Source organism: Nocardioides sp. Leaf307 (genome assembly GCF_001423135.1).
GTDB classification, from domain to species: Bacteria; Actinomycetota; Actinomycetes; order Propionibacteriales; family Nocardioidaceae; genus Nocardioides; species Nocardioides kribbensis.
The window spans coordinates 1,775,639-1,888,250 of the sequence record NZ_LMNY01000001.1 but is presented as its reverse complement, the minus strand read 5'-3'; the positions used below and the strand labels follow the sequence as shown (position 1 = coordinate 1,888,250).

Below are 112,612 nucleotides of genomic sequence, written 5' to 3'. Positions count from 1 at the left end.
CTGGCCACGCTGGAGGAGATGGGCTTCCGCTACGACCGCACCGAGGAGTACGTCGCGCGCAACGGCCACACCCGGCTGGTCGACCTCACCACCCACGCCTCCGACCTGCACGCGCCGCTGGACAAGATCCACCCGATGCCGTTCCCCGGCCTCAACATCGACAACCTGCCGTTCTTCGCCGTCATCGCCGCGGTGGCGACGGGCCAGACGCTGCTGCACGACTGGGTCTACGAGAACCGCGCGATCTACCTCACCGAGCTGACCAAGCTCGGCGCCTCGGTCAAGCTGCTCGACCCCCACCGCGTGATGATCGAGGGGCCGACGCACTTCTCCGGCACCGAGATCGTCTGCCCGCCGGCGCTGCGCCCGGCCGTGGTGATCCTGCTGGCGATGCTGGCCTCGAAGGGCACCTCCGTGCTGCGCTCGACCTACGTCATCCACCGCGGCTACGAAGACCTCGCCGAGCGCCTCAACACCCTCGGCGCCTCGATCGAGACCTTCCGCGACATCTGAGGTCGGGCCGCGCCCGGCGGTGGTGCGGGTGTCACCAGCCGGCCGGTGAAACCCGCACCTGTCGGCCCACGCACGGGCCGACAGGGGCGGGTCCGGGCCGACAGCTCCGCCTCCCGCCGTACGACGGGCACGCGCGGCACGGGTGCGCCCGCGGCCCCGGCAGGGGCGGCGACCGGGGTCAGCGACCCCGCCACACCGGGTCGCGACGCTCGGCGAAAGCCTCGACGCCCTCGCGGGCGTCGTCGGAGAGCAGCACCGCCGAGGCCAGCTCGCCCTGCCGCTCGAAGGCCTCGACGGGCGCCCAGCCCGGTGACTCGTCGACGACCCGCTTGCCCAGCGCGACGCTGAGGGGTGCGTTGCCGGCGATCCGCGCGGCCAGGGCGACGGCCTCCTCGAGGGCGTCGCCCGGCGCCACGAGCCGGTTGACCAGGCCCAGGGCGTGCAGGCGCGGCGCGTCGACGGGCTCGCCCAGGAGCACCAACTCCATGGCGACGTTGCGTGGCAGCCGCTCGCGGGCGCGCACCATGCCGCCGGCGGCGGCCACCAGCCCGCGTCGGGCCTCGGGCAGCCCGAAGGTCGCGTCCTGCGCGGCCACGACGAGGTCGGCGGCGAGCACGAGCTCGCAGCCCCCGGCGAGCGCCGCACCCTCCACCGCCACCACGAGGGGCGTCGTGGGCGGTCGGCCGGTCAGCCCGAGGGGCCCGCGCCCGGCGGTCACCGGCAGCTCGCCGCGGGCGGCGGCCCGCAGGTCCATGCCCGCGCAGAAGGTGCCGCCCGCTCCGGTGAGCACGATGGCCCGCACGCCCGGGTCGGCCTCGGCGTCGTCGACGGCCTGCTCGAGGGCCTCGGCGGTGCGGGCGTCGACGGCGTTGCGCACCTCCGGGCGGTCGAGCGTCACGACCAGCACGGCGCCGCGGCGCTCGGTGCGCACCGGAGGTCGCGGCGCCGCGGGCAGCGGGGCCGGCGTCGAGCCCGGGCGCCCGGGGGCGGTCAGCACGAGACGCTCCTCCCCGCTCCCGCTCCCGCTCCCGCCGCCGACGGCGACCTCGACCTCCGCGCCGAGCAGCACGTCGTCGAGCATGGCTGCGACGAGCGCGGGGTCCTCGCTGCACACCAGCACCCGCTCCCCCGCCGGCGTGAGCAGGCTGGCCACGACGGCCTCGGGCTCCCCGGAGCGGGTGTAGGGCACCGTGGCGGCCTCCACGACGGCGGGTCCGGCGTAGGAGGCGAGCACGGGGCGCCGGGGCGGCCGGTCCACCACCGGGCGCAGGTGGGCGAAGGCGCGCTCGGGCGGGGTAGCGGAGTAGAGGCCGAGGGCGTGCTTGGTGGCGTACCAGCCCAGCGAGGTGCTGAGCCCGAGCGCCCCCGGTCGGGCCCGCAGCAGCGGCACCAACGTGGCGACGGCGTGGCTGCCGTAGTTGTTGCCGGGACCGCCGGCGAAGGTGAGCCCGCCGGTGACCGTCAGGGGTCGGGCGGGGTCGTCGAGCGGCAGTCCGAGCGCGTCGGCCGCGATCTCGACCGCGGAGGGGAAGCAGGCGTAGAGGTCGACCAGGTCGACGTCCTCGATCGAGGCGCCCGCGTGGGCCAGCGCGGCCGCGCCGATCGCGGCGATCGCGGGCGAGCGCGACAGGTCCTCGCGCTCGGAGACGAACCACTCGTCGTGGGCCGAGGCGCCCGCGTGCACGAAGACCCACCGCTCCTGCGGGACGCCGGCGGCCTCGGCGGCGGCGACGCTGGTCAGCACCGTGCCGGTGGCCAGGTCGACCTGCAGGTTGGCGCAGAGCAGCTTGGTGTACGGCGCACTGACCGCGCGGTTGTCGGGTGAGGGCGTGGCCAGGTCCTCCGCGGCGACCCGGTGCGGCGACCACGCGTAGGGGTTGGCGGCGGCGACGCCGGAGAAGCGCGACCACAGCCGCGCCACGTGGTCGAGGTGCTGGCCCGCGCTGCGACCCAGGCGCCGGCGCACCGCCGACTCCAGCAGGGCGTAGACGTAGACGGGCGCACCGAGGCCCACCCCGGTCTCCGCCTCGGTGTTGGCGACGCGGTCGACGCCGACGGTGCGGGTGGGGGCGGTGCCCTCGGGCTGGCGGGGCCAGTCGAGCTCGATCCCCAGCGCCTGCGCCCGCGAGACCGTGGCGCCCGCCTCCGCGCCGGCGAGCAGCACGACGTGCGCGCGACCCGCGGCCACGGCCTCGGCGGCGTCGTTGACGACCAGCTGGCCGCCGTCGCCGCCGAAGGGGCTCGACTGCACGGTCGCGACCGGAGTCGCGCCGACGCCGGCGGCCACGAGGGCGGCCTGGTCGGCGTAGGTCCACGACGCGCTGGGCACGGCGTAGACGTGGTCGGCGGCGGCGAGCAGGTCGAGCGCCGCGCCGGCGTCCTCGGCGGCGAGCCGCAGCGCCTCGACGGCCAGCGCGACGGGGTCGCGGTCGGGCCGGGCCGCCGGGTCGGGGTCGCGCTGCACGACCTGGCCCACGCCCACGATCACCGGGGTGCTCGCCTCGAGCATCCGGCCCGAGGCCCGGTGGAGCACGGGGGCGGAGCCGACCCGCAGTCGCGGGCCCGCCGGTGCCGCGCCGCTGAGCGCCTCGGAGAGCGCCACCAGCGAGGAGGCGAGGGCGGCCTCGACGCTGCGGGTGGCGGTCGTGCCGACGGGGCCGCGCAGGGGTGCGCCGTCGAGACCGGCGTCGAGCCTCACCACGCTGCCGCCGTCGGTCGGCGCGACGCGCAGCCACAGCGCGAGGGTGATGCCCATCGGACCGGTGCCGCGCAGGGCCAGGCCGTGCTCGTCGGCCACCTCCACCCGCCAGCGCGCCTCGGCGGGGATGTCCATGAGCAGGATCTGCTGGCGCAGGGTGTCGCCCTCGGCCAGCACCTCCGGCACGTCGCCGCGGTAGGCGGCGTGCAGGGTCAGCCACGAGGCGAGCGCTCCGGTGGAGTGCAGCTGCTCGACCACCGCCGCTGCGGGCGACGCCACCGACCGGGCCGCGCCCACGTGCCGCGCGAACCCGTCGAGCCCCGCGGGCGCGGGCATCGCGGCGTCGGGGTCGAGCACGCCGTGCTCGCCCGGCCCCGCGCCCTCCTCCGGCCCGCTGCGCGCGGAGCCGGCCAGCCCCACCCGCGCGGCGAGGCCCTCGCCCACCCCGGCGGCCAGGCCGCGCACCAGCCCCGGGGTCCGCGCGAGCGCCACCGCTCCCCGCGCCCCCGCCGTCGTACGCCGCACCGCGCGCGCCACCCGGTCGGCGGGGGCGGGCGCGCGGCCGGGGGTGGCGGGTCGGGCGGGGTCGGTGGCCGCGGAGGGCTCGGGGTCCATGTGATCAACATATCGTCGGCCCGGACTGTTTGTGGGACAGGACCGTTAGCCTGGCCCGATGACCGCGACCCGCCCGTCACACCCCCGGCGCAGCCAGGCCGAGCGCAGCGCGGCGACCCGGACCCGAGTGCTCGACGCGACCGTGGCCTCGCTGCTCGAGAAGGGCCACGCCGCCACCACGCTGGCCGAGGTGCAGCAGCGCGCCGGTCTGGCCCGCGGCACGCTGCTGCACCACTTCCCCACCCGGGCGGCGCTGATGGTGGCGGTCGTCGAGGAGGTCGCCGCCCGGCGCCTCGGGGTGCTCGGTGAGCGGGCCGGCACCAGCACCGGCACCAGGGCCGACGCGCAGGCCAGCCCGCAGGCCGACACGCAGGCCGACACGCAGGCCGACACGCAGGCCGACACGCAGGCCGACACGCAGGCCGACACGCAGGCCGRCACGCAGGCCGACGGCGGTCGACCTCGTGCAGGCCGACCTGGCCGACCCCGTCTTCCTGGCCGTCCTGGAGCTGTGGGTGGCCGCGCGCACCGACCCCGACCTCAGGTCGGTGCTGGGCCCGGTCGAGCGCCGGGTCTTCGCCACGGTGCACGCCACCGTGGCGGAGGTCGTCGGCGACGAGGACCCCCGCGTCGCGACCCTCGTGCAGTTCACCGTCGACCTGCTCACCGGCGCCGCCATGACCCGGCTGGTCGACCCCGGTGGCTCCGCGCAGGCGCGGGTCGTGGAGCGGTGGCGGCGCGCCCTCCCCGTGCTCCTCGGGCGCGCCGACGCCGACACCTGGCTGTGACCCGCCCCCGACCGGCCCCCGACCGGCCCCCATCCGCGCCGGGCCGGCGGCCGACACGCGCGGCGGGCCCCACCCGCCGCTCCCCGGGGCCGGGCGCGGAGGTGCATACTCACGCCCGTGACCCGACGCCCGCGCACCTCGGCCGCACCGCGGGCGTCGCGGGCCGACGCGGTGCCGGCGTACCTGCGGGAGGGCACCACGGGCGCCGGGCCGACGCGACCGGTGCTGGCCTTCGCCCACCGCGGCGGTGCCTTCCACCCCGAGATCGAGGGGCTGGAGAACACGCTGGCGGCCTTCCGCCACGCCGCCGACCTCGGCTATCGCTACCTCGAGACCGACGTGCACGTGACCCGTGACGGCGTCCTGCTGGCCTTCCACGACAGCGTGCTCGACCGGGTCAGCGACCAGCGCGGCGCGATCTCCTCGCTCAGCCTGGCCGAGGTCCGACGAGCCCGGGTCGGCGGCCGGGAGCAGGTGCCGACCCTGGCCGAGCTCTTCGACGCCCTGCCCGGGGCCCGCTTCAACGTCGACCTCAAGTCCGACGGCGCCGTGGCGGCCCTCGCCGACTTCATCGCCGCGCGCGAGGCGTGGGACCGGCTGCTGGTGGGCTCGTTCTCCCCGCGACGGCTGGGGCGGTTCCGCCGGCTCACCGGCGGGCGCGTGGCCACGTCGGCCCACCCCGTGGAGGTGGCGGTGTGGCGGCTGTGCCCCAGTGCGCGCCTCGCCGACCTGCTCACCGGACGGCGGGTCGCGGCCCTCCAGGTGCCACGGGAGCGGCGGTGGGGCCGCTGGCGGCTGCAGGTCGTGACCCGCTCCGTCGTGCGCCGGGCGCACGCGGCCGGCAAGCACGTGCACGTGTGGGTCGTCGACGACCCCGAGGAGATGACCGCGCTGCTCGACCTCGACGTCGACGGCCTGATGACCGACCGCACCGACGTCCTCCGCGAGGTCCTCGTGGCGGCGGGGCGGTGGAGGGAGCCCGCATGAGCACCGACCCCGAGCAGTCGACCGGCGCCCCGCGCTGGGTCGCCGACCTGCGTCCGCTGGAGCGGCGGCGCGAGCAACGGGCCTGGAGCTGGTACGACTGGGCCAACTCCGCCTTCTACACCTCGGTGCTGACGGTGCTCTTCGCGCCGTACATGATCACCGTCGCCGGGCGGGCCGCCGGCTGCCCCGACCCCGACGAGACCTGCAGCCGCACCGTCTCGCTGCTGGGGCTCGACCTGGCCGCCGGCTCGCTGCCGGCCTACCTGACGACCTTCGCCACCATCGCCAGCGCCTTCGTGCTGCCCGTGGTGGGGGCCTTCGTCGACGGCTCGGCGCACAAGAAGCGCCACATGGCCGGCTTCGCGTGGGCCGGCGCGCTCGCCGGGTCGCTGCTGTTCTTCATGGAGGGCGACGACTGGCAGCTCGGCGCGGTCGCCGTGGTGGCCGCGAGCATCCTCGGCGGCTGCTCGCTCGTGAGCTACTACGCGATCCTCGTCGACATCTCCACCGTCGAGGAGCGCGACCGGGTCTCCTCGCGCGGCTGGGCGTGGGGCTACCTCGGCGGAGGCCTGCTGCTCCTGCTCAACCTCGTCGTCGTGCTGGGCCACGACGCCTTCGGCATCGGCACCGAGCTCGCCGTGCGGCTCTCGATGCTCTCGGCGGCGCTGTGGTGGGCCGGCTTCACGATCGTGCCCTTCGTGCGGCTGCGCGACCACCAGCCCTCCCCCGAGGCGCCGTCGCGCGAGGGCTCCCTCGTGCAGCGCAGCTTCGGGCAGCTGTGGACCACGATGCGCGAGCTGCGCGGCTACCCGATGACCATGACCTTCCTGATCGCCTACCTCTTCTACAACGACGGCATCCAGACCGTCATCGCGAGCGCCTCGACCTACGGCTCCAAGCAGCTCGGTCTGAGCCAGACGGTGCTCATCGCGACCATCCTGATGATCCAGTTCGTCGCCTTCGGCGGCGCGCTGCTCTTCGGCCGGCTGGCCTCCACCCACGGGGCCTACCGCTGCCTGTTGTGGGGCACGGTCGGGTGGATGGCGATCGTCGTCGCCGCCATCGCCCTGCCCGCGGGCGACGTCGGGCTCTTCGTGCTCACCGGAGCCGCCATCGCGGTCGTCATGGGCGGCACCCAGGCGCTGTCGCGCTCGTTCTTCAGCCTGCTCATCCCGCGCGGCCGCGAGGGCGAGTACTTCGCGCTCTACAACGCTGCCGAGCGCGGCACCTCGTGGTTCGGCACGCTGCTCTTCGGCGTGGTCTTCCAGCTCACCGGCTCCTACCGCCCCGCCATCTTCGCCCTGCTGGTGTTCTTCCTGCTGGGCTTCCTGGTGCTGCTGCGCCTCGACCCCCGGCGCGGCATCGAGGAGGCCGGCAACACCGTGCCGGCCTCGCTGATGCGGCGGGCGGCGGCCTGAGGGGCTCGCCCGCCGCCCGGGGGCCGCATCCTGAGAGGCGACTGTGAATCCGCGGGGGTGAGCCGCGTCGCGGTGTTTTCCGGAATTGTCCGGACCTCAGTACCGTTGATCACTTCGTGAGACCGGCATCGCGACGGCCGCTGCGTTCCCGCGGCCCACGGCGACCATGCCGTGCTTCGGCCTCACGTCAGACCACCCGGGGGACAAAGAACTGGAGGTGCCTCATGGCTGAGCGCACGTTGCGCGGAGCGCGACTCGGAGGACAAAGCTTCGAGGACGAGCGTGGCATCGAGTTCGCGGCCCGCCAGCAGGTCGGCTACCGCTGCCCGCAGGGTCACGGCTTCGAGATCACGATGTCGGTCGAGGCCGAGATCCCGGCGGTGTGGGAGTGCCCGCGCTGCGGCGCCGAGGCGCTGAGCACGTCGGGCATCGAGAAGGAGGTCAAGGCCGAGAAGCCGGTGCGCACCCACTGGGACATGCTGCTCGAGCGCCGCTCTGAGAAGGAGCTCGAGGACATCCTCAAGGAGCGCCTCGAGCTGCTGCGCGGCGGCGAGATCGGCCCGGCCCACCTCCACCGCGCCAACGCCAAGAAGCGCCAGGCCTCCGCCTGACGCCCGCGCGGGTCCGGCCCCGGCCGGACCCCGCGACGCGGCGGCTACTCGTCGTCGACGACCTCGCCCCGGACCACCGGCCCCTGCGGCCCCGGTCCGGGGCGTCGTGCGTCCGGGCGAGGTGCGCCCGGGAACCCGCCCGGGAACCCGCCCGGGAAGCCGCCTGGTCCGGCGGGGCCGCCGCCGGCCACACCACCCACCAGGCGTCGCGAGAAGAGCGTGGTGAGCACGCCGCGGAAGAGCGGGCGCGTGATCGGCAGGATGAGCAGGATGCCGAAGACGTCGGTCACGAAGCCCGGGCTCAGCATGAGCGTGCCGCCCAGCACCACCAGCCCGCCGTCGGCCAGCTCGCGCGCGGGCATGCGCCCGGCCTCCAGCGTGGTGCGCATCGCCCGCCACGCGCGCGCCCCCTCGCGGCGGATGAGCCATCCCCCGAGGATGCTGTCGAGCACGAGCAGCAGCACGGTCCAGCCCACGCCGATCACCTGGCCGACCTGGATCAGCACGTAGATCTCGACGATCGGCATCACCACGAAGGCGACCACGAGCAGCAGCGCCCAGGGGCGGCGCCGGCCGGCGGCCGGGCTGCCGGGTCGCCGGCCGGGCCGGGGTGCGTCGTCGGGGTGGCTCACGGGCGTCCCGCCCCGCTGCGCGCGCGGTGCGAGCGGCCCGACCCGGCGGTGCGGGCGCGGCGGCGGCGTACGGCCCCGGCGAGCTGGCGGCGCCGCTCGCGCAGGCCCCACTCGGTGACGCGCCGCAGCGACTCCGAGGCCACCGACCCGCTCATCTTGGAGTCGCCGCGCACGCGCTCGACGAACTCGATCGGCACCTCCCGCACCCGCAGGCCCGCCCGCAGCGTGCGGGCGGCGAGGTCGGTCTGGAAGACGTAGCCCGTCGAGGCGACCGTCGACAGGTCGATCTTCTCCAGGGTGGTGCGCCGGAAGACCCGGAACCCGGCGGTGGCGTCGCGCACCGACATGCCCAGGAGCAGGCGCACGTAGAGGTTGCCCCCGCGCGAGAGCGCCTGGCGGTGCCACGGCCAGTTCACGACCGAGCCGCCGGGCACCCAGCGCGAGCCGATCACGAGGTCGGCCTGCTGGAGCGCGTCGAGGAGGGCACCGAGCTGCTCGGGCTGGTGGGAGCCGTCGGCGTCCATCTCGCCGATGACGTCGTAGCCGGCGCGCAGCGCGACGTCGAAGCCGTGGAGGTAGGCCGCTCCCAGGCCCTCCTTGGCGGTGCGGTGCACGACGCTGACCTGGGGGTCGGCCGCGGCGAGGGCGTCGGCGAGGTCGCCGGTGCCGTCGGGCGAGCCGTCGTCGACGACGAGCACGTCGACGTCGGGCTGCGCCCGGCGCAGCCGCCCGACGATCCAGGCGATGTTCTCGGCCTCGTCGTAGGTCGGGACGACCATGACGACGCGGCCGAGTCCGGCGATGCTCATGCGGGGCCTCGTTCGCTCGAGTGACCGGCGAGCGCGGGCGCGCTCCCGGAGGTGCGGTGCGTGAGTGTGGGTCGACGACGATACGGGACGACGGCCGCCAGGAGTCCGAGGAACGACGCCAGGATGCACAGCCGGGCCACCCACGGCCCGACCCTGACCCCCGGGGTGACGGTGCTGGTGAGCCCGACCTCCGAGACGAGCACGGCGGTGGTGCGGGGGTCGGCGGTCTCCACGACCTCGCCGGTCGGCGAGACCACCCCCGAGACGCCGTTGGTGGAGGCCACCACCGTCCAGCGCCCGGTCTCGATCGCCCGCAGCCGCGTGATCGCGAACTGCTGGTCGATCTGGTCGGTCTGGATGAAGGTGGCGTTGGAGGTCTGCACGGTGAGCAGCTCCCCGCCGCGGGTCACCTGGGCGTAGATGCCGTCGTCGTAGGCGATGTCGAAGCAGATGGCGTCGGCCACGCGCACCCCGGCGACCTCGAGCGGCTCCACCCGGGTGCCGGCCCGCATGTCGCGCTGGATGCGGGCCAGCTCGCCGAAGTTGAAGTCGAGCAGCTGTCGGAAGGGGATGTACTCCCCGTAGGGCACCGGGTGCCACTTGGTGTAGCGCTCCCCCGCCCCGCTGACCGGGTCCCACACGATGCCCTGGTTGAGCACGTGGTCGGGGCCGTCGTCGACCAGCCCGCCGACCACGACCGGCACCCCGATCGCGCCGACCGCCCGCTCGATCCCGGCACGCGTCGTGACGTCGCTGAAGGGGTCGACCGCGGTGGAGTTCTCCGGCCACAGCACGAAGTCGGGACGGGCCGCCTCGCCGCGCGCGACGTCGTCGGCGAGGTCGACGGTGGCCTGCACGTGGTTCTCGGTCACCTGGCGGAAGTCGTAGAGCACGTCGTTGCCCAGCGGTCCGGGCACGTCGCCCTGCACGGCGGCGACGGTGGCGGTGCTCGGGGCCTCGTCGAGCTCGCGCGCCCCCGCGTCGTACGGCGCGAGCGCCGGCACCGCCAGCAGTGCGACCAGGCCCGCCAGTGCTCCGCCCGCCGCGAGCCGGGAGCGGCCCGTGGCCACCACGAGCCAGGCCAGCAGCGCCGAGCCGAGCGCGAGCAGCGCGCTCACGCCGACCATGCCGACCCACGGCAGCGAGGCGGCCACCGGGGTGTCGACGACGGCGAAGGCCAGTCGGCCCCAGGGCATGCCGCTGAAGGGCCAGCCGCTGCGCACGACCTCGGCGGCCACCCAGGCGGCGCCCGCCCACAGCGGCCAGGCGCCTCGTGTGCGCGGCGCGGTGGAGAGCCGTGCCACCGCGGCGCCGAGGGCGGCGTAGAAGAGCGCCTCCACCACCGACAGCGCGAGCCAGGCGGGCACGGCGACGGCGCGCATCCACCAGATGTGCACCAGGTAGAAGGACAGCCCGAAGACGAGGCCGACCACCAGCCCGCGCCGCGCCGACAGGCCGTGGGCGCAGACGAAGAAGCCGGCCACGGCCAGCGGCAGCACCGCCGGCACCGCGACCGGCTCGAAGGCCAGCGAGAGGGCGACACCGGCGAGGAGGGCGCCCAGGCTCCGGATCAGCACGCGACCACGGTACGGGGCGTGTCCCGGCAGAGGTACGGAAGGATCCCGGCACCCGTCGGTCCAGCCCGGGCGAGACCGGCTGCCGCGGCCGCGCTGTTGTCTAGGGGGACCAGGATCCTTCCGTGCCCACTCCCGCGGAGCGGACCGACCTCCGCGAACAGCGTCGGACAGGTGCGTGGCACCCACACCCTCCGACACGGCCACTCGGACGTCGGTCCGACTCCCGCGATCTGCGCGAGCGGACGGCACACGATGACTTTCTGCGCGCCCGGGTGTCAACCGAGCGCTGACCTGCGACGACGCGCGTCTGCGCAGGTCAGCGCGGCGCTCTGGATCGTGAAAATCCCCGAGAAATCTAGACCGGTCGCGGCGTGTCGCCGTCGACGCGCCGACCCGCTGTGGCAACAGCCCCGAGGAGGGCGCGGGCGAGGTCGACGTACTGCTCCGCGAGGTCGGGCAGCGCCGTCGGACCGGTCGGGTCGAACCACCGCGCGACCCCGCTGCACATCTCCAGCAGGGCCCGGCGGGCCAGGGCCGGCGAGCTGACGTGGAAGAGCCCCGCCGCGAGCCCGGCGTCGATGGTGTCGTGCCAGACCGCCTCGTAGCGGTCGCGGAGCCCGACCACCTCCGCGCGCACCGGCCCGGTGAGCGCGGCCACCTCACCGTCGACGACCCGGGTCTCCAGCGGGCGCTCGCCGTGGCTGCGCACGTGCAGGCGCACCAGGGCGCACAGCCTCTCCCCCGGGTCGGGCTCCCGGGCGGCCACGGCCTGCGCCTCGGCCAGCAGCCGCTCGAGGCTCTCGCGCATCAGGGCGCCGAGCAGCTCCTCCTTCGACCCCATGTGGTGGTAGAGCGAGGCCGAGGAGAGCCCGGCGCGCTCCGCGAGCTGGCGGATCCCGGTGCCGTGGTAGCCGCGCTCGGCGAAGAGCTCGAGGGCGGCCTCGCGCACCCGCTGCGCCGTCGGGGCCGGCGCGGTCTCCGCGGCTCTCATCCGGCCTCCCGGTGGTGTAGCGTCGGATCCGATCGATCGATCGATCGATGGAGTCCGAGACTAGCAGGAGGCCGCGCCGGTGAGCGTCGACTACACCTACGACGGCACGGTGGCCCAGCTCCACCTGGCCCGCCCCGAGCGGCTCAACGCCGTCGTCCCCGCCCTCACCGACGCCCTCGCCGCCGGACTGCGGCGCGCCGAGGCCGACGGTGCGCGCGCCGTGGTCCTGGCCGGGCGCGGCCGGGCCTTCTGCGCCGGCCACGACCTCAAGGAGCCCGAGCCGGTCGAGACCGTCCTGGAGACCCGGGCCCGGCTCGAGGCCATCCAGGACGTCACCCGGCTCGTGCGCCGCTTCCCCGGCCCGGTCGTCGCCGCCGTGCACGGCTACGCCCTGGGTGCCGGCGCGGAGTTCGCGCTGGCCTGCGACGTGGTCGTCGCCGCCGAGGACGCCGCCTTCGGCTTCCCCGAGGTCAGCGTCGGCCTCAGCGTCACCGGCGGGGTCTCACGGCTGCTGCCCGTGCTCGTGGGCTGGGCCCGCGCCAAGGAGCTGCTGCTCCTGGGCGAGCGGGTCTCCGGCGCCGAGGCCGCCGCGATGGGCCTGGTCGCCCGCTCCGTGCCCCCGGGCCAGCACGAGGAGGTCGCCCTCGAGCTCGCGCGCCGCGTCGCCGCACGGCCGCCGCTGTCGGTGAGCCTGGCCAAGCAGGTGCTCGACCTGGGCCTCGACGCCACGATCGAGGAGGCCATGGCCCGCGAGGTCGACCACGCCGTCCTGACCTCGCTCTCGGGCGAGGGCGAGGCCCCCCGCGAGGAGTTCGTCCGTGGCTGAGGTCGACGCGCCGGGGACGCCCCGGGAGGAGCCGCCGCTGGCCGGGGCCGACCTGCAGGACGCCAGCCTCGCCGACCTCGTCGTGCGGGCCGCGCGCCGCTGGCCCGACCGACCGGCCTGGACCTTCGAGGACGCCGACGGCGGCCTCACCCGGCTCGACTTCGCCGCGGTCGAGGCCCGCACCGCCGCGTGGGCGCAGCAGCTGCGCGAGCGCGGCGTCGACCAGGGTGACCGCGTCGGCGTGCTGCTGGGCAACACCGCCGACTTCCCGACCGCGTGGCTGGCGCTGGCCCGGCTCGGTGCGGCGATGGTGCCGCTCAACGTCCGCTACCGCAGTGCCGACGCGGGCCACGTGCTCGCCGACGCCGGTGTGCGGCTGGTGCTGGCGTCCCCGGCGTACTCCGCGGTGCTGGCGGGCGTCGAGCCGGCTCCCGAGGTGCTCGACGTCGCCGACCTCGACGCCGGTGCCGCCACCGCGGCGCCCTTCGATCAGCGGCCGGTCGACCCCGCCACGACCGCCAACCTGCAGTACACCTCCGGCACCACCGGTCGCCCGAAGGGCTGCCTGCTCCCCCACCGGTACTGGACGACCCTCGCCGGCTCGCTCACCACCGGGTTCCCCCACCTCACCGGCGACGACGTCATGCTCACCGCCCAGCCCTTCCACTACATCGACCCGCAGTGGAACGTCGCGACCGCCCTGCTGGCCGGGGCCCACCTCGTGGCCCTCGACGGCTTCCACCCCTCCACCTTCTTCGCCCGCGTGCGCGCCCACGAGGTGACCTACTTCTACTGCCTGGCCTCGATGCCCGTGCTGCTGCTGCGCATGGACCCCGACCCCGCCGACCGCGACCACCGGGTGCGCGCGGTGCAGTGCTCGGCGATCCCGCCCGGGCGCCACGCCGAGATCGAGGAGCGGTGGGGGGTCGGCTGGCACGAGGCCTTCGGGATGACCGAGACCGGCGCCGACATCCGCGTCGGCGCCGAGGAGCACGACGCGCTGGTCGGCACCGGCTGCCTGGGCCGGCCCGCCGCCCACCGCGAGGTGCGCGTCGACGACGACGGGCAGCTGTGGCTGCGCGGGCCGGGCATGATGGACGGCTACCTCGGACACCCCAGCCCCTTCGACCCCGACGGCTGGTTCCCCACCGGCGACCTGGCCCGCCTCGACGAGCAGGGCCGTGTCTACCTCGCGGGCCGCATGAAGGACATGATCCGCCGCAGCGGGGAGAACGTCGCCGCCCACGAGGTCGAGGACGTGCTCCAGTCGCACCCCGAGGTGCGTCTGGCCGCCGTGCTCGGCGTGCCCGACGAGGTGCGCGGCGAGGAGGTCAAGGCCTACGTCGTGGCGCCCGGCCTCGGTGAGGACGCTCCCGAGGTGCTGCGTGCGTGGTGCGAGGAGCGGCTCGCGGCCTTCAAGGTGCCGCGCTACTGGGAGCTGCGCGCGTCGCTGCCGCTGACCGCCTCCCAGCGCGTCGAGAAGGCCGCGCTGCGCCGCGAGGCCGCCGCTGCCGGGGCCGCCTCGTGAGCCCCGCGCTGCAGGCCGACGTCCTGCTCACCAACGCCCGGGTCCGCACCCTCACCGGCCCCGGTCGCGCCGACGTCGCCTCCCACCTCGCCCTGCTCCACGGTCGGGTGGTGGCCACCGAGGAGGTGCCCGCCCGGCGGGTGGTCGACCTCGGCGGCGCCGTCGTCGTGCCGGGCTTCCACGACGCCCACAACCACATGGCGTGGTACGGCCTCAGCCTGGCCGAGGTCGACCTGCGACTGCCCGACCTCGACGCGCTCTACGCCGCGGTCGCCGAGCGCGCCGCGACGCTCCCCGAGGGCGCCTGGGTGGTCGGAGCCGGCTACGACGAGAACAAGATCGGCGCCCACCCCGACCGCGACGCCCTCGACCGCGCCGCCGGCGGACGACCGGTCTGGCTGCGCCACACCTCCGGCCACATGTGCGTGGTCAACACCCCGCTGCTCGCCGAGCTGGGGCTGGCCGACGCCGCCCGCGACGTGCCGGGCGGCCTGGTCGTGACCGACGCCACCGGCCGGCCGACCGGGCTGCTGCAGGAGCAGGCGCAGCAGCTGCTCAACGCGCTGGTGCTGCCCTACCCCGTGGCCACGCTGGTCGACGCGATCGAGCGCGCGGGGCGGGTCTACCTCTCGCAGGGCATCACCTCGGTGGTCGAGGCCGGCGTGGGCGGCGGCTGGATCGGCAAGAGCCCGGTCGAGGTCGCGGCGTACCTCTCCGCGCGCGAGCAGGGCCGCCTGCCCGTGCGGGTGGAGCTGATGGTGGCCGCCGACGCGCTGCACCCGCTCACCGCGCACGTCGACGACGACATGCCGCTCGGCCTCGACCTGGGCGTGCGCACCGGCCTGGGCGACGACCGGCTGCGGCTCGGGCCGGTCAAGGTGTTCTCCGACGGCTCGCTGATCGGCCACACCGCCGCCATGTGCGAGGACTTCTCCGACACCCCCGGCGAGCGGGGCTACCTCCAGGACGACGCCGAGGCGCTGCGCACCCGCATCCTGCAGGCCCACCGCTCGGGGTGGCGCGTGGCCGCCCACGCCATCGGCGACGCCGCCATCGACCTCGTCCTCGACGCCTACGCCGAGGCCCAGGAGCGCTGGCCGCGACCCGACGTGCGCCACCGCATCGAGCACTTCGGGGTCTCGCGGCCCGACCAGGTGCTGCGCGCCGCAGCGCTCGGGGTGGTGCCGGTGCCGCAGGGCCGCTTCGTCGGCGAGATCGGCGACGGCATGCTGCGCGCGCTCGGCCCGGAGCGCTCCGGGTGGGCCTACCGCCACCGCACCCTGCTCGACGCGGGGATCGTGGTGCCCGGCAGCTCCGACCGGCCCGTCGTCGACGGCGCCCCGCTGCTGGGCATGCACGACATGGTCAACCGCCTCACCGACGGCGGGCTGCCCTGCGGGCCCGAGGAGGCCGTGACCGGGCTCGAGGCGCTGGTGTCCTACACCTACGGCTCGGCCCACGCCTCCCGGGTGGAGACCAGCCGCGGCACCCTGGCGCCGGGCATGCTCGCCGACCTCGCCGTCCTGTCGGCCGACCCCGGCGACCCGAGGGAGGTCGACCCCGCGCGGCTGCGCGAGGTCGAGGTGCGCGAGACGTGGCTCGGTGGCGAGCGGGTGTGGTCCGCGTGAGCCCCCGTCTGGTCGAGCTGTCGTCCCTGGGGGCGGCGGACGTCGAGGCGGTCCGCGCGATCTACGAGGGCGCCTTCCCCGACGAGCTGCTCGCCCCCTTCGAGGACCTCCTCGTCGACCGGATGCTCGTCTACCTCGCCGGCAAGGACGGGGAGGACGGCGAGGACGGCCGGGGCGTGCCCGTCGGGCTCGCCCTCGTGCGCGACCTCGTCGACGCCGTGCCCGCCGGGCGTGGCGACACCGGCTGGACCTTCCTGCGCTACTTCGCCGCCGGCCGGCGCGGCCAGGGCATCGGCTCCGCGCTGTGGGCCGAGCTCACGGGACGGCTGCGCGCGGAGGGCCGCACGCGGCTGGTCTGGGACGTCGAGGACCCCGACGAGCCGGACCTGCCGTCCGAGCTGGTCGAGGAGCACCGCCGCCGCATCGTCTTCTACGAGCGCCTCGGCGGACGGCTGCAGCCCGTGCGCGACTACCTGCCGCCCCACGACGACGGCCACGCCCCGCGGCTGCTGCTCATGGACCAGCCGCTCACCCCGCCCGCCGACGGTCAGGAGGAGGTCGGCCTGCGGGAGCTGGTGGAGACCGTCTACGCGCTGCGCTACGGCGTGCCCGCCGACGACCCCGTCGTACGTCGGACCCTGGCGGCGAGCGGACTGGTCTAGAGGACGACGGCCTCAGCGCCGCGATACCGAAGATCTTGCGGCGCGTGGTTCGACACGCAGGAGGATCTTCGTTTACGGTTCCCTTATGAGCATCGAGACGTCCATCGCCTCCCTGGTGGAGGACCAGACGGGTCAGCCGTACCCGTACCGCCGCGTCGAGCTGGTCGAGCCCGACTGGACCCGGTTCCCCGGCTGGCGCGACGTCACCGCCGAGGAGTGGGCCTCGGTGCAGTGGCAGCGCTCGCACTGCGTCAAGAACGTGCGCCAGCTGCGCGAGCTGATGGGCGACCTGCTCGACGAGCGGTTCTACGCCGACCTCGAGCGCGACCAGGCCGAGCGCGCCACCATGTCGATGCTCGTGCCGCCGCAGATGATGAACACGATGGCGCCGACCACCGAGCCCGCCGGCCGCGGCTCGCTCACCGACGCCTTCTACGCCGACCCGGTGCGCCACTACATGATCCCGGTCTTCTCCGACCGCCGCACCGACTGGTCCTCCCACCCCTACGCCACCCGCGACTCGCTGCACGAGCACGACATGTGGGCCACCGAGGGCCTCACCCACCGCTACCCCACCAAGGTGCTGGCCGAGCTGCTGCCGACCTGCCCGCAGTACTGCGGCCACTGCACCCGCATGGACCTCGTGGGCAACTCGACCCCGGTGATCGAGAAGCTGAAGTTCGCCGGCAAGCCCACCAACCGCATCGAGGACATGCTCGACTACCTGCGCCGCACCCCCTCGGTGCGCGACGTGGTCGTCTCCGGCGGTGACGTCGCCAACATGCCGTGGCCCCGCCTCGAGGCCTTCCTGATGTCGGTGCTCGAGATCGAGAACGTGCGCGACATCCGCCTGGCCACCAAGGCCCTCGTCGGGCTCCCCCAGCACTGGCTGCAGGACGACGTGCGCGAGGGCGTCGCCCGCGTCGCCGGTCTGGCCCGCGCCCGCGGCGTCTCGCTGGCCATCCACACCCACGCCAACCACGCCAACTCGATCACCCCGCTGGTCGCCGAGGCCACGCGCGCGATGCTCGAGGCCGGCGTGCGCGACGTGCGCAACCAGGGCGTGCTGCTCAACGGCGTCAACGCCGACCCGCACGCGCTGCTCGACCTGTGCTTCCGGCTGCTCGACGGGGCGCAGATCATGCCCTACTACTTCTACATGTGCGACATGATCCCGTTCTCGGAGCACTGGCGGGTCTCGGTCGCCGACGCCCAGCGCCTGCAGCACCACATCATGGGCTACCTCCCCGGCTTCGCCACCCCGCGGATCGTCTGCGACGTGCCCTTCGTCGGCAAGCGCTGGGTGCACCAGCTCGCCGACTACGACACCGAGCGCGGCATCTCCTACTGGACGAAGAACTACCGCACCTCCATCGAGGCCGCCGACCCCGAGGCGCTCACCCGCACCTTCGAGTACTACGACCCGATCCACACCCTCCCCCAGGCCGGCCGCGACTGGTGGGCCGAGCACGGCGAGCTCGACACCTCCGCCCTCAAGGCCGCCGAGATGGCCGAGGCCTCCCGGCGCACCGCCGCCCTCCAGGCCTGGTGAGTCGCTGACCGCGCGTCGCGGGTTTCGCCAGCCGGCTGGCGAAACCCGCACCTGTCGGCCCACGCGCGGGCCGACAGGTGCGGGTCCGGGCCGACAGGCTCCGGTGCCGCGGGGTTGTCCACAGGCGCGCCGTACCGCGGATTGAGTCGGGTCGGGCCCGGTCATCCTCCGAGGCATGGACCCGACCCCACGCCTCCACGCTGTGAGCGACGTCTTCTCCACCCGTGACGCACTCGCGCTCGGCCACGACGACAAGAGCATCGCGCGACTGGTGCGCTCGGGCGAGTGGCACCGGCTGCGCCACGGCGCCTACTGCGCCGGTGCGCTGTGGCGCGGCGCCGACGCACGCCGGCGCCGGCTGCTGGTGGCCGAGGCGGCCTACCAGGCGGCGCGCTCCCACGTGGTGCTGTCGCACACCAGTGCGGCCGACCTGCTCGGCGCAGAGGTGTGGGACCTGCCCGACACGGTCCACCTCACCCGCACCGACGCCCGAGCCGGTCGCTCGCAGGCCGGGGTGGCGCAGCACCGCGGGACGGTCAGGGTCGGCGACCTGACCCGCCGCGACGGCCGCTGGGCGACGTCGGGCACGCGCACCGCCCTCGACGTCATCAGCCTCACCGACGTCGAGCACGGTCTGGTCGTCACCAATGCGCTCCTGCACCGCGGCGAGACCTCCGTGCCCGCGCTGCGGCAGGGCCTGACGAGCACGGTCCGCTGGCCCCGCCACCTCCACGCCCGGCTGGTCGTCGGACTGGCCGACGGGCGCTGCGAGAGCGTCGCCGAGTCGCGCACGATGTACCTGTTCTGGCGCCACCACCTGCCGACACCGACCCCGCAGTACGTCGTCCGCGACGCCCGCGGGGCGATCGTCGCCCGACTCGACTTCGCCTGGCCCGACCTCGGGGTGTTCGCCGAGGTCGACGGCAAGGTCAAGTACACGACGCTGCTGGCGCCCGGCGAGTCCGCGGCCGATGCCCTGCTGCGCGAGCGTCGGCGCGAGCAGCTCGTCGTCGGTCTCACCGGCTGGCGCTGCGTCCGACTGACCTGGGCCGACCTGCAGCACCCCGAGCGCACCGTCGCACGCGTCCGTGCCGTGCTCGCCGGCGGCGTCTGGGCCGCCTGACCCACGGCCCCGCGCCCGGCCCAGGTCTGGGTCTGGGCCCGGGGCTCGGCACGGGTCTCGGCACGGGTCTCGGCACGGGTCTCGGGGCGCACGGCTCGGCGACCGGGCCCCGGTGGGCTCCTCGTCCCCCTCGAGAATCGGAGATCGGCCGACTGGTCGGCCCAGACCCGCACCTGTCGGCCGACGCGTGGGCCGACAGGTGCAGGTTTCGCCAGCCGGCTGGTGAAACCCGCCGCCGGCGCCGACCCACCCTCAGCCGGTCACCGGGCGGTTCTCGTAGTAGGTGGAGAGGACCATGGTGGTGCGGGTGGAGACGTTGGCGGCGTGGCGGATGCGGGCCAGGAGGTCCTCGAGGGCGGCGGGGGTGGCGGTGCGGACCTTGAGCACGTAGGACTCCTCGCCGGCCACCGACCAGCACGACTCGATCTCGGTGAGGTGCTGGAGCCGGTCGGGGCAGTCGTCGGGCTGCGAGGGGTCGATGGGCCGGATGGAGATCAGCGCGGTCAGCGGCAGGCCGATCTCGGCGTGGTTGATGGTGGCACCGTAGCCCTGGATGAGGCCGCGGGTCTCCAGGCGCTTGACCCGCTGGTGCACCGCCGACGTCGACAGCCCGGTGGCCTTGCCGAGGTCGGTGTAGGACATCCGCCCGTCGGTGGCGAGCAGCTCGAGGATCCTGCGGTCGGTGGCCTCGACGTCGGATGTGGTCACGGCCGACAGCGTAGGGCAGGCCGCGTGGGAGACTGCCGGGCGTGACCAGCCCGCAGACCGACGCCCCCGGCCGCCTGATGCTCCTCGACACGGCGTCGCTCTACTTCCGCGCGTTCTTCGGCGTCCCGGAGATCACCGGCCCCGACGGCACCCCGGTCAACGCGGTGCGCGGCCTGCTCGACTTCATCTCCCGCCTCGTCGGCGACTACCGCCCCACCGACCTCGTCTGCTGCTGGGACGACGACTGGCGCCCGCAGTGGCGCGTCGACCTGCTGCCCTCCTACAAGGCCCACCGCGTCGTGGAGGAGGTCGAGTCCGACCCCGACGTGGAGGAGGTGCCCGACCCGCTGCAGGTGCAGGTGCCGATCATCCGTGACGTGCTCGAGGCCGTGGGCCTACGGGTCGTGGGCGCCCCGGGCTTCGAGGCCGACGACGTCATCGGCACCTTCGCCACCGGCGCGGGCCAGCCCGTCGACGTGGTCACCGGCGACCGCGACCTCTTCCAGCTCGTCGACGACGCCGCCGACGTCCGGGTGCTCTACATCGCGCGCGGGGTCGGCAACCACGAGCGGGTCGACGACGCCTGGGTCCGCGCCAAGTACGGCGTGGGCGCCGGGCAGTACGCCGACTTCGCCACCCTGCGGGGCGACGCCTCCGACGGGCTGCCGGGCGTCGCCGGTGTCGGCGACAAGACGGCCGCGACGCTGCTGTCGCGCCACGGCGACATCCCCGCCATCCTCGCCGCCGCCCAGGACCCCGACTCCGACCTGGCCAAGGGCCCGCGGGCCAAGGTCCTGGCCGCCACCGACTACCTCGCCGTGGCGCCCCGCGTGGTCGCGGTGGCCCGCGACATCGACCTCGAGCGCTCCCCCACGGCGCTGCCCTCCTCGCCGGCCGACCCCGAGCGGCTGGCCGACCTGGCCGCGCGCTGGGGCCTGGAGTCGCCGGTGCAGCGCCTGCTCGGCGTGCTCGGCCAGGCCTGAGCCGCCCGCTGGGCCGCCCGCCCCGACCCCCCGCTCGGGTGATCGGCGCGGCGCGGGGGCGACGTACGTTGGACGGCATGAGTCGAATCGCGATCGTCGGGGGCCACGGCAAGGTGGCCCAGCAGCTGCACGGTGTGCTGAAGGACCACGGCCACGTGCCGGTGGCCCTGGTGCGCAAGGAGGAGTACCGCTCCGAGCTCGAGGCCCTGGGCGCCGAGGTGCGCCTGCTCGACATCGAGGCGCAGGACGCCGACGGGTTCGCCGCGGCCTTCGAGGGCTGCGACGCGGTCGTCTTCGCCGCGGGCGGGGGCGCCGACGGCAACATCGAGCGCAAGCGCACCGTCGACCTCGAGGGCTCGACCAAGTCGATCGAGGCCGCCGGCAAGGCCGGGATCCGCCGCTTCGTGCAGGTCTCGGCGATCGGCGTCGACAACCCCGTGGGCGACGACGTCGAGGACGCGTGGAAGGCCTACGTCGACGCCAAGCGCGGCGCCGACGAGGCGCTGCGGGCCAGTGACCTGGACTGGACGATCATCCGCCCCGGCGGCCTGACCGACGACCCGGGCACCGGCCAGGTCGCGCTGGCCGAGACCCTCGAGCGCGGCGAGGTCTCCCGCGCCGACGTGGCCGCCGTGGTGGCCGCGTGCCTGGTCGACGACCGCACGATCGGCAAGCAGTGGGAGCTGGTCGGTGGGTCCACCCCGGTCGCCGCGGCGATCGAGCAGGCGGTCTGAGCCTCCACCCCCAGCTCCGCCCCCAGCCCCACCCCCTGCCTCGCCATCTCCCACGACGGCCCGCCACCGATCCCGGTGGCGGGCCGTCGTGCGTTCGCGGGCCGGGGGCGGACCGGGTCAGTCGGGCAGACCGGAGTAGGCGACGACGCCGCGCTTCATGCGGGTGATCATCTCCCGCGCCGTACGCCGCAGGGGCGTGTCGCCGGCGGCGTCGGCGACCTGGCCACCGAGGTCGAGCAGCTGCTTCATGCGGCGCACGAAGTCGCCGGCCGACATGTCGCTGTCGCCGAGCACGTCGTCGAGGTCGTCGCCCTCGCACCAGCGGTAGGCGATCCACGCGAAGCCGAGGTCGGGCTGGCGCAGGTAGTCGAGCTTGTGGTCCTTCTCCAGCCGGTCGAGCTCCCCCCACAGCCGCACCGTGGCGGTCATGGCCTCGCGTGTGGCGCCGCCGGGCAGGCGGGGCGAGGTGGGGTCCTCGGCGCGACGGGCCTCGAACACCAGGGCCGACAGGGCGGCGGCGAGGCCGGAGGCGGGCAGGGCGTCCCAGAGCTTCTCGCGGATGGCCTCGGCGGCCAGCAGGTCCATGTCGGAGTAGAGCCGCATCAGCCGCTTGCCCCGGTCGGTGACCCGCGCGTCGCTGGGGTCGTCGCCGTCGGGGGCGAGGTAGCCCAGCGCGCTGAGCACGTCGCAGACGCGGTCGAACTGGCGTGCGACCGTGTTGGTGCGGTTCTCCACCCGGCGCTGCAGGGTGGTGGCGTCGCGCTCGAGCTTGAAGTAGCGCTCGGCCCAGCGTGCGTGGTCCTCGCGGTCGGGGCAGTCGTGGCAGGGGTGGGCCCTGAGCTGCGCACGCAGCCCCAGGACCTCCTCGTCGGCCCCGGAGCGGGCGATGGAGGAGCGGCGCGAGCCGCCACCGGCGCTGGGCGGCGGCACGACGCCCTGGGTGCGCGAGCGCAGCGCGGAGGCCAGGTCGCGGCGCATCTGGGGGTTGCGGCCGTTGAAGCTCTTGGGGACCTTGATCCGGGTGAGCGCCTGCACCGGGGTCGGGAAGTCGATCATCGCCAGCCGGCGGGCCTGACGGTCCATCGTCACCACCGAGGGGCGCGGCGCCTCCTCGTCCCAGCCGGGGTCGACCACGACGGCCAGGCCGGCGAACTTGCCGGTCGGCACCTCGATCACGTCGCCCACCTTGAGCAGGCGCAGCGACTCGATGGCCTCGGCGCGGCGGTCGGCCCGCTTGGCGCGGCTGGCGTCCTTCTCCACCTCGCCGATGCGCTTGCGCAACCGGGCGTACTCCATGAAGTCGCCCCGGTCGCACTGCGCGGCCTCGGCGTAGCCCTCGAGGGCGTCCTGGCTCTTGCGGAGCTGGCGGGCCAGCCCGACGACCGCCTTGTCGGCCTGGAACTGCGCGAAGGACTGCTCGAGCGTGGCCCGCGCGCGCTCGCGGCCGAACTGGTGGACCAGGTTGACGGCCATGTTGTAAGACGGCCGGAAGGAGGAGCGCAGCGGGTAGGTGCGGGTCGAGGCCAGGCCGGCGACCTCGCGCGGGTTGGTGCCGGGCTGCCAGAGCACGACGCCGTGGCCCTCGGTGTCGAGACCGCGGCGCCCGGCCCGCCCGGTGAGCTGGGTGTACTCCCCCGGGGTGATGTCGGCGTGGGTCTCGCCGTTCCATTTCGAGAGCTTCTCGATGACCACGGTGCGTGCAGGCATGTTGATGCCGAGCGCGAGGGTCTCGGTGGCGAAGACGACCTTGCACAGCCCGCGCAGGTAGAGCTCCTCGACGACCTGCTTGAAGGCCGGCAGCATGCCGGCGTGGTGGGCCGCGACACCGCGGGTGAGCCCGTCGAGGAAGTCGTGGTAGCCCAGCACGTGGAGGTCGTCGTCGGGCAGGTGGCGACAGCTCTGCTCCACGAAGGCGTAGATGGCGTCGCGCTCCTCGGGCGTGGTGAGCCGGATGCCGGCGTTGAGGCACTGCGAGACCGCGGCGTCGCACCCGACCCGGCTGAAGATGAACACGATCGCGGGCAGCAGGCCCTCGCGGTCGAGGCGCTCGATGACGTCGTAGCGGCTGGGGATCCAGACGCGCCGGCCGTTGCCGACCTGCTTGGGCCCGCCCTTGCCGCGCGCTCCCTTGGGCGAGCGCCGGTCCTTGATCCGGGAGGCGGCCCAGTCGTCGCGGGCGACCTTCATCAGCTCCTCGTTGACCGGGGCGCCCTCCTTGACGAAGCCGGCGGCGGCGTCGACGTCGGAGGAGGCGAAGAGGTCGAGCAGCCGCTTGCCGACCATGACGTGCTGGTAGAGCGGCACGGGCCGCTTCTCCTCCACGATGGTCGTGGTGTCGCCACGCACGGTCTCCAGCCACTCCCCGAACTCCTCGGCGTTGGAGACCGTGGCCGACAGCGACACCACGGTGACCGAGTCGGGCAGGTGGATGATGACCTCCTCCCAGACCGCGCCGCGGGAGCGGTCGGCGAGGTAGTGCACCTCGTCCATGACCACGAAACCGAGGCCGTCGAGGGTGCGCGACCCGGCGTAGAGCATGTTGCGCAGCACCTCGGTGGTCATCACCACCACGGGCGCCTCGCCGTTGACGGTGTTGTCGCCGGTCAGCAGCCCGACCTGGTCGGGGCCGTAGCGGGCGACGAGGTCGTGGTACTTCTGGTTCGACAGCGCCTTGATCGGGGTGGTGTAGAACGCCTTGCGCCCGGTCTGGAGGGCCAGGTGGATCGCGAACTCCCCCACGATGGTCTTGCCCGACCCCGTGGGCGCTGCGACCAGCACGCCGCGGCCGTCCTCGATCTCGCGGCACGCGCGACGCTGGAAGTCGTCGAGGCCGAAGTCGTACATCGCCTCGAAGTCGTGGACGACGGGGTGGCTGCGGTGCGCGCGGTAGGAGGCGTAGCGCTCGGCCGGGGTCATCTCGTCAGCCGTGCTCATGGCCCCCAACCTACGGGAGCGGCCCTACCCCGATCCGCAGCAGGACGCTGTAGTGCTCCGGCGAGCCGCCGACCGCCTTGGCCAGGCGCCCGAGGGCGTCGAGCACCAGGTCGGCGCTGAAGGACCGCCCCGGTACGGCGAGGGTCAACCGGTCCTCCTCGGCGCCGTCGGCCGGCTGCACCAGCAGCACCTGGCCGTGGCGCCACGCCAGGTGGGCGCGGGAGCGGACGTCGTCGGCGGCGACGGGGCGCGGGTGCGCCTCGTCGACGGCGAGCAGGTCGCACGGCAGCGGACCCGACCCGGCGGCGCGCCCCGAGAGCACCCCGGTCACGCGGTGGCCGCTGAGCACCCCGGACTCGGCGGCCCAGGTGACGTCGTCCTCCCCGAGCCACTCGGGCAGCTCGAAGGGGTCGAGGTCGTGCAGCGTGGCGGCGGCGCTCACAGGGTGGAGATCTCGTCGGGCGAGAGCCCGGCGTTGATGCCGCGCGCGGCGCGCCGCTTGTCGTTCCACCGGGCGATGACCTCGGAGACGAAGAAGAGCAGCACCATCGGCACGGCCATGAACGTCATGGTGAAGGGGTCGGTGGAGGGGGTGGCGACCGCGGCGAAGAGGAAGACGCCGACGATGATCCAGGGCCGGTGCGCGGCCAGCGACTTGCCCTTGACGACGCCGGCGAGGTTGAGCATCACCACGAAGAGCGGGATCTCGAAGGCGATGCCGAAGACGAGCAGGGTGCGGCTGAAGAAGGTGAGGTACTCGTTGAACTCCACGAGGTTGGTCAGCCCGTCGGGGGTGAACCCGATGAGCACCTCGAGGCCCTTGGGCAGCGTGACGTAGCCCAGCACGATGCCGGCGAAGAACAGGGGGCCGGCGATGGCGGCGAAGACGCGCGTCCACTTGCGCTCGTGGGGGTGCAGCCCCGGAAGGATGAAGGCCCAGATCTGGTAGAGCCAGACCGGGCTGGTCAGCACCAGCGTGGCCAGGCCGCACAGCTTGAGGTAGAGCAGCAGACCGCCGCCGGCGCCCGAGGTCGTGGCCTGGGTGCGGTCGGCACCCAGGGCGTCCTGGGCCTGCTGGTAGGGGTCGTTGACGACCGCGAAGAGAGGGTCGAAGAAGAACAGCGAGATGATCAGGGTGACCAGGAGTGCGAGCACGACCTTGAGGATGCGTGCGCGCAGCTCCCGGAGGTGGTCCGAGAGGGCCATCCGGCCGTCGGACCCGATCGGGTGGACCGGCTTACCGACGAAGAGCTTGACGACTCCGGAGATCGACACGGGTGGGAGGTGTCGTCGCGGCTCAGCTGCGGTGCTGGTCGGTCGGGCGCTGCTCGGTCAGGTCCTCGGCCGGGGTGGGGGCGGGGGTCGGCGACGGCGGGAGCTCGGCGGCCGGCGTGGTGTCGGCGGCGGTGCCCTCCTTGTCGTCGTCGTCCTTGAGGCCCTTGGTCTCGGCCTTGAAGATGCGCAGCGCCTGGCCGGTGCCACGGGCGAGGTCGGGGAGCTTGGCCGCACCGAAGACCAGGATGACGATGGCGAGGATGACGAGCCACTCCGCGCCCTGGGGCATGCCGATCATGGGGAGGAACATCAGGACCTTCTCTGTTGGGTGTGCGTGCGGGTCTCGGTCGGGTGCCCGGAGGCGTCGACCGCGACGAGGTCCACTGTACGCCTCGTCATGTGTAGAGACCGAGGGTTGACCTGGCCGCTGCTGTGTACGTCTGGGTGAACTCTGGGTGAGCGCCGTCGCGGTCGACCACGCGGGCGTGCGGGGTGAGCCGGAGCAGGAGGCGGGTCAGCCAGCGCGGGTCGGCGACGAGCAGGTCGACCTCGACACCGCCGTCGGGCTGGGGCCGCACCTCCTCGACGGGGTAGTACTCCACGACCCACCGCGCCGGGGGGTCCAGGCGCAGCGTCACCGGGGTGGCGCCGCCCGAGCGCGCGAACATGCCCTCGGCGAGGTCGCGCGGCGGCTCGGGGTCGGTCACGACAGGTGATTCGGAGACGACGGCCTCACGGATCCTGTCGAGGCGGAAGAGGCGTGGCGCCCCAGCGAGGTGGCACCACGCGTCGAGGTAGGCGACGCCGCCGGTGGAGACCACGCCGCGCGGGTCGACGGTGCGCACCGACTCCTCGTCGCGGCTGGGCACGTAGTAGGTCAGGTCCACCTGGCGCCCCCGGTCGGCGGCGTCCTGCAGGCGGGTGGCCAGCAGGGCGGTGTCGGGGTCTCCCCCGTCGGCGCCCGGGTCGATGCGGGGTGCGGCCGACCCGGCGGCGGCGGCCGCCTCGAGCTTGGCCAGCGCGCGGTCGACGACCTCGCGGGTGTCGGGGCGTGCACCGTTGCGCAGGGCCCGCAGCGCCACGATCACCGCGGTGGCCTCGGTGGGGGTCAGCCGCAGCGGACGGGCGAGGTAGTCGGCGTTGGTCACGCGGACGACGCCGTCGCCGTCGGGGTCCTCGAGGGCGTCGAGGTCGACGTCGATGAGGTCGTCGGGGTAGCCCCCGGGCAGACCGCACATCAGCAGGACCTTGAGGTCCTTGAGCAGCTGTCGCGGGGCCACCCCGAGGGCGGCGGCCGCCTCGTCGAGGCGCACCTGGCCGTGGGCGTGGAGGTAGGGCACCAGCGTCAAAAGCCGCGCGACCTGGTCGCGGGCGCCCGGGGCGGGGGCGGGGGTCGGCGGGGTCATGCGACACCGCCGGCCGTGCTGGCACGGTCGAGGCCGGCCCGGAGCCGCTCGACGACCTGGGCCCGCAGCTCGAGCGGCTCCTCGACGCAGACGTCGGCGCCGTGGCCGAGCACCTCGTCGGCCAGGCCGAGGGTGTCGCGCTCGAGCACCACGCGGTCCCAGGTGGTGTGGTCGTCGGGACCCACCACGTCGGTCTCCACCCCGGCGGCGCCGCGGCGCAGCTGGTGGCCCGCGCCGCGGCGCACCAGCAGGACGGCGCGCTGCACCACGGGGGCCGGGGCCAGGCGCCGGGCCACCGCGCTCACGTCGGTGCCGGCGGGCACGTCGTAGGAGCCGGCGGGGCCGTCGGGCCGCGCCTCGCCCTCGACGCGGGAGAGGCGGAAGACGCGCTCCTCGCCACGGTCGGTGTCGAGGCCCACGACGTACCACCGCCCCGAGTAGCGGGTGACGCCCCAGGGCTGGAGGTGACGGGTCGTCACCTCGTCCTGGCCGGGGCGGCGGTAGCCGAAGACGACGGGGGTGCGCTCGGCGGTGGCCTCCCAGAAGGCGTCGAAGGACGGCTCCTCGGCGCTCAGGCGGGGCTCGACGATGTCGAGGGCCGTCACGTCGACCGGCGCTCCGAGCGCGCGGAGCTTGCGCACGGCCTCGGTGGTGGCGTCGGCGAGCTTGGCGTGCTGCCAGACCCGGGTGGCCAGGCCCACGACCGAGGCCTCGTCGGGGGTCAGGTCGATGTCGGGCAGGGCGAACTCGTCGGGCCGGATCCGGTAGCCGGGCTCGTCGTCGAAGTAGGTGTCCATGCTGCCCACCTCGATCGGCACCCCGAGCGAGCGCAGCTCGTCCTTGTCGCGCTCGAACATCTTCTCGAACGCCTCGGAGGACGAGCCGGGGTAGAGGATCGAGCGGATCCGCTCCTTGGGCACGAAGTGCCGCTGGACCAGCAGCATGATCAGCAGGTTCAGCAGGCGCTCGCTCTTGCGGACGCTCACCCCGCGCCGACGATGTCGATCAGGAAGTAGATCGTGTCGGTGCCCGTGATCCCGGCGTCGGGGTTGCCCTTCGCGCCGTAGCCGAGCTCCGGCGGGATGGCGAGCACGACGCGCGAGCCGACCGGCACGCCCTCGAGGCCCTGCGCCCAGCCCTCGACCAGCCCGCTCAACGGGGAGGTGAGGAAGTCGGGCTTGTCGTAGTTGCCGTCGAAGGGCTTGGCCTTGGCGTAGACCTGGCCCAGGTACTTGACCTGCACGGTGTCGTCGGCGGTGAGCGCGGGGCCGTCGCCCTCGACGAGGGTCTGGCTGCGCAGCTCGCCGGTCGGGCGCGGGCGGCCCTTGAAGCGCATCGCCTCGGGGTTGCCGTCCTCGTCGAGGACCAGGTCGGGGGTCCAGGCCGCGCCCTCGGTCTCGTAGGGCTCGGAGACGTCGTAGGGGCCCATGATGTCGAAGACGATGACGACCGGGTCCTGGTTGCCGATGCCCAGCGCCGGGCTGCCGGCGCCGCCGAAGGGCTCCTCGGCGTTGAAGGCGACCGCCACGCGCGAGCCCACCGTCTGGCCGACCAGGGGGTCGGTGAAGACCGGCACCAGGTCCTCGGCCGAGAGGTCGAGCGCCTGCGGCGCGCCGTCGTCGGTGTAGGTGCTGAAGCTCTGGCTCTCGGTGTAGCCGTTGCCGACCCAGTAGTTGACCAGCACGGTGTCCTCGGCGGTGACCTCCGGGCCGTCGCCCTCGACGAGGGTCTCGACCTCGGGGTCGGCGTCGGCGTCGAAGCTCATGGCCGACGACCACGTGACGTCGGGGTCGGTGCCGACGTCGCCCTCGATGCTCAGCGCGGACAGGCCCTCGGAGGTCTCGCCCTGGGCGCCGACCTCCTCGCCGCACGAGACGAGCGTGGGGGCGAGCAGCAGCGGGAGCAGCACGGCCAGCGGCCTGCGGAGGTGTCGTGACACCGGTACATCCTTCACGTGGCGGTCGTCGGGGCCGGCGGTGGCCGGTGACCCAGGAGCGACCTGCATCCTACGAGGCGGCCCCACCGCGGCCTGCGGCCCCTCGCCGGGTCACATGCCGTCGATGAGTCGCTGCACCCGCTCGTCCTCGGCGCGGAAGGGGTCCTTGCACAGCACCGTGCGCTGGGCCTGGTCGTTGAGCTTGAGGTGCACCCAGTCGACGGTGAAGTCGCGGCGCCGCTCCTGGGCGCGGCGGATGAAGTCGCCGCGCAGCCGGGCCCGGGTGGTCTGCGGGGGCACCGACTTGGCCTCGAAGACCTTGAGGTCGTGGGTGACCCGCGCGACGGCTCCCCGCTTCTCCAGCAGGTAGTAGAGGCCGCGGCCGCGGTGGATGTCGTGGTAGGCCAGGTCGAGCTGGGCGACGCGGGGGTGGCCCATCGGCAGGCCGTGCTTGGCGCGGTAGGCCTCGATGAGCTTCCACTTGATGACCCAGTCGATCTCCCGGTCGACCAGCCCCAGGTCGTCGGACTCCACCGCCTTGAGCCCGCGCTCCCACAGGTCGAGCGCGCGCTCGATCGTGGGGGTGCTGATCTCGCGGCGGTCGACGAAGTCGCGGGCCTTGGCGAGGTACTCCCCCTGGATCTCCAGGGCGCTGGCCTCCCGGCCGTTGGCCAGGCGCACCTTGCGCCGCCCCGTCATGTCGTGGGAGATCTCGCGGATCGCGCGGATGGGGTTCTCCATGGTGAGGTCGCGCATCACCACGCCCTCCTCGATCATCCGCAGCACCAGGTCGCAGGTGGCGACCTTGAGCATCGTGGTGGTCTCGCTCATGTTGGAGTCGCCGACGATGACGTGCAGGCGGCGGTACTTCTCGGCGTCGGCGTGCGGCTCGTCGCGGGTGTTGATGATGGGACGGCTGCGCGTGGTGGCGCTCGAGACGCCCTCCCAGATGTGCTCGGCGCGCTGCGAGACCGAGTAGGAGGCGCCCCGCGGGGTCTGGGTCACCTTGCCCGCACCGACGATGATCTGGCGGGTCACCAGGAAGGGGATGAGGATGTCGGCCAGGCGGGAGAACTCCCCGGCGCGGCCCACGAGGTAGTTCTCGTGGCAGCCATAGGAGTTGCCGGCGGAGTCGGTGTTGTTCTTGAACAGGTAGATCTCACCGGCGATGCCCTCGTCGTGGAGCCGCTGCTCGGCGTCGAGCAGCAGGCCCTCGAGGATCCGCTCGCCCGCCTTGTCGTGGGTGACCAGCTCGGTGATGTCGTCGCACTCCGGGGTGGCGTACTCCGGGTGGCTGCCCACGTCGAGGTAGAGCCTGGCGCCGTTGCGCAGGAAGACGTTGCTGCTGCGGCCCCAGCTGACGACCTTGCGGAAGAGGTAGCGCGCCACCTCGTCGGGGCTGAGCCGGCGCTGCCCCTTGAAGGTGCAGGTGACGCCGTACTCGTTCTCGATCCCGAAGATCCGACGGTCCATGAGGAGACAGTACGTCGCTCCGCGCGGGATCGGGGGGCGGAACGCCGCAGCGGGCGGCGACTCCCCGCAGGGAGCGCCGCCCGCGCGTGCCGAGGCGTGCCGGTGCGTGCCGGGTCAGGCGGTGAGGCGGGCCACCTCGTCGGCGCTGAGGCGGGGCGCGGCGCCGCGACGTCCGGCGACCCGGCCGCCGAGGTCGGGGTCGGCCGGGCGACGCAGGTGCCAGTCGGTGACGGCCTGGTAGGCGGCGACCACCTCGATGAGGCGGTCCTCCTCGTAGGGCGCGCCACCGAGGACCGTGCCGACGGGCAGGGTGTCGGGGCCGGCGCTGGAGGCGGCGAAGCCGATCGGGAAGCCGATCTCCGGCAGGCCCAGGATGTCGAAGGGCACGACACTGGTCTGCAGCAGCACGTCGCAGTCGGCCATGACGGTGTCGAGCACGTCGCGCAGCAGCCGGTGCTTGGCCCGCTGCCCGGTGATCCACTCGTCGCCGGAGAGGAAGAGGCCCTGCACCCACGAGGTCAGCGAGACCCCGAACCTCGTCGGATCCTGCTGCAGGACGCGCAGGAAGGGCTCGGTGCGCTCGGGCAGGCGCACCGCGTTGAAGGTGCCGGTGAGCAGGGCCCAGTCGTCGGGGTAGGTGACGTCGACCAGCGTGAGCCCCGGGATCGCGTCGAGCGCGGCCAGCGCCTCGGTCTGCAGCGCGAGGGCCTCACCGGTGAAGCTCGCGAGGTACCCCTCGGGCACGCCGATCCGGGTGGCCCGGCGCGCCACGACCCTGCCCTTGCGGTCGACCTTCGGCAGCGCGGAGGCGATGAAGTCGGGCTTGCGGGGCAGGCCCTGGGTGCGGGGGTCCTGGCTGTCGACGCCGGCGAGCACCTGGAGCATGATCGCGGCGTCGAGCACGTCGCGGGCGAGTGGCCCCACGTGGTCGCGGGTGTAGGTCAGCGGCACGACGCCGTGGAGCGAGACCCGGCCCATGGTGGGCTTGAGGCCGGTGAGGTTCTGCCGGTTGGCCGGCAGGATGATGCTGCCGCCGGTCTGGGTGCCGATGGAGGAGCAGGCCATCCGTGCCGCCACCGACGTCGCGGGACCGGTCGAGGAGCCGCCCGGGTCGACGCCCGCGTCGGCCGGGGTCCACGCGTTGACCGTGGTGACGGTGCCGTTGGGCAGGGTGGCGCGGGTCGTCGCCAGGGGACCCATCTGACCCTTGCCCACCATGACCGCTCCCCCGGCCTGCAGCCGCGACCAGGCGGTCGCGTCGTAGGTCGGCACGAAGTCCTCGAAGATGGTCGAGTTGGCCGTGGTCGCGACGCCGGCGGTGAAGAAGTTGTCCTTGATCGTGAGCGGGATCCCGGCCAGCGGTCCGCTCACCCTGCCCCGGTCGACCGCCCTCGCCCGGGCCCGGGCGGCTTCGGCCGGTCGGGCGTTGAAGGCCTGGTAGACCCCGTCGTAGGTGTCGGCCCGCTCGAGGTGGGCCGAGACCAGCTCGGTGGCGGTGACGACGTTGCGGCGCAGCAGCTGGGCCGCCTCGGCCAGCGTCGCCTCGGTGGGGTCGGCCTTGGCCGCGGCCCTCACCGCGACGTTCGGCAGCCTGACGCCGGCGATGGCCCGCGCGGTGGCGGCGCGCTCGGCGGCGCTGCCGGCGGCGGGTGCGGCGGCCGCACCCTCGGTCGTGCCCACCACGCCGAGCGCGGCGGCCGCGCCGGTGGCGGCGAGGAAGGCACGGCGGTTGACCTCGGCGACCATCAGGCGTCCACCTTCCCGGTCCACGCCTCGACGATCGAGGGGTACTCCAGCGGCGGTGCGACCTGCTGGGCGTAGAGGTCGTCGTCGGTCGGTGAGCCGCTGGCGGGTCGCCAGGTGTTGATCGCGCCGGGCGTGGAGCGCACGAAGCCCTTGAGCGAGGCGACCAGGGAGTCCTGGGTCGGCACGCCCGTGGCGGCGTCGAAGGTGGTGGGCAGGAGGGAGAGGTCGAAGCCGGCGACGAGCAGGCGGGCCTTGACGAAGGCGGTGAGCTCCTCGTCGGTGAGGCTGGCGGCGGAGACGGGCATGCAGGGCACCTTTCGGGCGGGCGTGGGGTCGAGCCCGACCGTAGGAAGGCCGATCGCGCGTGCGGTGTCGACGGTGTGACCGGCGGATTTCGTGGGACGCCGGTGTGTGTCGCCCGTGGGCCCGCACGCCACGAGCCCGCACCGGACGTGGGTCCGGGGCGGGCTCGGGCGGTGCTGGTGCCGGTGCCGGTGCCGGTGCTGGTGCCGGCCGTGGCTCAGGGCGCGACGGGCGGCTCGCCCTCCACCTCGCCGGCTCCACCGAGCAGGTCGGGGGTGGTGGTCTCCCCCGCTGCCGGCTCGGGCGCCGCCGAGGCGCGGTCGCCGAGGAGCTGCTCGAGGCGCGCGGGGCTGAGCCTGACGAACTTGCGCGGGCGCTGGCGCGTGCGGTCGAGCACGGCGACCTCGAGGTCGCGGGTGGCGATGACCCGGTCGCGCGCCACCCCCTTCTCGTCCGGGGTGTGGCCCAGGGCCGCCACCGCCAGGCGCAAGGCGTCGCCGAGCGCGGCGCCCTCGGCGTACCGCTCCTTGAGGTAGCCCGCGACGACGTCGGCCGCACCGCCCATGACGGCGTAGCCGTGCTCGTCGGCGACCTGGCCGTCGTAGGTGAGCCGGTACACCTGGTCCTCGGCGGCATCGTCGCCGATCTCGGCCACGAAGAGCTCGACCTCGTAGGGCTTCTCACCGCCGCTGGAGAAGATCGTGCCCAGGGTCTGGGCGTAGGCGTTGGCCAGGGCACGGCCCGACACGTCGCGCCGGTCGTAGGCGTAGCCGCGCATGTCGGCGAGGCGCACCCCGGCGATGCGGAGGTTCTCGAACTCGTTGTAGCGCCCCACCGCGGCGAAGGCGATGCGGTCGTAGATCTCGGAGACCTTGTGCAGCGCCTGGGAGGGGTTCTCGGAGACGAAGAGGACGCCGTCGGCGTACTGGATCACCACGACCGAGCGGCCGCGGGCGATGCCCTTGCGCGCGAAGTCGGCCCGGTCCTTCATCAGCTGCTCGGGCGAGACGTAGAACGGCGTGCTCATGCGTGTCCCCCTCCGGTCAGCGGGGCGGTGGGTCCGTCGGGGTGGGACATCCGGCCCGCGATGACACGGTCGGCGACCGCCGCGACCTCGTCGCCGGAGAGGCGTCGACCGCCCTCGGCGGTGATGACGTGGACGATGGGGAAGATGCGTCGCGCGACGTCGGGCCCGCCGGTGGCGGAGTCGTCGTCGGCGGCGTCGTAGAGCGCCTGCACGGCCAGCGTGACGACCTCGGCCTCGGTGAGGTCGGGGCGGTAGAGCTTCTTCAGCGAGCCCCGGGCGAACATCGAGCCCGAGCCGACCGCGGTGTAGCCGGTCTCCTCGTAGCGCCCGCCGGTGACGTCGTAGCTGAAGATGCGTCCGCGCGCGTCGCCGAGGTCGAAGCCCGCGAACAGCGGCACGACGGCGAGACCCTGCATGGCCATGCCGAGGTTGGAGCGGATCAGCGCCGAGAGCCGGTTGGCCTTGCCGTCGAGGGAGAGCGTCGTGCCCTCGATCTTCTCGTAGTGCTCCAGCTCGGTCTGGAAGAGCCGGATCAACTCGATGGCCAGCCCGGCGGTGCCGGCGATGCCGGCCGCGGAGTACTCGTCGGTCGCGAAGACCTTCTCGATGTCGCGCTGCGCGATGATGTTGCCCATCGTGGCGCGACGGTCACCGGCCAGCAGCACGCCGCCGGGGAAGGTCGCCCCCACGATGGTCGTGCCGTGCGGCGCGAGGTCGCCGGCCTGACCCTGCGGCAGCGTCCGGCGCCCCGGCAGCAGGTCGGGGGCCTGGTCGGCGAGGAAGTCGCTGAAGGAGGACACCCCCGGCTGGAGGTAGGACGCGGGAAGTCGTGGACCGGGGATCACTGGCCGCCCTTCTGGATGAACGACTTCACGAAGTCCTCGGCGTTGGTCTCCAGGACGTCGTCGATCTCGTCGAGGATGTCGTCGACGTCGGCGTCGATGGTGCCCTTGCGCTCGGCGACGTCGGTCTCGGGGGCCGTCTCGACGGCCTCCTCGGTCTCCGAGGACCTGCGCGGCTGCTTCTGCTCCTGTGCCATACGCCGACCCTAGCGACTCCCCGGGCGCGACGAGCCGGGACTCAGCGGGTGAGCGCGGCGAAGAGTTGCTGGGCGGTCTCGCAGCGGTCGAGGAGCTCGCCCACGTGGGCCCTCGTGCCGCGCAGCGGGTCGATGGTCGGCACCCGCTGGAGCGACTCGCGCCCCGGTAGGTCGAAGATCACCGAGTCCCACGAGGCCGCGGCGACGTGGTCGGCGTACTTCTCCAGGCAGCGGCCACGGAAGTAGGCGCGGGTGTCCTCCGGCGGGTCGTGCATGGCGTCGTCGACCCCGGGCTGGTCGAGCAGGCGCTCGATGCGCCCGGCGCCGACCAGGCGGTGGTAGAGCCCCTTCTCGGGGCGGATGTCGGAGTACTGGAGGTCGATGAGGGCCAGCTTGGCGTCGTCCCAGTCCAGGCCGTCGCGGGAGCGGTACTGCTCGAGCAGCTTGAGCTTGGCCACCCAGTCCAGCTCGCCGGCGCAGAGCATCGGGTCGCGCTCGAGCCGGTCGAGCACCGACTCCCAGCGGGCGAGCACGTCGACGGTCTGCGCGTCGGCGTCGTCGCCGAGGCGGTCCTCGACGTACTTGCGGGCCAGCTCGAGGTACTCCATCTGCAGCTGCACCGCGGTCAGCGTGCGCCCGTCGCGCAGCCGCAGCAGCTGGCGCAGCGTCGGGTCGTGGGAGACCTCGCGCAGCGCGGCGACGGGGCCCTCGACGGCCAGGTCGCGGTCGAGGAAGCGGTCCTCGATCATGGCCAGCACCAGCGAGGTCGTGCCGACCTTGAGGTAGGTCGACACCTCGGCGAGGTTGGCGTCGCCGATGATGACGTGCAGGCGGCGGTACTTCTCGGGGTCGGCGTGCGGCTCGTCGCGGGTGTTGATGATCGGGCGCTTGAGCGTGGTCTCCAGGCCCACCTCGACCTCGAAGAAGTCGGCGCGCTGGCTGACCTGGAACCCGTGCTGGCGACCGTCCTGGCCGATGCCGACCCGGCCGGCGCCACAGACGACCTGGCGGCTGACGAAGAACGGCGTGAGGTGCTTGACGATGTCGGCGAACGGGGTCGAGCGGCGCATGAGGTAGTTCTCGTGCGCGCCGTAGGAGGCGCCCTTGCCGTCGGTGTTGTTCTTGTACATCAGGATCGGCGCGCCGCCGGGCAGCTGGCCCGCCCTGACCTGGGCGTCGAGCATGACCTGCTCGCCGGCCTTGTCCCAGCGCACGATGTCGAGCGGCGTGGTGACCTCGGGCGTGGAGTACTCGGGGTGGGCGTGGTCGACGTAGAGCCGGGCACCGTTGCTGAGGATCACGTTGGCCAGGCCGAGGTCCTCGTCGGTGAGCTGCGAGACGTCGGCCACCTGGCGCGACATGTCGAAGCCGCGGGCGTCGCGCAGGGGCGACTCCTCCTCGAAGTCCCACCGGGCCCGGCGGGCGCGCACCGTGGCCGAGGCGTAGGCGTTGACGACCTGCGAGGAGGCCACCATCGGGTTGGCGTGGGGCTGTCCGGCCACGGAGATGCCGTACTCGACCTCGGTGCCCATGACCCGTCGCACGCTCATGCCGCGAGCCTACGCCGCAGGTGCCTGCGGCTCCGCGGCCACCGGGGGTCCGGTCGGCCGCGGAGCCGGCGGCGGACTACAGGTACTGGCCGGTGTTGGCGACGGTGTCGATGGAGCGCCCCGGCTCGGTGCCCTGCTTGCCGGTGATGAGCGTGCGGATGAAGACGATCCGCTCGCCCTTCTTGCCCGAGATCCGCGCCCAGTCGTCGGGGTTGGTGGTGTTGGGGAGGTCCTCGTTCTCCTTGAACTCGTCGACGCACGCCTGGAGCATGTGCGAGACCCGCAGGCCGCGCTGGTCGTGGTCGAGCAGGTCCTTGATGGCCATCTTCTTGGCACGGTCGACGATGTTCTGGATCATCGCCCCGGAGTTGAAGTCCTTGAAGTAGAGGACCTCCTTGTCGCCGTTGGCGTAGGTCACCTCGAGGAAGCGGTTCTCCTCGGTCTCGGTGTACATCCGCTCGACGGTGGCCCGGATCATGCCGGCCACGCACGCGTCGCGGTCGCCGCCGAACTCGGCGAGGTCGTCGGCGTGCAGCGGCAGCGAGGTCTTGAGGTACTTGCTGAAGATGTCGCGCGCCGACTCGGCGTCAGGGCGCTCGATCTTGATCTTCACGTCGAGCCGGCCCGGGCGCAGGATGGCCGGGTCGATCATGTCCTCGCGGTTGGAGGCGCCGATGACCAGCACGTTCTCGAGCAGCTCGACGCCGTCGATCTCGCTGAGCAGCTGCGGGACGATGGTGTTCTCGACGTCGGAGGAGACCCCGGAGCCGCGGGTGCGGAAGAGGGAGTCCATCTCGTCGAAGAACACGATCACCGGGGTGCCGGTGCTGGCCTTCTCCCGGGCGCGCTGGAAGACCAGGCGGATGTGGCGCTCGGTCTCGCCGACGTACTTGTTGAGCAGCTCGGGGCCCTTGATGTTGAGGAAGTACGACTTGCCCTCCTGCCCCGTCCTGGCCGCGACCTTCTTGGCCAGGCTGTTGGCGACGGCCTTGGCGATGAGGGTCTTGCCGCAGCCGGGCGGGCCGTAGAGCAGCACGCCCTTGGGCGGCTTGAGCTCGTGCTCCTTGAACAGCTCGGGGTGGAGGTAGGGCAGCTCGACGGCGTCCTGGATCATCTCGATCTGGCCGCCGAGGCCGCCGATCGACTCGTAGGCGATGTCGGGGACCTCCTCGAGGACCAGCTCCTCGACCTCCGACTTCGGGACCTTCTCGTAGACGTAGCCCGCCCGCGAGTCCAGCAGCAGGGAGTCGCCCGCGCGGATGGTCTCCTGGCGCAGGGGCTCGGCGAGGCGCACGACGCGCTCCTCGTCGGCGTTGGCGATGACCAGGGCCCGCTCGCCGTCGGCGAGCAGCTCCTTGAACATCACGACCTCGCCGACCTGCTCGAACTCCAGGGCGGCCACGACATTGAGGGCCTCGTTGAGCATGACCTCCTGGCCGCGGCGCAGGTCGTCGAGGTCGACGCCCGGGCTCACCGTCACCCGCAGCTTGCGCCCGCCGGTGAACACGTCGACGGAGTCGTCGTCGTTGCGCGACAGGAACGTGCCGAAGCCGGCCGGCGGCTGGGCCAGGCGGTCGACCTCCTCCTTGAGCTTGAGGATCTGGTCGCGGGCCTCCCGCAGCGTCTGCGCGAGGCGCTCGTTCTGCGAGGTCACCGCGGCCAGCGACCGCTGGGTGTCGGCGAGGCGCAGCTCGAGGCCGCGCGGGCTCCCCGGAGCCTCGGAGAGACGACGACGCAGGTCGCCCACCTCCTGCTCCAGGAAGCGGACCTGGGCCATGAGCTCCTCGGGGCTCGCGCCCCCCGTGCCGTACCGACTCGATCCTGACGGGTTCTCCGACGTCATCAGCGCACCTCCTGTGCTGGCGACACTACCCGCGCGACGACGTCAGGGAAGGGCGGATCCCACGGTGTCGGTCACGTTTTGGTCGCGCGCCCGACACCGCCGCGCCACCGGCACCGCCGTGCACCCGGGCGGGTGGCGGCGAGCGGGCCGACTCAGTCGGAGGCGGGGTCCTCGACCGGCACGTCGGGCGGGCGGGGGCCGGAGTAGTCGGGGCCGTAGGCGCCGGGCGCGGGACGACGGGTCTTGCGCGGCGGGCGCTCGCCCGGGGCCATCCGGCGCGCGGTCACCAGGAACGCGGTGTGGCCGATCATCTTGTGCCCCGGTCGCACCGCCAGCCCCTCGACGTGCCAGTCGCGCACCAGCGACTCCCACGGCTGGGGCTCGGTGAAGCCGCCGTGGGCCCGGACGGTCTCGACGAAGCGGGAGAGCTGGGTCGTCGTGGCGACGTAGGCGCAGACGATGCCGCCGGGCACGAGCGCGTCGGCGGCGGCGTCGAGGCACTCCCAGGGCGCGAGCATGTCGAGGATGATGCGGTCGCAGCGCTCCCCGGAGGCCGGCAGCGCCTCGGCCAGGTCGCCCAGGCGCAGCTGCCACGCAGGGTGGCTGCTGCCCTCGGGAGCACCGAAGAACTGGTGGACGTTGCGCTGGGCGACCTCGGCGAACTCCTCACGGCGCTCGTAGGAGGTCACCCGGCCGAAGGGGCCGACCGCGCGCAGCAGCGAGCAGGTCAGCGCGCCGGAGCCGACCCCGGCCTCGACCACGCGCGCGCCCGGGAAGATGTCGGCCAGGGCCACGATCTGGGCGGCGTCCTTGGGGTAGACGACGGCCGCGCCGCGGGGCATGGAGACGACGAACTCCGAGAGCAGCGGGCGGAAGACGAGGTACTCCCCGCCCGCCGACGAGGCGAGGGTGAAGCCCTCCTCGCGCCCGATGAGGTCGTCGTGCTCGAGGTGGCCGCGGTTGGAGAAGAAGCGCTTGCCCGGCACGAGCTCGAAGTTGTGCCGGCGGCCCTTGGTGTCGGTCAGGCGCACCCACTCCCCCGCGCGCAGCGGTCCGCGGTGCACACCCGACCACGCCTCCGGCGGTACGTCGGGATCGCGTGCCGGCTCGCCCGCGGCGTCGGGCTGCGGCTCGGCGGGCTCGGCGGCCTCGGCGGGCTCGGCGGGCTCGGCGGGCTCGGTCGGCACGGGCTGCTCAGGCTGGTCGGGCACGGCCGGAACCCTAGGCCATCGGACGCGCTCAGCCCGCAGTGGCGCGGAAGGCCGCCTCGAGGTCGGCGGAGGAGAGCACCCCGAAGACCGAGCCGTCGTCGGAGACCAGGACGTACTCGCTGGCCGGCTCGCTGCCCATCGCGCGCAGCAGCCCCTCCCCGCTCAGACCGACCGAGAGGGTCAGCCCGGGCGCCAGGGCCCGGCTGACGGTGGAGGTGGCCACCCAGGGGCGACGCTCCTCCGGCGTGGCGAGGAGGGCGGCCTCGTTGACGACGCCCACCGGGCGACCGTCGGGGGCGACGGTGACGATGCTCCCGGCCGCGGCCTCCTGGGCGCGGCGGACCGCCTCGGCGAGGGGCAGGTCGCTCGGCACCGCCAGGGTGCGCCGGGCCAGGTCGCGCGCGACGAGCGCCGGCAGGCGTCGGCGCAGCCGGGCGTGCCTCATGGCCGCGCTCGACCCGGCCCACAGGAAGGTGGCGACCACGAAGGCCAGCACGTAGTCGAGCAGGTCGGGGGCCACACCGGTGAGCGCCTGCTGCGCGGCCGGCCAGAACAGCACGGCCACCGCGGTCACCCGGCCGCCCCAGCCGGCGACGATGCTGCCGCGGTGCTGGTCGCCGGTGGCGCCCCACACGGCCGCCTTGAGCACCCGCCCCCCGTCGAGCGGGAGGCCGGGCACGAGGTTGAGCACGCCGACCAGCAGGTTGGAGGCGGCCAGGATGCCGATGCCCAGGCGCAGCAGGCCGTCGGGGGTGACCCACCACAGCCCACCCGCCACCGCGCCGACGGCCAGGGAGGTGAGCGGGCCGACGACGGCGATCCAGAACTCCTGGCGCGGGGTGCGCGACTCGGCGTCGATCGTGGTGGCGCCGCCGAGGAAGTGCAGCGTGATCGCGGTGACCCGGAAGCCGTAGCGGCGGGCGACGACGGCGTGGGAGGCCTCGTGCAGCAGCACCGAGCCGTAGAGCACCACGGCGAGGACGACGCCCACGACGTACTTCAGCGCTCCCAGCCCTCCCCGGGCCGCCTCCACCTGCGGGGCGAGGATGACCGAGATCAGCGCCGCGACCAGGAACCACGAGGAGGAGACGAGGACGTCGCTGCCGGCGATGGTGCCGACCTTGAACGTGCCCGCGGGGCGCGCGCGGCCTCGCTCGGGGGTCGGCGGGTCGCCCTGCGGGCCGGTCGGGGACACGCTGCGAGGCTATCGGACCCGCGGTGGCCCGCTCACGGGCGCGGGGACGTCGGCGGTCGGCCCTAGGCTGCCCGGCATGGCCAGTCCCACCGTCCCGACCGTCGCCGACTCCCCCGCCGAGCGGCTCTCGACACCGGTCGACGGCGTCGAGGTCGTGGGTGCCCTCTCGCCCAGCCGGGCCGGCGACTTCACCACGTGCCCCCTGCTCTACCGCTTCCGCACGATCGACCGCCTGCCCGAGCCGCCCAGCGTCGACGCCGTGCGCGGCACGCTCGTGCACAAGGTGCTGGAGGACCTCTTCGACCTGCCGGCCGCCGAGCGCACCCCCGAGCGCGCGAGCACGATGGTCGACCCGACGTGGGAGGCGCTGGTCGAGGCCGAGCCGGGCCTCGCCGAGCTCTTCGAGGACCGCGAGGGGCCGCAGGCCGCGGCCTGGCTGGCGTCGTGCCGCGTGGTGCTGGACCGGTGGTTCACCCTCGAGGACCCCACGCGGCTCGAGCCGGCGGAGCGCGAGGTCTACGTCGAGACCGTCCTGGAGTCGCGGCTGCTGCTGCGGGGCTTCGTGGACCGGCTCGACGTGGCGCCCGACGGCGCGCTGCGCGTGGTCGACTACAAGACCGGACGCTCCCCGGGCGAGGGCTTCGAGGCCCGTGCGCTCTTCCAGATGCGGTTCTACGCCCTGGTGCTGTGGCGCACGCGCGGGGTGGTGCCGAAGGTCCTGCAGCTGGTCTACCTGGGCAACGGCGAGATCGTCCGCTACGAGCCCGACGAGGCCGACCTGGTCGCCACCGAGCGCAAGGTGGAGGCCATCTGGGCCGCGATCCGCAGCGCCCGCGAGAGCGGGGAGTGGCTGCCCAGCCCCGGACGGCTGTGCTCGTGGTGCGCCCACCAGGCCCTCTGCCCGGCCTTCGGGGGCACTCCCCCGCCGCTGCCGGTCGTGGGGCCCTCCGACGCCGTGTCGGCTCAGGTGTCCGAGGACGCCCCCGGCACCTCCACGCCCTGACGCTCGGCCCACAGCGCGGCCTGCGTGCGGTCGACGACGCCGATCGCGGCGTAGACCCGCGTCAGGTGGGCCTTGACCGTGCGGTCGGTGATGCCCAGGCGGCGGGCGATCTGCTTGTTGGCCAGACCGGCGCGGACGAGTCCCAGCACCTCCAGCTCGCGGCGGGTCAGCCCCGCCGGGGTGCTCGCGCGGCCCCCGGGCGGTGGCACGCCGGGACCGCCCGTCCCGGGCAGGCGCCCCCCGGACGGCTGCCGGGAGCCGAGGAGCTGCCGCGCGGCGCGGGGGTCGAGGGGGGACTCCCCGCGGCTGACCGCGTGGACCCCGGCCACGAGCACGTCGGGGTCGGCGTCCTTGAGCAGGTAGCCGACCGCTCCCGCGTCGAGGGCCGCGACGATGCGCTCGGAGTCGGAGAACGACGTCAGCACCAGCACCTCGGCCAGCCCCTCGGCGACGACCGCGCGGGTCGCCTGCACGCCGTCGACCCCCGGCATCTGCAGGTCCATCACCACGACGTCGGGTCGCAGCCGTCGTGCGAGGTCGACGGCCTCGGCGCCGTCGGCGGCCGACCCGACCACCTCGACCCCGGCGCTGGCGGAGAGCAGCTGCGAGAGACCGTGCCGCACCACGGCGTGGTCGTCGACGAGCACGACCCGCACGACGGGCGCCGCGGGCACGGGGTCGCTCACCGCTCGACCCTCAGCAGGACGCGGGTGCCCTCGCCGGGCGCGCTGTCGACCACCAGAGAGCCGCCGGTGTCCTCGACGAGGCTCTGCAGGCCGCGCAGGCCGTAGCTGCTGCGGTCGCGGACCGCCTCGGGGTCGAACCCGACGCCGTCGTCGGCCACCTCGAGCACGAGTCCGGAGGGCGCGGCGCCGACCTCCACCGAGAGCCTCCCGGCGGCGGAGTGCCGGATGGCGTTGCGCACGGCCTCCTGCGCCACGCGCCAGACCAGCGCCACCTCCGCGTCGGGCGCGTGGGCCACGTCGTCGTGCACGGCCACGGTGGCCTCGATGCCCGCGGCCTCGGCGGGCGCCACGAGGTCGGACAGCGCGGCGGCCAGCCCGCGCGCGTGCAGGTCGGGCGGGTGGATCTCCGCCAGCAGCGAGCGCAGCGCCTTGAGGCTGTCGCGCAGGGCCACACCGGTGTCCTCCAGGAGGTCGCGGGCCCGGGTGGGTGTCGCCGGGTCGCGGCTCAGCGCCGACAGGGAGAAGGCCGTGCCGGCGAGGTCCTGCACCACGCCGTCGTGCAGATCGCGCGCGATGCGGCGGCGCTCCGCGTCGGAGGCGCTGATCGCCGAGCGCAGCAGCCGCTCCCGGTCACGGGACGCCGTGCGGAGCTGCCGGGTGAGGAGGGTCAGCAGACAGGTGACGATCACCGTGAGCAGGAGGAAGGGGCCCACGGTGATCCAGCGGTAGGCGTTGTAGATCTCCTCGCGCCGCGACTCGATGTCCTGCACGTCGTAGAAGGCCTCGACGAGCACCTGCCGTCCCTGCGGCGTCTGGCTCCCGGTGAAGACCTGGACCAGGTCGTCCGGGGAGCCGTCGGGCCCGGCGGGCACCAGGGGTGCCCGGTCCCCCGCCGGCGCCGATCCCGTGCCTCCGTCGAGCAGCGCCGCCTCCTCGGCGGCGGTGAGGGGGTACACCTGTCCGATCAGGCTGAGGTCGGGGGCGTAGACGACCGTGCCGTCGGCGGCGCGCACCGTCAGCGCCTCGATCCGCGCCGGGCTGTTGGTCACCAGCTGCCGCATCTCCCGGTCGAAGCGGTCGAGGGTGCCGGGGAGCGACTTGCTGCTGCCGGGGAACAGACGCTCCTTGAGGTAGGGCTCCACCAGGGCGGCCGTGACGAGGCGGTTGGTCGCCCGGCGCTCGGCCAACGCGCCTTCCTCGGCGGCGCGGTCCGCGAGGCGTCCCGCGACGACCGCGATGACGACCAGGAGGGCGCCGCTGACGAGGAGGAACCCGACGACGGGGTGGCGCAGCAGCCTCATGGTCCTCAGATCGTGACAGCGGGCTCGGTCAGAAGATGACCTCACCCTTGCAGATCACGCCGTTCGCCGTGTTCTCAGCCCGGAACTCGATGTCGTCGGCACCCCCGAGGTCGATCATCGACCGCGAGATGCGGAAGGACCGGTCGGCGTCCTTGGCGCGCACCTCGCCCTTGGCCGAGAAGTCGTCGTTGTGACGCATGCGCCACTCCCAGACGTCGTCGTCCTCGGAGAAGACGCTGCCGACGACGGTGAGGCGTCCGTTGCCGTCGGCGCTGACACGGAGCTTGTAGCTCGACGTGCTGTCACCGCGGCAGCCTCCCCGATCAGTCTCGCCGTCACCCGCCGCCGCACCAGGTGCGGTGGCGAGGGCCGCTGCGCCCACCATGCATAAGGACGTGACGACGAGACTGATCCGGGCCGGCACCGCTGCTCTCCTCCGCTTCCGCGGAGTCGAGTGGCGTCCCCGAGGTGAGGTAAATCTGACCGACGCGAGGGGGTCTGCGCCACTGTCCTCTGGTACTAGGACCCCGGTACGACCCGGACGGGTCGACCCGCGTGAGCGCCGGTCGGTCCCGGCGGCCTCAGCGGGCACGCCGCCCCGCCCCGGCTGCGGCGTGGGTGGCGGCGAGGTCGTCGACGCCGAGCCCGTGCAGGCTGTCGCGGAAGACCCGGCGCGGCCCGGGCGGCACCGCCACGTGGTGCGGCACCACGAGCACCGAGCACCCGGCCGCGGCGGCCGAGGCGGCGCCGGTGGCGGAGTCCTCCACGGCCAGGCAGTGCGCAGGATCGAGCCCCAGCCGCTCGGCCGCGAGCAGGTAGGGGTCGGGGTGGGGCTTGCCCCGCTCGACCTGGTCGCCGGTCACGACGACGTCGAAGCTGGCCTCCGGGAGCGCATCGACGACCGGCTCGACGAAGCGGGTCCACGACATCGTCACCAGCGCCGTCGGGAGCCCCGCCGCGCGGGTCGCGGAGAGGAGCTCGCGGGCGCCCGGCCGCCACGGCACGTCGACGCGCACCTGCTCGACGACACCGTCGAGCAGGCGCTCGACGATGGCGCGGGGGGTGAGGTCGAGGCCCATGCGCTCGCGGATGTAGACCGCCGAGTCGAGCAGGTCGTTGCCGACCAGCCGCATCGCGTCCTCGTGGGTCCACGTCGCACCGTGCTCGGCGGCCAGCGCGTGCTCCGTCGCGATCCAGTAGGGCTCGGTGTCGACGAGCGTGCCGTCCATGTCCCACAGGACCGCGGCGGGCAGCGCTCCGCCGGGGCTGCGTCCGGCGGAGCGCACGAGGTCGGCCTCAGTCATCGGGGTCGTAGCCCAGGCTCGGCGAGAGCCACCGCTCCGCCTCCGCGAGCGACCAGCCCTTGCGCGCGGCGTAGTCCTCGACCTGGTCGCGACCGAGGCGACCCACCACGAAGTACTGCGACTGCGGGTGGCTGAAGTACCAGCCCGACACCGACGCACCGGGCCACATGGCCATCGACTCGGTGAGGGTGATCCCGGTGGTCTTCTCGACGTCGAGGAGGTCCCACAGGGTCAGCTTCTCGGTGTGGTCGGGGCAGGCGGGGTAGCCCGGCGCGGGGCGGATGCCGGAGTACTTCTCGGCGATGAGGTCCTCGTTGCTCAGCTGCTCCTCGGGCACGTGGCCCCAGAACTCCGTGCGCACCCGCTGGTGCAGACGCTCGGCGAAGGCCTCGGCGAGGCGGTCGGCCAGCGACTCCAGCAGGATCGCGCTGTAGTCGTCGTGCTCGGCCTTGTAGGCCTCGACGCGCTCGGGCAGGCCGATCCCGGCGGTGACCGCGAAGCCGCCGACGTGGTCGGCGATGCCCGTGTCGCGCGGAGCGACGTAGTCGGCCAGCGAGCGGTGGGGCACGCCCTCGCGGTGCTCGCCCTGCTGGCGCAGGTGGTGGAGCACCGTGCGCACCTCGGTGCGCTCCTCGTCGGCCCACACGACGGTGTCGTCACCGTCGCCGTTGGCAGGCAGCAGCCCGTAGACCCCGCGGGCGGTGAGCCACTTCTCGGCCACGATGCGGTCGAGCATCTCCTGGGCGTCGTCGTAGAGCTTCCGCGCGGTCTCCCCGGAGGCGGGGTTGTTGAGGATGTCGGGGAAGCGGCCCTTCATCTCCCAGGCGTTGAAGAAGGGCTGCCAGTCGATGTACTCGCGCAGCTCGGCGATGTCGTAGTCCTCGAGCACGTGGACGCCGGGGCGGCGCGGCGCCGGGGCGTCGTAGCCGCTCCAGTCCACGGGGGTGGCGTCGGCGCGGGCCCGGTCGTAGGGCAGCAGGCGACGCTCGCTCTTGCCGGCGTGACGGGTGCGCAGGGAGTCGTAGTCGGCCTTGACGTCGGCCAGCAGAGCCTCGCGGCGCGTCTCGTGCAGCAGCGCCGCCGCGGTGGGCACCGAGCGCGAGGCGTCCTTGACCCACACGACCGGTCCGTCGTAGCGGGGGTCGACCTTGACCGCGGTGTGGGCGCGCGAGGTGGTGGCCCCGCCGATGAGCAGCGGGATGGTCAGGCCCTGGCGCTGCATCTCGGTGGCGAGGTTGACCATCTCGTCCAGCGAGGGCGTGATGAGGCCCGACAGCCCGATGATGTCGGCGCCGACCTCCTGGGCGGTGTCGAGGATCTTCTGCGCCGGCACCATGACGCCGAGGTCGATGACCTCGTAGTTGTTGCACTGCAGCACCACACCGACGATGTTCTTGCCGATGTCGTGCACGTCGCCCTTGACCGTGGCCATGACGATCGTGCCGTTGGTCTCCTTGGCGGTGGCCAGCGCCGGGTTGTCGAGCTTCTCCTGCTCGATGAACGGGATGAGGTAGGCCACGGCCTTCTTCATCACGCGCGCCGACTTCACCACCTGCGGCAGGAACATCTTGCCCGCGCCGAAGAGGTCGCCGACGACGTCCATGCCCGACATCAGCGGGCCCTCGATGACCTCGATCGGTCGACCGCCGCGCGCCGCGATCTCCCGACGCAGCTCCTCGGTGTCGGACTCCACGTGGGCGTCGAGCCCCTTGACGAGGGCGTGCGTGATGCGCTCCCCCACCGGGAGCTCGCGCCAGGCCTCGGTGACGGCCTCGACGGCCTCACCGGCGCGGTTGTGCTCCTCGGCGATCTCCAGCAGGCGCTCGGCGGCGTCGGGGCGCCGGTCGAGCACGACGTCCTCGATGCGCTCGCGCAGCTCGGGCTCGACCTCGTCGTAGACCACCAGGGCCCCGGCGTTGACGATGCCCATGTCGAGGCCGGCCTCGATGGCGTGGAAGAGGAAGACGGCGTGGATCGCCTCGCGCACCGGGTTGTTGCCGCGGAAGGAGAAGCTGACGTTGGAGATGCCGCCCGAGACCTTCGCGCCGGGGAGGTTCTGCTTGATCCAGCGGGTGGCCTCGATGAAGTCCAGCCCGTAGGACGCGTGCTCCTCGATGCCGGTGGCCACCGCGAAGACGTTGGGATCGAAGATGATGTCCTCGGGCGGGAAGTCGACCTCGTCGACCAGGATCCGGTAGGCGCGCTCGCAGATGGCCTTGCGGCGCTCCAGGTTGTCGGCCTGGCCGTCCTCGTCGAAGGCCATGACCACCGCGGCGGCGCCGTACTTGCGGCACAGGCGGGCCTGGGCGCGGAAGGCGTCCTCGCCCTCCTTCATCGAGATCGAGTTGACGATGGCCTTGCCCTGGACGTTCTTCAGGCCGGCCTCGATCACCTCGAACTTCGAGGAGTCCACCATCACCGGCACCCGGCTGATGTCGGGCTCGCTGGCGATGAGCTTGGTGAAGCGGTCCATGGCCGCGACGCCGTCGATCATGCCCTCGTCCATGTTGACGTCGATGACCTGCGCGCCGTTCTCGACCTGCTGCGCGGCCACCGACAGGGCCGCGTCGTAGTCGCCGGCCTTGATGAGGTTGCGGAAGCGGGCCGAGCCGGTGATGTTGGTGCGCTCGCCGATGTTGACGAAGAGGCTGGAGGAGTCGACCGTGAAGGGCTCGAGGCCCGAGAGGCGCAGCGCGGGGCCCACCGACGGCACCTCGCGGCGGGTGCGTCCCTCGACGGCGCCGGCGATGGCCGCGATGTGGGCCGGGGTCGTGCCGCAGCAGCCGCCGACGATGTTGACGAAGCCGGCCTCCGCGAACTCCCCCACGACCGCGGCCGTCTGCTCCGGGGTCTCGTCGTACTCGCCGAAGGCGTTGGGCAGCCCGGCGTTGGGGTAGCAGGACACGAAGGTGTCGGCGATGCGCGAGATCTCCGCGACGTAGGGGCGCATCTCGCTGGCCCCGAGGGCGCAGTTGAGGCCGACCGCGATCGGTCGGGCGTGGCGCACGGAGTCCCAGAAGGCCTCGGTGACCTGGCCCGACAGCGTGCGCCCCGAGGCGTCGGTGATCGTGCCGGAGATGATGACCGGCCAGCGGCGCCCGGTCTGCTCGAAGAGCGTCTCGAGGGCGAAGATCGCCGCCTTGGCGTTGAGGGTGTCGAAGATGGTCTCGACCATCAGCAGGTCGGCCCCGCCGTCGACGAGGCCGCGCGCGGCCTCGAGGTAGGCCTCGACGAGCTGGTCGTAGGAGACGTTGCGCGCGCCCGGGTCGTTGACGTCCGGGGAGATGGAGGCGGTGCGGGTGGTGGGACCGAGCGCACCCGCGACGTAGCGCGGCCGCTCCGGGGTGGCCACCTCGTCGGCGACGCGGCGGGCCAGCCGCGCGGCCTCCAGGTTGAGCTCGCGGGCCAGGTCGGCCATGCCGTAGTCCGAGAGCGAGACGGCGTTGGCGTTGAAGGTGTTGGTCTCGAGCAGGTCGGCGCCGGCCTCGAGGTACTCCCGGTGGATGCCCGCGATGATGTCGGGCTGGGTCAGGGTGAGCAGGTCGTTGTTGCCGACCAGGTCGCTGGGCCAGTCGGCGAAGCGCTCGCCGCGGTAGCCGGCCTCGTCGGGCCGGTCGCGCTGGATCGCGGTGCCCATCGCGCCGTCGAGCACCAGGATCCGCTCCTGCAGGGCGCGGGTGAGCGCCTCGGTGGCGTCGGGACGCCAGTCGACGGAGGTGTCCTCGGGCTCGGGCAACGCAGCTCCTCTCGGGGGGCGCCGCGCTCGACCCGGACGACGGTGGCCGGGCGTGCGCGGGCGGTCTGGCCAGCGTAGGAACAGCGTCCGAGGGCCGGACAGGATTCCCAGATCGTGACACCGGTCCGCGGACCGGACGAAATCCTCACCCGTCTCCTAGGCTGGCTCGATGATCGAGATCCAGGACGGCTCCGAGCTGGTGGACCCCATCGTCATCGCTGCCTTCGAGGGCTGGAACGACGCCGCCGACGCCGCCTCCTCGGTCGTGGACCACCTGATCCGGGTGTGGGGCGCCCGCATCGTCGGCGCGGTCGACCCCGAGGACTTCTACGACTTCCAGGTCAACCGACCGCTGGTCGGTGTCGACGAGCACGGCCACCGTCGCCTGACCTGGCCCACCACCCAGATCGCCGTGGCCTCCCCGCCCGACCTCGACCGCGACGTCATCCTCATCCGCGGCATCGAGCCCAACATGCGCTGGCGCCAGTTCTGCGCCGAGCTGCTGGCGGCCTGCGACGAGCTGGGCGGCAACCTGGTGGTGACCCTCGGCGCCCTGCTCGCCGACACCCCCCACACCCGCCCGATCCCCGTGACCGGCACCGCGACCGAGCCCGAGCTGGTCGACCGTCTCAAGCTCGAGCAGTCCACCTACGAGGGCCCCACCGGCATCGTGGGCGTCTTCCAGGACGCCTGCGTGCGGGTGGACATGCCGGCGGTCTCCTACTGGGCGGCCGTGCCCCACTACGTCGCGCAGCCGCCCTGCCCCAAGGCGACCCTGGCGCTCATCGGCCAGCTGGAGGACCTGCTCGAGGTCTCGATCCCCCTCGGCGAGCTGCCCGAGGACGCCCGCGCCTGGGAGCGCGGGGTCGACGAGCTGGCCGAGGACGACGAGGACGTCGCCGACTACGTGCGCTCCCTGGAGGAGACCCGCGACACCACCGACCTGCCCGAGGCCTCGGGCGAGGCGATCGCGCGGGAGTTCGAGCGCTACCTCAAGCGCCGCACCGACGGCGACTGACCGGCGCCGCCCGCCGGCCGGGGCCGGCTCAGAGGGCCAGGCCGAGCGCAGCGTCGAGCAGCACGTGGACGCTGCGCGCCGCGTCGGGGTCGGAGGTGTCGGCCAGGCCGTGGGTGCCGAGGGTGGCGTCGACCCACGCGTCGACGGCGGCGAGCGCCCGCGGGGCGTCGAGGTCGTCGGCCAGCGCCGCGAGCACCTCGGTGACGACCGGCTCGGCCGGTGCGCCGGCCCCGAGGGCGATCGCCTTGCGCCACTCGGCGAGGCGGTCGACGTTGTCGAAGAGCTCGGCGTCGGTCCACTCCCAGTCGCTGCGGTAGTGGTGGCGCAGCAGGGTCGCGCGGATCGCCATCGGGTCGACGTCGCTGTTGCGCAGCGCGGAGACGAACACCAGGTTGCCGCGCGACTTCGACATCTTCTCGCCGTCGTAGGCCACCATCCCGGCGTGGGAGTAGACCTGCGCGAAGGGCGTGCCCGGCTCGGCGACCTGGGCGTGACCGGCGCACATCTCGTGGTGCGGGAAGACCAGGTCGCTGCCGCCGGCCTGCACGTCGAAGGCCCCCCCGAGGTGCTCCATGGCGATCGCGGTGCACTCGACGTGCCAGCCCGGGCGGCCGGGGCCGAAGGGGCTGGGCCACGACGGCTCGCCCTCGCGCTCCCCGCGCCACACGACGCAGTCGAGGGGGTCGCGCTTGCCGGGGCGCTCGGGGTCGCCGCCGCGCTCGGGGAAGATCCGCAGCATGGCCTCGCGGTCCAGGCCCGACTCCTCGCCGAAGGCCGGGTCGGCGGTGACCGAGAAGTAGAGGTCGTCCTCGACCCGGTAGACCGCACCGGCGGCCTGGAGCCGCTCGACGAGGGCCACCACGAGGGGGATCGACTCGACGGCGCCGACGTACTCGGCCGGGGGCAGGACGCGCAGGGCGGTCATGTCCTGGCGGAAGAGCTCGGTCTCGCGCTCGGCCAGCGCGGTCCATTCGACGTGCACCTTGGTGGCGCGCTCCAGGAGCGGGTCGTCGACGTCGGTGACGTTCTGCACGTAGGTGACGTCGTGGCCGGCGCTGCGCCAGGCCCGGTTGAGCAGGTCGTAGGCGACGTAGGTGGCGGCGTGACCCATGTGCGTGGCGTCGTAGGGCGTGATGCCGCAGACGTAGAGCCGGGCCGCGCCGGTCGGCGTGGTGGTGACCAGCTCGCCGCGCGGGGTGTCGTGGAGGGCGACCGCAGGGCCCTTCACGGGGAGGGTCGGGATCTCCGGGGCAGGCCAGGCACGCATGCCGCGCACTCTAGCCAGTCGGGTCGACGGCGCTGGTGGACGGTGCCGTTCGGGGTGCCGTTCGACGGTGCCGTTCGGCGCGACGTCGTGCGCGGTGGGCGCGCGCTCAGGGACGGCGCGAGCCTCAGAACGGCGGCCAGGGGATCGCCGGGTGCTCGCCGCGCGGCGCCGGCAGGGACCCGCGGTGCAGCAGCCGGTCGCAGCGGCGCGCGATGCAGTCGATCTCGAGGTCGGTGAGCAGGGGCGCCAGCGACGCGCCGAGCGCGCCGGCCAAGCCCTCGCGGACCGCCGTGACCGCGCCGCGCTCCTCGTCGGTGAGCGGCTCGCCGACCCAGCCCCAGAGCACGGTGCGCAGCTTGTGCTCGTGGTGGAAGGCGATGCCGTGGTCGACGCCGAAGCGGTGGCCGTCGGCCATCTCCAGCACGTGGCCGCCCTTGCGGTCGGCGTTGTTGACGACCACGTCGAAGACCGCCATGCGTCGCAGGGCCGGGGTGTCCTCGTGGACCAGCGCGATCGGCCGGTCGCGGGCGTCGAGGCCGTCGAAGACGTGGAGGTAGCCCGGCGGCACCTCGCCCTCGGGCACCAGCGTCACCGCCTCCTGCTCGGCGTCGGGCTCCTGCCACTGCTGCACCATGCCCGGGCCGTGCGGGCCCCCGCGCAGCCAGGTGCGGGGCACGACGCCCCAGCCGGTGGCCTCGGAGACCAGGTACGCCGCCACCTCGCGGTGGGCCAGCGTGGCCCCGGGGAAGTCCCAGAGCGGCTTCTCCCCCGCGATCGGCTTGTAGACCACGCGGGTGCTGCCGACGGTGCCGAGGAAGGTCGCGTTGGACGCCGGCATGATCCGGCCCTCGAGCACGAGCTCGGCCGACTCGAGCACGTCGAGCGGGTCGGAGGTCTCCACGGTGGTCAGACGCCCCGGGTCAGGGCTCGCGCCGCTTGAACCCGTTGGCGCGCACGCACAGGTGGCCCTCGGGGTCCATCGGGTTGCCGCAGAAGGGGCAGCTCGGACGACCGGCCTCGAGCACCTGCTCGCTGCGCTTGACGAAGGCTCGGGCCTGCCCGGCGGGCAGGCGCACCAGCAGCACCTCGTCGGGCTCGGGCTCCTCGAAGTCCTCGTCGACCTGGTCGGGGCTCACGACGGCGGCCTCGGTGAAGGGGAAGACCTCGATCACGACGCGCTCGTCGTCGGGGTCCCACGACAGCGTCATCGTGCCGGCGCGGAACTCCTCGTCGATCGGCTGCTCCAGCGGCGCGGTGTCCTCGGTGCCGATCGGTGCCACCGCGGGCACCAGGGCGTCGCTGAGGTCGCTCGACATCACGTCGTCGAGCAGCTCGTCGATGCGCTCGGCGAGCGCCGCGACCTGCTGCTTCTCGAGCGCCACGCTGACGACGCGGGCGCCGCTGCGGGCCTGGAGGAAGAACGTGCGGGCACCGGGCGGACCGACGGTGCCCGTGACGAACCGCTCGGGCGGGTCGAATCCGTGGACGACAGGCATGGGCTCCACCCTAGGGCTGCCCGGCAACGTCGCCGGGACCCGCTCCCCCACCCACCGCGGCGTCCGACGTACGCCGGGATCCGCGGGCCTTCTTCGGCGGCACCAGCCAGCCCAGGTCGCCGGCGTGGGTGTTGGTGGCGAGCACGTAGGGCCGGCTGTCGGTGTAGCGCACGATCGAGATCGACGCGGGGTCGACGTTGATGCGCTGGAAGAGGTCGAGGTGCATGCCCAGGGCGTCGGCCAGGACCGACTTGATGATGTCGCCGTGGCTCACCGCCACCCAGACGGCGCCGGGGCCGTGCTCGGCCTCGATCGCCGCGTCGTGGCGCCGCACGGCGGCCACGGAGCGGGCCTGCATGGTCGCCATCGACTCACCGCCCGGGAAGGCGGCCGCCGAGGGCTGCGACTGCACGACCTTCCACAGCTTCTCCTTGGCGAGGTCCTTGAGCGCGCGGCCCTGCCACTCGCCGTAGTCGCACTCGCTGATGCCCTTCTCGCTCAGCGTCGGCACCTCGCCGGCCTGGGCGGCCAGGAGCGCCTTGGCCGTCTGGCGACAGCGCTCGAGCGGGCTGGTGACGAGGGCCGCGAGGCGCACCGGGGCGAGGCGCTCCCCGGCCCGCTCGGCCTGCGCGCGGCCGGTGTCGTCGAGTTTGACGCCGGGGGTGCGCCCGGCGAGCACGCCGGAGGCGTTGGCCGTCGTGCGGCCGTGGCGGACGAGGATCACGGTTGCCATGGCGCCGAGCCTAGACAGCCGCTCCCACGGCCCGGCCGCCGTGGCCTACCGTGTGCCGGTGATCGTGGACAGTGCGCTCTACCGTGACGGCTCGCGCGTGCCGGTGGACTGCGGCCCCCAGGAGCTGCACGCGATGCGTGCCGCGGTGCGGCAACCGGGCGACTTCGTGTGGGTCGGGCTCCACCAGCCCGCCGAGCACGAGCTGGAGGACGTGGCGCTCGCCTTCGGGCTGCACCCGCTGGCCGTCGAGGACGCGGTCAAGGCCCACCAGCGGCCCAAGCTCGAGGTCTACGGCGACAGCCTCTTCCTGGTGCTCAAGACGCTCTGGTACGTCGACGAGGACGACGCCGTCGAGACCGGCGAGATCAGCCTGTTCATCGGCGCCGACTTCATCGTCACGGTGCGCCACGGGCAGGGCTCGGAGCTGCAGTCGGCGCGGCGCTACCTGGAGTCGAAGGAGTCCGTGCTGACCCACGGCCCGTCCGCGGTGGTCTACGCGGTGACCGACCGGGTCGTGGACGCCTACATCGCGGTCGTCGACTCGCTGCAGGAGGACGTCGACGAGGTCGAGGCGTCGGTCTTCTCCGACGTGCGCACCCGCGACGCCGCCCGGATCTACACGCTCAAGCGCGAGATCGCCGAGGTGCGGCGTGCCGTGATGCCGCTGCGCGAGCCGATGCGGCGCTTCGCCTACGGCGACGTCGACGGCATCGACGACGACGCCGCCCCCTTCTTCCGCGACGTCTCCGACCACCTGGTGCGGGCCGCGGAGTCGGTGGACACCCTCGACGCGCTGCTGTCGACGGCCTTCGACGCCCACACCGCCCAGATCTCGGTGCAGCAGAACGACGACATGCGCAAGATCTCCGCCGGCGTCGGGCTCGTCGCGGCGCCCACGCTGATCGCCGGGGTCTACGGCATGAACTTCGACCACATGCCCGAGCTGCACTGGGCCCTGGGCTACCCGATGGCGCTCGGCCTGATGGCGCTGACCTCGGGGCTGCTGTGGATGTTCTTCAAGCGCTCCGGCTGGCTGTGACGCGGGCCCCCGCCGACGGGCGGCCGGGTCAGGCGGCCAGGACGCCGGTGCCGACCAGCACCAGGACGGCCGTGCCCAGCACCACGCGGTAGACGACGAACGGCGTGTAGGACCGGGTCGAGACGTAGCGCAGCAGCCACGCGATCGCGGCGTACCCGACGAGGAACGAGACGACGGTGGCCACGATGGTCGGGGTCCAGCCGTAGGGGTTGTCGCCGCCCGGGATCTCGCGGAGCTGGAAGACTCCGGCGCCGACGACGGCGGGGATGGCCAGCAGGAAGGCGTAGCGGGTGGCGGCCTCGCGGTCGTAGCCGAGCAGGCGGCCCATCGAGAGCGTGGCCCCCGAGCGGGAGACGCCGGGCACGAGGGCGGCGGCCTGCGCCAGCCCCATGAGCACGGCGTCGCGCAGGGTGATCTGCTCGATCCGCTTGTCGGTGCGGCCGAGCTTGTCGGCCAGGCCCAGCACGAGACCGAGCACCACCAGCGTCGTGCCGATGATCCACAGGCTGCGGAAGTCGCGCTCGATGACGTCCTTGAGCGCGACGCCGAGCAGCACGATCGGGAGCGAGCCGACGATGATGAACCACCCCATGCGGGCGTCGAGGTGGCCGCGGTACTCAGGACGCACCAGGGAGCGCAGCCACGTGGTGGCGATGCGCCAGATCTCCTTGCGGAAGTAGATGAGCACCGCGAGCTCCGTGCCGACCTGGATGACGGCCGTGAACGCCGCGCCCGGGTCGCCCCAGCCGAAGAGCTCGGGGAAGATCCGCAGGTGGGCGCTGCTGGAGATCGGCAGGAACTCGGTGAGTCCCTGGATGACGCCGAGGACGATGGCCTGGAGGAGTTCCTGCACGGAGGAGGACTCTAGGCCCGTCGGACGCCGGTGTTCTCGACCACCACCGTCGTGGCGCGCCGTGCGTGGCGTCGGCCACTGGCTAGGTTGTCGCCATGCAGCAGCGCTCCCTGGGTCTGACCGGCCTGCAGGTCTCCCGCCTCGGCCTCGGCACGATGACCTGGGGCCGCGACACCGACGAGCACGAGGCCCGCGACCAGCTGGTCGCCTTCGTCGAGGCCGGCGGCACCCTCGTCGACACCGCGCCGGTCTACACCGAGGGCCGCTCGGAGCGGCTGCTCGGCTCGCTGCTGGGCGACGTGGTGCGGCGCGACGAGGTGGTGCTGGCCACCAAGGGCGGCCTCGAGGCGCACCGCGGCGGCGTGCGGGTCAGCACCTCGCGCGGCGCGCTGCTGGCCGGGCTCGACGCCTCGCTGGAGCGCCTGGGCGTCGACCACGTCGACCTGTGGCAGGTGCACACCTGGCACGACGGGACGCCGCTGGAGGAGACGCTGCACGCCCTCGACCTGGCCGTGACCTCCGGACGCGCGTCCTACGTCGGCGTGAGCAACTACACCGGCTGGCAGACCGCGCAGGCCGCCACGTGGCAGCGCGCCGTGCCCGGGCGGGTGCCGCTGGCCTCGACCCAGGTGGAGTACTCCCTGCTCCACCGCGGGATCGAGGACGAGGTCCTCCCGGCCGCACAGGCGCTCGGCCTCGGTGTGCTGCCGTGGTCGCCCCTGGCGCGCGGCGTGCTGACCGGCAAGTACCGCACGGGCATCCCGGCCGACTCGCGCGCCGCGGTCGACGAGTACGCCCCCTACATGGACCCCTACCTCGACGAGCGGGCCGCCGGCATCGTCGGCGCCGTGTGCCGCGCCGCCGACGGTCTCGGCTGGTCGCCGCTGCAGGTGGCCCTGGTGTGGGTCCGTGACCGGCCCGGGGTCACCTCGCCTATCGTGGGAGCACGTACGGCGGCACAGCTGCGGGTCGCCCTCGACGTCGAGGGTCTCGCGCTCCCGTCCGAGATCGCCGATGCTCTCGACGACGTCTCCGCCGACTGACTCCAGACCGCCCGCCACCTCACCAGGAGGCCCCGTGAGCCGCGCGCCCCTGCACCGACGTACCTCGTGGTCGCCCGTCGAGTGGGAGTTCGACAAGGTGACCTTCGACCGTCACTTCTCGCGCAACGTCGTCACCAAGCTGCTCGTCGAGCGGGCCGAGCACGGCGGCTGGGAGCTCGACCGGGTGCGGATCGGCTCCGACGGCACCCGCCGGGTCATCCTGCGGCGCAAGATCATCAAGGCCGTCCGCACCGCCTGAGCCCCTCCTGGCCGGTCCGGCGCCCTAGACGTCGTCGAGGAAGCGGTCGAAGACCCGCGCCCCGAACTCCAGCGCGTCGACCGGCACCCGCTCGTCGACGCCGTGGAAGAGCGCGGTGAAGTCGAGGTCGTCGGGCAGCCGCAACGGCGCGAACCCGTAGGAGCGCATGCCCAGGCGCCGGAAGTGCTTGGCGTCGGTGCCGCCGCTCATCAGGTACGGCGCCACCACGGCGTCGGGGTCCTCGGCGAGCAGGGAGCGCGTCATGGCGTCGACCAGGTCGCCGTCGTAGGGGGTCTCCCACGGCTGCTGGTGCGACAGGAACTCGATCTCGACGCCCTCGCCGGTCAGCTCCGCCAGCGTGGCGAAGAACTCGTCCTCGAAGCCGGGCAGGAAGCGGCCGTCGACGTGGGCGGTGGCCTCGGTCGGGATGACGTTCACCTTGTAGCCCGCCCCCAGCATGGTGGGGTTGGTGGTGTTGCTGATGACCGCGCCGAGCATCCGTGCGGCACCGCCGAACTCCTCGATCAGACGCGGCGCGTTCTCGGGGGTGGCCTCGACCCCGGCGAGGTCGCCGACGGCGGCGAGGAGCACCTGCATGGTCGGCGTGAGCCGCACCGGCCACTCGTGGGCGCCGATGCGGGCCACGGCGCCGCTGAGCCGGGTGACGGCGTTGTCGGTGTTGAGCATCGAGCCGTGCCCGGCCCGGCCGCGGGCGGTCAGCCGCATCCAGGCCATGCCCTTCTCGGCGGCCTCGATGAGGTACATCCGCCGGCCCCGCACCGTGGTGCTGAAGCCGCCGACCTCGCCCACGGCCTCGGTGACGCCGTCGAACTCCTCGCGGTGGTCGCGCACGAGCACCTCCGCGCCCTTGTGGCCCCCGGCCTCCTCGTCGGCGGTGAAGCACAGCACGACAGGGCGCGAGGGCACCCGCCCGGCGCGGGCACGGGCCCTGACCACGCTGAGCAGCATGGCGTCGAAGTCCTTCATGTCGACCGCGCCGCGGCCCCACACGTACCCGTCCTGGACCTCCCCGGAGAAGGGGTCGACCTGCCAGTCCTCGGCCGCGGCGGGGACGACGTCGAGGTGGCCGTGCAGCAGCAGCGCGTCGTCGCGCGAGCCGTCTCCCCCCCAGTGGGCCACCACGCTGGTGCGGCCCGGCTCGGACTCGTAGAGCCGGGAGGAGATGCCGACCTCGTCGAGCAGGGCTGCGACGTGCTCGGCCGCCTTGCGCTCGCCGGGACCCTCGGCGTCGCCGTAGTTGGAGGTGTCCATCCGGATCAGGTCGCGACAGATCTCGACGACCTCGCCGGCCGGGTCGTGCTCGGTCCCGGGGTGCGTGTCGGGGTGCGTGTCGGGGTGCGTGTCGGGTTGCTCGGAGGAGGGGTTGCCCATGGCGCCCAGCATGTCACCGAGGGCCCCGGAGGCCGACCCCTCGTGGGGGTGGGGCCCGATGCGGGACTTCGGCCGACGCTTTGTTACTGTTCCACCGCACTCGTCCGGGTGGCGGAATTGGCAGACGCGCTAGCTTGAGGTGCTAGTGCCCGTATTAGGGCGTGGGGGTTCAAGTCCCCCCTCGGACACTCAGAAGGCCCCGGCTCCACGGGGCCTTCTGTCATTTGCACGGGGTGCCGGGTGCACCGCCGGCGGCGCGGGACCCGCCCCTAGGCGGCCCGATCGTCGTGGTGGGAGCATGCGGCGGTGACGTCGCTCCAGCTCGTGGCCTCGCTGCTCCCCGTCGCCGTGGTGCTGATGGTCAGCGGGATCGTCCTGCGCTCCGTGCTGCGGGCCAGGCGCCGGGACGACCAGGCGGCGGTCAACCGGTGGTTCGTGGCGTACCTCGGCGCGCTCCTCGTCCTTCTCGCCATCGCCGCGGTCCTCGGCCGCGCCCTGCCGGAGTAGGCGCCCCGTCACCCTCGCCGAGCAGGCAGGGTGCGGCCCGCCGCGCGGACGACGGTGACCACGCCGTGGCACCGGTGCCACGCCACGGCGCGACCGGGCCCGTCCTGCGGGCTCAGTCGACCGCGGTGCCGTGTGGCTGGCGGGGGCCCTGCGGCGTCGTGCGTCGGGCACGACGCCGGTCGCGCCCGCGGAGCCACTGCTCGGTGTGGACCAGTCCGGTGAGGACCCCGCCGAGTCCGACCCCCGTGCCGAGGGAGGACGACACCGGGCTGCCCCACGCCACCACCGCGAAGAGAAGGACAGCGACGACCGTGAAGGCCGCCGCGAAGTGGGTCAGGCGGTCGACCAGGTCGCGGCGGTGCAGCAGCTGCCAGGCGGCACCCGACGCACCGCTGACGGCGGCCACGGCGGACAGGTCCGCGCCGGTGGCCCGCTCGTCGAGTCCCACCTGCGCCGACCAGACGAGTGCTGCCAGCGGAAGGACGAAGGCCGCGCCGTGGCGACGGGGTGACGGCGTGCTCACGACGCAGATGCTGCCTCCTCCGGGGCTCCGCGACCGCATCGCCGGCAGCGGCGGCCGAGACCCGGCCCACCGAGACCAGGCCCACCGACGCCCGGCGTCACCGGATCTGCTCGAGGAAGTCGGCGACGTGGGTGCGCAGGTCGGTGGCCAGACGTGACAGCTCCAGGCAGGCGCTGGTCATCTCGACCGCTCCCGTGCTCGTGGTGCGGGTGTCGTCGGTGATGGTGGCGACCTCGCCGGTCACCGCGGTCACCGCCGAGGCGGCCTGCGAGGTGGTCTTGCTCAGCTCCTGGGCGGCCAGCCGCTGCTCGCCCACGGAGCCGGCGATGACCGACAGGCTCTCCCCCATCCCGCGCACGCCCCCGGAGATCGTCTCGATGGCGGTGACGGCCTCGGTGGCGGCCGCGCGGATCTCCCCGACCTGGTCCTCGATGCGCACGGTCGCCTCGGAGGTCTGGGCGGCGAGGTTCTTGACCTCGGAGGCGACGACGGCGAAGCCCTTGCCCGACTCGCCGGCCCGCGCCGCCTCGATGGTGGCGTTGAGGGCGAGCAGGCGGGTCTGGGCGGCGACCTCGCTGATCACGCGCACCACGTCGCCGATCTCCTGGGAGGCCTTCACGAGACCGGCCACCGTCTGCTGGGCGGCGGCGGCCTCCGCCGAGGCCGCGACGCCGACCTCGTCGGCGCTGCTGGTCTGGGCCTCGATGGCCCCGACGGTGCTCGCGAGCTCCTCGACGGCGGCCGCGGCCATGGTGACGGCGTCGGAGGCGGTGACGGCCTGCTCGCCGACGACCTCCGCGCGGGTGGCGGTGCCCTCGGCCGTCGCGGCCAGGCTGCGCGAGGTCGACTCCATCTCGGTCGACGCGGCGGCGACCTGGTCGGAGAGGCCGAGCACGGCCCGCTCGAAGGCGTCGGCGAGCTCGAGACGGCGCGCGTCCTGCGCCGCGAGCTCGTCGTGCGAGGCGGCCATGGAGGTGGTGGCGGCGTTGATGGTGCCGGCGCCGGCCCGGAACGAGCCGACCATCCCCCGCACCAGGAACGTGCGGTAGAAGCGGCCGTCGCTGGCGAACTCCAGCGACGCCGAGGCCTCGCGCACGAAGGCGTCGGTGAGGTCGAGCAGGTCGTTGAGCGCGGAGCGGGCCTCGCGCAGCTCGGGGGCGTCGCCGAGCACGCCGACCCGGGGCTCCAGGTCGCCGCGGGCCGCGGCCCGGCACACGGCGGTGAGGGCCAGCAGCGCCGAGCGGTACGCCGCCGCCTCGGCGGCCAGGGCGGCTGCCGGGTCGGCGGGGTCGGTCCGGTCACCGGGGTCGGGCGGGTCGGCCGGGTCGGCGGGGTGCGCGGCCCCGACAGGACCGTCGTCGAGGAGCGTCATGCCGCCGCCCCCTCGGTCGGGGCCGCGGCGGCGTCGAGCGACCAGACCAGCTCGTCGTAGGTGGTGCCGCGGCGGGCGAGCAGGTCGTCCATCAGGGCCGAGGACGCGGCCAGCGCCTCCGGGGTGCTGGCGTGGCGGGCCTCCTCGGCGACGAGCGCGGCGTAGAGGGGGCGGACCTGGTCGAGCGCGGCCCGTGAGGCGGTGCGGCGGTTGGAGTGGTAGCCGACCACGGTGCCGTCGGGCCCGACGGTGGGGGTGACGTGGGCGAGCACCCAGTAGTGCCCGCCGTCGGCGCGCAGGTTGACGACGTAGGCGAAGATCTCCTCCCCCGCACCGACCCGCTCCCACAGCAGCCGGAAGACCGCGCGCGGCATGTCGGGGTGGCGGATGAGGTTGTGCGGGCGACCGACGAGGTCGGCCTCCTCGTAGCCGCTCATCTCGACGAAGAGCTGGTTGACGTAGGTCATCAGACCCCGGGTGTCGGTCTTCGACACGATGATCCGGTCCTCGGCGAAGGTGTGCTCGACCCCGGTGGGCCTGATCCGCTGCTGCCGCATGGCTGGTGTCTCCTCCCGGGCCGCCCTCGCGTGCCCTCGACGCCCCGATCGGCGGGTGGGGCGCCCGGCGTAGGACCTGCCACGGAGTCGGGACCAAGGTCCTGCGGAGTCGGGACCGAGGACACGCCGACCGGCCTCCAGATCTTGATTCGATCCAGAAAAGCCGCCAGAGTAGGCGCATGAGCACCTCACCCACCGTCGAGGACCGGCTGCGCGCTGCGCAGCTGCGGGTCACCAGGCCGCGGGTGTCCGTCCTGGCCGCGGTGCACCAGCGTCCGCACGCCGACACCGACACCCTCATCAGCGCCGTGCGGGCCGACCTCGGCGAGGTCTCCCACCAGGCGGTCTACGACGTCCTGCGCGCGCTCACCGGCGCCGGCCTCGTGCGCCGCATCCAGCCCTCGGGCTCGGTCGCGCGCTACGAGGCGCGCGTGGGCGACAACCACCACCACGTCGTGTGCCGCAGCTGCGGCGCCATCGGCGACGTCGACTGCGCCGTGGGCCACACGCCGTGCCTCACCGCCTCCGACGACCACGGCTTCGAGGTCGACGAGGCGGAGGTCGTCTACTGGGGCACCTGCCCCGCGTGCGCGGCCGCGCGCCCCGCCTGACCCCGATCAGCAGCCACCACCAGCCATCACCTCAGTGACCGCCACTCCCGAAAGGTTCCAGATGAGCGACAACCAGGACCAGAGCGCCGCGCAGGGCGACACCGCCCCGGTCAGCCCCCAGGGCGTCGACCGCAAGGCCGAGCAGGGCTGCCCCGTCATGCACGACGGCGCCACCGCGCAGGGCAGCGAGAGCGAGAACCCGGTCATCGACTCCCCCACCCCGACGACCGGCGGACGCCCGCACGGCCTCAAGGACTGGTGGCCCAACTCCCTCGACCTGTCGGTCCTGCACGTGCACTCGACCAAGAGCAACCCGCTGGGCGAGGACTTCGACTACAAGCAGGCCTTCGCCGGCCTCGACGTCGACGCGCTCAAGCAGGACGTCACCCAGGTGCTCCGCACCTCGCAGGACTGGTGGCCCGCCGACTTCGGCCACTACGGCGGCCTGATGATCCGCCTCAGCTGGCACGCCGCCGGCACCTACCGCATCTACGACGGTCGCGGCGGCGCCGGCGACGGCGGCCAGCGCTTCGCCCCGCTCAACAGCTGGCCCGACAACGCCAACCTCGACAAGGCCCGCCGCCTGCTGTGGCCCGTCAAGCAGAAGTACGGCACCAAGGTCTCGTGGGCCGACCTGCTGGTCCTCGCCGGCAACGTCGCCCTCGAGGACATGGGTCTGCCGACCTTCGGCTTCGGCTTCGGCCGTGAGGACGTCTGGGAGCCCGAGGAGATCTTCTGGGGCCCCGAGGACACCTGGCTGGGCGACGAGCGCTACACCGGCGAGCGCGAGCTCCACGAGTCGCTCGGCGCCGTGCAGATGGGCCTGATCTACGTCAACCCCGAGGGCCCCAACGGCAACCCCGACCCGCTGGCCTCGGCCCGCGACATCCGCGAGACCTTCGCCCGCATGGCGATGAACGACGAGGAGACCGTCGCCCTCATCGCCGGCGGCCACACCTTCGGCAAGACCCACGGAGCCGGCGACGCCGACCTCGTGGGCCCCGAGCCCGAGGGCGCCCCGCTGGAGGAGCAGGGCCTGGGCTGGAAGAGCCAGTTCGGCTCCGGCAAGGGCGTCGACGCCATCACCTCGGGCCTCGAGGTCACCTGGACCCGCACCCCGGTGCAGTGGAGCAACGACTACTTCGAGTTCCTGTTCGGCTACGAGTGGGAGCTGGAGAAGAGCCCCGCCGGCGCCTACCAGTGGGTGGCCAAGGACGCCGAGGACGTCATCCCCGGCCCGACCGAGGACGCCCCCCGGCGCAAGCCCACCATGCTCACCAGCGACCTCGCGCTGCGCGTGGACCCGGCGTACGAGAAGATCTCGCGGCGCTTCCTGGAGAACCCCGAGGAGTTCGCGCTGGCCTTCGCCAAGGCCTGGTACAAGCTGCTGCACCGCGACATGGGCCCGATCAGCCGCTACCTCGGCCCCGAGGTCGCCGAGCCGCAGCTGTGGCAGGACCCCGTGCCGGACGTCGAGGGCCCGCTGGTCTCCGACGCCGACGTCGCCCGCCTCAAGCAGGCGGTGCTGGCCACCGACCTGACGGTCTCCGAGCTCGTCGCCACGGCGTGGGCCTCGGCCGCGACCTTCCGCTCCACCGACAAGCGCGGCGGAGCCAACGGGGCCCGCATCCGCCTCGAGCCGCAGCGCGGCTGGGAGGTCAACCAGCCCGAGCAGCTCGAGCGCGTGCTCGGCGTGCTCGAGGGCGTCCGCAGCGACTTCAACGCCGCGGGCGGGGCCCAGGTCTCGCTGGCCGACCTCATCGTGCTCGCCGGCTCCGCCGCGGTGGAGAAGGCCGCCGCCGACGCCGGGGTCGAGGTGACCGTGCCGTTCCGCGCCGGTCGCACCGACGCCACCCAGGAGCAGACCGACACCGACTCCTTCCGGGTGCTCGAGCCGCGCGCCGACGGGTTCCGCAACTACCTGCGCCCCGGGGAGAAGACCCAGCCCGAGGTGCTCCTGGTCGACCGCGCCTACATGCTCGACCTCACCGCGCCCGAGATGACCGTGCTGGTGGGCGGTCTGCGCGCCCTCGGCGGCAACGTCGGCGGCACCGCCCACGGCGTGCTCACCGACCGGCCCGGCGTGCTCACCAACGACTTCTTCACCCACCTGCTGTCCCCCGGGACCCGCTGGAAGGCCTCGGAGTCGGAGGAGAACATCTACGAGATCCGCGACGTCGCCACCGACGAGGTGCGCTTCACCGCCACGCCGGTCGACCTGATCTTCGGGTCCAACTCGCAGCTGCGGGCGCTGTCGGAGGTCTACGCCGCCGACGACGCGCGGGAGAAGTTCGTGGGCGACTTCGTCAAGGCCTGGACCAAGGTCATGGAGCTCGACCGCTTCGACCTCGACTGAGCGACGACCCCAGCACCACCCCAGCACCACCCCAGCACCACCCCAGCACCACCCCAGCACCACCACAGCACCACCACGGAGCCGCAGGTCCTCGGACCTGCGGCTCCGTGCCGTCGGTGGTGCAGCCGGCTCAGTCGGCGTCGGCCAGCTCCGCGGGCCTGGCCCGCAGCTGGAAGGAGCGGCCCGTCACCACGGTGGGGCGCAGCTCCACGACGTCGTACGTCAGGCCCTCCAGCCAGCTCTGGCGCACCTCCGCGTCGAGCCGGTGCTCCTCGCGCTCGTCGAGGCGGCGCAGCCGTCCGCGGGCCACGACCGACCACGCCGACGACGTGTCGTGCCAGTCGATCTCGAGCGCCACCTCCGAGTGCAGGGCCGCCGCGAGCAGCTTGCCGCCGGCCGCGGTGCGGAAGAGCAGCGCTCCGTCGTCGACGACGTAGTTGATCGGCACCAGGTGGACCTCGTCGACCAGCCGGTAGGCCAGACGTCCCAGCTCGTGCCGGGCCAGCCGCTCCCAGCACTCCTCGCTCGTGAGCTCGCCGGCAGCCGCCGGCCCGGTCGGTGCGCTGGCTGTGTCCATGCTGCGAGCCTGCCGTGGCCGGCCCCCGACCCGCAGGGGCGAAGGTCCCGCGGACCGGGGCCCTGGGACAGGTCCGCGACGGGCGGTGCGCGAGGAGCGTGGGGGTGACGGGACAGTCCCGTCACCGACCCGGGAGGACCCGCCACCATGGACAGCACCCGCCCCACCGACCAGACCGCGCCCGGCCGGCCCGGCGACACCGTCGTCGTGGCCGTCGGCGCCGAGGGCGCTGCCGGCGCGGTCGCCTTCGCGGTGCAGGAGGCCGAGCGCCACCACGCCCCCGTCCACGTCGTGCACGTCGTGCGTGCGGGGGCGGCCAACGGCTACCCCGAGCTCCTCGCCGACGTCTACGCCGCCGCCGACGACACCGTCAGCAGCGCCGTCCGGCTGGCGCGCGACCTCGGGGGGCCCGGCACGGTCGTCACCGGCGAGCGCCTGGACTCCGGCGGGCTCGTCCACGACCTGGTCGACCACGCGCGTCACGGCGCCCTCCTGGTGCTCGAGCGACGCACGACCAGTCGGCTGCACCACGTGCTGACCCGCTCCACGCTCAACGGCGTGGCGGCCCGGGCCGCGGTGCCCGTCGTCTCGGTGCCCACCGGCTGGCAACGGCCCCCGGCCGGCGCGGCCTCGGTGGTCACCGTGGGCGTGCAGGACGCGGGCGAGGCCGACCCGCTCCTGCGCACGGCCTTCGAGCTGGCCCGCGAGCGCGGGTCGAGCCTGCGGGTGGTGCACTCCTGGTGGGCCCGTGGGCTCTGGTCCCCCGTCATCGACACCACCGTGCGCGCCGACTGGGAGGGCCGCGCACGCCGGGAGCTGGAAGCGGCCGTCGAGCCCCTGCGCGCCGGCTTCCCCGAGGTGCCGGTGGTGCTCCACGTGCGCCCCGAGCCGCCGGTCGAGGCCCTGCTCGACGCGGCCGGCCGCTCCGGCCTCGTCGTGGTCGGCCGGCGGCACCACCTCCTGCCGGTCGGGTCGCACCTCGGGCCGGTCGCCCGGGCCGTGCTCGACCACGCCACCTGCCCCGTGCTGATCGCCCCGGAGGCTGTCGCACCCCGCCGCTCGCGCACCCGGCGGGCCGCGGCCACGACGGGCGGCTGACCCGCGCTCACCGGGCGCCGGGCATCCTCGGGGCCATGAGCGAACAGAGCCCCGCCGTCACCCCCGACACCTCGAGTGCACCCGGCACCACGCCCGGCACGACCGCGCCCGGCACGACCATGCGCGCCGTCGGACTGCGTCGGTGCCTGCCGGTCACCGACCCCGAGTCGCTCGTCGACGTCGAGCTGCCCCGCCCCGAGGTGGGCCCGCGCGACCTGCTCGTCGAGGTGCGGGCGGTGTCGGTCAACCCCGTCGACACCAAGGTCCGCAGCGGCGCGATCCCCGACGACCGCGCCGACGAGCGTCCCGACGGGGTGCGCGTGCTCGGCTACGACGCGGCGGGCGTGGTGGTCGAGGTCGGCTCCGAGGTCGAGCTCTTCGCGGTCGGCGACGAGGTCTACTACGCCGGCCACCTGATGCGGCAGGGCTCCGACGCCGAGCTCCACGCGGTCGACGAGCGCCTCGTGGGGCGCAAGCCCTCCACCCTCGGGTTCGCCGAGGCGGCCGCCCTCCCGCTGACCGCGATCACCGCCTGGGAGGGCCTCTTCGACAAGCTCCGCCTCCACGAGGCCAGTCAGGGCACGCTGCTGCTGCCGGGAGCCGCCGGCGGCGTCGGCTCGATGGTGCTCCAGCTGGTGCGCGAGCTGCTGCCCGGTGTGCGGGTGGTGGCCACGGCGTCACGGGCCGAGTCCCGGGCCTGGGTGGAGCAGCTGGGCGCAGCGGCCGTCGTGGACCACCGTGCCGACGACCTGCTCGACCAGGTGCGCCTCGCCGCTCCCGACGGCGTCGCCTGGGTCTTCACCAGCCGCGTCGAGCAGCCCGGCCAGCTCGAGCTCTACACCGAGGTCCTCGACCCCTTCGGCGAGATCGTCGCCATCGACGACCCCGAGGTCCTCGACATCGCCGCGCTCAAGCCCAAGAGCCTCTCGGTGCACTGGGAGCTGATGTTCACCCGCGCGCTGACCGGCGGCGAGCAGCAGCGCAGCCAGCACGACCTCCTCGACCGCGTCGCCGACCTCGTCGACGCCGGACGTGTGCGCTCCACCGCCACCACCGTCCTGTCGCCGCTCGACGCCGCTACGCTGCGACGGGCCCACGGCCTGGTCGAGGACGGCCACGTGGTGGGCAAGGTCGTCGTCGCAGCAGCAGGAGAGGTCCCGGCGTGAAGATCGGCATCGACAGCTTCGTCTCGGTGGTCACCGACCCCGACACCGGTCGCGAGATCGGTCCCCAGGAGCGGGTCGCCCACCTGCTGGAAGAGGTCGAGCGGGCCGACCAGGTCGGCCTCGACAGCTACGGCATCGGGGAGCACCACCGCAGCGAGTACCTCGACTCCGCACCGGCCGTGCTGCTGGCCGCCGCCGCGGCACGCACGCGTGACATCCGGCTCAACAGCGCCGTGACGGTGCTCAGCGCCAGCGACCCGGTCAGGGTGTTCCAGGAGTTCGCCACCCTCGACCTGGTCTCCGGTGGTCGCATCGACCTCGTCGTCGGGCGCGGCTCCTTCGTGGAGTCCTTCCCGCTCTTCGGCCTCGACCTCGACGACTACGACTCGCTCTTCGCCGAGAAGCTCGACCTGCTGCTGCGGCTGCGCGAGCAGCCCCACGTGACCTGGTCGGGCCGGCACCGTCCCGCCCTGACCGGCCAGGGCGTCTACCCCCGGCCCGTGCAGGACCCCTTCCCGATCTGGGTCGGCGCGGGCGGCACCCCGTCGTCCTTCGCCCGCGCCGGTGGCTTGGGCCTGCCGCTGATGGTGGCGATCATCGGCGGGCAGCCCGCGCGGTTCAAGCCGCTGGTCGACCTCTACCGCGAGACCGGGCGCCGCGCCGGCCACGACCCGGCCACCCTCAAGGTGGGGCTGCACTGCTTCGGCTTCGTCGGCGACAGCGACGAGCAGGCCGCCGACGACTTCTACCCCGGCTGGCAGGAGATGTTCACCAAGATCGGTCGCGAGCGCGGGTTCGGTGCCCCGGGACGCGCGCAGTACGACGCCACGGTCGCCCCCGACGGGGCCTTCCTGATCGGCTCCCCCGAGACGGTGGCGCAGAAGATGCTGCGCATCGACGCCGACCTCGGCGGCGTCAGCCGGATCTCGCTGCAGATGACCAACATCCGTCTCGCGCACGACAACCTCCTGCACGGCATCGAGCTGCTCGGCACGGAGGTCGCACCCCGCGTGCGCCGGGCGCTCGACGGCTGAGCGCCGCGCCACCCCGGGCCGCACCGGGCGGCACCGGGGTGAGGCTTTGCCGGGGAAGTCCTCACCCCGGGCCGGGCGGGGCCGACCGGGAGGGGGACCCCCTGTCCAGCGACACTCCCCGGAAGGCTCCCCCATGCCGATCCCCCGCAGCCTGGCGGCGACCGCGGTCGCCGTCCTCGCCGTCTCCGGCCTCGCCACCACCGCCGACGCCGCCCCGCGCGACCGAGACGGCGACGGCATGTCCGACCGCTACGAGCGCCGTCACGGCTTCGACCCGACCGAGGCCGGTGACGCCCGCGGCGACGCCGACAAGGACGGCCTCAGCAACCGTCGCGAGTCGCAGGAGCGCACCGACCCGCGCGACGAGGACACCGACGGCGACGGCCAGGACGACGCCGACGAGCTGCGCGGCACGGCGCGCGGCTCCGACCCGCGCGACGACGACAGCGACGACGACGGCACGCTCGACGGCGACGAGGACACCGACGGCGACGACGTGGCCGACGAGGACGAGGACGACGCCCGCGAGCCCTGCGCCAAGGACGACGACGACTCCGACTCCGACGGCGTCGCCGACGAGGACGAGAACGAGCTCGGGCTCGGCTCCGACGACTCCGACTCCGACGACGACGGCACGCCCGACGGCGAGGAGGACTCCGACGACGACGGACGTCTCGACGAGGACGGCGACGACCACGGCGACGACGCCTGCGACGGCGACCGGGACGGCGACGGCCACCACGACGAGGACGAGGACGACCTCGTCGGGGCGATCGTCTCCTTCGACGCCGTCACGGGCGAGCTCGTGGTCGGCTCCGGGACCGACACGCTGACCGGGCTGGTGACCGACGACACCGAGATCGAGCTCGAGACCCGTGACGAGGACCACGACGACTCCGACGACGACTCCGATGACGACGGGGACGACGACGGGGACGACGACGGGGACGACGACGGGGACGACGACGGGGACAAGGACGGCGTCGTGGACCGCCGCCGCGGCGGCGACGACAGCGGGAGCACCGCCGACCTCGTCGTGGGGGCGGAGGTCGCCGAGCTGGACTTCGTGCGCGGCACCGACGTCCTGGAGGAGGTCGTGGTCTACGTCGTGCCCGCCGGCGGCTGAGCCCACCGGCGCGGGCATGGGGCGGCGGGGCAGGATGGGGCCTGCCCGCCGTCCCACGACCTGTCCGAGGAGCACCCGTGCCCGTCACCCGAGGCTTCAGCGGCCGTCCGCGCCGGGGCCGTCCCGACCGGCTGCCCCCGGGGCAGTACGACACCGGCCGCGACTGGCCGGTGCTCACCGCCGAGGTCGCCCCCGTCGTCGACCCCGCCCGCTGGTCGCTGACGGTCGACGGCGAGGTCGAGCGGTCGACCACGTGGAGCTGGGACGAGCTGCGTGCGCTGCCGGGCTCGACGTACGACGGGGACATCCACTGCGTGACGACCTGGTCGATGCTGGGGACCAGCTTCACCGGCGTCTCCGTCGACGCGCTGCTCGACGCCGCCGGCCCCACGACGTCGGCCACCCACGTGATGGCGCACGCCACGACCGGCTACACCACCAACCTGCCGCTGGCGGACCTGCGCGGCGGCAGGGCGTGGGTGGTCTGGGAGCACGAGGGCCGTCCGCTGCCGGCGGAGCACGGCGGCCCGGTGCGGCTGCTGGTGCCCCACCTGTACTTCTGGAAGTCGGCCAAGTGGGTCACCCGCCTGGAGCTCATGGACCGTGACCGCCCGGGCTTCTGGGAGACCAACGGCTACCACGACCGCGGCGACCCGTGGCTGGAGCAGCGCTACCAGGGCGACCCGTGAGCACCGCCCCCGCCGCGGCCGCCCCGGTCGGTCGCTGGACGACCGGCCGCGTGGTGGAGGTCGTCCACGAGGGCACGGCGCTGCTGCGGGTGCGCCTCGAGGTCGCCGACCGCGTCGACCACCTCCCCGGGCAGCACTACGTGGTCCGCCTGCGCGCCGACGACGGCTACACCGCCCAGCGGTCCTACTCCGTGGCCTCCGACCCGGGCGACCCGCTCCTGGAGCTGCTGGTCGAGCACCTGCCCGGCGGTGAGGTCTCCGGCTTCCTCCACGAGGTGCTCGAGGTCGGCGACGTGCTCGAGCTGCGGGGGCCGATCGGCGGCTGGTTCACCTGGGGCGGGGCCGGCGACCTCGTGCCGGCCGTGTGCGTCGTCGGCGGCACCGGCGTCGTGCCGGCCGTGGCGATGCTGCGCCACGCCCGGCGGCTCGGGGTGAGCGACCGGCTCCGGGTCGTCGCGGTCGGGCGCACCCGTGCCGCCCTGCCCTACGCCGAGGAGCTGCGAGCCGCCGGCGCGCTCGTGGCGCTGACGCGCGAGAACCTCACCGGCGCCGACGGGTCGGTGCGGGTGGCGGCCCCGCCGTACGTCGACGAGGTGCGCGACCTGGTGGAGGGTGTCGACCGGGCCTACGTGTGTGGCTCGGCCGGGTTCGCCTCCTTCGCCACCCGGCTGCTCGGAGAGGCCGGGATGCGCGCGACGGGGATCAGGGTCGAGCAGTTCGGGGCCAGCGGCTGACCCGTACCCTCGGGCCCATGACCACCCCCTTCCGCGTCGGCTTCGTCACCGGGGCCACCCCCGACAAGTGGGCCGAGACGTGGCGCCGCCGCTCCCGCGTGCCGCTCGAGCTGGTGCCGGTGGAGGAGCCGGAGCAGGAGGAGGGTCTACGCGACGGCACGCTCGACATGACCCTGGTGCGGCTGCCCGTCGACCGCGACGTGCTGCACTGCATCCCGCTCTACGAGGAGGTGCCGGTCGTGGTGGTCGGCCACGAGCACGTCGTGACGGCCGTCGACGAGGTGGAGCTGGCCGACCTGGCCGAGGAGCAGCTGGTGCGGCCCCACGTGAGCGGCTGGCGGCCCGAGGCGCCGCAGCTGGCGTGGCCGGTGATGAGCCTGCCCGAGGCGGTGGAGACCGTGGCCGCCGGCACCGGGGTGCTGCTGGCGCCGATGTCGGTCGCGCGGCTGCTGCGACGCAAGGACACCGCCTACCGGCCCGTCGTCGACCTCCCCCCGACCCGGGTGGGCCTGGCGTGGCGGCTGGACCGCGACGACGAGCGGATCCAGACCTTCATCGGCATCGTGCGGGGCCGCACGGAGCGCAGCTCTCGCGGCTGACACCCCCGGGTCATCGGCGCGGGCCGGTCGCCGGGATCCGGTGAGCGGACATCCGCGGTCGGACATCGCCCGCAGGGGTGAGCCGGGTTGTGCTCGCAGCGCGCCGCCTGACATGGTCGAATGTCCGATTCTCGCGCCCCGCGCGGGTCGGGCCCGTCCCAGTGCCCCGATCGACCGAGGAGGCGGCGTCCCCGCGCCGAGACCCGTGACGACACAGCAAGAGCGACCGAAGTCCACGCCGACACCAGCGGAGACCGAGCGCGCCCCGCGCGCCCGCGACGCGTTCGAGTCCCCCACGGGGGCCGTGATCCCGCAGCACATCGAGACCCACCCCGCCCTCGACCGCCCGGTCGAGGAGGGGCGCCCGGCCCGCCCCGGCCTGGACAAGGCCGTCTTCGGCGTCACGGCCGCCCTGGCCGTCGCGTTCCTGGTCTGGGGCTTCGTCAGCACCGACTCGCTGGCCTCGGCCTCCAGCGACGCGCTGACCTGGGTGATGACCAACACCGGCTGGCTGTTCGTGCTGACCACCAGCTCCTTCGTGGTGTTCGTGCTGTGGCTGGCCCTGGGCAAGTACGGCCGGATCCCCCTGGGCCGTGACGACGACGAGCCCGAGTTCCGGACCATCTCGTGGATCGCGATGATGTTCAGCGCCGGCATGGGCATCGGCCTGATGTTCTACGGCGTCAGCGAGCCACTCACCTTCTTCACGACCCCTCCCCCGGGCACCGGCGAGGCGGGCAACCCCGAGGCCGCCCAGACGGCGCTGGCCACCACGATGTTCCACTGGACCCTGCACCCGTGGGCCATCTACGCCGTCGTCGGTCTCTCCATCGCCTACGGCGTCTACCGCAAGGGCCGCGTGCAGCTGGTCTCCGCCGCCTTCGAGCCGCTGCTGGGCCGTCACGCCCGCGGCAAGGGCGGCAAGGTCATCGACATGCTGGCGATCTTCGCCACGCTCTTCGGCTCCGCCGCCTCCCTCGGCCTGGGCGCGATCCAGATCCGCAGCGGGCTCGAGATCGTCGCCGGCATCGGACCGGTCGGCAACGGCGTGCTGGTGGGCATCATCGCGGTGCTCACCGTGGCCTTCGTGCTCTCGGCCGTCTCGGGCGTGGCCAAGGGCATCCAGTGGCTCTCCAACATCAACATGGTGCTCGCGGTGGCGCTGGCGCTCTTCGTCTTCGTCGTCGGCCCGACCGTCTTCATCCTCAACCTGGTGCCGACCTCGATCGGCAGCTACGTCGGCGACCTGCCGATGATGGCCGCCCGCACCGGCGCCGAGGGGGCCGAGACGCAGGAGTGGCTGCAGTCCTGGACGGTCTTCTACTGGGCGTGGTGGGTGTCCTGGACCCCCTTCGTCGGCATGTTCCTGGCCCGCATCTCGCGCGGTCGCACCATCCGCCAGTTCGTCACCGGGGTGCTGCTGGTGCCGAGCGCGGTCAGCCTGCTGTGGTTCTGCGTCTTCGGCGGCACGGCCATCGACCTGCAGGACAGCGGGATCGACGTCTTCGGCGACGGCGCGGCGGAGTCGCAGCTCTTCTCGACCCTCGACCAGTTCCCGCTGGCCACGGTGGCCAGCGTCGTCGTGATGGTGCTGGTGGCCATCTTCTTCGTCTCCGGCGCCGACGCCGCCTCGATCGTCATGGGCACCCTCTCGGAGGGCGGCACGACCGAGCCGCGCCGACCCACGGTGGTCTTCTGGGGCGTGGCCACCGGCGCCGTCGCCGCGGTGATGCTGCTGGTGGGCGGCGACGACGCCCTCACCGGGTTGCAGACCATCACGATCGTGGCGGCGCTGCCCTTCGTCGTCGTCATGATCGGCCTGGCGGTCTCGCTGGTGAAGGACCTCTCGACCGACCCGCTGGTGGTCCGCCGCCAGTACGCCGTCGAGGCGGTCGAGAGCGCCGTGGTCGCCGGCGTCACCGAGCACGGCGACGACTTCGTGCTCTCCACCGAGAAGGACCCCGACGCGGCGTCCGACCCGGTGCCCGACCCGGCGCGCACCCCGGGCGCCTGACGAGCGGCACCCGCGGCACGACGAGCGCGTCAGGGGCGCCCGCAGGTCACCAGCTGGTGGCCAGCGGGCGCCCCTCGGCGTATCCCGAGGCCGACTGCACGCCGATGACCGCGCGCTCACGCAGCTCGGCCAGCGACGCAGCACCGGCGTAGGTGCACGCCGAGCGCACGCCCGAGCAGATCTGGTCGATGAGGTCCTCCACCCCCGGACGGGCCGGGTCGAGGTACATCCGCGAGGACGAGATGCCCTCCTCGTAGAGCCCCTTGCGGGCGCGGTCGAAGGCCGACTCGGTCGAGGTGCGGTTCGCCACGGCGCGCGCGGAGGCCATGCCGAAGGAGACCTTGTAGGCCCGGCCGTCGGAGTCGGTCACCAGGTCGCCCGGCGACTCGTGGGTGCCCGCGAACCAGGAGCCGATCATCACGCTCGAAGCGCCGGCCGCCAGCGCCAGCGCCACGTCGCGCGGGTGGCGTACGCCGCCGTCGGCCCACACCCGGGCCCCCAGGTCGCGCGCGGCCGCCGAGCAGTCGAGCACGGCACTGAGCTGTGGGCGCCCCACCCCGGTCATCATCCGGGTGGTGCACATGGCGCCGGGACCCACGCCGACCTTGACGACGTCGGCGCCGGCCTCGACCAGCGCCCGGGTGCCCTCGGCCGACACCACGTTGCCGGCCACCACCGGCACCTGCGGCGAGAGCGCCCGCACGGCGCGCAGCGCGTCGACCATGCGGTCCTGATGGCCGTGGGCGGTGTCGACGACGAGGCAGTCCACGCCCGCGGCCAGCAGGTCGGCGGCCTTGCCGGCCACGTCGCCGTTGACGCCGACGGCCGCGGCGATCCGCAGACCGCCGGTCGCGTCCACGGCCGGGGTGTAGACGGTGGCGCGCAGCGCCCCGGTGCGGGTGAGCACGCCGGCGAGGGTGCCGTCGGGGTGTACCGCGACGGCCACGGCCGCGCGGGCCCGGTCGATGGCGTCGAAGGCCGCACGCGGGTCACTGCCCGCGGCGATGGTGACCGGCTCGGTGTTCATCACGTCGCCCACCTGGGCGAAGCGGTCGACGTCGGTGCAGTCGGCCTCCGACACGACCCCCACGGGACGCCCGTCCTCGACCACGACGGCGGCACGGTGTGCGCGCTTGGGGATCAGCGACAGCGCCTCGGCCACCGTCTGGTGGCGCCCCAGCACGATGGGGGTGTCGAGCACGTGGTGGCGCTCCTTGACGTAGCGCACCACGTCGGCCACCACCGGGATCGGGATGTCCTGGGGCACGACCACGAGACCGCCGCGACGTGCCACGGTCTCGGCCATCCGCTTGCCGGCGATGGCGGTCATGTTGGCGACCACCAGCGGCAGGGTGGCGCCGGTGCCGTCGTCGGTGGCGAGGTCGACGTCGTAGCGGCTGGCCACCGCCGAGGAGCGGGGCACCATGAAGACGTCGTCGTAGGTCAGGTCGTACGGCGGAGCCGCGTCGGAGAGGAAGCGCACGGGGCGCGATGCTACGCGCCGGTGCCGACGACGGGCCCGGGACCGGGCGCGGTGCGGGCCCCTACCCGAGGTCGCGGCCGAACATCTCGGCCGTGGCCCGCGCGGTGGGGCTCCCGGCGTCCAGGTCGGCCCCGAGGGCGAGCAGGGCCGCGACCACGTCGTCCTCGCCCTTGAACACCGCCCCGGCGAGGGGGGACTGACCCCGGTCGTTGAGCCGGTCCACGTCGGCACCCCGAGCGGCCAGGGCCGAGGTCGTGACCGCGTGGCCGTGGTAGGCGGCGAGCATGAGCAGGGTGTTGCCCGCGGCGTCGGTGAGGTCGACCGGCACGCCGGCCTCGACGTAGGCCAGCAGGCGCTCGGTGTGGCCCTCGCGGGCCAGGTCGAACATCTGGTGGGCCAGGTCGATCAGCTGCTCGTCCATCGAGCCAGTATGTCGCGCAGCCCCGGGGACCGGGCCGGCGAGGGGTCACCGGCCATGTTTGCGCTCCCATAGGCTGACGCCCATGTCGTTCCTGGACCCCGGCGCCCCCGAGGCGCTCGCCACGACCCTCACGGCCGCGTTCACCGCTCGCTTCGGCGCGGAGCCGACGGTGGTCGCCCGCGCGCCCGGCCGGGTCAACCTCATCGGTGAGCACACCGACTACAACGCCGGCCTCGTGCTCCCGGTGGCCCTGCCCCACGCCACCTACGCCGCGGTGCGGCCCCGCGAGGACGGCCGGCTGCGGGTCGGCAGCCTGCAGGCCGAGGGGTCGTGGGAGGGCGACCTGGCCGACCTGGGTCCCGACCTCGACGCCGGCTGGGCCGGCTACGCCGTGGGCGTGGTGTGGGCGCTGGGCCGCGACGGCCTCGACGTCACGGGCCTCGACGTCCTCGTCGACTCCACCGTGCCCCTCGGCGCCGGGCTGTCGAGCTCGGCGGCACTGGAGTGCTCGGTGGGGGCAGCGGCGCTGTCGCTCCTCGGGGTGGGCCTCGACCCCGAGGGCGCACGACGCCTGGTCGCCGCGGCCATCAGCGCCGAGACCGAGGTCGTCGGCGCCCCGACCGGGGGCATGGACCAGACCGTCTCGGTCCACGCCGCCGCGGGCACGGCGCTGCTCGTCGACTTCGCCGACGGCTCGACCCGCGACGTCGTCCTCCCCCTGGCCGCGGCCGACCTCGTGCTGCTGGTCACCGACACGCGGGTCAGCCACGCGCTCGTCGACGGCGGCTACGCCTCACGCCGCGCCGACTGCGAGGAGGCCGCGCGCCGCCTCGGCGTGCCCACGCTGCGCGAGACCACCGCGGAGGCCGTGGAGCTGCTCGACGACGAGCGGCTGCGCCGACGCGCGCGCCACGTCGTCACCGAGATCGCCCGGGTCACCGAGGTGGTCGACGCCCTCGCCGCGGGCGACTGGGGTCAGGTCGGACGCTGCTTCCTGGCCTCCCACGTCTCGATGCGCGACGACTTCGAGATCTCCTGCCCCGAGCTCGACGCCGCGGTCGAGACCGCGGTGCAGGCCGGTGCGCTGGCCGCGCGGATGACCGGTGGCGGCTTCGGAGGCTCGAGCGTGGCCGTGGTGCCCGCCGACCGTGTCGAGGCCGTCGCCCGCGCCATCGACGCCCGCTTCGTGGCCGACGGCTTCCGGGCGCCGGCCCACCTGGTGGCCACGCCGTCCGCCGGCGCCGGGATCGTCGCGCGCTGAACGACCGCGGCCCCGACGCCGACGGCGCCGGGGCGGACGCCGGGGCGGATCAGGTCGAGGAGACGCCGATCCGGCCCTCGCGGAAGGCCCGCACGAAGAGCTCGTGGTCGTCGCGCACCTGGTCGGCGTAGGACAGCCCGAAGTCGGTGACCCAGGAGGTGAACTCGCGGCGGCGGCCCTCGAGGCTGGCCGCGATCGCCTCCTCGACCTGGAAGTCCACGAGGTCCTGGTCGCTGTCCTCGTCGGAGGCGCAGTGGATCTTGGCCGTGGCGCGACCCAGCAGGTCGACGACGTGCGCGATGTCGTCGGGCTCGGTGAGGTCGCGCCAGTCGAGGTCGACCTCGTAGGGCGAGACCTCGGCGACGACGTAGCCGGTGCCGTCGACCTCGGTGAACCCGAGCAGCGGGTCGGTGTGCACCTGCAGCGCGCGCTGGCTGACCACGGTGCGGTGGCCCTCGTGCCGGAAGTAGGACTCGACCGCGCTGGTGTCGACGAAGCGGCTGATCGCGGGCACGTTGGCCTGCTTCATCGACAGGATCACGTCGTTGTCGAGGGCCTGGCTGGCGCCCTCGATGAGCAGGTTGTAGGCAGGCAGACCGGCGCTGCCGATGCCGAAGCCCGACTTGCCGACGACGTCGCGCAGGTCGTAGAAGAGCGCCCGGTCGGAGCGGCGGTCCTCGGGGATCGACTCGAGGTAGAGCGCGTAGGCCTGCTCCACCTTGCGGCGCTCGGCCTGGCCGAGGCGGCGCACGGAGCGGTCGTCGAGGAAGACCCTGCTGCCCTCGGAGCGGTGGGTGTTGGCGTCGAGGAGCTCGGCGCGACGCTGCTGGCGCGCGTCGACCAGCGCGGCGTGGATCGGGCCCTCGGTGTTGTCGAGGTGCAGGGCGAAGTCGTCCTCGTCGCTGCGGCGGTACTCGTCGACCTGGGCGAGGTAGGCCCGCAGGTAGCGACCGATCAGGCGCCGCACGTCGTCCTCGGGCAGCGCCTTCTGCCAGCCGACCAGGGCGAGGGACGCCGCGAAGCGCTGCAGGTCCCACACGAAGCGCCCGAGGTAAGCCTCGTCGAAGTCGTTGACGTCGAAGACCAGGCGACCGTCGGAGTTGAGGTAGGTGCCGAAGTTCTCCACGTGCAGGTCGCCGTGGACCCAGATCCGGCCGCTGCGCTCGTCGCTGAAGGGGTCGCCCCCGTGCTCGCCGTCGCCGGTGACGTCGGCGTAGAACAGGCACGCCGTGCCGCGGTAGAAGGCGTGCGGGTCGGAGGCCATCTTGCGGTACTTCCCGCGGAACGCGGTCGGGTCGGCCTCCATGAGCGGCGCGAAGGCGTCGCCCAGGGTCGAGACGATCAGGTCGGTACGGCGCTCTGCGCCGGCGTCGGTCGGAGCCATGGGTGCAGTCTGCCCGTCGGGCGGTCGCCCGCGGGGTGAGGCGAGGGTGGTCGGATGGCGGTATACCGGACGGTAACCGCACGACCGACACCACAGGAGGCTCACGTGGCCCGCAAGAAGCTCGGCAAGATCAAGGACCTCACCGGCGAGGTGACGAGCGCAGCCGCGGGTGCGGCGGCCGGCGCCGCCGGCGGCGTGAAGGATGCCGTGAAGGGAGTGGCCAAGCTGCCGCTCGACGTGGCCGGCAAGGCCGCCGGGACCGTCACGTCTCTAGTGCCCGGACGCAAGGGCGCGGCCGGCACTGCGCCCGCCCCCACCGAGGCGGCGGCCCCCGCACCGACCTCGGCGCCCGCCGGACCCGCCCCGACCCCCGCGGCCTCGGGCAAGGTCGCCGGCGACCCGGTCGCGCCGGCCGCGAAGGCCCCCGCCGCGAGGACGCCGGCGGGGAAGACCGCCGCCACCAAGGCTTCCGCGAAGCCGACAGCGTCGACGAAGGCCGCCGTGCCCGACCCGGCGGCCCCGGCGAAGAAGGCCCCCGCGAAGAAGACCCCTACCGCGAAGCCGACAGCGTCGACGAAGGCCGCCGTGCCCGACCCGGCGGCCCCGGCGAAGAAGGCCCCCGCGAAGAAGACCACCACCGCGAACGCGGCCGCCACGACGTCCGACACTCCGGCAGCCCCGGCCACGAAGGCCCCGGCGAAGAAGGCCCCGGCCAAGAAGACCCCGGCCAAGAAGACCCCGGCCAAGAAGGCCGCGACGACCGCGGCCTCGGCGGCTCCCGAGACCTCGATCGATGCCGCAGCCGACCCGGAGCACGTCGACGCGACCCCGGCCGACGTGGCCAGGACGGCCTCGATGGGGGCCGGCGCGACGCCCACCGAGATCCCGGCCGACGGCCCGGGCGACAGGCTGCCCACGCGCGCGGCGACCCAGGAGGAGTCACCCGCGACGACGGCTCCCACGAAGAAGGCCCCGGCCACGAAGCCCGCGGCCAAGAAGACCGCCCCCGCGAAGAAGGCCACGGCCACCAAGCCCGCGGCCACGAAGACCGCCCCCGCGAAGAAGGCCCCGGCCACGAAGTCCGCGGCGAAGAAGGCCGGGGAGGGGAAGGCCGGAGCGGGGAAGGCCGCTGCCCCGCAGACGACGACCGCCACGAAGTCGGCGGCCACGCCGGCCTCCGCCGACGCCGCCGCCGGCGCGGTGCCGAGCCCTGCGGTGGTCGCGGAGGCCATCGACCACGCGCCGCCCAAGACCGCCGACGCGCCGGTCACCGACGAGGGCTCCTCCGGGTCGTCCGCCTCCTGAGCCAGCACGGCCCGTGACGCACGGAGGCCGCGCACCGTCGATCCCCCCTCGACCGGTGCGCGGCCTCCGCCGTGTCCCCGCGCCGCCGTGGCGGCGCGGGGACGGGCTCACTTCAGCTCGGCGCTGCTCAGCCCCAGGACCCGGCGGGCCACGATGAGCTGCTGGATCTGCTGCGTGCCCTCAAAGATGTCGAGGATCTTGGAGTCGCGCGACCACTTCTCGAGCAGCTCGGCCTCGCTGTAGCCGATGGACCCGGCCAGCTCGACACAGCTCAGCGTGATGTCGGAGCCCACCCGGCCCGCCTTGGCCTTGGCCATCGACGCCTCCAGGCTGTTGGGCTCGCGGTTGTCGGCCATCCAGGCCGCCTGGAGGGTGAGCAGGCGCGCGCCCTCCCAGTCGGCCTCCATCTGGAGGAACTTCGCCGCGGCGGCCGACTGGGTGACGGCGGGGCGGTCGTAGTCGATGACGACGCCGGCCTGCTCGAGCAGGTCGCGCGTCAGGTCGAGCGACGCCTTGGCGCAGCCGATCGCCATCGCCGCGACGAGCGGGCGGGTGTTGTCGAAGGTCGCCATGGCGCCCGCGAAGCCCTGCTTGACGTCGACCTCCGGAGAGCCCAGGAGGTTCTCCTTCGGCACCCGGCAGTTCTCGAAGATGATCGTCGCGGTGTCGGAGGCGCGGATCCCGAGCTTGTGCTCGAGCCGGTCGACGCGCATGCCCGGGGTGCCCTTGGGCACCACGAAGGACTTGATCGCGGCCCGGCCCAGGTCGCGGTCGAGGGTCGCCCAGACCACGATGTGGTCGGCGCGGCCACCGGCGGTGACGTAGATCTTCTCGCCGTTCAGGACGTACTCGTCGCCGTCGAGCACGGCGGTCGTCTTGATGTTGGCCGAGTCGGAGCCGGTGCCGGGCTCGGTGATGGCCATGCCGGCCCAGACACCGTCGAAGCGCTCGAGCTGCTCGTCGTCGGCGACGCTGGCGATGGCGGAGTTGCCGAGACCCTGGCGGGGCATCGACAGCAGCAGTCCCACGTCGCCCCAGCACATCTCCTGGATCGACATGACCGAGGCCAGGTTGGTGCCGTTCTTGACGCCGGCCTTCTCCTCCTTCTCGTCGCGGCGCACGCCCGAGGCCCCGGCGCCGGAGCTCGCGCCCGACTCGGAGAGGCCGTCGATCATCGCCGCGAGCATGTCGAGCTCCTGGGGGTACTCGTGCTCGGCGCGGTCGTACTTGCGCGAGATGGGTCGCAGCATGTTCATGGCGACCTGGTGGGCCTGGCTGGCCAGCGGGCGCAGCTTCTTGGGGTCGTCGAGATTGATCATCAGACCAGCACGCTTCCTTCCATGACGCCGACCGCGCGGAGGTCGCGGTACCAGCGCTCGACGGGGTGTTCCTTGACGAAGCCGTGACCACCGAGCAGCTGCACGCCGTCCAGGCCGATCTGCATGCCCCGGTCGCTGCACGAGCGGCGGGCCAGCGCGACCTCGCGGGTGAAGTCCTTGCCCGCGGCGGCGCGGGCGGCGGCCTTGTAGGTGAGCAGGCGCATGGCCTGGAGCTCGATGGCGATGTTGGCGACCATGAAGGCCACCGACTGGCGGTGGGCGATCGGCTCGCCGAAGGCCTCGCGCTCCTTGACGTAGGGCGTGACGTAGTCGAGCACGGCCTGGCCGGTGCCCACGGCGAGGGCGCACCAGGCGAGGCGGGACAGACGCACGCACTCGGTGTAGGTGGTGCCGTCGGCGGAGCCCAGCAGGGCGCCGGCCGGCACGGAGACCCCGGACAGGCTCAGCCGGGTGAGGGAGGCGGCGCGCACGCCCATGGAGGGGTCGGCCTCGACGGCGAGGCCGTCGGCCGAGGACTCCACGAGGAAGAGGGCCGGCTTGCCCTCCAGCGACGCGCCCACCACGAAGAGCTCGGCCTCGGCGCCACGCACCACGGCGCTCTTGACGCCGTCGAGCACGAAGCCCTCGCCGCTGCGGCGCGCCGTCGTGCTCGGCGAGAGCACGTCGAAGAGCACGGCGGGCTCGGTCAGGGCCAGGGCGGCGGCCGGCACCTCGTCGCCGGCGAAGGCGGGCAGGTAGGTCTGCTGCTGCTCCTCGCTGCCCCACAGACCGAGTGCGGTCGCGACCGCTCCGGGGGCGAGCGCGGCCACGGCCAGGCCCATGTCGCCCTTCGCGAGCGCCTCGGCCACGAGGGTGCCGGCCATGGCCGAGCGCTCCTCGGAGATGCCGCCCAGCGACTCGGGCACGCCGAGGATCGGCAGGCCGATCTCGAGGCTGGCCTTGAGCACCGGCTCGGGGGCCGCGCAGGCGTCGTCGGCCTCGGTGGCGGCCGGGCGCAGCACCTCCGCGGCGTACTCCGAGACGACGTCGACGAGCATCTGCTCGTCCTCGGTCGGGGTGAGGTCGAAGACGCCCTTCGGTGCGGCCGCCGGCACCCGCACGCCCGGCGTCGCACGGGAGCCGGCCCGGGCGAAGGTGCGACTGGCCGCGGTGGCGGTCTTGAAGCCGTTGCGGGTGGCGGTGAAGACCGCCTGCTCGGCGGGCCGGCGCAGACCGATGCGGTCGATCAGGTCGCTCTGCGCCAGCTTGTTAAGGGCGGCCACGGCGAGGCCGATGGGGTCGCGCGACTCCTGGGAGGAGACGCCGTGCTTCCCCCCGGGTCGCAAGCTCTTGGTCAGGTCCATGCGCCAAATGTAACTGGCAGTTACACCCAGCGCTACACCTCGTCCCATGCGACCGGTCACACGCGGTTTCCGCTCCCCCGGGCCCTCGCTCCTAGGATCGAGGCCATGTCCGAGCAGACCGCCCCGCCCGAGCACGCACCCTTCGGCCCCCTGCCCACCGGAGGCACCGTCCGGCCCGTCACGCGCTGGGGCACGCCGGTCATGCACCGCCCCCAGCAGGCCGTCACGTCCTTCGACGAGGACCTGCGCGCGCTCGTGGCCGACATGGTCGCCACGATGTACGCCGCGGACGGCGTGGGCCTGGCCGCCTGCCAGATCGGCGAGGACGTGGCGGTCTTCGTCTTCGACTGCCCCGACGCCCGGGGCGAGCGCACCGTCGGCGTGGTGTGCAACCCCGAGGTGACGCTGCCCGAGGGGCGCGAGCGCCAGCTCGACGACTCCGACGAGGGCTGCCTCTCCTTCCCCGGCGCCTTCGTCGAGTGCGCCCGCCCCGACCTCGCCACCGTCACCGGCCAGGGTCTCGACGGCCGGCCCGTGACCTTCACCGGCGACGGCCTGCTCGCGCGGTGCCTGCAGCACGAGACCGACCACACCCGGGGCACCGTCTTCGGCGACCGTCTGCCCACCAAGGTGCGCAAGCGGCTCCAGAAGGAGCACGACCGGGCGGTCGAGGACTACCCCCTCGACTGGCCCGCCGGGTCCTGACGGCCCGCTCCCACCCAGGACGTCGGGTCCGGTCGGGTGGGCAGGGTCAGGAGCGGCGCGCCGTGACGTAGCAGGCCACGGCCGTGGCGGCGGCGACGTTGAGGGAGTCGATGCCGGCGGCCATGGGGATGACCGCGCGACGGTCGGCCGCACGCTCCCACCGCGGCGAGAGCCCGTGCCCCTCGGAGCCGAGCACCAGCGCCACCTTGTCGAGCCCGGCCACCGCCTGCTCCACCTCCGTGGCGTCGTCGGCCAGCGTGAGGGCCACGGTGGTGAAGCCGAGCTCGGAGAGGCGCGGCAGCGCCGTGGCCCAGTCGTCGACCCGCGTCCAGGGCAGGGTGAAGACCGCACCCATGCCGACCTTGATCGAGCGGCGGTAGAGGGGGTCGGCGCAGCGCGGGGCCAGCAGCACCGCGTCGAAGCCGAGCGCGGCGCCGCAGCGGAAGATCGCGCCGACGTTGGTGTGGTCGACGAGGTCCTCCAGCACCAGGACCGAGCGCGCCCCGGCCACCACCGACTCGACGCTGGGCAGCGGACGCCGCTCGAGGGACGCCAGAGCGCCCCGGTGCACGTGGAATCCCGTGACCTGCTCGGCGAGGGCCTCCGACAGCACGTAGCAGGGCGCGTCGGTCGTCGCGAGGACGTCGCCGAGGCCCTCGAGCCACCGCGGCGCCATGAGGAAGGAGCGCGGCTCGAAGCCGGCCTCCACCGAGCGCCGCACCACCTTCTCGCCCTCGGCGAGGAAGAGGCCGTGCTCGGCCTCGAGCGCCTTGCGCAGCTCGACGTCGCGCAGGTCGCGGTAGTCGACCAGCCGCGGGTCGGCCGGGTCCTCGATCTCGACCAGCGTGGCCATCAGACCAGGCCGTCGCCGCGCGGCGGCACCGTGTGGGCGTCCGGGCGGTCGAGCACGAGGGGCACGTCGGGGTAGGCCTCGGGGTGCGCCACGGCCACGACCGGACCGATGACGATGATCGCGGGCGGCTTGACCGCGTCGGCGGCCAGGTCGGCGGCCAGCGTCTCCAGGCGGCTCAGCACGGTGCGCTCCCCCGGCATCGTGCCGTCGCACACGACGGCCACGGGCGTGCGGGGGTCGCGGCCGCCGTCGACCATGGCGGCGGCGATCGCGCCGGCGTTCTGCACGGCCATGAGCGCGACGACCGTGCCGTGCAGGCGGGCCAGGGCCTTCCAGTCGGTGAGCGACTCGGGGTGCCCGGGCGGCAGGTGGCCGGAGACGACGGTGAACTCGTGGGCGACCCCGCGGTGGGTCACCGGGATGCCCGCGACGGCCGGCACGGCGATGGAGCTGCTGAGACCCGGGATGACCCGCACCGGCACGCCGGCCTCGCGGCACGCGATGACCTCCTCGTAGCCGCGGCCGAAGACGAAGTTGTCGCCGCCCTTGAAGCGGGCGACCCGCTGCCCGGCGAGGGCCCGCTCGACGATGACCCGGTTGATCTCCTCCTGGGCCGCCGCGCGACCGCGGGGCAGCTTGGTGACGTCGATGAGCTCCACGTCGGGCGGCAGGTCGCCGAGCAGCTCGCGGGGGGCGAGCCGGTCGGCCACGACCACGTCGGCCTCCATCAGCGCCTTGCGCCCGGCCACCGAGACCAGGTCGGGGTCCCCCGGCCCGCCGCCGACCAGGACGACGCCTGGGGTGCGCTCGCCGCGCTCGTGCACCGCACCGAGGGTGCCGGCCTGGAGCGCCTCGACGATCTCGTCGCGCACCAGCGCCGAGCGGCGGGGCTGGCGCTGCCCCAGCACCGCCACGGTCACGCCGTCGTGGCGACCGACCGCCGGCGTCCAGGCCGTGGCCCGCATCGCGTCGTCGGCGCGCACGCAGAAGACCCGGCGCGCCTCCGCCGCGGCGGAGACCCGCTCGTTGACGGCCTGGTCGTCGGTGGCGGCCACGGCGTACCAGGTGTCGTCGAGGTCGGCGTCGTCGAAGCCCCGGGCGTGCCAGGTCACCTCCCCGCCGCCGACGAGCCCCTCGATCGCGGGGGTGACGTCGGGCGAGACGACGACGACCCGGGCGCCGACGGCGATGAGCAGCGGGATGCGTCGCTGGGCGACGTGCCCGCCCCCCACGACGACGACGCGCCGATCGTGCAGGCGCAGGCCGGAGAGGTAGGTCGGGAAGTCGTCCACCCGCCCATTGTCGCCGCTCCCCCCTCCGGGCTGGTGACCTGGGTTCGGGGGCCGGACTAGGTTGAACATCGAACGACTCCTGTGGAACAGCCGCAGGTGCGCCTACTGATGGGAGACGACGCATGTCCCTGGACCGACCGGTGAGCCCGGACCCCTACGAGCTGCTGCCGAAGGTGCCGTCCTTCACGGTGACCAGCGACGACGTGACGCAGGGCGCCCCGCTGAAGGACGACCAGGTGGCCTCCGCCGGGGACTCCTCGCCGCACCTGTCGTGGGAGCAGGGGCCCGAGGGCACCAAGAGCTACACCGTCACCTGCTTCGACCCCGACGCCCCGACCCCGTCGGGCTTCTGGCACTGGGTGCTCGTCGACCTCCCCGCCGACTGCACCGAGCTGCCCGCCGGGATCGGTCGCGAGGGCGCGGAGCTGCCCGGCTCGGCCTTCATGTGCCGCAACGACGCCGGCACCAAGGCCTTCACCGGCGCCGCCCCGCCGCAGGGCGACCAGGTGCACCGCTACTACTTCGTGGTGCACGCGGTGACCGAGGAGAGCCTCGGCGTCGACTCCGACGCCAGCGCGACCGTGGTCTCGTTCAACCTCGCGTTCAAGACCGCCGGGCGGGCCATCGTGCAGGGCACCTACCAGCACTGAGCCCCCGCGTCCGCACCGCACGGCCCCGCGGCCTCGCCGCGGGGCCGTGCTGCGTCTCCGGAGCCGGCGGGTCGCCCAGGGGCGGCAGGTCAGCCGCCGGGCAGCTGGCCGGCGGCACGCAGCCGCTCGGCGAAGGGCACCGGGTCGACCAGCTCGTCGCGGCGCTGGGGCACGGCTCGGAGCCCGCGCCGGGGCGAGACCAGGCCCGCGAGCTGACCTGCCGCGCGCTCCACGCGCTGCTGCAGGTCCGGCGACCCGAAGTCCTCGCTCGCGGCGAACACCCCCGTCGGCACGACCACGGCGCGCAGGTAGCCGAAGAGCGGACGCAGCGCGTGGTCGAGCACCAGCGAGTGACGCGGCGTGCCGGCCGTGGCCGCCACGAGCACCGGGGTGCCCTCCAGCAGGTCGGGCTCGAGCACGTCGAAGAAGGTCTTGAAGAGCCCGGAGTACGACGCCGCGAAGACCGGCGTGACGACGATCAGGGCGTCGGCACCGCCGACGGCGTCGATCGCGGCGCCGAGCTCGTCGCCGGCGAACCCGGTGAGCAGGCGGTCGGCCAGTGCGTGGGCCAGCGGCCGCAGCTCGACGACCGTCACCTCCACCGGCCCCTCGCCCTCCTCCCCGAGCGCCTCGACGGTGGCCCCCGCGAGCCGGTCGGCCAGGAGCCGGGTCGACGACGGCACCGACAGACCGGCGCTGACGACCACCAGGCGCGTCGCCCGGCTCACGCCGACACCTCCTCGCGAGCCGGCTCGCCCGCGGGCGAGGCGGCCGCCACCCGCGCGGCGTGGGTGGGCGCGTCGGGCACGCCCGGGGCCCGCATCGCGGCGTAGCCGGCCCGCAGGTCGGGCAGGATCTCACCGAGCAGGTCGAGCTGCTCGAGCACGACGTCGAGCGGCAGGCCGGCGTGGTCGAGCAGGAAGAGCTGGCGCTGGTAGTCGCCGACGTACTCCCGGAAGCCCAGGGTGCGCTCCAGCACCTGCTGCGGCGACCCGACGGTGAGGGGGGTCTGCGCGGTGAAGTCCTCCAGCGAGGGGCCGTGCCCGTAGACCGGGGCGTTGTCGAAGTACGGCCGGAACCGCCGCACCGCGTCCTGGCTGCGTCGGGCCATGAAGGCCTGGCCGCCGAGGCCCACGATCGCCTGGTCGGCGCGGCCGTGGCCGTAGTGCTCGAAGCGTCGGCGGTAGAGCGAGACCATCTGGCGGGTGTGGGAGGCGGGCCAGAAGATGTGGTTGGAGAAGAACCCGTCACCGTAGTAGGCCGCCTGCTCGGCGATCTCGGGGCTGCGGATCGAGCCGTGCCACACGAAGGGCGCCACGCCGTCGAGCGGACGGGGCGTGGCGGTGAAGCCCTGCAGCGGGGTGCGGTGGCGGCCCTGCCAGTCGACGACGTCCTCACGCCACAGCCGGTGCAGGAGCGCGTAGTTCTCCACCGCGAGCTCGATGCCGTCGCGCACGTCCTTGCCGAACCACGGGTAGACCGGGCCGGTGTTGCCGCGCCCGAGCATGAGGTCCATGCGTCCGTCGGTGAGGTGCTGCAGCGTCGCGTAGTCCTCGGCGATGCGCACCGGGTCGGTCGTCGTGATCAGCGTCGTCGACGTCGACAGCAGGATCCGCTCGGTCTGGGCGGCGATGTAGGCCATCGTGGTCGTCGGCGAGGAGGCCACGAAGGGCGGGTTGTGGTGCTGGCCCACGGCCACGACGTCGAGCCCGACCTCCTCGGCCTTGCGCGCGATCCGCACCTGGGCCTTGATCCGCTCGTGCTCGGTGGGGGTCCGGCCCGTGGTGGGGTCGGTCGTGACGTCGCCGACGCTGAAGAGGCCGATCTGGACCTGGGGCTGGACCTGGGACTGGACCTGGGACTGCATGGCGGGGACTCCTGACCTGCTGGTGCCGCGAGATAGTTGAAATGCGTACTGAGTATCCCAACCCATGCGCCCGGCGCGCTATTCCGGCCAGGATGCCGTCATGCCAGCCGCCCCGACGCCCACCACGACACCCGTCCCCAGCCCCGGCCACCGCCTCCACCGTCTGCTGCCGGTGCTCGTGCTGCTGCTCACGGTGGGGCAGCTGGCCGTGGCCCAGTGGGTGCCCGGGATCGAGCGCTTCGAGGGCAAGGCCTTCGGTGCACGGCTGCTGGCCTACCCCGTACTGATGCTGGTGGTGCCGGCCGTCTGGTGGCTCGCCTCCCGCCGCCGCCCCGCCGCCGACCGGGCGCCTGCGCCGTACGCCGCGACGACGCTGGTGATGCTGCCCTTCCTGGTCGACGTCACGGGCAACAGTCTCGACCTTTACGACGCCGTCGTGTGGTGGGACGACGCCAACCACCTCGTCAACTGGGCCCTGCTGTGCGGCGGCCTGGGCCTCCTGGTCGCACCCACGCTGCCGCGGGGCTGGCAGGTCGTGCTCCTGGTCACCGGGATTGGGGCGGTGCTGGCGATCGCGTGGGAGGCCGGGGAGTGGCTCACCTTCATCCGCCACGGCACCGAGGTGGAGACGGCTTACGAGGACACCCTCGCCGACGAGGTGCTCGGCACGCTGGGTGCTCTCGTGGCCGGGCTCGTGCTGGCGGCGGTGTGGCGGTCACGCGCCACCCCGGGGCCTCACGGCGCGGCGGTCGGCTCCGCGACGACGACCACGTTGGAGAGGTAGCGCGACCCGTCCCAGTCCTCGCACGTCAGCAGGACCAGACGGCCCCGGGCCTCCTGGCTGAAGAGCCGAGCCGACTCCCGCGCCAGGCGGCCCTTCTCGAAGACGCGCACGCTCGTCACCTCGTAGCGCAGGAGACCGCGGTCGGTGCGCACCCGCACCGGTGCTCCGCGGCGCAGCGTCTCCAGGTCGTCGAGGGCACCACCTCCGGTGTGCACGGTGTGACCCGCCACCAGCGCGCTCCCACGGGCGTCACCCGGGCGGGCGCCGCCGGCCCACCAGCCGAGCCGGCGGGGGTCGCTCGGCGGCACCAGCACCCCATCGGGCGCGCGGACGGGCTCGACGGGTGCCGCGACGCCGAGCGCGGGCACGACCAGCTCGACGGGCGCCCCTGGACGCCGGGGCGCCGCCACCGCCTCGCGCAGGACCGGGGGCTCCGACACCGGGGAGGTGGAGGTGGACGGGGAGGTGGCTGTGCTCGCGCCCGCTGGCGCGGACGGCACGGCCCGGGGAGCGGTCGTGATCCAGGCCGCCGCTCCCCCGCCGACGAGGACCAGGCCGGCGACCGCGAGGAGCACCCCTCCCCTGCTACGGGCCCCCGGCCGCGGCCGGGCGTCAGCCACGGGTGCGCGCGCGACGCTGCGCGACCGCGCCTGCGGCGGCCAGCAGCACCCCGAGGCCGATGACGAGGAGCGGCAGCGGGGAGCGCACCCAGTCGACGGCGTCCGCGAGCGCGCCACCGCTCCCTGCGTCCACTGCGGACGGCACCGCGGAGGTGTCGGAGGTGTCGGAGGCCTCGTCGGCGGAGGTCGCCGTGGCGGTCCCCTGGTCGGTGCCGGACGTCGCCGCGTCCGCGTCGGCGCTCAGCTCGGCGTCGAGGACCCCGGAGCCGGCCCCGGAGCCGGCCCCGGAGCCGGCCCCGGTGCTCCCCGCGCCGCCGGAGGCGCCGTCGGAGCGCGCGGGCTCCTCGCACGGCTCGACCCAGAACACCTTGGTCTTGGTGTCGTTGCCCTGCGAGCCGGGCGTGGTCACCGTGAGCTTGACGTGGTAGCCCTGCTGTGGGTGCGGGTCACCGGAGAACGACAGGGTGTAGGCCTGCGTGCCGTCGAGCCCGGTGTCGGTGCCGGCGCCCGACGCGGGGTCTCCACCCACGGGCACCTGGAGCGGCCCGTCGACCTCGAGGCCGACGTCGCCGGTGGGGGCCTGCATCGCGAAGCTCACCGACGACACGATGTCCTCGCCCTCGTCGAAGCCGTACCACTCCACCTGGAAGGTGCAGCCGGGGTGCGGCGTGTTCTGCGGGATGGAGTCGATCTCGCCGAGCGGCGCGATCTTCACCGTGCCGTTGTTGCCGGCGGGGTCCGCGCCCTGGGGGGAGCTGCCGCCCGCCCCGTCGCCGGGCCCCTTGCCCGGGTTCGCGCCGGGCCCCTTGCCCGGGTTCGCGCCGGGACCCTTGCCCGGGTTCGCGGCAGGCCCCTCGCCCGGGTTCGCGGCAGGACCCTTGCCCGGGTTCGCGGCAGGACCCTTGCCCGGGTTCGCACCAGGACCCTTGCCGGGCTTGGCGGCGAGGCCGGCCGTGAGGTCGGCGGAGGGGGCGGCTGGATCGGCGGCGTGCACCGGCGCCAGGGCACCGGTGCCGACCGGGATCAGCAGGAGGAGGCCGGTGGCCGCGAGGGCCAGGTCGCGTGTCGACGTGCGGGAGTGTGCGGGGATGGGCATGAGACTCTCCAGAGGGGGAGCACCGAGGTGCGGTGTCGGAGGGAGCGGGTGACCCCCGACGGGGGCCACCCGGTGGCATACCGACCGGTAACAGCCCCGAAACAACCGTCTAGACCAGTCGGCCCGACCCCCAGACACGACGTGCCCGGCCCACACCCCCAGGGGCGAGACCGCGCGTGGCCCGTCTCTTCCCGCCGCACCTGCGGGGCCGGAGCGTCACAGGCTCACGCTTGCTCGTGCGGGCACCACCAGGTGGTGCGACCACCCACGGTGGCGCGCTGCATCTCCGCACCGCACCGCGGGCAGTGGCCGCCGGCGTGGCGGTGCGCGACGACCTCCCCGGTGTGGACCCCGCCGAGCCGCAGCGCTCGTCGTACGCCGCAGCGCAGCGCCGCGTGCAGCTCGGTGAGCTCGTCGTGGTCGAGCTCGCCGGCCGGGCGGCGGGGGTCGAGGCGGGCCTGCCACAGCACCTCGTCGGCGAGCAGGTTGCCGATGCCCGCGAGCGTCCCCTGGTCGAGCAGCCGTGCCTTCAGCGGGGCCGTGCCGCGGCCCACGAGACGGCGGAAGTCGGCGACGCCGACCTCACCGGCGTCGGGGCCCAGCGCGTCGAGGTCGGGGTCGAGGCGCACGCGACCGAGGCGGCGCTTGTCGAAGAGCCGCAGCGAGCCGCCGTCGTCGAACCCCAGGGTGAAGCGGAACCACTCGGGCTTCTGCGGCCCCCGGTCGCCCGGGCGCTCGGGCCCGGAGCCGACGTAGTCACCGCCGGTGTCGGCCTCACGCTCGCCGGCCTCGCCGCCGGCGGGCGACACGAGGATGCGTCCGGCCATGCCCAGGTGGATGCCCAGGAGCGGACCGGGGGTGCGTGAGCGGCCCGCCCCGGAGGTCTCGCACCACATCGCCTTGCCCCGGCGACGAGCCGCGGTCAGCCGCCGACCGACCAGGGCCGAGGCGATCTCGCCCGGGGCGTGCGGGCGGCACTCGTAGGAGTCGGTGTCGTCGACGGACACGATGCGCCGCTCCAGAGCCGAGCGCTCGATCACGGCGCGGGCGGACTCGACCTCGGGCAGCTCGGGCATGGGTCGAGTCTGGTCGCCCGGCTGGCGCCGCGGCCCACCCCTCGGGCCCGAGCCCGGCGGTCAGGAGCGGTCGAGGAGCAGCACGGCGCGGTCGTCGTCGCCGCGCTCCACCTGGCGCAGGATGCGCCGCGCCGCGCCCTCGAAGCCCGGGGCCACGGCCGAGGCCGCCGCGCGCCGCAGCCAGGCGATGCCCTCGTCGAGACCGACGTCGCGCGACTCGACGACGCCGTCGGTGTAGAAGAGCAGGGCGTCGCCCGGCTCGAGCACGCCCTCGCTGGCCTCCAGGTCGGGCCGGCGCAGGATGCCGAGGGCCATGCCCCGTGCGTTGTCGACCGTCCACTCCCCCTCGCCGGCGGTCCAGCGCAGCGCCGGGGGGTGACCGGCGCTGAGCACGGAGTAGCGGCCCGTGCGCAGGTCGACGTAGACGTGGGCCGCGGTCGCGAAGGTCTCGTCGGACTCCTGTCGCAGCAGGAAGTCGTTGGCCGCGGCGAGCATGGCGCGCGGCGGCAGCGCGCCGATGAGACCGCCGAGGGCTCCGGCGAACTGCAGCGCGGCCGTGCCGGCGGCGACACCCTTGCCGCACACGTCGACCAGGATGAGCTCGAGGTGGTGCTCGTCCTCGCTGAGGTCGGCGACCATGAAGTCGCCGGCGTAGCCGACCCCGTGGGCCGCCACCATGGCCGTCTGGCACCGCCACCCCTCGGGCAGCGGCGGCACGGTGCCCTGCGACTGGAGGCGGTCGCGCAGGTCGGAGAGCATCGCCTCGCCCAGCGGGCCCGGCAGGCCGCTGCGCTGGAGGCTCGACTGGTAGAGCACCAGGGTCGAGGCCAGCACCAGGGCGACACAGCCCGAGGTGCGCACCGTGTCGAAGCCTCCGTCGAGCAGCACCGCCGCGACGGCGGCGCTCACCGTCCAGACCGTCAGCACCACCAGCGGGCGGAAGCGCAGCAGCAGCATGCCGAGCAGGACCCACACGAAGTAGGTGCTCAGCGGCACCAGCGTGTAGGCGGTGGAGGAGACCGCGAACGACGCCGCGACGAGCCCCATCAGCACGCCCAGCGCGACGAGCTGGCTGCGTCCGGTGCCCGAGCGCCAGCCGGCGGCGAGGTCGTGGACGTCGGGCACGTGCGCAGCGTAGGTGACGGCGGACCCCGGCCGCAGGAGACCGCGCCCAGCCGACGGGACCGGTCGACCCCACTCATGAGGGTGACTTCCTTGACTCGTTCCACATCCGCGACACGATGGGAGGACGCCTCGCGCGATCCGACCACCCCACGGGAGATGACACGCATGACCGAGACACTCGGCTCGATCCACGGCAACACCAGCGGATCCACCACCGGCACCGGCGCGCCCGCGCCGAGCGACCGCAACAGCCTGACGCTCGGTCCTGACGGGCCGATCCTCCTCCACGACCACCACTTCGTGGAGCAGATGGCCCACTTCAACCGTGAGCGCGTGCCGGAGCGCAACGTGCACGCCAAGGGCTCGGGTGCCTTCGGCACCTTCGAGGTCACCGCCGACGTGACGCAGTGGACCAAGGCCGCGATGTTCAAGCCCGGCACGTCGACCGACATGCTCGCGCGCTTCTCCACCGTCGCCGGCGAGATGGGCTCCCCCGACACCTGGCGCGACCCCCGCGGCTTCTCGCTGAAGTTCTACACCTCCGAGGGCAACTGGGACCTGGTCGGCAACAACACCCCGGTCTTCTTCATCCGCGACACGATGAAGTTCCCCCACTTCATCCGCAGCCAGAAGCGCCGCGGCGCCAACGGCCTGCGCGACAACGACATGCAGTGGGACTTCTGGACCCTCAACCCCGAGTCGGCCCACCAGGTCACCTGGCTCATGGGTGACCGCGGCGTGCCGCGCTCGTGGCGCCACATGCAGGGCTACGGCAGCCACACCTACCTCTGGTACAACGAGGCCGGCGAGAAGTTCTGGGTGAAGTTCCACTTCAAGTCCGACCAGGGCGTGGAGTGCCTGACCCAGGAGGACGCCAACCGGATCGCCGGTGAGGACGCCGACTTCCACCGCCGCGACCTCTTCGACTCCATCGACGCCGGCGAGTTCCCGTCGTGGACCCTGCACGTGCAGGTGATGCCCTACGACGAGGCGAAGACCTACCGCTTCAACCCCTTCGACCTCACCAAGGTGTGGCCGCACAGCGACTACCCGCTGCACGAGGTGGGCCGCATGACGCTGAACAAGAACCCGGAGAACCACTTCGCGCAGATCGAGCAGGCCGCCTTCGAGCCGTCGGCCATCGTGCCCGGCATCGGCTTCTCCCCCGACAAGATGCTGCTCGGCCGGGTCTTCGCCTACGCCGACACCCACCGCTACCGCATCGGCCCCAACTACCAGCAGCTGCCGGTGAACCGCCACCGCGTCGAGGGCGCGTACACCTACCAGTTCGACGGCCCGATGGCCTACGACCACACGGGCGACCGCTCCAAGTACGCCCCCAACACCTACGACGACCCCTACTCCGACCTCACCGGCCCGGCCGAGGACGGGTGGGAGGCCGACGGCGAGTTCGTGCGCCAGGCCTACACCCTGCGGGCCGAGGACGACGACTTCGGCCAGGCCGGCGCCCTCGTGCGCGAGGTCTGGGACGACGCCGCGCGCGAGCGCTTCGTCGGCAACGTCGCGGGCCACCTGCTCGGCGGGGTCAGCGAGCCCATCCTCGAGCGGGCCTTCGAGTACTGGAAGGCCGTCGACGCCGACACGGGCAAGCGCATCGAGGAGGCCGTGCGCGCCGAGCGCGGCGCCAACGACGTGGCGCCCCACCCGACGGAGCCGCTCCAGACGGTCTGACCCACCCCGAGGTCCCAGTCCCGAGGTCGCAGCCCCGCGGGGCGCGTGACCCACGACGCGACGACCCGCCCGGTCCGCCGGGCGGGTCGTCGTGCGTCCACCCGCCGGGGGATGTCAGGCTTGCCCGGTGAGGACCCGTGAGCCCGTGCTGGTCAGCGCCCACCGCTGCGGCGCCGGCGGGGACCGGGAGCTGGAGAACACCCGGCCCGCCCTCGAGCAGGCGTTGGCCCTCGACGTGGACTTCGTGGAGTTCGACGTGCAGCGCTGCGCCGACGGCACCCTCGTGCTCTTCCACGACGACTGGCTGTGGGTGGAGGGCCGCCGGCGCTGGGTCGGGGAGCTGACCTTCGAGGAGTTCGCGGCCCGCGCGCCGCACTTCCTGCGCTACGACGAGGTGCTGACCTCGCTGGTCGGGCGGGCCCGGGCCCACATCGACCTCAAGTTCACCTCGCCCTCGGCGGCCTACGGCCACCCCGCCGCGACCTACGAGGTGGCCGCCACCCGGATGGCCGTCGAGGTGCTGGGCGCCGAGAACCTCATCGTCACCACCCTCGACGACAAGGCCGTGCGCGCGGTGCGCGACTGGGCCGACGACACCGGCCACGACCTGCTGGTCGGTCTCTCGCTGGGCCGGCGCGTCGCGGGCCTGCCGTGGGCCCGGCAGGTGCGCATCCGGCTCTCCGAGCTGCGTCCGCGCACACGCTACGTGCGCTCGCGGGCCAACCTCGTGGTCGCCAAGCACACCATCGCCCGGTGCGGCGTGGCCGCCTTCGCCCGGCGCCGCGGCCTGCCGCTGCTGGTGTGGACCGTCGACACCGAGGAGTCGCTGCACTACTGGATGCGGCCCGGTCGCGCCTGGCTGGTGACCAGCAACGACCCGGCGCTGGCGATGGAGGTGCGCTCGGCGTACCCCCGGCGGCGGGCGGCCCGCGCCCGCGCCGGTCAGCGCCCCGCGTCCTGACCGCCCGCCCTCCGCGTACGCCGGGGGCGCTCAGCCGAGCAGCAGGGCGACGAGGGCGACGACGCCCACGACGGCGATGACGCCGCGCAGCGCCCACGGGGGCAGCCGGCGCCCGACCCGCGCGCCGAGCTGTCCGCCGATGGTCGAGCCCACGGCGAGCACGGCCACGATGCGCCAGTCGACGTCGGCGGCGACGACGAAGACCAGCCCGGCGACGGCGTTCACGATGGCGGCGAGCACGTTCTTGAGCGCGTTGAGCCGCTGCACGTCGTCGTCGACGCCGAGGCCGAGCACGCCCATGAGCAGCACGCCCTGGGCGGCGCCGAAGTAGCCGCCGTAGACGCCGGTGCCGAGCACGGCGGGCCACACCCAGCGGGCGCGCGCCGGCCGCTCGGTGCCGGCGCGCTCGTGCCGGGCCGCGACCCGGCGGGACAGGACGGGCTGCACGACGACCAGCACCACGCCGAGGGCGATCAGCACCGGCACGATGGCCGAGAACGCGTCCTCGGGCAGCAGCAGGAGCGCCACCGCGCCCGCGGCACCGCCCAGCAGGGAGGCGAGCCCCAGCCGCAGCGCCCGGGCCCGCTGGCCGCGCAGCTCGCGGCGGTAGCCGATGGCCCCGGAGATCGACCCGGGCACCAGGCCGATGTTGTTGGAGACGTTGGCCGTCACGGGCGGCACGCCGAAGGCGAGCAGGGTCGGGAAGGTCACCAGCGTGCCGGAGCCGACGACGGTGTTGATGGTGCCGGCCGCGACCCCCGCCAGGAGGATCGCGGCCAGCTCGAAGGGCGTCACGACAGCGGAGGTGCCTCCGGCGCGGCCGGGGTCTCGGTCGGGACGTCGGCGGGGTTGCCGGACGACTGTCCGGGGGTCTGGGCGGTGGGCTCGTCGGTGGGCTGCGCCGCGCGCCTGCCGGTCTGCGCGGCGGCGTCGGCCTCCGCGATCGCGGCCTGGACGACGGGGTTGCTGCCCGACGCCGTCGACGCCGGGGTCGGCACCTGGGGCTCGCTGGGGCCCATGTCGACGCGCTTGAGCGGGCCGTCGACCTCGGTCGGGATCCCGCGCAGGTCGTTCATGGTCGAGCCGAGGCCCTCGAGGGCCTTGCCGATCTCGCTCGGCACGATCCAGACCTTGTTGGCGTCGCCCTCGGCGATCTTGGGCATCATCTGGAGGTACTGGTAGGCCAGCAGGGACTGGTCGGGCCGCCCGTCGTGGATGGCCTGGAAGACCGTCTGGATGGCCTGGCCCTCGCCCTGGGCACGCAGGATCGCGGCCTCGCGGTCGGCCTGGGCCCGCAGGATCTGCGACTCCCGGTCGCCCTCGGCCGAGAGGATGGCCGACTGCTTCTGGCCCTCCGCGGTGAGGATGGAGGCCTGGCGCTGGCCCTCGGCGGTGAGGATCGCGGCACGCTTGTCGCGGTCGGCGCGCATCTGCTTCTCCATCGTGTCCTTGATGGAGGCCGGCGGGTCGATGCTCTTGATCTCGACCCGTCCGACGCGGATCCCCCACTTGCCGGTGGCCTCGTCGAGCACGCCACGCAGCCCGGAGTTGATCGAGTCGCGGCTGGTGAGGGTCTGCTCGAGGTCCATGCCGCCGACGATGTTGCGCAGCGTGGTCTGGGTGATCTGCTCGACGGCCTGGATGTAGTTGGCGATCTCGTAGGTCGCCGCGACCGGGTCGATCACCTGGAAGTAGATGACGGTGTCGATGTCGACGGTGAGGTTGTCCTCGGTGATCACCGACGACGGCGGGAAGCTCACGACCTGCTCGCGCATGTCGATGAGGTAGCGCACCTTGTCGATGAAGGGCACGACGATGTTGAGGCCGGCGGGCAGCGTCTGCTTGTACTTGCCGAAGCGCTCGACGATGCCGGCGCGGGCCTGGGGCACGATGCGCACGGTCTTGGCGAGGATCACGACGACCAGCAGCAGCACGACCACCAGCAGGACGAGGAGTACGGGACCCATGGGGGCTCCTTCGGCTCGGGGCGGGTTGTGCTCGGGTGGGGCGTTGCGGGGAGGGACGTCCGGGGGGTGACGTCCGGGGACGGCGCTCAGCGGTCGAGCTGCGGCACCGGGTGGACGTAGGCCGTGGCGCCGCGGATCTCGAGCACCTCGACCGTGGCGCCGGGCTCGATGACCAGCGTCTCGTCGTAGGGAGCCGCGCTCCACTCGTCGCCGGCCAGCTTGACCCGACCCGGCTGGAGCCCCGAGATGGTCTGCAGCACCAGGCCCTGGGTGCCGACGAGGCGACCGTGGCTCATGCTCAGCTCGGGGCCGCTGTGCAGCTTCTTGACCAGCGGCGGGCGCACCAGCGTGAGCGTGCCGAGCGCGGTGGCGGCGGCGACCAGCACCTGCACGACCACGGGGGCGTCGAGGGCGGCTGCGGCGCCACCGCCGATGGCGCCGACGGCCAGCATGAGCAGCACCAGGTCGAGGCTGAACATCTCGGCCACGCCGAGGAGCGCCGCGACGCCCAGCCAGGCCGCCCACGCGTGCTCGCTCAGCCAGTCCATGGCCCGACCCTATCGGAGGGCTCTTTACCCGGGGCTCATCTGGCCCGGGTGCGCCGCCGGGCGGCCCAGCGACCGTCGTCGCTGGTCGTCACGGTCAGCGGCATGCCGAAGGCCGTGGACAGGTTGTCCTCGGTGAGCACGTGCTCGAGCAGGCCGGCCTCCACCACCCGGCCCTGGCGCAGCAGCAGGGCGTGGGTGAAGCCCGGCGGGATCTCCTCGACGTGGTGGGAGACCAGCACCGTGGCCGGCGAGTCGGGGTCCATGGCGAGCACCGACAGCGTCGACACCAGGTCCTCCCGGCCGCCGAGGTCGAGCCCCGCGGCCGGCTCGTCGAGCAGCAGCAGCTCGGGGTCGGTCATCAGCGAGCGCGCGATCTGGACCCGCTTGCGCTCGCCCTCGCTCAGGGTGCCGAAGGTGCGGCCGGCCAGGTGGGTGGCGCCCAGCTCGGTGAGCAGGTCGGTGGCGCGCTGGTGGTCGAGCTCGTCGTAGGCCTCGCGCCAGCGCCCGAGCACGCCGTAGGAGGCCGAGACCACGACGTCGTGGACGCGCTCCGAGCGCGGGATCCGCTCGGCCAGCGCCGCGCTGGTCAGGCCGATGCGCGGTCGCAGCTCGAAGACGTCGACGGTGCCGAGCACCTCCTCGAGGATCCCCGCGACACCGGTGGTGGGATGCATCTGGGCGGAGGCGACCTGGAGCAGGGTGGTCTTGCCCGCGCCGTTGGGACCGAGCACGACCCAGCGCTCGTCCTCCTCCACCGTCCAGCTCACCGCGTCGAGCAGGGTGGCCTGGCCGCGGGTGACGGTCACGTCGGCGAACTCCAGCACTGCAGCCATGGCGTCACCCTATCCGTGCGCCTCCCCGGCCCCGGCGTAGCCTCGGGCGCCGTGAGCACCGACCTCCCCGTCTCCGCCCGCCTGGCCTGGTGGGGCACCGCCTGGCTGCGCGGCCAGGTGGTGACCGACCTGCTGCTCGACGCCGTCATCGGCGACGAGGCCACCCACGCCGTGGCGGGCCTGGGCCACCTCGGCCTCGGGGCTCCGGCCGGCACCTCTCCCGGCACCGGCACCGAGACGCTGCTGGGCGGCCTGGCCCGGCTGCGGGCCGAGGGCGCGACGTCGTTCGGGGCGGCCTTCCCCGTCGAGGGCGACCTCGTGGGCCTCGGCGGCCCCGCCGGCTTCAACACCGAGGCGGTCGAGGCCGGCGAGGCCGTCGTGGTCGCGGGCGCCGACGTGGGGCTGGTGCCCGTCACCGTGGGCGCGGCGACGACCTGGGTCGCCCACCGTGCCGTACGCCGGCAGCTGCCCGACGTCGGCGAGGCCGACCGGGCCCTGCGCCAGGAGCTGCTCTCGGCCGCCGACGCCCTGGCCCGGCTCGAGGTCGCCCGCTGGCGACCCGAGGTGGCCGACCACCTGATGAACCTGCGCCACCGGGCTCCGCTCAGCGCGCCCGACGGCGTGCCGGCCCGCTGCGTCGAGCTCGCGGCGCGCGGGCTCCAGGCCGTGGCGGTCGTCGACCTGGCCCTGGTCGACGACGGCGGGGCGATCAGTGCCGCGGAGGCGCAGGCGCGCCGCGACGCGCTGACGCCGCTGGAGCGGGCCGGGCGCCGGGCGCTGGTGGCGGCCTGCTCACCGGAGGTCTGGCCGCCGGCGTGAGGCCGCGGCTCCGCTAGCCTCGTGCCCGCCATGGACCAGACGCGCCCCGAGACCCTCCTGCTCACCCTCACCGGCCGCGACCGGCCCGGCGTCACGTCGGCGGTCTTCTCCACGCTCTCGCGCGCCGGCGTCGAGGTCGTCGACGTCGAGCAGATCGTCCTGCGCGGGCGGCTCGTGCTCGGCGTGCTCGTCACGGTGCCGCGCGACGCCCGCCGCCTGCGCGAGGCCGTCGAGCAGACCGCGCGCGGTCTCGACATGGACGTCGAGGTCGAGGAGGGCACCGGCGACAACCCCTCGCGCCGCTCCGGGCGCGTCCACGTCACGGTGATCGGCGCTCCGCTGCGGGCCACGGCCATGGCCGCCGTCGCCGGTCGCATCGCCGACTCCGGGGCGAACATCGACCGCATCGAGCGCATGGCGCGCTACCCCGTCACCGCCATCGAGCTGCACGTCTCGGGCGCCGACCCGCGGGCCCTGCGCACCGTGCTGGCCACGGAGGCCTCGCGCGAGGGCTTCGACGTCGCCGTGCAGCCGGCCGACATCCTGCGCCACGGCATGCGCCTGATCGTGATGGACGTCGACTCCACCCTCATCCAGGGCGAGGTGATCGAGATGATCGCGGCCCACGCGGGCTGCGAGGCCGAGGTGGCGGAGGTCACCGAGCGCGCCATGCGCGGCGAGCTCGACTTCGAGGAGTCGCTGCGCTCCCGGGTCGCGCTGCTCGAGGGCGTGCCGGAGACCGCCCTCGCCGAGGTCTACGAGGCCGTCGAGCTGGCTCCCGGCGCCCGGACCATGGTGCGCACCCTGCGCCGGCTCGGCTACCGCTTCGCGATCGTGTCCGGCGGCTTCACCCAGATCACCGACCGCCTGGCCGCCGAGCTCGGCATCCACTTCGCCCGGGCCAACGAGCTGGAGATCGTCGACGGTCGGCTCACCGGCCGCATCGTCGGGGCCGTGGTCGACCGGGCCGCCAAGGCGCAGGCGCTGCGGGAGTTCGCCGGGGAGGTCGGCGTCGACGTGGGCTCCACGATCGCCATCGGCGACGGGGCCAACGACCTCGACATGCTCGCCGCCGCCGGGCTGGGCATCGCCTACAACGCCAAGCCGATGGTGCGCGACGCCGCCGACACCGCGGTCAACGTGCCCTACCTCGACGCCATCATGTACCTGCTCGGCATCACCCGCGAGGAGGTCGAGGCGGCCGACGCCGCCGTCGGCATCGTCACCCCCGCTCCCCCGGTCTGAGCCCGCACCGGGAGGCGCCGCCGCCCGCCGACGCCGTCCGTGCGGCGGGTCCGGGCCCCGGCTCAGGACCGGGACACGTGGAAGGCCAGCAGCCGCGCCGACTGCTCCTCGAGGTCGGCCCAGTCGTCGTCGACCTCGAGCACGGCGGCCGCGCAGGTCGGGAAGCCGCCGGCCAGGTCGTTGCTGGCTTCCTCGTCGCCCTCGCCGTCGTCGAGCAGCTGCGCCAGCGTGGCCATGGTCGGGTTGTGGCCCACCACGACCACCGTGAGTGCGTCGGCCGGGGACTGGCGCACCAGGTCGAGGGCGGTCTCGGGCCCGGCGGCGTACAGCCCCTCGTCGTGGGTCGCGTCGTCGTCCCAGCCGGCGCCCTCGGCGACGGCCTCCCAGGTCTCGCGGGTGCGCAGCGCGGCGGAGACCAGCACGTGGTCGGGCTCGAGGCCGAGGCCGGCCAGCCAGGCACCGGCGGCGCGGGCGTCGTCGGCGCCGCCGTCGGTGAGACGGCGCTCGTGGTCGGAGGGGCCGCTGTGCTCGGCGCGGGCGTGGCGCATCACGACGAGGCGTCGGGGGGTGCTGTCGGTCACGCGGGCCAGCGTGACAGGCGCGAGGGTCGGGCTCAACACCGCATGCCCTAGCGTTGCGCCCATGCCCCGTGGACCCCTGATGATCATCGGCGGTGCCGAGGACAAGCTGCGTCGCCGCACCATCCTGCGCGAGTTCGTGGCCGCCGCCGGCGGGCCCGAGGCGCGGATCGCGGTGATCCCGACCGCCTCCTCGCTGGGCCCGGAGGTCGTCGAGGTCTACGACGCGCTGTTCCGCCGCGAGGGCGCCGCCGAGGTCGTCACGGTGCGACCGGAGTCGCGCGAGGAGGCCCAGGACCCCGACCTGGTCGAGGCGCTGGGCAAGGCCACCGGCATCTTCATGACCGGCGGCAACCAGCTCAAGCTGTCCTCCATGGTCTGCGGCACCCCGGTGGGCGACGCCATCGTCGCCGCGCACCGGGCCGGCACCGTGGTGGCCGGCACCTCGGCCGGCGCCAGCATCCAGTCGAGCCACATGGTGGCCTTCGGCGTGGGCGGCACGACGCCCAAGCAGCGGATGACGCAGGTCGCGGCGGGCCTGGGCCTGCTCCAGTCGGTGGTCATCGACCAGCACTTCGAGCAGCGCAGCCGCTACGGCCGCCTGCTGATGATCGTGGCGCAGTCGCCCCAGCTGCTGGGCATCGGCGTCGACGAGGACACCGCGGCCGTCGTCGAGCACGAGGTCGACGAGGCCACGGGCACCGACCGCGACGTGCTGCGGGTGCTGGGGCGCGGCGCCGTCACCGTGATGGACGGCTCCCACATCGTCACCAACGCCTACGAGGCCAAGCGCTCGGCGCCCCTGCTGGCCAGCGGCGTCGTGCTGCACGTGCTGCCGGAGGGTGCGGCGTTCGACCTCACCGCCCGCGCCCTCGTGCCCCCGCGCGCCAGTGTCGACCCCTCCGAGGAGGCCGAGCTGGTCGAGGCCGGCAAGGACCTGCGCCAGATGGCGCGCGACATCGCCGCCGGCGACGCCTCCCCCTCCACCCTCAAGCGCCGCCAGGCGCGCGAGGCCAAGAAGTCCAAGAAGTCGACCGACCACGCATCGGACCGCAGCCAGGACGGAGCACCCTCATGACCGAACGCCCCACGCCCGATCTCTCGATCCTCGAGACGCGGGTCTACCGCGGCGCCAACGTCTGGTCCTACGACCGGGCGATCCACCTCGTGGTCGACCTCGGGGTGCTCGAGAAGTTCCCCACCAACACCGTGCCGGGGTTCACCGAGACGCTGCTGCAGATGCTGCCCGGGCTGCGCGAGCACTCCTGCTCCCGCGGTCGCCGTGGCGGCTTCGTCGAGCGGCTCCACGAGGGCACCTGGCTGGGCCACGTCGCCGAGCACTGCGCCCTGGCGCTGCAGCAGGTCGTCGGCCACGACGTACGCCGCGGCAAGACCCGGATGGTCAAGGGACGCCCGGGCGTCTACAACGTCGTCTACGGCTACATCGACGAGCAGGTCGGCCTGGCCGCGGGGCGCCTCGCGGTGCGGCTGGTCAACCACCTGGTCGAGGCCGACCCCGAGTTCGACTGGGACACCTCCCTGGAGGAGTTCATCCGGCGCGCGCAGCGCACCGCGTTCGGGCCGTCGACCCAGGCCATCCTCGACGAGGCCGTCTCCCGCGACATCCCGTGGATCCGGCTCAACCAGTACTCGCTGGTGCAGCTGGGACAGGGCGTCCACGCCAAGCGGATCCGCGCCACGATGACCTCGGCGACCTCGGCGATCGCCGTCGACATCGCCAGCGACAAGGACCTCACCACCACGCTGCTGGGGGCGGCCGGCCTGCCGGTGCCCAAGCAGGAGTCGGTGCGCACCGTCGAGCAGTGCGTGCGCGCGGCCCAGCGCATCGGCTACCCCGTCGTGGTCAAGCCGCTCGACGGCAACCACGGCCGGGGCGTCTGCCTCGACCTCCAGGACGAGGCGGAGGTGCGCGAGGCCTACGAGGTCGCGCGCGCCGAGTCGCGCCGCGGGGTGCTCATCGTGGAGTCGCTGATCACCGGCAAGGACTACCGCTGCCTCATCATCGACGGCAAGGTCGCGGCCATCGCCGAGCGGGTGCCGGCCTCGGTCACCGGTGACGGCACCTCCAGCGTCGAGCAGCTCGTCGACGACGCCAACGCCGATCCCCGCCGCGGCGTGGGTCACGAGAAGGTGCTCACCCGGATCAAGGTCGACGCCGCCGCGGTCGAGCTGGTGCGCGAGCAGGGCTTCGAGATGTCCGACGTGCCTCCTGCCGGCACCATGGTCAAGCTCGCGCTCACCGGCAACATGTCCACCGGCGGCATCTCGATCGACCGCACCTTCGAGGCCCACCCGGAGAACGTCGAGATCGCCGAGGAGGCCGCCCGCATGGTCGGCCTCGACATCGCGGGCATCGACTTCATCTGCCCCGACATCACCGAGCCCGTGCGCGAGACCGGCGGCGCGATCTGCGAGGTCAACGCCGCTCCCGGCTTCCGGATGCACACCCACCCGACCATCGGGGAGCCGCAGTTCATCGCCAAGCCGGTGGTCGACATGCTCTTCCCGCCGGGCGCCCAGTCGCGGATCCCGATCGTGGCCGTCACCGGCACCAACGGCAAGACGACCACCTCGCGGATGATCAGCCACATCTTCAAGGGCATGGGCCGCAAGGTCGGCATGACCTCCACCGACGGAGTCGTCATCGACGAGCGGCTGCTCATCCGCTCCGACGCCTCCGGGCCGCGCTCGGCCCGGATGGTCCTGCAGAACCCCCGCGTCGACTTCGCGGTCTTCGAGGTGGCCCGCGGCGGCATCCTGCGCGAGGGCCTGGGCTACGAGCGCAACGACGTCGCGGTCGTCCTCAACGTGCAGCCCGACCACCTCGGCCTGCGCGGCATCGACACCGTCGAGCAGCTCGCCGACGTCAAGGCGGTCCTCGTGGAGGCCGTGCCCCGCGACGGCCACGCGGTGCTCAACGCCGACGACCCGCTGGTGCGCGACATGCGCCGGCGCTGCTCGGGCCAGGTCGTGTGGATCTCCATGGAGGAGCCCGGCAGCGAGGTGCGCGACATGATCGACGCGCACTGCCGCCGTGGCGGCAAGGCGCTGGTGCTCAACAGCTCCGAGCGCGGCGAGATGATCGTGGTCAAGCACGGCCCGCGCGAGATGCAGCTGGCCTGGACCCACCTGCTGCCGGCGACCTTCAACGGCCGCGCGCGCATGAACGTGCAGAACGTGCTGGCCGCCGCGGCCGCGGCCTTCGCCGCCGGCGCTCCCCTGCACGACATCCGCCAGGGCCTGCGCACCTTCTCCACCAACTACTACCTCTCCCCCGGGCGGCTCAACGAGGTGGAGGTCAACGGCGTCAACGTCATCGTCGACTACTGCCACAACGCCCCGGGCATGCGTGCGCTCGGCGACTTCGTGGACCGTGTCGGCGACTCGATGGCCGGCTCGCACGAGCTGGCCCGTCCCTCGCGGATCGGCGTCATCGCCACCGCCGGCGACCGCCGCGACCAGGACATGCGCGAGCTCGGCGAGATCGCGGCCCAGCACTTCGACGTCGTCATCGTGCGTGAGGACGCCCAGCTGCGCGGGCGCGAGCGCGGCGACGTGTCGGCCCTGGTGACCGAGGGCGTCCGCTCGGCGATGGCCGAGGGCAGCCGCTGCAAGCAGGTCGAGGTCGTGCTCGACGAGATCGAGGCGGTGCGCCACGCGATGAGCCGGGCCAACCGTGGCGACCTGGTCGTCATCTGCGTCGACAAGCACGGTGAGGTCATGACCGAGCTGGAGAACTGGTCGCCCCACGCCCAGGCCGGTTCCGGGGTCTCCGCCGACGCCCCGGCCGCCGACCCCGACTACGTGCCCAGCGAGGCCTGAGGCCCGGCACCCGGGCGCCCGGTGGCGCCGGCGGCGGCGAGCACCGGCGCCAGGTCGGCCTCGAGCCTGCCGCGCAGCCCCTCGTCGGGCTGGTCGTCGGGCTGGTCGCCGGGCTGGTCGCCGGGCTGGTCGTCGAGCAGCACGGCGGCCAGCACCTGGAGGGTGCGCAGGTCGCGGCACTCCTGCAGCCGTGTGACGTCGAGGTGGCCGGGGTAGGCCCGACGGGTCCGCTCGTCGTGGGTGCGCGAGGCCAGGTCCCACTCGACGGGACCCGCGCAGACGTCCTCGAGGTCGGTCCACCGCGGCCCGTCGGCGGTCGGCAGCAGGTTGCCGGCGTGGGCGTCACCGTGGAGCGGGCGCCGGGGCCAGGTCAGCGCCCGGGGCAGGAGCACGGCGGCGGCGCCGTGCAGCACCGGGTCGTCGCTGACGCGCAGGGCCGCGTCGACGTCGGCGAGCGGGCCCGCCAGGGGCGGCAGCGGCACGGGACAGTCGGCCAGCGCCCGGTGCAGCGCGTGCAGGCTCAGCGCCACCTCCAGCGGCGCCACGGTGCCCGGCACCACCTCCACCCAGGACCACAGCGACACCTCGAGGCCGTCGACCTCGTGCGGCCCCGGGTCGTGCCACGGCGGCACCACGACGTCGGTGCGCCGCGCGGCGTACGCCGCCACCGCGACCTCGCGCTCCATCCACGGGCGCGGGTCGCCCCGCAGCACCCGCCCCCGCGTGACGACACGCGTCAGCACGGGAGCGGGCCGCAGGTGCACCCGCACGCTGTAGCCGTCGGCCACCACGACGGGGTCGTCGGCGGGCAGCCCGAGCCGGCGGGCGCAGGCCACCGAGGCCGCGACCGCCTCCGCGGTGGTGGGGATCCTCAGCGGTCGACCTCGAGCTCCCCGTCGGCGTAGCGGCGGCGCAGCACCTTCTTGTCGAACTTGCCGACCGAGGTGCGCGGCACCTGGTCGATGAAGGCCCAGGCGTCGGGCAGCTGCCACTTGGCGAAGTCGGCCGACAGGAACTCGCGCAGCTCGGCCGGCGTCACCGTGGCCCCCTCGCGCACGACGACCGAGGCGAGCGGTCGCTCCTGCCACTTCTCGTCGGGGATGCCGACCACCGCGGCCTCGACCACGGCGTCGTGGGCCATCAGGGCGTTCTCCAGGTCGACCGAGCTGATCCACTCGCCTCCCGACTTGATGACGTCCTTCGCGCGGTCGGAGAGGGCGATGTAGCCGAGGCCGTCGATCGTGCCGACGTCTCCGGTGCGCAGCCAGCCGGCGTCGAACTTCCCGGCCGCGTCGGCCTGCTCGTCGGTCTCCGGCCGGTAGTAGGCGCCGGTGACCCACGGCCCGCGCACCTGGAGCTCCCCGACGGCCTCGCCGTCGTGGGGCAGGACCGTGCCGTCGTCGGCGACGATGCGCCCCTCGACGCCGCAGAGCAGCCGCCCCTGGGTGCCGCGGTAGGCCCAGGCCCGCTCCTCGTCGACGCCCACGGGCGGGATGCCGGCCGAGGCGACCGGGGAGGTCTCCGTCATGCCCCAGGCCTGGCGCACGAGTAGCCCGTGGCGCTCCTGCAGGGCCCGCTGGAGCGAGACCGGCACCGCCGAGCCCCCGCAGAGGATGAGCCGCAGCGAGTCGAGGCGCACGTCGGCGTGCCGGTCGAGGTGGCCGAGCACGTCGTTCCAGACCGTCGGCACCGCGCCGGAGACCGTGGGGCGGCTCTCGCGGATGAAGCGCACCAGCGGCTCGGCCTGGAGCCAGCGGTCGGGCATGCACAGCGACGCCCCGGCCATGAGCGCGGAGTAGGCCAGGCCCCAGGCGTTGGCGTGGAACATCGGCACGATGGGCAGCACCCGGTCCTCGAAGGACAGCCCCGCAGCGTTGCCGGTGTTGACCGCCTGGGAGTGCAGCCACGCGGAGCGGTGGCTGTAGACGACGCCCTTGGGGTTGCCGGTGGTGCCCGAGGTGTAGCACATGGCCGCGGCGTCGCACTCGTCGAGCTCCGGCCAGTCGAAGGCTGCCGGCTGCGCGGCGAGGAGGTCGTCGTAGAGGTGCACCTCGGCCCCGCCCGCGCCGAGCGAGGCGAGGTCGGCCGAGGCGGCCTCGGGGCCGGCCACGAGCACGTGGCGCACCGTGGTCAGCTGCGCGACGTGCGGAGCGAGCAGACCGACGAGCGAGTCGTCGACGATGACCACCTGGTCCTCGGCGTGGTTGGCGACGTAGACCAGCTGCTCGGGGAAGAGACGGATGTTGAGGGTGTGCAGCACGGCCCCCATCGACGGCACCGCGAGGTAGGCCTCGAGGTGCTCGGCGTTGTTCCACTGGAAGGTCGCCACGCGCTGGTCGCCCTCGACGCCGAGCGCGCGCAGCGCGTTGGCCAGCCGGCCCACGCGCTCACCGAGCTCGGCGTAGGTGCGGCTGCGGGTGCCCCCGGCGGTGGCGGTGACCACCTCGGAGTCGGGGTGCACGGTGGTCGCGTGCCGCAGCACCGCGCCGATCGTGAGCTGGTCGTCCTGCATGGTGCTGCGCATGGAGTGCCTTCCGGTCGTGACGAGCTGTGGTCTCGGTCACGATCCTGCCACCGCGGGCTAGGAGGACGGGAGGGCGGCCGCGCGCACCTTGACGGCCAGCGTCCCGGCGGAGTCGGGCGTGCCTCCCTGCTCGGCGATCCAGGCGTAGACCTCCTCGCGCTCGGCGTGGCACATCAGCCCCACGACGTCGCCGGGCAGGGCCTGCCCCACGAGGGCCGAGAGGCAGGCCACCTCGGTCGGGTACGCCGGCACCCCGGTGACCCCGACCCGCTCGGCCCCCCCGCGCATCAGGTCCTCCAGCTCGGCGGCCGTGCGCCCGCGGAAGTACTTCTCCTTGTGGCCGATGGCCACGACGTCGCTGTCGCGGGCGGCGATCTCGCCCAGCTTCTCGATCAGCTCGTCGGTGCGGTCGCCCACCACGCCGAGGCCCAGCAGCAGCCGCGAGCCGGGCGCCCGCACGCCGTTCATGATCTCGAAGAGCGCCTCGAGGCCGGCCTCGTTGTGGGCCAGGTCGATGACGACCGAGACCTCGCCGACGCTGAAGAAGTTCATCCGCCCCGGGTTGTGCTCGGCGTCGGGGCGGAAGGTGCGCAGCCCCTCGACCACCACGTCGCGGGGCACCCCCACGGCCAGGGCCGCCGAGGCCGCCGCGAGGGTGTTCTCGACGTTGAAGCGCGACAGGCCGGCCAGGGTCATCGGCACCTCGACCAGCTCCACGAGCGGGTCGGGGTCGGAGCTGGCGGTGAGCACGCAGACCCAGCCGTCGATGACGGTCGTGGCGCGCCCGCGCACCGACAGCACCTCGCGGATGGCCGGGGAGTCGGGGTCGCGGGAGAACACCCACGGCCGGGCCTTGATCTCGTGGCGCATGGCCAGCACCCGGGGGTCGTCGCCGTTGAGCACCGCCCAGCCGCTGCGCCGGGTGATGCGCGGCACCACGCCCTTGACCTCCGCGAGCTGGTCGAGGGTGTCGATGCCGTGGAGCCCGAGGTGGTCGGCCGAGACGTTGGTGACCACCGAGACGTCGTTGCGGGTCAGTCCGATGCCCTTGAGCAGGATCCCGCCGCGGGCGGTCTCGGTGACGGCGAGCTCGACCTGCTCGTGGGCCAGGATCCGGCCCGCCCCGGAGGGGCCGGAGTAGTCGCCGGCCTCGACCATCTCGCCGTCGATGTAGATGCCGTCGGTGTTGGACCAGCCGACCAGCTTGCCCCAGGTGCGGCCGATGTGGGCGACCATGCGCGAGGTCGTGGTCTTGCCGTTGGTGCCGGTGACCGCCACGACGGGGATCCGCGGCACGATCGTGTGCGGCGGGGCGCCGGCGGGGCTCGCGGCCACCTGGCGGGCCGCGGCGCTGACCGCCTCCTCCAGGTCGACGGTGGAGTCGGCGTCGGGCAGCGCGTCGAGCACCGCGGCGACGGCGCGTCCCATCTCCTGGGCCCGCTCGCGGTGGGCCCAGGGGTAGGCGACCACGATCCGCTCCGGGTCGCTGCTGGGCCGCACCCGCACCGCCAGGCGCGACGTACCGCTCTCGACGGCGATCGCCCGCACCAGGCGGCCCACCGCCCGCAGGGCGAAGCGCTGCCGGAACCCGGAGTGCGCCGAGCCCGGCCGGGCGTTGCGCAGGCCGATGCGCCGCGCGAAGCGGGCCGCGGTGGCGTCGGGCGCTGCCGAGAGGGCCGCGATGTCGAGGGTCAGCTTGATCGCCGCCCGGGGGAAGTAGAGGTTCGGTCCCTCCAGGACCCGGATCTCGACGAGGGAAGTCACCCGCGCGACGCTACCGGGTGGGCGGGCTCAGCCGCCCATCGCGTGGAAGCCGCCGTCGACGTGGACGATGTCACCGGTCGTCGCGGGGAAGAAGTCCGACAGCAGGGCCACCACGGCCTTGGCGGTCGGCTCCTGGTCGGTGTTGTCCCAGCCCAGCGGCGCCTTGGTCGACCACATCTGGTCGAGGTCCTCGAAGCCGGGGATGGCCTTGGCGGCGAGCGTCTTCAGGGGGCCGGCGGCCACCAGGTTGACCCGGATGCCCTCCGGGCCCAGGTCGCGGGCCAGGTAGCGCGAGCAGGACTCCAGCGCCGCCTTGGCCACGCCCATCCAGTCGTAGGCCGGCCAGGCCACCGTGGCGTCGAAGGTGAGCCCGACGACCGAGCCGCCTCCCCCCATCAGCGGCCGGCACGCGTCGGTGAGCGACTTCAGGGAGTAGGCGGAGACCTGCACGGCCTGCGACACGTCCTCCCAGGGCCCCGACATGAACTTGCCGCCGAGCAGCGTCTCGGGGTTGCCGTAGGCGATGGAGTGCACCACGCCGTCGAGACCGTCGACGTGCTCGCCGACCAGCTCGGGCAGGCGGGCCAGGTGGTCGGGGTCGGTGACGTCGAGCTCGAGGACCGGCGGCTCCACCGGGAGCCGCTTGGCGATGCGCCTGGTGATGTTGAGCGCGCGCCCGAAGTTGGAGATGAGCACGGTGGCGCCCTGCTCCTGGGCGACCTTGGCGGTGGCGAAGCCGATGGAGGAGTCCATCGTCACCCCGGCCACCAGGATCCGCTTGCCGTCGAGAATGCCCATCGTGTGCTCCTTGTGGTCCGGTGCGCCGCGACCGTGGGGGCCGCGCGCTGCTGGTCTGCTGGGTGGTGCCGGGACGCCGGCGGGGCGCTGCTGGTGGGCCGGGGCGGAGTGGGGCTCAGTGCCCCATGCCGAGGCCGCCGTCGACGGGGATCACCGCGCCGGTGACGTACGCCGCACCGGGACCGGCCAGCCAGGTGACGGTCTGCGCGACCTCCTCGGCGGCGCCGAGGCGTCCGAGAGGGATGCGCGCCTTGTACTCCGCCTGCTGCTCCTCGGGGAGCGCCGCGGTCATGTCGGTCTCGATGAAGCCGGGCGCCACCACGTTGGTGGTGATCGAGCGCGATCCCAGCTCGCGGGCCAGCGACCGGGCCATGCCGACGAGGCCGGCCTTGGAGGCGGCGTAGTTGACCTGGCCGGGCGATCCCAGGAGGCCGACCACGGAGGAGATGAGGATGATGCGTCCCCGACGCAGGCGCAGCATGCCCTTGGCGGCGCGCTTGGCCAGGCGGAAGGAGCCGGTGAGGTTGGTGTCGATGACGCTCGACCAGTCGTCCTCCGACATGCGCAGCAGCAGGGTGTCGGCGGTGATGCCGGCGTTGGCCACCAGCACCTCCACGGGGCCGTGCGCGGCCTCGATCTCGGTGAAGGCGGCGTCGACCGCGGCGGCATCGGTGACGTCGCAGCGCACGTCGAGGGCGCCCTCGGGGGCGCCTCCGCTGCGGGTGGTGACCGCCACCTTGTCGCCCTGGGCCAGGAAGGCCTCGGCGATCGCCCGGCCGATGCCGCGGTTGCCACCGGTCACCAGGACCGAGCGGGGCTCGCGGGCGGGCGGCGCGGTGGGGTCGCCGTGGGGGGCCGGGGCCGGTGTCGTTTCGCTCACGTCGCCCGACGCTAGCGATTACCGCGGGGTAGACCTACGCCGCGCGGAGCGGCGTGGGTCACCCGCGGGCCTGCTGCGGCCCGGGCCGGGTCACTCGTCCTCGAGGCGGAAGCCCACCTTCATGCCGACCTGGAAGTGCTCGACCTGGCCGTCCTTGACCTGTCCGCGCACCTGGGTCACCTCGAACCAGTCGAGGTGGCGCAGGGTCTTGCCGGCCCGCTCGACGCCGTTGCGGATGGCCGCGTCGATGCCCTCGGGCGAGGTGCCGACGATCTCGGTGACGCGGTAGGTGCGGTTGCTCATGGTGCCTCCGTGGGTGGTGTGCCGGGCTGCGCGGGTCGGAGCCGGGCTCGGTGGTGGGGCCAGTGGCGGGGCCGCAGCGGCGGGCCGGGCCGTGGGCCGATGCTAGGGCCTGCGCACCGGGTCGGGTGCTCACCCCTCCCGACGTACGATGGGAGTCATGGCCCGGGACCGCACACGCACCGACGACGCCGTCCGCATCACCACCGCCGCGGAGAGCCGCAACGCCGACATCGCGGTGCGCCAGAAGCGCTACCTGCTGTCGATGAGCCTGCGCTCGCTGTGCTTCGTGGGGGCCGTCATCGCCGGCCTGGCCGGGGCCGACTGGCTGTGGCCGTTCCTCATCGCCGGCGCCCTGATCCTGCCCTACCTCGCCGTGGTCATGGCCAACGCCACCGCCACCCGCTCCGACGGCTTCGCCCTGCGCGACACCGCCTACGGCGCCCCCGAGCTCGAGTCCGGCGCTCGCCGGCAGCTCTGATGGGCGGCCCGGACCCCGACACCTGCTCCGCCAAGGGGTGCCGGAGCACGGCGGCCTGGGCGCTGCTGTGGAACAACCCCAAGCTCCACACCGCCGAGCGCCGCAAGACGTGGCTGGCCTGCGACGAGCACCGCGGGTCGCTGTCGGACTTCCTCGCCGCGCGGCAGTTCCTGCGCGACGTCGAGCCGCACCAGCCCGCCTGAGCCGACCCGTTGCCGCCCCTGGGCCGACCCGGGGGCACTCCCGCGCCCGACGCGGCCCTGGTCGAGGCTCAGCCCCCGATGGCCGACATGGGGCGGTCGGGCTGCAGGAAGCTCTGGTCGTCGATGCCGTGGCCGGCGAGCTTGCCGCGCATGGCGATGACCCAGCGGTCGGCCAGCTCGCGGTCGGAGGCCCCCTCGCGCATCGCCAGGCGCAGGTCGGACTCCTCGCGGGCGAAGAGGCAGTTGCGCACCTGGCCGTCGGCGGTCAGACGCACCCGGTCGCAGTCGCCGCAGAAGGGGCGGGTGACCGACGCGATGACCCCGACGGTGCCCGGCCCGCCGTCGACGGTGAAGAGCTCCGCGGGGGCGCTGCCACGCGGCTCGCTGGCCGGGGTCAGCGTGAAGGACCGCTCGAGGGCGGCGAAGATCTCGTCGGCGGTGATCATGCCCTCGCGGGTCCAGCCGTGCTGGGCGTCGAGGGGCATCTGCTCGATGAAGCGCAGCTCGTAGCCGCGCTCGAGGCACCACGCGAGCAGCTCGGCGGCCTGGTCGTCGTTCTGGCCCCGCAGCAGGACGGCGTTGACCTTGACCGGTCCCAGGCCCGCCTGCTGGGCGGCGGCGAGGCCGGCGACGACGTCGTGGAACCGGTCGCGGCGGGTGATCTCGCGGAAGGTGTCGGCACGCACCGTGTCGAGGCTGACGTTGACGCGGTCGAGGCCGGCCTCGGCCAGTGCGGTGGCGTTGCGGGCCAGACCGAGCGCGTTGGTGGTGATGGAGATGCCGAGGTCGGGTCCCAGCGCGCGGGTGCGCCGCACGATGTCGACCAGGCCGCGACGCACCATCGGCTCGCCACCGGTGAAGCGCACCTCCTCGATGCCGAGGTGCTCCACACCGATCCCGATCAGGCGCACGATCTCGTCGTCGGTGAGCAGCTTGTCGTTGCTCAGCCAGTCGAGACCCTCCTCCGGCATGCAGTAGGAGCAGCGCAGGTTGCACTTGTCGGTGAGCGAGACGCGCAGGTCGGTCGCGACGCGGCCGTACCGGTCCTCCAACAAGGTGAGTGCCATGCCTCCACCCTACGTGGGGCCCGTCACGCGGGCGGGCTGCACCGCCCCGCGGGATGCCCGGCGGGGTGGAGCGGCCCGATAGCCTCGGGGTGTGCGCTCGCTCCGCTTCCTCCTCAGCCGACGGTGGGCCCTCTTCGCGCTGGCCATCGTCGTGGTTGCGACGGCGACGTGGTGGCTGGGCCAGTGGCAGTTCCACCGGCTCGACGACCGCAAGGAGAGCAACGCCGTGGTCCGGGCCAACGAGGACCAAGCCCCCGCACCGGTGGGCGAGGTGCTCGGCACCGACACCGAGGTCGGCGAGGCCGACGAGTGGCGCGTCGTGAGCGCCACCGGCACCTACGACACCGACGACACCGTCATCGTGCGCTACCGCACCCGCGACGGCGCCTCGGGCGTCGACGTCGTCGTGCCGCTGGTCACCGACTCGGGCACGTCGCTGCTGGTCGACCGCGGGTGGATGGCCACCGACGCGCGTGGCCTCGACACCGCCGACGTGCCCGACCCGCCCGCGGGCGAGGTGACGGTGACCGGCTACGTGCGCGCCGACGGCAGCGGCGACAGCACGGCGGTCGTCGACAACGCCACCCGGGCCGTCTCGGCCGAGGCGATCGGGCAGGCCCAGCAGCGCGAGGTCTACGACGGGTTCGTCGAGCTGCGCTCGGAGGACCCCGCCCCGGCCACCGCGCTGGAGCCGGTCGAGCTGCCCGAGCTCGACAACGGACCCCACTTCTTCTACGGCCTGCAGTGGTGGTTCTTCGGGCTGCTGGCGATCTTCGGCTTCCTCTACCTCGCCTACGACGAGTGGCGCGGCGGTCGCAGCGGCGACCGGCCCGCGGCCGGCGGACCGAAGCCCCCCAAGGTCCGCAAGGAGAAGCGCACCAACCATCCCTACGCCCGCATGCGCGCGGAGGCCGAGGCCCGCGAGGCCGCCGAGCGGGAGCCTCAGCGCGAGGACGCCTGAGCCGGTGGCTCGCCGCCGACCGGGACGGCGAGGGCCGGTCAGAGGGTGCGGAGCAGCCCGCCGTCGACGGGCAGCATGACGCCGCTGACGTAGGAGGCCGCGGGCGAGAGCAGCCACGCGGCGGCGCGA

The 112,612-nt window shown here is 73.9% G+C and carries 107 protein-coding genes, 1 tRNA gene and 1 pseudogene (2 of these 109 cut by a window edge); 45 read left to right on the top strand and 64 right to left on the bottom strand.

Going from position 1 to position 112,612, the window contains the following annotated elements; all coding sequences use genetic code 11:
* Positions 1-513, top strand: partial view of a helix-turn-helix domain-containing protein gene (locus ASF50_RS08680; RefSeq protein WP_056864692.1) — the 3' end only. Its footprint begins 1,014 nt before the window's first position; 513 of the gene's 1,527 nt are visible here — the last part of the coding sequence; the start codon falls outside the window, past its left edge; it ends in the stop codon at positions 511-513.
* A gap of 178 nt (positions 514-691) precedes the next feature.
* Here ASF50_RS08680 and ASF50_RS08675 read toward each other — a convergent pair whose 3' ends face one another.
* A complete protein-coding gene (locus ASF50_RS08675) occupies positions 692-3,826 on the bottom strand; it encodes a crotonase/enoyl-CoA hydratase family protein (RefSeq protein WP_082502905.1) in 3,135 nt (1,044 codons plus the stop codon).
* Positions 3,827-3,884: 58 nt separating this feature from the next.
* Between ASF50_RS08675 and ASF50_RS20055 the strand changes: the two are divergent.
* From ASF50_RS20055 to ASF50_RS08650, 5 genes and pseudogenes are all read left to right on the top strand, one after another.
* Positions 3,885-4,082: pseudogene (locus ASF50_RS20055) on the top strand (helix-turn-helix domain-containing protein); the annotation flags it as partial.
* Between the two features lie 208 nt (positions 4,083-4,290).
* Complete coding sequence (locus ASF50_RS08665) at positions 4,291-4,614, top strand: TetR family transcriptional regulator C-terminal domain-containing protein (protein WP_056904065.1); 324 nt, start codon at positions 4,291-4,293, stop codon at positions 4,612-4,614.
* Positions 4,615-4,731: 117 nt separating this feature from the next.
* On the top strand, positions 4,732-5,601 hold the full coding sequence (locus ASF50_RS08660) for a glycerophosphodiester phosphodiesterase (protein WP_321163133.1): 870 nt from the start codon (positions 4,732-4,734) through the stop codon (positions 5,599-5,601).
* Positions 5,598-7,019 (top strand): MFS transporter, encoded by a 1,422-nt coding sequence (locus ASF50_RS08655; protein WP_082502903.1) that lies wholly within the window; start codon positions 5,598-5,600, stop codon positions 7,017-7,019. Before ASF50_RS08660 ends, ASF50_RS08655 begins: the two co-directional genes overlap by 4 nt.
* A 224-nt stretch (positions 7,020-7,243) precedes the next feature.
* Entirely contained in the window at positions 7,244-7,630 is a 387-nt protein-coding gene (locus ASF50_RS08650; protein ID WP_056864435.1) for an RNA polymerase-binding protein RbpA, read from the top strand.
* Positions 7,631-7,674: 44 nt separating this feature from the next.
* Here ASF50_RS08650 and ASF50_RS08645 read toward each other — a convergent pair whose 3' ends face one another.
* The 4 genes from ASF50_RS08645 to ASF50_RS08630 all read right to left on the bottom strand — a co-directional run bounded on the left by ASF50_RS08645 (position 7,675) and on the right by ASF50_RS08630 (position 11,639).
* Positions 7,675-8,262, bottom strand: coding sequence for an FxsA family protein (locus ASF50_RS08645; protein ID WP_235557596.1), 588 nt, complete (start codon positions 8,260-8,262; stop codon positions 7,675-7,677).
* Complete coding sequence (locus ASF50_RS08640; protein ID WP_056904064.1) at positions 8,259-9,071, bottom strand: polyprenol monophosphomannose synthase; 813 nt, start codon at positions 9,069-9,071, stop codon at positions 8,259-8,261. Before ASF50_RS08640 ends, ASF50_RS08645 begins: the two co-directional genes overlap by 4 nt.
* Positions 9,068-10,648 (bottom strand): apolipoprotein N-acyltransferase, encoded by a 1,581-nt coding sequence (lnt, locus tag ASF50_RS08635; protein ID WP_156718155.1) that lies wholly within the window; start codon positions 10,646-10,648, stop codon positions 9,068-9,070. The genes ASF50_RS08640 and lnt overlap by 4 nt, the downstream gene beginning before the upstream one ends.
* 355 nt (positions 10,649-11,003) lie before the next feature.
* A complete protein-coding gene (locus ASF50_RS08630) occupies positions 11,004-11,639 on the bottom strand; it encodes a TetR/AcrR family transcriptional regulator (RefSeq protein ID WP_056904063.1) in 636 nt (211 codons plus the stop codon).
* 79 nt (positions 11,640-11,718) lie between these two features.
* Here ASF50_RS08630 and ASF50_RS08625 point away from each other — a divergent pair, with 79 nt between their 5' ends.
* From ASF50_RS08625 to ASF50_RS08600, 6 genes are all read left to right on the top strand, one after another.
* Complete coding sequence (locus ASF50_RS08625; RefSeq protein WP_056904062.1) at positions 11,719-12,465, top strand: enoyl-CoA hydratase/isomerase family protein; 747 nt, start codon at positions 11,719-11,721, stop codon at positions 12,463-12,465.
* A complete protein-coding gene (locus ASF50_RS08620) occupies positions 12,458-13,993 on the top strand; it encodes an AMP-binding protein (protein ID WP_235557595.1) in 1,536 nt (511 codons plus the stop codon). Before ASF50_RS08625 ends, ASF50_RS08620 begins: the two co-directional genes overlap by 8 nt.
* The gene (locus ASF50_RS08615) at positions 13,990-15,621 is read left to right on the top strand and encodes an amidohydrolase (RefSeq protein WP_200920052.1); all 1,632 of its coding nucleotides are present in this window, start codon (positions 13,990-13,992) and stop codon (positions 15,619-15,621) included. Before ASF50_RS08620 ends, ASF50_RS08615 begins: the two co-directional genes overlap by 4 nt.
* Entirely contained in the window at positions 15,618-16,283 is a 666-nt protein-coding gene (locus ASF50_RS08610) for a GNAT family N-acetyltransferase (RefSeq protein WP_162242372.1), read from the top strand. The genes ASF50_RS08615 and ASF50_RS08610 overlap by 4 nt, the downstream gene beginning before the upstream one ends.
* Positions 16,284-16,368: 85 nt before the next feature.
* Entirely contained in the window at positions 16,369-17,835 is a 1,467-nt protein-coding gene (locus ASF50_RS08605) for a KamA family radical SAM protein (RefSeq protein WP_056904060.1), read from the top strand.
* A gap of 175 nt (positions 17,836-18,010) precedes the next feature.
* Positions 18,011-18,958 (top strand): type IV toxin-antitoxin system AbiEi family antitoxin domain-containing protein, encoded by a 948-nt coding sequence (locus tag ASF50_RS08600; RefSeq protein WP_082500283.1) that lies wholly within the window; start codon positions 18,011-18,013, stop codon positions 18,956-18,958.
* 252 nt (positions 18,959-19,210) lie between these two features.
* Here the strand turns inward: ASF50_RS08600 and ASF50_RS08595 are convergent, their stop codons facing one another.
* Positions 19,211-19,666: an Lrp/AsnC family transcriptional regulator gene (locus ASF50_RS08595; RefSeq protein WP_082502899.1), complete on the bottom strand. Its 456-nt coding sequence runs from the start codon at positions 19,664-19,666 to the stop codon at positions 19,211-19,213.
* Between the two features lie 77 nt (positions 19,667-19,743).
* Between ASF50_RS08595 and ASF50_RS08590 the strand changes: the two genes are divergently transcribed.
* Positions 19,744-20,649 (top strand): 5'-3' exonuclease, encoded by a 906-nt coding sequence (locus ASF50_RS08590; RefSeq protein ID WP_056864684.1) that lies wholly within the window; start codon positions 19,744-19,746, stop codon positions 20,647-20,649.
* A 77-nt stretch (positions 20,650-20,726) separates the two neighbouring features.
* Positions 20,727-21,383: an SDR family oxidoreductase gene (locus ASF50_RS08585; RefSeq protein ID WP_056904059.1), complete on the top strand. Its 657-nt coding sequence runs from the start codon at positions 20,727-20,729 to the stop codon at positions 21,381-21,383.
* Positions 21,384-21,500: 117 nt separating this feature from the next.
* On the opposite strand, the gene ASF50_RS08580 is transcribed toward ASF50_RS08585, so the two are convergent.
* From ASF50_RS08580 to ASF50_RS08500, 17 genes are all read right to left on the bottom strand, one after another.
* Positions 21,501-24,317 carry a DEAD/DEAH box helicase gene (locus ASF50_RS08580; RefSeq protein ID WP_235557594.1) on the bottom strand — a complete coding sequence of 939 codons (2,817 nt, stop codon included), beginning with the start codon at positions 24,315-24,317 and terminating at the stop codon, positions 21,501-21,503.
* A gap of 10 nt (positions 24,318-24,327) precedes the next feature.
* A complete protein-coding gene (locus ASF50_RS08575) occupies positions 24,328-24,759 on the bottom strand; it encodes a hypothetical protein (protein ID WP_056904058.1) in 432 nt (143 codons plus the stop codon).
* A complete protein-coding gene (gene tatC / locus ASF50_RS08570; RefSeq protein ID WP_056864426.1) occupies positions 24,756-25,592 on the bottom strand; it encodes a twin-arginine translocase subunit TatC in 837 nt (278 codons plus the stop codon). Before tatC ends, ASF50_RS08575 begins: the two co-directional genes overlap by 4 nt.
* A gap of 22 nt (positions 25,593-25,614) precedes the next feature.
* Positions 25,615-25,902, bottom strand: coding sequence for a Sec-independent protein translocase subunit TatA (gene tatA, locus ASF50_RS18405; protein ID WP_082500281.1), 288 nt, complete (start codon positions 25,900-25,902; stop codon positions 25,615-25,617).
* Between the two features lie 85 nt (positions 25,903-25,987).
* A complete protein-coding gene (locus ASF50_RS08560; RefSeq protein WP_056904057.1) occupies positions 25,988-26,998 on the bottom strand; it encodes a helix-turn-helix transcriptional regulator in 1,011 nt (336 codons plus the stop codon).
* Positions 26,995-27,984, bottom strand: a complete 990-nt coding sequence (locus tag ASF50_RS08555) for a helix-turn-helix transcriptional regulator (RefSeq protein ID WP_056864424.1) — start codon at positions 27,982-27,984, stop codon at positions 26,995-26,997. The genes ASF50_RS08560 and ASF50_RS08555 overlap by 4 nt, the downstream gene beginning before the upstream one ends.
* On the bottom strand, positions 27,981-28,937 hold the full coding sequence (locus tag ASF50_RS08550) for an FKBP-type peptidyl-prolyl cis-trans isomerase (protein WP_162242371.1): 957 nt from the start codon (positions 28,935-28,937) through the stop codon (positions 27,981-27,983). The genes ASF50_RS08555 and ASF50_RS08550 overlap by 4 nt, the downstream gene beginning before the upstream one ends.
* Positions 28,938-29,045: 108 nt before the next feature.
* Positions 29,046-30,407 carry a Pup--protein ligase gene (pafA, locus tag ASF50_RS08545; RefSeq protein ID WP_056864422.1) on the bottom strand — a complete coding sequence of 454 codons (1,362 nt, stop codon included), beginning with the start codon at positions 30,405-30,407 and terminating at the stop codon, positions 29,046-29,048.
* Between the two features lie 114 nt (positions 30,408-30,521).
* Positions 30,522-32,177 (bottom strand): amidase, encoded by a 1,656-nt coding sequence (locus tag ASF50_RS08540; RefSeq protein ID WP_200920051.1) that lies wholly within the window; start codon positions 32,175-32,177, stop codon positions 30,522-30,524.
* Positions 32,153-32,458 (bottom strand): hypothetical protein, encoded by a 306-nt coding sequence (locus ASF50_RS08535; protein ID WP_056904054.1) that lies wholly within the window; start codon positions 32,456-32,458, stop codon positions 32,153-32,155. Before ASF50_RS08535 ends, ASF50_RS08540 begins: the two co-directional genes overlap by 25 nt.
* A gap of 215 nt (positions 32,459-32,673) precedes the next feature.
* Positions 32,674-33,483, bottom strand: coding sequence for a proteasome subunit alpha (gene prcA, locus ASF50_RS08530; RefSeq protein WP_056904053.1), 810 nt, complete (start codon positions 33,481-33,483; stop codon positions 32,674-32,676).
* Positions 33,480-34,325: a proteasome subunit beta gene (gene prcB, locus ASF50_RS08525; protein WP_156718217.1), complete on the bottom strand. Its 846-nt coding sequence runs from the start codon at positions 34,323-34,325 to the stop codon at positions 33,480-33,482. Before prcB ends, prcA begins: the two co-directional genes overlap by 4 nt.
* The gene (locus ASF50_RS08520) at positions 34,325-34,522 is read right to left on the bottom strand and encodes a ubiquitin-like protein Pup (RefSeq protein WP_056864417.1); all 198 of its coding nucleotides are present in this window, start codon (positions 34,520-34,522) and stop codon (positions 34,325-34,327) included. The genes prcB and ASF50_RS08520 overlap by 1 nt, the downstream gene beginning before the upstream one ends.
* A 41-nt stretch (positions 34,523-34,563) precedes the next feature.
* The gene (dop, locus tag ASF50_RS08515; protein WP_056904051.1) at positions 34,564-36,072 is read right to left on the bottom strand and encodes a depupylase/deamidase Dop; all 1,509 of its coding nucleotides are present in this window, start codon (positions 36,070-36,072) and stop codon (positions 34,564-34,566) included.
* Positions 36,073-36,148: 76 nt separating this feature from the next.
* Positions 36,149-37,915 carry a proteasome ATPase gene (gene arc / locus ASF50_RS08510; RefSeq protein ID WP_056904050.1) on the bottom strand — a complete coding sequence of 589 codons (1,767 nt, stop codon included), beginning with the start codon at positions 37,913-37,915 and terminating at the stop codon, positions 36,149-36,151.
* A 152-nt stretch (positions 37,916-38,067) separates the two neighbouring features.
* Complete coding sequence (locus ASF50_RS08505; RefSeq protein ID WP_056904303.1) at positions 38,068-38,979, bottom strand: tRNA (adenine-N1)-methyltransferase; 912 nt, start codon at positions 38,977-38,979, stop codon at positions 38,068-38,070.
* Between the two features lie 175 nt (positions 38,980-39,154).
* Positions 39,155-40,321 (bottom strand): site-2 protease family protein, encoded by a 1,167-nt coding sequence (locus tag ASF50_RS08500; protein ID WP_056904049.1) that lies wholly within the window; start codon positions 40,319-40,321, stop codon positions 39,155-39,157.
* Between the two features lie 76 nt (positions 40,322-40,397).
* Between ASF50_RS08500 and ASF50_RS08495 the strand changes: the two genes are divergently transcribed.
* Positions 40,398-41,324 (top strand): RecB family exonuclease, encoded by a 927-nt coding sequence (locus ASF50_RS08495; protein ID WP_056864413.1) that lies wholly within the window; start codon positions 40,398-40,400, stop codon positions 41,322-41,324.
* On the opposite strand, the gene ASF50_RS08490 is transcribed toward ASF50_RS08495, so the two are convergent.
* From ASF50_RS08490 to metH, 5 genes are all read right to left on the bottom strand, one after another.
* Entirely contained in the window at positions 41,285-42,010 is a 726-nt protein-coding gene (locus ASF50_RS08490; protein WP_235557593.1) for a response regulator, read from the bottom strand. The genes ASF50_RS08495 and ASF50_RS08490 overlap by 40 nt on opposite strands.
* Positions 42,007-43,311, bottom strand: coding sequence for a sensor histidine kinase (locus ASF50_RS08485; protein WP_056864412.1), 1,305 nt, complete (start codon positions 43,309-43,311; stop codon positions 42,007-42,009). Before ASF50_RS08485 ends, ASF50_RS08490 begins: the two co-directional genes overlap by 4 nt.
* A 28-nt stretch (positions 43,312-43,339) precedes the next feature.
* On the bottom strand, positions 43,340-43,735 hold the full coding sequence (locus ASF50_RS08480; protein WP_156697888.1) for a hypothetical protein: 396 nt from the start codon (positions 43,733-43,735) through the stop codon (positions 43,340-43,342).
* 157 nt (positions 43,736-43,892) lie between these two features.
* Positions 43,893-44,615: an HAD family hydrolase gene (locus ASF50_RS08475; protein WP_056904048.1), complete on the bottom strand. Its 723-nt coding sequence runs from the start codon at positions 44,613-44,615 to the stop codon at positions 43,893-43,895.
* On the bottom strand, positions 44,608-48,351 hold the full coding sequence (gene metH / locus ASF50_RS08470; RefSeq protein WP_056864409.1) for a methionine synthase: 3,744 nt from the start codon (positions 48,349-48,351) through the stop codon (positions 44,608-44,610). Before metH ends, ASF50_RS08475 begins: the two co-directional genes overlap by 8 nt.
* 169 nt (positions 48,352-48,520) lie before the next feature.
* Here metH and ASF50_RS08465 point away from each other — a divergent pair, with 169 nt between their 5' ends.
* Positions 48,521-49,369: a PAC2 family protein gene (locus ASF50_RS08465; RefSeq protein WP_056864408.1), complete on the top strand. Its 849-nt coding sequence runs from the start codon at positions 48,521-48,523 to the stop codon at positions 49,367-49,369.
* Positions 49,370-49,397: 28 nt separating this feature from the next.
* On the opposite strand, the gene mshC is transcribed toward ASF50_RS08465, so the two are convergent.
* From mshC to ASF50_RS08445, 4 genes are all read right to left on the bottom strand, one after another.
* Complete coding sequence (gene mshC, locus ASF50_RS08460; RefSeq protein ID WP_056864680.1) at positions 49,398-50,636, bottom strand: cysteine--1-D-myo-inosityl 2-amino-2-deoxy-alpha-D-glucopyranoside ligase; 1,239 nt, start codon at positions 50,634-50,636, stop codon at positions 49,398-49,400.
* A 124-nt stretch (positions 50,637-50,760) separates the two neighbouring features.
* Positions 50,761-51,537, bottom strand: coding sequence for an SCO1664 family protein (locus ASF50_RS08455; protein ID WP_156697887.1), 777 nt, complete (start codon positions 51,535-51,537; stop codon positions 50,761-50,763).
* A 19-nt stretch (positions 51,538-51,556) separates the two neighbouring features.
* Positions 51,557-52,132, bottom strand: a complete 576-nt coding sequence (locus ASF50_RS08450; protein ID WP_056864678.1) for a DUF3090 domain-containing protein — start codon at positions 52,130-52,132, stop codon at positions 51,557-51,559.
* A 10-nt stretch (positions 52,133-52,142) separates the two neighbouring features.
* Positions 52,143-52,865 (bottom strand): histidine phosphatase family protein, encoded by a 723-nt coding sequence (locus ASF50_RS08445; protein WP_056904047.1) that lies wholly within the window; start codon positions 52,863-52,865, stop codon positions 52,143-52,145.
* On the opposite strand from ASF50_RS08445, the gene corA reads away from it, so the two are divergent.
* Positions 52,864-53,904, top strand: a complete 1,041-nt coding sequence (gene corA, locus ASF50_RS08440) for a magnesium/cobalt transporter CorA (protein ID WP_162242278.1) — start codon at positions 52,864-52,866, stop codon at positions 53,902-53,904. The two genes, ASF50_RS08445 and corA, sit on opposite strands and share 2 nt — an antisense overlap.
* Positions 53,905-53,932: 28 nt before the next feature.
* Here corA and ASF50_RS08435 read toward each other — a convergent pair whose 3' ends face one another.
* On the bottom strand, positions 53,933-54,757 hold the full coding sequence (locus ASF50_RS08435; RefSeq protein ID WP_056904046.1) for an undecaprenyl-diphosphate phosphatase: 825 nt from the start codon (positions 54,755-54,757) through the stop codon (positions 53,933-53,935).
* A 95-nt stretch (positions 54,758-54,852) separates the two neighbouring features.
* Between ASF50_RS08435 and ASF50_RS08430 the strand changes: the two genes are divergently transcribed.
* Positions 54,853-55,800 carry an aldo/keto reductase gene (locus tag ASF50_RS08430; protein ID WP_056864405.1) on the top strand — a complete coding sequence of 316 codons (948 nt, stop codon included), beginning with the start codon at positions 54,853-54,855 and terminating at the stop codon, positions 55,798-55,800.
* 34 nt (positions 55,801-55,834) lie between these two features.
* Positions 55,835-56,059 carry a DUF5703 family protein gene (locus ASF50_RS08425; protein WP_193661619.1) on the top strand — a complete coding sequence of 75 codons (225 nt, stop codon included), beginning with the start codon at positions 55,835-55,837 and terminating at the stop codon, positions 56,057-56,059.
* 24 nt (positions 56,060-56,083) lie between these two features.
* On the opposite strand, the gene ASF50_RS08420 is transcribed toward ASF50_RS08425, so the two are convergent.
* Entirely contained in the window at positions 56,084-57,451 is a 1,368-nt protein-coding gene (locus tag ASF50_RS08420) for a M20/M25/M40 family metallo-hydrolase (RefSeq protein WP_082503063.1), read from the bottom strand.
* Positions 57,452-57,553: 102 nt separating this feature from the next.
* Here ASF50_RS08420 and ASF50_RS08415 point away from each other — a divergent pair.
* Together ASF50_RS08415 and ASF50_RS08410 are read left to right on the top strand one after the other, a co-directional pair.
* A tRNA-Leu gene (locus ASF50_RS08415) sits at positions 57,554-57,639 on the top strand.
* A 118-nt stretch (positions 57,640-57,757) separates the two neighbouring features.
* Positions 57,758-57,958, top strand: a complete 201-nt coding sequence (locus tag ASF50_RS08410; protein ID WP_056904045.1) for a hypothetical protein — start codon at positions 57,758-57,760, stop codon at positions 57,956-57,958.
* Positions 57,959-58,070: 112 nt separating this feature from the next.
* Here the strand turns inward: ASF50_RS08410 and ASF50_RS08405 are convergent, their stop codons facing one another.
* The 3 genes from ASF50_RS08405 to ASF50_RS08395 form a co-directional block, all read right to left on the bottom strand.
* A complete protein-coding gene (locus ASF50_RS08405) occupies positions 58,071-58,481 on the bottom strand; it encodes a hypothetical protein (RefSeq protein WP_156718152.1) in 411 nt (136 codons plus the stop codon).
* Positions 58,482-58,578: 97 nt separating this feature from the next.
* Complete coding sequence (locus ASF50_RS08400; protein WP_056904043.1) at positions 58,579-59,853, bottom strand: methyl-accepting chemotaxis protein; 1,275 nt, start codon at positions 59,851-59,853, stop codon at positions 58,579-58,581.
* Positions 59,850-60,410, bottom strand: coding sequence for a PAS domain-containing protein (locus ASF50_RS08395; protein ID WP_056904042.1), 561 nt, complete (start codon positions 60,408-60,410; stop codon positions 59,850-59,852). Before ASF50_RS08395 ends, ASF50_RS08400 begins: the two co-directional genes overlap by 4 nt.
* Positions 60,411-60,589: 179 nt before the next feature.
* Between ASF50_RS08395 and ASF50_RS08390 the strand changes: the two genes are divergently transcribed.
* Together ASF50_RS08390 and katG are read left to right on the top strand one after the other, a co-directional pair.
* Entirely contained in the window at positions 60,590-61,021 is a 432-nt protein-coding gene (locus ASF50_RS08390) for a Fur family transcriptional regulator (protein ID WP_056864401.1), read from the top strand.
* Between the two features lie 61 nt (positions 61,022-61,082).
* On the top strand, positions 61,083-63,377 hold the full coding sequence (gene katG, locus ASF50_RS08385) for a catalase/peroxidase HPI (RefSeq protein ID WP_056904041.1): 2,295 nt from the start codon (positions 61,083-61,085) through the stop codon (positions 63,375-63,377).
* 130 nt (positions 63,378-63,507) lie between these two features.
* Here the strand turns inward: katG and ASF50_RS08380 are convergent, their stop codons facing one another.
* Complete coding sequence (locus tag ASF50_RS08380) at positions 63,508-63,954, bottom strand: pyridoxamine 5'-phosphate oxidase family protein (protein ID WP_056904040.1); 447 nt, start codon at positions 63,952-63,954, stop codon at positions 63,508-63,510.
* Positions 63,955-64,101: 147 nt separating this feature from the next.
* Here ASF50_RS08380 and ASF50_RS08375 point away from each other — a divergent pair, with 147 nt between their 5' ends.
* The 8 genes from ASF50_RS08375 (at position 64,102) to ASF50_RS08340 (ending at position 72,414) form a co-directional block, all read left to right on the top strand.
* Positions 64,102-65,052, top strand: coding sequence for a universal stress protein (locus ASF50_RS08375; RefSeq protein ID WP_056904039.1), 951 nt, complete (start codon positions 64,102-64,104; stop codon positions 65,050-65,052).
* Between the two features lie 35 nt (positions 65,053-65,087).
* Complete coding sequence (locus ASF50_RS08370; protein WP_235557592.1) at positions 65,088-66,218, top strand: zinc-binding alcohol dehydrogenase family protein; 1,131 nt, start codon at positions 65,088-65,090, stop codon at positions 66,216-66,218.
* Positions 66,215-67,252 (top strand): Atu2307/SP_0267 family LLM class monooxygenase, encoded by a 1,038-nt coding sequence (locus ASF50_RS08365; protein WP_056904038.1) that lies wholly within the window; start codon positions 66,215-66,217, stop codon positions 67,250-67,252. Before ASF50_RS08370 ends, ASF50_RS08365 begins: the two co-directional genes overlap by 4 nt.
* A 133-nt stretch (positions 67,253-67,385) precedes the next feature.
* Positions 67,386-68,378, top strand: a complete 993-nt coding sequence (locus ASF50_RS08360; protein ID WP_056904037.1) for a hypothetical protein — start codon at positions 67,386-67,388, stop codon at positions 68,376-68,378.
* A 77-nt stretch (positions 68,379-68,455) separates the two neighbouring features.
* Complete coding sequence (locus ASF50_RS08355; protein WP_056904036.1) at positions 68,456-69,067, top strand: sulfite oxidase-like oxidoreductase; 612 nt, start codon at positions 68,456-68,458, stop codon at positions 69,065-69,067.
* Entirely contained in the window at positions 69,064-69,801 is a 738-nt protein-coding gene (locus tag ASF50_RS08350) for an FAD-binding oxidoreductase (protein ID WP_235557591.1), read from the top strand. The genes ASF50_RS08355 and ASF50_RS08350 overlap by 4 nt, the downstream gene beginning before the upstream one ends.
* Before the next feature lie 17 nt (positions 69,802-69,818).
* Positions 69,819-70,400: a LysR substrate-binding domain-containing protein gene (locus ASF50_RS08345; protein WP_056904034.1), complete on the top strand. Its 582-nt coding sequence runs from the start codon at positions 69,819-69,821 to the stop codon at positions 70,398-70,400.
* Positions 70,401-70,704: 304 nt separating this feature from the next.
* On the top strand, positions 70,705-72,414 hold the full coding sequence (locus ASF50_RS08340) for a BCCT family transporter (RefSeq protein WP_056904033.1): 1,710 nt from the start codon (positions 70,705-70,707) through the stop codon (positions 72,412-72,414).
* Between the two features lie 46 nt (positions 72,415-72,460).
* Here the strand turns inward: ASF50_RS08340 and ASF50_RS08335 are convergent, their stop codons facing one another.
* Both ASF50_RS08335 and ASF50_RS08330 read right to left on the bottom strand, forming a co-directional pair.
* Complete coding sequence (locus ASF50_RS08335) at positions 72,461-73,840, bottom strand: GuaB1 family IMP dehydrogenase-related protein (RefSeq protein ID WP_414855735.1); 1,380 nt, start codon at positions 73,838-73,840, stop codon at positions 72,461-72,463.
* Between the two features lie 118 nt (positions 73,841-73,958).
* Positions 73,959-74,318 carry an ankyrin repeat domain-containing protein gene (locus tag ASF50_RS08330; RefSeq protein ID WP_056904031.1) on the bottom strand — a complete coding sequence of 120 codons (360 nt, stop codon included), beginning with the start codon at positions 74,316-74,318 and terminating at the stop codon, positions 73,959-73,961.
* A gap of 82 nt (positions 74,319-74,400) precedes the next feature.
* On the opposite strand from ASF50_RS08330, the gene galK reads away from it, so the two are divergent.
* Positions 74,401-75,579, top strand: coding sequence for a galactokinase (galK, locus tag ASF50_RS08325; RefSeq protein ID WP_056904030.1), 1,179 nt, complete (start codon positions 74,401-74,403; stop codon positions 75,577-75,579).
* 49 nt (positions 75,580-75,628) lie between these two features.
* Here galK and ASF50_RS08320 read toward each other — a convergent pair whose 3' ends face one another.
* Complete coding sequence (locus ASF50_RS08320) at positions 75,629-76,963, bottom strand: DUF2252 domain-containing protein (protein WP_056904029.1); 1,335 nt, start codon at positions 76,961-76,963, stop codon at positions 75,629-75,631.
* Between the two features lie 105 nt (positions 76,964-77,068).
* On the opposite strand from ASF50_RS08320, the gene ASF50_RS19630 reads away from it, so the two are divergent.
* Positions 77,069-78,268 carry a hypothetical protein gene (locus tag ASF50_RS19630; protein WP_156718151.1) on the top strand — a complete coding sequence of 400 codons (1,200 nt, stop codon included), beginning with the start codon at positions 77,069-77,071 and terminating at the stop codon, positions 78,266-78,268.
* A gap of 107 nt (positions 78,269-78,375) precedes the next feature.
* Here ASF50_RS19630 and ASF50_RS08310 read toward each other — a convergent pair whose 3' ends face one another.
* Both ASF50_RS08310 and ASF50_RS08305 read right to left on the bottom strand, forming a co-directional pair.
* The gene (locus ASF50_RS08310; RefSeq protein WP_056904027.1) at positions 78,376-79,587 is read right to left on the bottom strand and encodes an acyl-CoA dehydrogenase family protein; all 1,212 of its coding nucleotides are present in this window, start codon (positions 79,585-79,587) and stop codon (positions 78,376-78,378) included.
* Positions 79,587-80,951: an acyl-CoA dehydrogenase family protein gene (locus tag ASF50_RS08305; protein WP_082502891.1), complete on the bottom strand. Its 1,365-nt coding sequence runs from the start codon at positions 80,949-80,951 to the stop codon at positions 79,587-79,589. The genes ASF50_RS08310 and ASF50_RS08305 overlap by 1 nt, the downstream gene beginning before the upstream one ends.
* A gap of 105 nt (positions 80,952-81,056) precedes the next feature.
* On the opposite strand from ASF50_RS08305, the gene def reads away from it, so the two are divergent.
* Positions 81,057-81,656, top strand: coding sequence for a peptide deformylase (gene def / locus ASF50_RS08300; protein ID WP_056904026.1), 600 nt, complete (start codon positions 81,057-81,059; stop codon positions 81,654-81,656).
* 46 nt (positions 81,657-81,702) lie between these two features.
* Here the strand turns inward: def and ASF50_RS08295 are convergent, their stop codons facing one another.
* Both ASF50_RS08295 and cobA read right to left on the bottom strand, forming a co-directional pair.
* The gene (locus ASF50_RS08295) at positions 81,703-82,509 is read right to left on the bottom strand and encodes a TrmH family RNA methyltransferase (RefSeq protein WP_056864386.1); all 807 of its coding nucleotides are present in this window, start codon (positions 82,507-82,509) and stop codon (positions 81,703-81,705) included.
* Positions 82,509-83,801: a uroporphyrinogen-III C-methyltransferase gene (cobA, locus tag ASF50_RS08290; protein ID WP_082502889.1), complete on the bottom strand. Its 1,293-nt coding sequence runs from the start codon at positions 83,799-83,801 to the stop codon at positions 82,509-82,511. The genes ASF50_RS08295 and cobA overlap by 1 nt, the downstream gene beginning before the upstream one ends.
* Positions 83,802-83,923: 122 nt before the next feature.
* Between cobA and ASF50_RS08285 the strand changes: the two genes are divergently transcribed.
* Complete coding sequence (locus ASF50_RS08285; protein ID WP_056864385.1) at positions 83,924-84,451, top strand: YbhB/YbcL family Raf kinase inhibitor-like protein; 528 nt, start codon at positions 83,924-83,926, stop codon at positions 84,449-84,451.
* An 89-nt stretch (positions 84,452-84,540) separates the two neighbouring features.
* On the opposite strand, the gene ASF50_RS08280 is transcribed toward ASF50_RS08285, so the two are convergent.
* Positions 84,541-85,179, bottom strand: coding sequence for an FMN reductase (locus ASF50_RS08280; RefSeq protein WP_056904025.1), 639 nt, complete (start codon positions 85,177-85,179; stop codon positions 84,541-84,543).
* Entirely contained in the window at positions 85,176-86,318 is a 1,143-nt protein-coding gene (locus ASF50_RS08275) for an LLM class flavin-dependent oxidoreductase (protein WP_056904024.1), read from the bottom strand. The genes ASF50_RS08280 and ASF50_RS08275 overlap by 4 nt, the downstream gene beginning before the upstream one ends.
* A gap of 100 nt (positions 86,319-86,418) precedes the next feature.
* On the opposite strand from ASF50_RS08275, the gene ASF50_RS08270 reads away from it, so the two are divergent.
* Positions 86,419-87,102 (top strand): hypothetical protein, encoded by a 684-nt coding sequence (locus tag ASF50_RS08270; protein ID WP_200920050.1) that lies wholly within the window; start codon positions 86,419-86,421, stop codon positions 87,100-87,102.
* On the opposite strand, the gene ASF50_RS08265 is transcribed toward ASF50_RS08270, so the two are convergent.
* From ASF50_RS08265 to ASF50_RS08250, 4 genes are all read right to left on the bottom strand, one after another.
* Positions 87,054-87,677, bottom strand: a complete 624-nt coding sequence (locus tag ASF50_RS08265) for a class F sortase (RefSeq protein ID WP_082502887.1) — start codon at positions 87,675-87,677, stop codon at positions 87,054-87,056. The two genes, ASF50_RS08270 and ASF50_RS08265, sit on opposite strands and share 49 nt — an antisense overlap.
* A 37-nt stretch (positions 87,678-87,714) precedes the next feature.
* Positions 87,715-88,818 carry a hypothetical protein gene (locus ASF50_RS08260; RefSeq protein WP_056904022.1) on the bottom strand — a complete coding sequence of 368 codons (1,104 nt, stop codon included), beginning with the start codon at positions 88,816-88,818 and terminating at the stop codon, positions 87,715-87,717.
* A 224-nt stretch (positions 88,819-89,042) separates the two neighbouring features.
* Positions 89,043-89,894 carry an Fpg/Nei family DNA glycosylase gene (locus tag ASF50_RS08255; protein WP_056904021.1) on the bottom strand — a complete coding sequence of 284 codons (852 nt, stop codon included), beginning with the start codon at positions 89,892-89,894 and terminating at the stop codon, positions 89,043-89,045.
* 60 nt (positions 89,895-89,954) lie between these two features.
* Positions 89,955-91,019 carry a PP2C family protein-serine/threonine phosphatase gene (locus ASF50_RS08250; protein WP_056904020.1) on the bottom strand — a complete coding sequence of 355 codons (1,065 nt, stop codon included), beginning with the start codon at positions 91,017-91,019 and terminating at the stop codon, positions 89,955-89,957.
* A gap of 165 nt (positions 91,020-91,184) precedes the next feature.
* On the opposite strand from ASF50_RS08250, the gene ASF50_RS08245 reads away from it, so the two are divergent.
* Positions 91,185-92,711: a catalase gene (locus tag ASF50_RS08245; protein ID WP_056864379.1), complete on the top strand. Its 1,527-nt coding sequence runs from the start codon at positions 91,185-91,187 to the stop codon at positions 92,709-92,711.
* Positions 92,712-92,838: 127 nt separating this feature from the next.
* The gene (locus tag ASF50_RS08240) at positions 92,839-93,672 is read left to right on the top strand and encodes a glycerophosphodiester phosphodiesterase (RefSeq protein ID WP_162242370.1); all 834 of its coding nucleotides are present in this window, start codon (positions 92,839-92,841) and stop codon (positions 93,670-93,672) included.
* Positions 93,673-93,702: 30 nt separating this feature from the next.
* On the opposite strand, the gene ASF50_RS08235 is transcribed toward ASF50_RS08240, so the two are convergent.
* The 4 genes from ASF50_RS08235 to ASF50_RS08220 form a co-directional block, all read right to left on the bottom strand.
* Positions 93,703-94,467 carry a sulfite exporter TauE/SafE family protein gene (locus ASF50_RS08235; RefSeq protein WP_056904018.1) on the bottom strand — a complete coding sequence of 255 codons (765 nt, stop codon included), beginning with the start codon at positions 94,465-94,467 and terminating at the stop codon, positions 93,703-93,705.
* Positions 94,464-95,639, bottom strand: coding sequence for an SPFH domain-containing protein (locus ASF50_RS08230; RefSeq protein ID WP_056864376.1), 1,176 nt, complete (start codon positions 95,637-95,639; stop codon positions 94,464-94,466). Before ASF50_RS08230 ends, ASF50_RS08235 begins: the two co-directional genes overlap by 4 nt.
* An 86-nt stretch (positions 95,640-95,725) precedes the next feature.
* On the bottom strand, positions 95,726-96,187 hold the full coding sequence (locus tag ASF50_RS08225; protein ID WP_056864375.1) for an NfeD family protein: 462 nt from the start codon (positions 96,185-96,187) through the stop codon (positions 95,726-95,728).
* A gap of 35 nt (positions 96,188-96,222) precedes the next feature.
* Positions 96,223-97,020, bottom strand: coding sequence for an ABC transporter ATP-binding protein (locus ASF50_RS08220; protein ID WP_056904017.1), 798 nt, complete (start codon positions 97,018-97,020; stop codon positions 96,223-96,225).
* 51 nt (positions 97,021-97,071) lie between these two features.
* On the opposite strand from ASF50_RS08220, the gene ASF50_RS08215 reads away from it, so the two are divergent.
* Both ASF50_RS08215 and serB read left to right on the top strand, forming a co-directional pair.
* Complete coding sequence (locus ASF50_RS08215; protein ID WP_056904016.1) at positions 97,072-97,839, top strand: hypothetical protein; 768 nt, start codon at positions 97,072-97,074, stop codon at positions 97,837-97,839.
* A gap of 30 nt (positions 97,840-97,869) precedes the next feature.
* Positions 97,870-99,084, top strand: coding sequence for a phosphoserine phosphatase SerB (gene serB, locus ASF50_RS08210; protein ID WP_056864373.1), 1,215 nt, complete (start codon positions 97,870-97,872; stop codon positions 99,082-99,084).
* A gap of 62 nt (positions 99,085-99,146) precedes the next feature.
* Here the strand turns inward: serB and ASF50_RS08205 are convergent, their stop codons facing one another.
* Positions 99,147-99,665: a SixA phosphatase family protein gene (locus tag ASF50_RS08205; protein WP_228941512.1), complete on the bottom strand. Its 519-nt coding sequence runs from the start codon at positions 99,663-99,665 to the stop codon at positions 99,147-99,149.
* A gap of 61 nt (positions 99,666-99,726) precedes the next feature.
* On the opposite strand from ASF50_RS08205, the gene ASF50_RS08200 reads away from it, so the two are divergent.
* Positions 99,727-100,740 carry a cyanophycinase gene (locus tag ASF50_RS08200; RefSeq protein WP_056904015.1) on the top strand — a complete coding sequence of 338 codons (1,014 nt, stop codon included), beginning with the start codon at positions 99,727-99,729 and terminating at the stop codon, positions 100,738-100,740.
* Complete coding sequence (gene cphA, locus ASF50_RS08195) at positions 100,737-103,505, top strand: cyanophycin synthetase (protein ID WP_056904014.1); 2,769 nt, start codon at positions 100,737-100,739, stop codon at positions 103,503-103,505. The genes ASF50_RS08200 and cphA overlap by 4 nt, the downstream gene beginning before the upstream one ends.
* On the opposite strand, the gene ASF50_RS08190 is transcribed toward cphA, so the two are convergent.
* The 6 genes from ASF50_RS08190 to ASF50_RS08165 form a co-directional block, all read right to left on the bottom strand.
* Positions 103,484-104,341, bottom strand: coding sequence for a phosphotransferase (locus ASF50_RS08190; protein ID WP_056904013.1), 858 nt, complete (start codon positions 104,339-104,341; stop codon positions 103,484-103,486). The two genes, cphA and ASF50_RS08190, sit on opposite strands and share 22 nt — an antisense overlap.
* Positions 104,342-104,376: 35 nt before the next feature.
* Positions 104,377-106,029, bottom strand: coding sequence for a fatty acid--CoA ligase (locus ASF50_RS08185; protein WP_056904012.1), 1,653 nt, complete (start codon positions 106,027-106,029; stop codon positions 104,377-104,379).
* Between the two features lie 57 nt (positions 106,030-106,086).
* A complete protein-coding gene (locus ASF50_RS08180) occupies positions 106,087-107,793 on the bottom strand; it encodes a Mur ligase family protein (protein WP_056904011.1) in 1,707 nt (568 codons plus the stop codon).
* A gap of 27 nt (positions 107,794-107,820) precedes the next feature.
* On the bottom strand, positions 107,821-108,591 hold the full coding sequence (fabI, locus tag ASF50_RS08175) for an enoyl-ACP reductase FabI (protein ID WP_056904010.1): 771 nt from the start codon (positions 108,589-108,591) through the stop codon (positions 107,821-107,823).
* A 115-nt stretch (positions 108,592-108,706) separates the two neighbouring features.
* Complete coding sequence (fabG, locus tag ASF50_RS08170; RefSeq protein ID WP_227488487.1) at positions 108,707-109,396, bottom strand: 3-oxoacyl-ACP reductase FabG; 690 nt, start codon at positions 109,394-109,396, stop codon at positions 108,707-108,709.
* Positions 109,397-109,561: 165 nt separating this feature from the next.
* Complete coding sequence (locus ASF50_RS08165; RefSeq protein ID WP_056864366.1) at positions 109,562-109,774, bottom strand: dodecin; 213 nt, start codon at positions 109,772-109,774, stop codon at positions 109,562-109,564.
* A gap of 157 nt (positions 109,775-109,931) precedes the next feature.
* On the opposite strand from ASF50_RS08165, the gene ASF50_RS08160 reads away from it, so the two are divergent.
* Positions 109,932-110,252 carry a DUF3099 domain-containing protein gene (locus ASF50_RS08160; RefSeq protein WP_056904009.1) on the top strand — a complete coding sequence of 107 codons (321 nt, stop codon included), beginning with the start codon at positions 109,932-109,934 and terminating at the stop codon, positions 110,250-110,252.
* Positions 110,252-110,455 carry a hypothetical protein gene (locus ASF50_RS08155; RefSeq protein WP_056864364.1) on the top strand — a complete coding sequence of 68 codons (204 nt, stop codon included), beginning with the start codon at positions 110,252-110,254 and terminating at the stop codon, positions 110,453-110,455. Before ASF50_RS08160 ends, ASF50_RS08155 begins: the two co-directional genes overlap by 1 nt.
* A 68-nt stretch (positions 110,456-110,523) precedes the next feature.
* On the opposite strand, the gene moaA is transcribed toward ASF50_RS08155, so the two are convergent.
* Positions 110,524-111,522: a GTP 3',8-cyclase MoaA gene (moaA, locus tag ASF50_RS08150; protein WP_193660901.1), complete on the bottom strand. Its 999-nt coding sequence runs from the start codon at positions 111,520-111,522 to the stop codon at positions 110,524-110,526.
* A gap of 91 nt (positions 111,523-111,613) precedes the next feature.
* Between moaA and ASF50_RS08145 the strand changes: the two genes are divergently transcribed.
* Complete coding sequence (locus ASF50_RS08145) at positions 111,614-112,483, top strand: SURF1 family protein (protein ID WP_082502879.1); 870 nt, start codon at positions 111,614-111,616, stop codon at positions 112,481-112,483.
* Positions 112,484-112,521: 38 nt separating this feature from the next.
* On the opposite strand, the gene ASF50_RS08140 is transcribed toward ASF50_RS08145, so the two are convergent.
* A protein-coding gene (locus tag ASF50_RS08140) for an SDR family oxidoreductase (protein ID WP_056904008.1) crosses the window boundary here: on the bottom strand, positions 112,522-112,612 show its end. Its footprint extends 686 nt past the window's final position; 91 of the gene's 777 nt are visible here — the last part of the coding sequence; the start codon falls outside the window, past its right edge; its stop codon occupies positions 112,522-112,524.

Bases quoted from the DNA above. Each gene is read 5' to 3' on its own strand.
- def (WP_056904026.1), top strand. From the start codon at position 81,057: ATGTCCGAGCAGACCGCCCCGCCCGAGCACGCACCCTTCGGCCCCCTG.
- ASF50_RS08495 (WP_056864413.1), top strand. From the start codon at position 40,398: ATGGCCAGTCCCACCGTCCCGACCGTCGCCGACTCCCCCGCCGAGCGG.
- ASF50_RS08165 (WP_056864366.1), bottom strand. From the start codon at position 109,774: ATGAGCAACCGCACCTACCGCGTCACCGAGATCGTCGGCACCTCGCCC.
- serB (WP_056864373.1), top strand. From the start codon at position 97,870: ATGGACCAGACGCGCCCCGAGACCCTCCTGCTCACCCTCACCGGCCGC.
- ASF50_RS08200 (WP_056904015.1), top strand. From the start codon at position 99,727: ATGCCCCGTGGACCCCTGATGATCATCGGCGGTGCCGAGGACAAGCTG.
- ASF50_RS08360 (WP_056904037.1), top strand. From the start codon at position 67,386: ATGCCGATCCCCCGCAGCCTGGCGGCGACCGCGGTCGCCGTCCTCGCC.
- ASF50_RS08450 (WP_056864678.1), bottom strand. From the start codon at position 52,132: ATGCCTGTCGTCCACGGATTCGACCCGCCCGAGCGGTTCGTCACGGGC.
- ASF50_RS08255 (WP_056904021.1), bottom strand. From the start codon at position 89,894: ATGCCCGAGCTGCCCGAGGTCGAGTCCGCCCGCGCCGTGATCGAGCGC.
- ASF50_RS08155 (WP_056864364.1), top strand. From the start codon at position 110,252: ATGGGCGGCCCGGACCCCGACACCTGCTCCGCCAAGGGGTGCCGGAGC.
- ASF50_RS08370 (WP_235557592.1), top strand. From the start codon at position 65,088: ATGAGCGAACAGAGCCCCGCCGTCACCCCCGACACCTCGAGTGCACCC.
- pafA (WP_056864422.1), bottom strand. From the start codon at position 30,407: ATGGACCGTCGGATCTTCGGGATCGAGAACGAGTACGGCGTCACCTGC.
- ASF50_RS08275 (WP_056904024.1), bottom strand. From the start codon at position 86,318: ATGCAGTCCCAGGTCCAGTCCCAGGTCCAGCCCCAGGTCCAGATCGGC.
- ASF50_RS08600 (WP_082500283.1), top strand. From the start codon at position 18,011: ATGGACCCGACCCCACGCCTCCACGCTGTGAGCGACGTCTTCTCCACC.
- galK (WP_056904030.1), top strand. From the start codon at position 74,401: ATGTCGTTCCTGGACCCCGGCGCCCCCGAGGCGCTCGCCACGACCCTC.
- ASF50_RS08160 (WP_056904009.1), top strand. From the start codon at position 109,932: ATGGCCCGGGACCGCACACGCACCGACGACGCCGTCCGCATCACCACC.
- ASF50_RS08220 (WP_056904017.1), bottom strand. From the start codon at position 97,020: ATGGCTGCAGTGCTGGAGTTCGCCGACGTGACCGTCACCCGCGGCCAG.
- ASF50_RS08520 (WP_056864417.1), bottom strand. From the start codon at position 34,522: ATGGCACAGGAGCAGAAGCAGCCGCGCAGGTCCTCGGAGACCGAGGAG.
- ASF50_RS08420 (WP_082503063.1), bottom strand. From the start codon at position 57,451: ATGGGCAACCCCTCCTCCGAGCAACCCGACACGCACCCCGACACGCAC.
- ASF50_RS08310 (WP_056904027.1), bottom strand. From the start codon at position 79,587: ATGATCAATCTCGACGACCCCAAGAAGCTGCGCCCGCTGGCCAGCCAG.
- ASF50_RS08560 (WP_056904057.1), bottom strand. From the start codon at position 26,998: ATGACCCCGCCGACCCCCGCCCCCGCCCCGGGCGCCCGCGACCAGGTC.
- ASF50_RS08605 (WP_056904060.1), top strand. From the start codon at position 16,369: ATGAGCATCGAGACGTCCATCGCCTCCCTGGTGGAGGACCAGACGGGT.
- ASF50_RS08285 (WP_056864385.1), top strand. From the start codon at position 83,924: ATGTCCCTGGACCGACCGGTGAGCCCGGACCCCTACGAGCTGCTGCCG.
- katG (WP_056904041.1), top strand. From the start codon at position 61,083: ATGAGCGACAACCAGGACCAGAGCGCCGCGCAGGGCGACACCGCCCCG.
- ASF50_RS08375 (WP_056904039.1), top strand. From the start codon at position 64,102: ATGGACAGCACCCGCCCCACCGACCAGACCGCGCCCGGCCGGCCCGGC.
- moaA (WP_193660901.1), bottom strand. From the start codon at position 111,522: ATGGCACTCACCTTGTTGGAGGACCGGTACGGCCGCGTCGCGACCGAC.
- ASF50_RS08225 (WP_056864375.1), bottom strand. From the start codon at position 96,187: ATGGACTGGCTGAGCGAGCACGCGTGGGCGGCCTGGCTGGGCGTCGCG.
- ASF50_RS08630 (WP_056904063.1), bottom strand. From the start codon at position 11,639: ATGAGAGCCGCGGAGACCGCGCCGGCCCCGACGGCGCAGCGGGTGCGC.
- ASF50_RS08390 (WP_056864401.1), top strand. From the start codon at position 60,590: ATGAGCACCTCACCCACCGTCGAGGACCGGCTGCGCGCTGCGCAGCTG.
- ASF50_RS08330 (WP_056904031.1), bottom strand. From the start codon at position 74,318: ATGGACGAGCAGCTGATCGACCTGGCCCACCAGATGTTCGACCTGGCC.
- ASF50_RS08395 (WP_056904042.1), bottom strand. From the start codon at position 60,410: ATGCGGCAGCAGCGGATCAGGCCCACCGGGGTCGAGCACACCTTCGCC.
- dop (WP_056904051.1), bottom strand. From the start codon at position 36,072: ATGAGCGTGCGACGGGTCATGGGCACCGAGGTCGAGTACGGCATCTCC.
- ASF50_RS08270 (WP_200920050.1), top strand. From the start codon at position 86,419: ATGCCAGCCGCCCCGACGCCCACCACGACACCCGTCCCCAGCCCCGGC.
- ASF50_RS08230 (WP_056864376.1), bottom strand. From the start codon at position 95,639: ATGGGTCCCGTACTCCTCGTCCTGCTGGTGGTCGTGCTGCTGCTGGTC.
- arc (WP_056904050.1), bottom strand. From the start codon at position 37,915: ATGACGTCGGAGAACCCGTCAGGATCGAGTCGGTACGGCACGGGGGGC.
- ASF50_RS08185 (WP_056904012.1), bottom strand. From the start codon at position 106,029: ATGCGCAGCACCATGCAGGACGACCAGCTCACGATCGGCGCGGTGCTG.
- ASF50_RS08465 (WP_056864408.1), top strand. From the start codon at position 48,521: ATGATCGAGATCCAGGACGGCTCCGAGCTGGTGGACCCCATCGTCATC.
- ASF50_RS08640 (WP_056904064.1), bottom strand. From the start codon at position 9,071: ATGAGCATCGCCGGACTCGGCCGCGTCGTCATGGTCGTCCCGACCTAC.
- fabI (WP_056904010.1), bottom strand. From the start codon at position 108,591: ATGGGCATTCTCGACGGCAAGCGGATCCTGGTGGCCGGGGTGACGATG.
- ASF50_RS08585 (WP_056904059.1), top strand. From the start codon at position 20,727: ATGAGTCGAATCGCGATCGTCGGGGGCCACGGCAAGGTGGCCCAGCAG.
- cphA (WP_056904014.1), top strand. From the start codon at position 100,737: ATGACCGAACGCCCCACGCCCGATCTCTCGATCCTCGAGACGCGGGTC.
- ASF50_RS08485 (WP_056864412.1), bottom strand. From the start codon at position 43,311: ATGAGGCTGCTGCGCCACCCCGTCGTCGGGTTCCTCCTCGTCAGCGGC.
- mshC (WP_056864680.1), bottom strand. From the start codon at position 50,636: ATGCGTGCCTGGCCTGCCCCGGAGATCCCGACCCTCCCCGTGAAGGGC.
- ASF50_RS08535 (WP_056904054.1), bottom strand. From the start codon at position 32,458: ATGCCCGTCTCCGCCGCCAGCCTCACCGACGAGGAGCTCACCGCCTTC.
- ASF50_RS08345 (WP_056904034.1), top strand. From the start codon at position 69,819: ATGACCACCCCCTTCCGCGTCGGCTTCGTCACCGGGGCCACCCCCGAC.
- ASF50_RS08295 (WP_056864386.1), bottom strand. From the start codon at position 82,509: ATGGCCACGCTGGTCGAGATCGAGGACCCGGCCGACCCGCGGCTGGTC.
- ASF50_RS08245 (WP_056864379.1), top strand. From the start codon at position 91,185: ATGACCGAGACACTCGGCTCGATCCACGGCAACACCAGCGGATCCACC.
- ASF50_RS08305 (WP_082502891.1), bottom strand. From the start codon at position 80,951: ATGGACCTGACCAAGAGCTTGCGACCCGGGGGGAAGCACGGCGTCTCC.
- tatA (WP_082500281.1), bottom strand. From the start codon at position 25,902: ATGTTCCTCCCCATGATCGGCATGCCCCAGGGCGCGGAGTGGCTCGTC.
- ASF50_RS08380 (WP_056904040.1), bottom strand. From the start codon at position 63,954: ATGGACACAGCCAGCGCACCGACCGGGCCGGCGGCTGCCGGCGAGCTC.
- corA (WP_162242278.1), top strand. From the start codon at position 52,864: ATGGCGCCGAGCCTAGACAGCCGCTCCCACGGCCCGGCCGCCGTGGCC.
- ASF50_RS08335 (WP_414855735.1), bottom strand. From the start codon at position 73,840: ATGGTGCCCCGCTCCTCGGCGGTGGCCAGCCGCTACGACGTCGACCTC.
- ASF50_RS08430 (WP_056864405.1), top strand. From the start codon at position 54,853: ATGCAGCAGCGCTCCCTGGGTCTGACCGGCCTGCAGGTCTCCCGCCTC.
- ASF50_RS08475 (WP_056904048.1), bottom strand. From the start codon at position 44,615: ATGACTGAGGCCGACCTCGTGCGCTCCGCCGGACGCAGCCCCGGCGGA.
- ASF50_RS08260 (WP_056904022.1), bottom strand. From the start codon at position 88,818: ATGCCCATCCCCGCACACTCCCGCACGTCGACACGCGACCTGGCCCTC.
- prcA (WP_056904053.1), bottom strand. From the start codon at position 33,483: ATGAGCACGCCGTTCTACGTCTCGCCCGAGCAGCTGATGAAGGACCGG.
- ASF50_RS08590 (WP_056864684.1), top strand. From the start codon at position 19,744: ATGCTCCTCGACACGGCGTCGCTCTACTTCCGCGCGTTCTTCGGCGTC.
- ASF50_RS08655 (WP_082502903.1), top strand. From the start codon at position 5,598: ATGAGCACCGACCCCGAGCAGTCGACCGGCGCCCCGCGCTGGGTCGCC.
- ASF50_RS08650 (WP_056864435.1), top strand. From the start codon at position 7,244: ATGGCTGAGCGCACGTTGCGCGGAGCGCGACTCGGAGGACAAAGCTTC.
- ASF50_RS08400 (WP_056904043.1), bottom strand. From the start codon at position 59,853: ATGACGCTCCTCGACGACGGTCCTGTCGGGGCCGCGCACCCCGCCGAC.
- ASF50_RS08675 (WP_082502905.1), bottom strand. From the start codon at position 3,826: ATGGACCCCGAGCCCTCCGCGGCCACCGACCCCGCCCGACCCGCCACC.
- ASF50_RS08580 (WP_235557594.1), bottom strand. From the start codon at position 24,317: ATGAGCACGGCTGACGAGATGACCCCGGCCGAGCGCTACGCCTCCTAC.
- ASF50_RS08320 (WP_056904029.1), bottom strand. From the start codon at position 76,963: ATGGCTCCGACCGACGCCGGCGCAGAGCGCCGTACCGACCTGATCGTC.
- ASF50_RS08445 (WP_056904047.1), bottom strand. From the start codon at position 52,865: ATGGCAACCGTGATCCTCGTCCGCCACGGCCGCACGACGGCCAACGCC.